Annotated in this window: 100 protein-coding genes, 3 tRNA genes and 1 pseudogene (2 of these 104 cut by a window edge); 43 read left to right on the forward strand and 61 right to left on the reverse strand. The window is 71.4% G+C overall.

The window, feature by feature from the left end; genetic code table 11:
* Positions 1–98: the beginning of a TetR/AcrR family transcriptional regulator gene (locus QRX60_RS50435; protein ID WP_285998554.1), read on the reverse strand. The gene continues 493 nt to the left of window position 1, outside the view; the window shows 98 of its 591 coding nt (coding positions 1–98); its start codon is at positions 96–98; its stop codon lies beyond the left edge, outside the window.
* Between the two features lie 138 nt (positions 99–236).
* Here QRX60_RS50435 and QRX60_RS50440 point away from each other — a divergent pair, with 138 nt between their 5' ends.
* Positions 237–2,336 carry a fatty acid desaturase gene (locus QRX60_RS50440; RefSeq protein ID WP_285998555.1) on the forward strand — a complete coding sequence of 700 codons (2,100 nt, stop codon included), beginning with the start codon at positions 237–239 and terminating at the stop codon, positions 2,334–2,336.
* Between the two features lie 123 nt (positions 2,337–2,459).
* On the opposite strand, the gene QRX60_RS50445 is transcribed toward QRX60_RS50440, so the two are convergent.
* Entirely contained in the window at positions 2,460–3,035 is a 576-nt protein-coding gene (locus QRX60_RS50445) for a hypothetical protein (protein ID WP_285998556.1), read from the reverse strand.
* Positions 3,036–3,223: 188 nt separating this feature from the next.
* Here QRX60_RS50445 and QRX60_RS50450 point away from each other — a divergent pair, with 188 nt between their 5' ends.
* From QRX60_RS50450 to QRX60_RS50460, 3 genes are all read left to right on the forward strand, one after another.
* The gene (locus tag QRX60_RS50450) at positions 3,224–4,768 is read left to right on the forward strand and encodes a sensor histidine kinase (protein WP_285998557.1); all 1,545 of its coding nucleotides are present in this window, start codon (positions 3,224–3,226) and stop codon (positions 4,766–4,768) included.
* Positions 4,769–4,868: 100 nt separating this feature from the next.
* Entirely contained in the window at positions 4,869–6,725 is a 1,857-nt protein-coding gene (locus tag QRX60_RS50455; RefSeq protein WP_286003872.1) for an ArnT family glycosyltransferase, read from the forward strand.
* A 94-nt stretch (positions 6,726–6,819) separates the two neighbouring features.
* Complete coding sequence (locus tag QRX60_RS50460) at positions 6,820–7,377, forward strand: GNAT family N-acetyltransferase (RefSeq protein WP_285998558.1); 558 nt, start codon at positions 6,820–6,822, stop codon at positions 7,375–7,377.
* On the opposite strand, the gene QRX60_RS50465 is transcribed toward QRX60_RS50460, so the two are convergent.
* Positions 7,322–8,500: a hypothetical protein gene (locus QRX60_RS50465; protein WP_285998559.1), complete on the reverse strand. Its 1,179-nt coding sequence runs from the start codon at positions 8,498–8,500 to the stop codon at positions 7,322–7,324. The two genes, QRX60_RS50460 and QRX60_RS50465, sit on opposite strands and share 56 nt — an antisense overlap.
* Positions 8,497–9,555 carry a helix-turn-helix domain-containing protein gene (locus tag QRX60_RS50470; RefSeq protein ID WP_285998560.1) on the reverse strand — a complete coding sequence of 353 codons (1,059 nt, stop codon included), beginning with the start codon at positions 9,553–9,555 and terminating at the stop codon, positions 8,497–8,499. The genes QRX60_RS50465 and QRX60_RS50470 overlap by 4 nt, the downstream gene beginning before the upstream one ends.
* Before the next feature lie 350 nt (positions 9,556–9,905).
* Here QRX60_RS50470 and QRX60_RS50475 point away from each other — a divergent pair, with 350 nt between their 5' ends.
* The 4 genes from QRX60_RS50475 to QRX60_RS50490 all read left to right on the forward strand — a co-directional run bounded on the left by QRX60_RS50475 (position 9,906) and on the right by QRX60_RS50490 (position 12,060).
* Positions 9,906–10,409: a hypothetical protein gene (locus QRX60_RS50475; RefSeq protein WP_285998561.1), complete on the forward strand. Its 504-nt coding sequence runs from the start codon at positions 9,906–9,908 to the stop codon at positions 10,407–10,409.
* A 21-nt stretch (positions 10,410–10,430) separates the two neighbouring features.
* A complete protein-coding gene (locus tag QRX60_RS50480; RefSeq protein ID WP_285998562.1) occupies positions 10,431–11,093 on the forward strand; it encodes a Crp/Fnr family transcriptional regulator in 663 nt (220 codons plus the stop codon).
* A gap of 80 nt (positions 11,094–11,173) precedes the next feature.
* Entirely contained in the window at positions 11,174–11,446 is a 273-nt protein-coding gene (locus QRX60_RS50485) for a hypothetical protein (protein ID WP_285998563.1), read from the forward strand.
* On the forward strand, positions 11,443–12,060 hold the full coding sequence (locus QRX60_RS50490) for a hypothetical protein (protein ID WP_285998564.1): 618 nt from the start codon (positions 11,443–11,445) through the stop codon (positions 12,058–12,060). The genes QRX60_RS50485 and QRX60_RS50490 overlap by 4 nt, the downstream gene beginning before the upstream one ends.
* Here QRX60_RS50490 and QRX60_RS50495 read toward each other — a convergent pair.
* From QRX60_RS50495 to QRX60_RS50510, 4 genes are read right to left on the reverse strand one after another with little or no spacing between them, the layout of a single operon-like run.
* Complete coding sequence (locus tag QRX60_RS50495) at positions 12,057–13,091, reverse strand: thiamine-phosphate kinase (protein WP_285998565.1); 1,035 nt, start codon at positions 13,089–13,091, stop codon at positions 12,057–12,059. The genes QRX60_RS50490 and QRX60_RS50495 overlap by 4 nt on opposite strands.
* Positions 13,075–13,668, reverse strand: a complete 594-nt coding sequence (gene dcd, locus QRX60_RS50500) for a dCTP deaminase (RefSeq protein ID WP_285998566.1) — start codon at positions 13,666–13,668, stop codon at positions 13,075–13,077. Before dcd ends, QRX60_RS50495 begins: the two co-directional genes overlap by 17 nt.
* Positions 13,665–14,414, reverse strand: coding sequence for a hypothetical protein (locus QRX60_RS50505; RefSeq protein ID WP_285998567.1), 750 nt, complete (start codon positions 14,412–14,414; stop codon positions 13,665–13,667). Before QRX60_RS50505 ends, dcd begins: the two co-directional genes overlap by 4 nt.
* Positions 14,415–14,426: 12 nt before the next feature.
* Positions 14,427–15,629 carry a helix-turn-helix transcriptional regulator gene (locus tag QRX60_RS50510; protein WP_285998568.1) on the reverse strand — a complete coding sequence of 401 codons (1,203 nt, stop codon included), beginning with the start codon at positions 15,627–15,629 and terminating at the stop codon, positions 14,427–14,429.
* Positions 15,630–15,982: 353 nt separating this feature from the next.
* Here QRX60_RS50510 and QRX60_RS50515 point away from each other — a divergent pair, with 353 nt between their 5' ends.
* From QRX60_RS50515 to QRX60_RS50530, 4 genes are all read left to right on the forward strand, one after another.
* A complete protein-coding gene (locus tag QRX60_RS50515) occupies positions 15,983–16,306 on the forward strand; it encodes a hypothetical protein (RefSeq protein WP_285998569.1) in 324 nt (107 codons plus the stop codon).
* The gene (locus tag QRX60_RS50520) at positions 16,303–16,869 is read left to right on the forward strand and encodes a hypothetical protein (protein WP_285998570.1); all 567 of its coding nucleotides are present in this window, start codon (positions 16,303–16,305) and stop codon (positions 16,867–16,869) included. Before QRX60_RS50515 ends, QRX60_RS50520 begins: the two co-directional genes overlap by 4 nt.
* 129 nt (positions 16,870–16,998) lie before the next feature.
* Positions 16,999–18,255, forward strand: a complete 1,257-nt coding sequence (locus QRX60_RS50525) for a bifunctional glycosyltransferase family 2/GtrA family protein (protein ID WP_285998571.1) — start codon at positions 16,999–17,001, stop codon at positions 18,253–18,255.
* The gene (locus QRX60_RS50530; RefSeq protein WP_285998572.1) at positions 18,255–20,111 is read left to right on the forward strand and encodes a glycosyltransferase family 39 protein; all 1,857 of its coding nucleotides are present in this window, start codon (positions 18,255–18,257) and stop codon (positions 20,109–20,111) included. Before QRX60_RS50525 ends, QRX60_RS50530 begins: the two co-directional genes overlap by 1 nt.
* A gap of 37 nt (positions 20,112–20,148) precedes the next feature.
* On the opposite strand, the gene QRX60_RS50535 is transcribed toward QRX60_RS50530, so the two are convergent.
* A complete protein-coding gene (locus QRX60_RS50535) occupies positions 20,149–20,715 on the reverse strand; it encodes a hypothetical protein (RefSeq protein WP_285998573.1) in 567 nt (188 codons plus the stop codon).
* 50 nt (positions 20,716–20,765) lie between these two features.
* Entirely contained in the window at positions 20,766–21,044 is a 279-nt protein-coding gene (locus QRX60_RS50540; RefSeq protein ID WP_285998574.1) for a nuclear transport factor 2 family protein, read from the reverse strand.
* A 564-nt stretch (positions 21,045–21,608) separates the two neighbouring features.
* Between QRX60_RS50540 and QRX60_RS50545 the strand changes: the two genes are divergently transcribed.
* A complete protein-coding gene (locus QRX60_RS50545) occupies positions 21,609–21,884 on the forward strand; it encodes a hypothetical protein (RefSeq protein ID WP_285998575.1) in 276 nt (91 codons plus the stop codon).
* On the opposite strand, the gene QRX60_RS50550 is transcribed toward QRX60_RS50545, so the two are convergent.
* Positions 21,863–22,591 carry an AfsR/SARP family transcriptional regulator gene (locus QRX60_RS50550; RefSeq protein WP_285998576.1) on the reverse strand — a complete coding sequence of 243 codons (729 nt, stop codon included), beginning with the start codon at positions 22,589–22,591 and terminating at the stop codon, positions 21,863–21,865. The genes QRX60_RS50545 and QRX60_RS50550 overlap by 22 nt on opposite strands.
* 110 nt (positions 22,592–22,701) lie before the next feature.
* On the opposite strand from QRX60_RS50550, the gene QRX60_RS50555 reads away from it, so the two are divergent.
* Positions 22,702–23,412, forward strand: coding sequence for a PP2C family protein-serine/threonine phosphatase (locus QRX60_RS50555; RefSeq protein ID WP_285998577.1), 711 nt, complete (start codon positions 22,702–22,704; stop codon positions 23,410–23,412).
* A gap of 6 nt (positions 23,413–23,418) precedes the next feature.
* Here the strand turns inward: QRX60_RS50555 and QRX60_RS50560 are convergent, their stop codons facing one another.
* Genes QRX60_RS50560 through QRX60_RS50570 form a run of 3 tightly spaced genes read right to left on the reverse strand, consistent with a single transcriptional unit; the run spans position 23,419 to position 26,911 of the window.
* Positions 23,419–23,895: a DUF2127 domain-containing protein gene (locus tag QRX60_RS50560; RefSeq protein ID WP_285998578.1), complete on the reverse strand. Its 477-nt coding sequence runs from the start codon at positions 23,893–23,895 to the stop codon at positions 23,419–23,421.
* Positions 23,896–23,953: 58 nt separating this feature from the next.
* The gene (locus QRX60_RS50565; protein ID WP_285998579.1) at positions 23,954–24,532 is read right to left on the reverse strand and encodes a TetR/AcrR family transcriptional regulator; all 579 of its coding nucleotides are present in this window, start codon (positions 24,530–24,532) and stop codon (positions 23,954–23,956) included.
* A 48-nt stretch (positions 24,533–24,580) separates the two neighbouring features.
* On the reverse strand, positions 24,581–26,911 hold the full coding sequence (locus QRX60_RS50570) for a GH92 family glycosyl hydrolase (RefSeq protein WP_285998580.1): 2,331 nt from the start codon (positions 26,909–26,911) through the stop codon (positions 24,581–24,583).
* 278 nt (positions 26,912–27,189) lie between these two features.
* Between QRX60_RS50570 and QRX60_RS50575 the strand changes: the two genes are divergently transcribed.
* On the forward strand, positions 27,190–28,143 hold the full coding sequence (locus QRX60_RS50575; RefSeq protein ID WP_408630194.1) for a hypothetical protein: 954 nt from the start codon (positions 27,190–27,192) through the stop codon (positions 28,141–28,143).
* Between the two features lie 133 nt (positions 28,144–28,276).
* On the opposite strand, the gene QRX60_RS50580 is transcribed toward QRX60_RS50575, so the two are convergent.
* The 4 genes from QRX60_RS50580 to QRX60_RS50595 form a co-directional block, all read right to left on the reverse strand.
* Positions 28,277–29,734 (reverse strand): amidohydrolase, encoded by a 1,458-nt coding sequence (locus QRX60_RS50580; protein WP_285998581.1) that lies wholly within the window; start codon positions 29,732–29,734, stop codon positions 28,277–28,279.
* 237 nt (positions 29,735–29,971) lie between these two features.
* Positions 29,972–31,534 (reverse strand): ABC transporter permease, encoded by a 1,563-nt coding sequence (locus QRX60_RS50585; RefSeq protein WP_285998582.1) that lies wholly within the window; start codon positions 31,532–31,534, stop codon positions 29,972–29,974.
* Positions 31,531–32,439, reverse strand: a complete 909-nt coding sequence (locus QRX60_RS50590; protein WP_285998583.1) for an ABC transporter ATP-binding protein — start codon at positions 32,437–32,439, stop codon at positions 31,531–31,533. The genes QRX60_RS50585 and QRX60_RS50590 overlap by 4 nt, the downstream gene beginning before the upstream one ends.
* A 2-nt stretch (positions 32,440–32,441) precedes the next feature.
* Positions 32,442–33,056 carry a TetR/AcrR family transcriptional regulator gene (locus QRX60_RS50595; RefSeq protein ID WP_285998584.1) on the reverse strand — a complete coding sequence of 205 codons (615 nt, stop codon included), beginning with the start codon at positions 33,054–33,056 and terminating at the stop codon, positions 32,442–32,444.
* Between the two features lie 237 nt (positions 33,057–33,293).
* Between QRX60_RS50595 and QRX60_RS50600 the strand changes: the two genes are divergently transcribed.
* Together QRX60_RS50600 and QRX60_RS50605 are read left to right on the forward strand one after the other, a co-directional pair.
* Complete coding sequence (locus tag QRX60_RS50600; RefSeq protein WP_285998585.1) at positions 33,294–36,527, forward strand: S8 family serine peptidase; 3,234 nt, start codon at positions 33,294–33,296, stop codon at positions 36,525–36,527.
* Between the two features lie 178 nt (positions 36,528–36,705).
* On the forward strand, positions 36,706–38,100 hold the full coding sequence (locus QRX60_RS50605) for a discoidin domain-containing protein (RefSeq protein WP_285998586.1): 1,395 nt from the start codon (positions 36,706–36,708) through the stop codon (positions 38,098–38,100).
* On the opposite strand, the gene QRX60_RS50610 is transcribed toward QRX60_RS50605, so the two are convergent.
* Positions 38,088–39,251, reverse strand: coding sequence for an ROK family transcriptional regulator (locus tag QRX60_RS50610; RefSeq protein ID WP_285998587.1), 1,164 nt, complete (start codon positions 39,249–39,251; stop codon positions 38,088–38,090). The two genes, QRX60_RS50605 and QRX60_RS50610, sit on opposite strands and share 13 nt — an antisense overlap.
* A 98-nt stretch (positions 39,252–39,349) precedes the next feature.
* Here QRX60_RS50610 and xylA point away from each other — a divergent pair, with 98 nt between their 5' ends.
* Positions 39,350–40,498: a xylose isomerase gene (gene xylA / locus QRX60_RS50615; protein WP_285998588.1), complete on the forward strand. Its 1,149-nt coding sequence runs from the start codon at positions 39,350–39,352 to the stop codon at positions 40,496–40,498.
* A gap of 59 nt (positions 40,499–40,557) precedes the next feature.
* On the opposite strand, the gene QRX60_RS50630 is transcribed toward xylA, so the two are convergent.
* The 11 genes from QRX60_RS50630 to QRX60_RS50675 all read right to left on the reverse strand — a co-directional run bounded on the left by QRX60_RS50630 (position 40,558) and on the right by QRX60_RS50675 (position 54,508).
* Positions 40,558–44,436 carry a carbohydrate-binding protein gene (locus tag QRX60_RS50630; RefSeq protein ID WP_332845813.1) on the reverse strand — a complete coding sequence of 1,293 codons (3,879 nt, stop codon included), beginning with the start codon at positions 44,434–44,436 and terminating at the stop codon, positions 40,558–40,560.
* Positions 44,437–44,640: 204 nt separating this feature from the next.
* Positions 44,641–45,645, reverse strand: a complete 1,005-nt coding sequence (locus QRX60_RS50635) for a sugar phosphate isomerase/epimerase family protein (RefSeq protein ID WP_285998589.1) — start codon at positions 45,643–45,645, stop codon at positions 44,641–44,643.
* A 21-nt stretch (positions 45,646–45,666) separates the two neighbouring features.
* Positions 45,667–47,034 carry a nucleotide pyrophosphatase/phosphodiesterase family protein gene (locus tag QRX60_RS50640; RefSeq protein ID WP_285998590.1) on the reverse strand — a complete coding sequence of 456 codons (1,368 nt, stop codon included), beginning with the start codon at positions 47,032–47,034 and terminating at the stop codon, positions 45,667–45,669.
* Complete coding sequence (gene eboE / locus QRX60_RS50645; protein ID WP_285998591.1) at positions 47,031–48,158, reverse strand: metabolite traffic protein EboE; 1,128 nt, start codon at positions 48,156–48,158, stop codon at positions 47,031–47,033. Before eboE ends, QRX60_RS50640 begins: the two co-directional genes overlap by 4 nt.
* Positions 48,155–49,006 (reverse strand): TatD family hydrolase, encoded by an 852-nt coding sequence (locus QRX60_RS50650; protein WP_285998592.1) that lies wholly within the window; start codon positions 49,004–49,006, stop codon positions 48,155–48,157. The genes eboE and QRX60_RS50650 overlap by 4 nt, the downstream gene beginning before the upstream one ends.
* Entirely contained in the window at positions 49,006–49,551 is a 546-nt protein-coding gene (locus QRX60_RS51545; RefSeq protein ID WP_332845814.1) for an EboA domain-containing protein, read from the reverse strand. Before QRX60_RS51545 ends, QRX60_RS50650 begins: the two co-directional genes overlap by 1 nt.
* Positions 49,548–50,369 carry a sugar phosphate isomerase/epimerase family protein gene (locus tag QRX60_RS51550; protein ID WP_332845815.1) on the reverse strand — a complete coding sequence of 274 codons (822 nt, stop codon included), beginning with the start codon at positions 50,367–50,369 and terminating at the stop codon, positions 49,548–49,550. Before QRX60_RS51550 ends, QRX60_RS51545 begins: the two co-directional genes overlap by 4 nt.
* Positions 50,366–51,193, reverse strand: a complete 828-nt coding sequence (locus QRX60_RS50660; protein WP_286003875.1) for an SCO3242 family prenyltransferase — start codon at positions 51,191–51,193, stop codon at positions 50,366–50,368. Before QRX60_RS50660 ends, QRX60_RS51550 begins: the two co-directional genes overlap by 4 nt.
* Positions 51,190–52,299 (reverse strand): inositol-3-phosphate synthase, encoded by a 1,110-nt coding sequence (locus tag QRX60_RS50665; protein ID WP_285998593.1) that lies wholly within the window; start codon positions 52,297–52,299, stop codon positions 51,190–51,192. The genes QRX60_RS50660 and QRX60_RS50665 overlap by 4 nt, the downstream gene beginning before the upstream one ends.
* 107 nt (positions 52,300–52,406) lie before the next feature.
* Positions 52,407–53,678: an ROK family transcriptional regulator gene (locus QRX60_RS50670; RefSeq protein WP_285998594.1), complete on the reverse strand. Its 1,272-nt coding sequence runs from the start codon at positions 53,676–53,678 to the stop codon at positions 52,407–52,409.
* 380 nt (positions 53,679–54,058) lie between these two features.
* On the reverse strand, positions 54,059–54,508 hold the full coding sequence (locus QRX60_RS50675) for a MarR family winged helix-turn-helix transcriptional regulator (protein ID WP_285998595.1): 450 nt from the start codon (positions 54,506–54,508) through the stop codon (positions 54,059–54,061).
* Between the two features lie 136 nt (positions 54,509–54,644).
* Between QRX60_RS50675 and QRX60_RS50680 the strand changes: the two genes are divergently transcribed.
* Positions 54,645–55,829, forward strand: coding sequence for an MFS transporter (locus QRX60_RS50680; protein WP_285998596.1), 1,185 nt, complete (start codon positions 54,645–54,647; stop codon positions 55,827–55,829).
* Positions 55,830–55,852: 23 nt separating this feature from the next.
* On the forward strand, positions 55,853–56,686 hold the full coding sequence (locus QRX60_RS50685; RefSeq protein WP_285998597.1) for an aldo/keto reductase: 834 nt from the start codon (positions 55,853–55,855) through the stop codon (positions 56,684–56,686).
* Positions 56,687–56,758: 72 nt separating this feature from the next.
* Here the strand turns inward: QRX60_RS50685 and QRX60_RS50690 are convergent, their stop codons facing one another.
* The 5 genes from QRX60_RS50690 to QRX60_RS50710 form a co-directional block, all read right to left on the reverse strand.
* A complete protein-coding gene (locus QRX60_RS50690) occupies positions 56,759–57,598 on the reverse strand; it encodes an SAM-dependent methyltransferase (protein WP_285998598.1) in 840 nt (279 codons plus the stop codon).
* Positions 57,599–57,735: 137 nt separating this feature from the next.
* A complete protein-coding gene (locus QRX60_RS50695; RefSeq protein ID WP_285998599.1) occupies positions 57,736–58,830 on the reverse strand; it encodes a beta propeller repeat protein in 1,095 nt (364 codons plus the stop codon).
* A gap of 57 nt (positions 58,831–58,887) precedes the next feature.
* Positions 58,888–59,250, reverse strand: a complete 363-nt coding sequence (locus QRX60_RS50700; protein ID WP_285998600.1) for a DUF4180 domain-containing protein — start codon at positions 59,248–59,250, stop codon at positions 58,888–58,890.
* Positions 59,247–60,101 (reverse strand): alpha/beta fold hydrolase, encoded by an 855-nt coding sequence (locus QRX60_RS50705; protein WP_285998601.1) that lies wholly within the window; start codon positions 60,099–60,101, stop codon positions 59,247–59,249. Before QRX60_RS50705 ends, QRX60_RS50700 begins: the two co-directional genes overlap by 4 nt.
* On the reverse strand, positions 60,098–60,526 hold the full coding sequence (locus QRX60_RS50710) for a helix-turn-helix domain-containing protein (RefSeq protein WP_285998602.1): 429 nt from the start codon (positions 60,524–60,526) through the stop codon (positions 60,098–60,100). Before QRX60_RS50710 ends, QRX60_RS50705 begins: the two co-directional genes overlap by 4 nt.
* A gap of 157 nt (positions 60,527–60,683) precedes the next feature.
* On the opposite strand from QRX60_RS50710, the gene QRX60_RS50715 reads away from it, so the two are divergent.
* Entirely contained in the window at positions 60,684–61,100 is a 417-nt protein-coding gene (locus QRX60_RS50715; protein ID WP_285998603.1) for a hypothetical protein, read from the forward strand.
* Positions 61,101–61,152: 52 nt separating this feature from the next.
* Here QRX60_RS50715 and QRX60_RS50720 read toward each other — a convergent pair whose 3' ends face one another.
* From QRX60_RS50720 to QRX60_RS50730, 3 genes are all read right to left on the reverse strand, one after another.
* Positions 61,153–61,314 carry a hypothetical protein gene (locus QRX60_RS50720; protein ID WP_285998604.1) on the reverse strand — a complete coding sequence of 54 codons (162 nt, stop codon included), beginning with the start codon at positions 61,312–61,314 and terminating at the stop codon, positions 61,153–61,155.
* Between the two features lie 124 nt (positions 61,315–61,438).
* Positions 61,439–61,981: a type 1 glutamine amidotransferase domain-containing protein gene (locus QRX60_RS50725; RefSeq protein WP_285998605.1), complete on the reverse strand. Its 543-nt coding sequence runs from the start codon at positions 61,979–61,981 to the stop codon at positions 61,439–61,441.
* An 82-nt stretch (positions 61,982–62,063) separates the two neighbouring features.
* Entirely contained in the window at positions 62,064–63,680 is a 1,617-nt protein-coding gene (locus tag QRX60_RS50730; RefSeq protein ID WP_332845816.1) for a SpoIIE family protein phosphatase, read from the reverse strand.
* Positions 63,681–63,819: 139 nt separating this feature from the next.
* Here QRX60_RS50730 and QRX60_RS50735 point away from each other — a divergent pair, with 139 nt between their 5' ends.
* Positions 63,820–68,481, forward strand: coding sequence for a HAMP domain-containing protein (locus QRX60_RS50735; RefSeq protein ID WP_286003876.1), 4,662 nt, complete (start codon positions 63,820–63,822; stop codon positions 68,479–68,481).
* Here QRX60_RS50735 and QRX60_RS50740 read toward each other — a convergent pair.
* Positions 68,433–68,506: transfer RNA gene (locus QRX60_RS50740), tRNA-Gly, on the reverse strand. The genes QRX60_RS50735 and QRX60_RS50740 overlap by 49 nt on opposite strands.
* A gap of 79 nt (positions 68,507–68,585) precedes the next feature.
* Here QRX60_RS50740 and QRX60_RS50745 point away from each other — a divergent pair.
* From QRX60_RS50745 to QRX60_RS50760, 4 genes are all read left to right on the forward strand, one after another.
* Positions 68,586–68,659, forward strand: a tRNA-Pro gene (locus QRX60_RS50745).
* A gap of 569 nt (positions 68,660–69,228) precedes the next feature.
* On the forward strand, positions 69,229–69,597 hold the full coding sequence (locus tag QRX60_RS50750) for a hypothetical protein (protein ID WP_285998607.1): 369 nt from the start codon (positions 69,229–69,231) through the stop codon (positions 69,595–69,597).
* Positions 69,594–70,103 (forward strand): roadblock/LC7 domain-containing protein, encoded by a 510-nt coding sequence (locus tag QRX60_RS50755; protein ID WP_285998608.1) that lies wholly within the window; start codon positions 69,594–69,596, stop codon positions 70,101–70,103. Before QRX60_RS50750 ends, QRX60_RS50755 begins: the two co-directional genes overlap by 4 nt.
* A gap of 258 nt (positions 70,104–70,361) precedes the next feature.
* Positions 70,362–70,823 carry a hypothetical protein gene (locus QRX60_RS50760; RefSeq protein WP_285998609.1) on the forward strand — a complete coding sequence of 154 codons (462 nt, stop codon included), beginning with the start codon at positions 70,362–70,364 and terminating at the stop codon, positions 70,821–70,823.
* Between the two features lie 18 nt (positions 70,824–70,841).
* Here the strand turns inward: QRX60_RS50760 and QRX60_RS50765 are convergent, their stop codons facing one another.
* Complete coding sequence (locus tag QRX60_RS50765; RefSeq protein WP_285998610.1) at positions 70,842–71,618, reverse strand: alpha/beta fold hydrolase; 777 nt, start codon at positions 71,616–71,618, stop codon at positions 70,842–70,844.
* Complete coding sequence (locus tag QRX60_RS50770; protein ID WP_285998611.1) at positions 71,615–72,394, reverse strand: NAD(P)H-binding protein; 780 nt, start codon at positions 72,392–72,394, stop codon at positions 71,615–71,617. Before QRX60_RS50770 ends, QRX60_RS50765 begins: the two co-directional genes overlap by 4 nt.
* 67 nt (positions 72,395–72,461) lie before the next feature.
* Here QRX60_RS50770 and QRX60_RS50775 point away from each other — a divergent pair, with 67 nt between their 5' ends.
* The gene (locus QRX60_RS50775) at positions 72,462–72,827 is read left to right on the forward strand and encodes a winged helix-turn-helix transcriptional regulator (protein ID WP_285998612.1); all 366 of its coding nucleotides are present in this window, start codon (positions 72,462–72,464) and stop codon (positions 72,825–72,827) included.
* Positions 72,828–72,841: 14 nt separating this feature from the next.
* Here the strand turns inward: QRX60_RS50775 and QRX60_RS50780 are convergent.
* The 3 genes and pseudogenes from QRX60_RS50780 to QRX60_RS50790 form a co-directional block, all read right to left on the reverse strand.
* Positions 72,842–74,409: pseudogene (locus QRX60_RS50780) on the reverse strand (carbohydrate-binding protein).
* A 116-nt stretch (positions 74,410–74,525) separates the two neighbouring features.
* Entirely contained in the window at positions 74,526–74,972 is a 447-nt protein-coding gene (locus QRX60_RS50785) for a nuclear transport factor 2 family protein (protein WP_285998613.1), read from the reverse strand.
* Between the two features lie 5 nt (positions 74,973–74,977).
* On the reverse strand, positions 74,978–75,853 hold the full coding sequence (locus QRX60_RS50790) for an LLM class F420-dependent oxidoreductase (protein WP_285998614.1): 876 nt from the start codon (positions 75,851–75,853) through the stop codon (positions 74,978–74,980).
* Positions 75,854–76,000: 147 nt separating this feature from the next.
* On the opposite strand from QRX60_RS50790, the gene QRX60_RS50795 reads away from it, so the two are divergent.
* On the forward strand, positions 76,001–76,810 hold the full coding sequence (locus QRX60_RS50795; RefSeq protein ID WP_285998615.1) for a hypothetical protein: 810 nt from the start codon (positions 76,001–76,003) through the stop codon (positions 76,808–76,810).
* Positions 76,811–76,889: 79 nt separating this feature from the next.
* Here the strand turns inward: QRX60_RS50795 and QRX60_RS50800 are convergent, their stop codons facing one another.
* Together QRX60_RS50800 and QRX60_RS50805 are read right to left on the reverse strand one after the other, a co-directional pair.
* Positions 76,890–77,699, reverse strand: a complete 810-nt coding sequence (locus QRX60_RS50800) for an Fpg/Nei family DNA glycosylase (protein WP_285998616.1) — start codon at positions 77,697–77,699, stop codon at positions 76,890–76,892.
* Positions 77,699–78,172, reverse strand: coding sequence for a ribose-5-phosphate isomerase (locus QRX60_RS50805; protein WP_285998617.1), 474 nt, complete (start codon positions 78,170–78,172; stop codon positions 77,699–77,701). Before QRX60_RS50805 ends, QRX60_RS50800 begins: the two co-directional genes overlap by 1 nt.
* Before the next feature lie 45 nt (positions 78,173–78,217).
* Here QRX60_RS50805 and QRX60_RS50810 point away from each other — a divergent pair, with 45 nt between their 5' ends.
* Together QRX60_RS50810 and QRX60_RS50815 are read left to right on the forward strand one after the other, a co-directional pair.
* Positions 78,218–78,940, forward strand: coding sequence for a 2-phosphosulfolactate phosphatase (locus QRX60_RS50810; protein WP_285998618.1), 723 nt, complete (start codon positions 78,218–78,220; stop codon positions 78,938–78,940).
* Entirely contained in the window at positions 78,937–79,746 is an 810-nt protein-coding gene (locus QRX60_RS50815; RefSeq protein ID WP_285998619.1) for an MBL fold metallo-hydrolase, read from the forward strand. Before QRX60_RS50810 ends, QRX60_RS50815 begins: the two co-directional genes overlap by 4 nt.
* Here QRX60_RS50815 and QRX60_RS50820 read toward each other — a convergent pair.
* Positions 79,743–80,363 (reverse strand): mycothiol-dependent nitroreductase Rv2466c family protein, encoded by a 621-nt coding sequence (locus QRX60_RS50820; RefSeq protein ID WP_285998620.1) that lies wholly within the window; start codon positions 80,361–80,363, stop codon positions 79,743–79,745. The two genes, QRX60_RS50815 and QRX60_RS50820, sit on opposite strands and share 4 nt — an antisense overlap.
* 161 nt (positions 80,364–80,524) lie before the next feature.
* Between QRX60_RS50820 and pepN the strand changes: the two genes are divergently transcribed.
* The gene (pepN, locus tag QRX60_RS50825; RefSeq protein ID WP_286003877.1) at positions 80,525–83,092 is read left to right on the forward strand and encodes an aminopeptidase N; all 2,568 of its coding nucleotides are present in this window, start codon (positions 80,525–80,527) and stop codon (positions 83,090–83,092) included.
* 160 nt (positions 83,093–83,252) lie between these two features.
* On the opposite strand, the gene QRX60_RS50830 is transcribed toward pepN, so the two are convergent.
* The gene (locus tag QRX60_RS50830; RefSeq protein ID WP_285998621.1) at positions 83,253–83,741 is read right to left on the reverse strand and encodes a DUF5130 family protein; all 489 of its coding nucleotides are present in this window, start codon (positions 83,739–83,741) and stop codon (positions 83,253–83,255) included.
* The gene (gene ctaJ / locus QRX60_RS50835; RefSeq protein WP_285998622.1) at positions 83,728–83,982 is read right to left on the reverse strand and encodes an aa3-type cytochrome oxidase subunit CtaJ; all 255 of its coding nucleotides are present in this window, start codon (positions 83,980–83,982) and stop codon (positions 83,728–83,730) included. Before ctaJ ends, QRX60_RS50830 begins: the two co-directional genes overlap by 14 nt.
* A gap of 278 nt (positions 83,983–84,260) precedes the next feature.
* Between ctaJ and QRX60_RS50840 the strand changes: the two genes are divergently transcribed.
* Positions 84,261–84,632 carry a hypothetical protein gene (locus QRX60_RS50840; protein WP_285998623.1) on the forward strand — a complete coding sequence of 124 codons (372 nt, stop codon included), beginning with the start codon at positions 84,261–84,263 and terminating at the stop codon, positions 84,630–84,632.
* A 119-nt stretch (positions 84,633–84,751) separates the two neighbouring features.
* On the opposite strand, the gene QRX60_RS50845 is transcribed toward QRX60_RS50840, so the two are convergent.
* Entirely contained in the window at positions 84,752–85,210 is a 459-nt protein-coding gene (locus QRX60_RS50845) for an HNH endonuclease (RefSeq protein ID WP_425266197.1), read from the reverse strand.
* Between the two features lie 406 nt (positions 85,211–85,616).
* Here QRX60_RS50845 and QRX60_RS50850 point away from each other — a divergent pair, with 406 nt between their 5' ends.
* From QRX60_RS50850 to QRX60_RS50860, 3 genes are all read left to right on the forward strand, one after another.
* Entirely contained in the window at positions 85,617–86,600 is a 984-nt protein-coding gene (locus QRX60_RS50850) for a mechanosensitive ion channel family protein (RefSeq protein WP_408630302.1), read from the forward strand.
* 141 nt (positions 86,601–86,741) lie between these two features.
* Complete coding sequence (locus tag QRX60_RS50855) at positions 86,742–87,125, forward strand: globin (RefSeq protein WP_456298900.1); 384 nt, start codon at positions 86,742–86,744, stop codon at positions 87,123–87,125.
* On the forward strand, positions 87,125–88,687 hold the full coding sequence (locus QRX60_RS50860) for a glycoside hydrolase family 13 protein (RefSeq protein ID WP_285998626.1): 1,563 nt from the start codon (positions 87,125–87,127) through the stop codon (positions 88,685–88,687). Before QRX60_RS50855 ends, QRX60_RS50860 begins: the two co-directional genes overlap by 1 nt.
* On the opposite strand, the gene QRX60_RS50865 is transcribed toward QRX60_RS50860, so the two are convergent.
* The 8 genes from QRX60_RS50865 to QRX60_RS50900 all read right to left on the reverse strand — a co-directional run bounded on the left by QRX60_RS50865 (position 88,684) and on the right by QRX60_RS50900 (position 102,281).
* Positions 88,684–89,121 (reverse strand): hypothetical protein, encoded by a 438-nt coding sequence (locus tag QRX60_RS50865; RefSeq protein WP_285998627.1) that lies wholly within the window; start codon positions 89,119–89,121, stop codon positions 88,684–88,686. The genes QRX60_RS50860 and QRX60_RS50865 overlap by 4 nt on opposite strands.
* Positions 89,122–89,175: 54 nt before the next feature.
* A complete protein-coding gene (locus QRX60_RS50870) occupies positions 89,176–89,424 on the reverse strand; it encodes a hypothetical protein (RefSeq protein WP_285998628.1) in 249 nt (82 codons plus the stop codon).
* Between the two features lie 55 nt (positions 89,425–89,479).
* The gene (locus QRX60_RS50875) at positions 89,480–90,115 is read right to left on the reverse strand and encodes a hypothetical protein (protein ID WP_285998629.1); all 636 of its coding nucleotides are present in this window, start codon (positions 90,113–90,115) and stop codon (positions 89,480–89,482) included.
* Positions 90,108–90,527 carry an acyl-CoA thioesterase gene (locus tag QRX60_RS50880; protein ID WP_285998630.1) on the reverse strand — a complete coding sequence of 140 codons (420 nt, stop codon included), beginning with the start codon at positions 90,525–90,527 and terminating at the stop codon, positions 90,108–90,110. Before QRX60_RS50880 ends, QRX60_RS50875 begins: the two co-directional genes overlap by 8 nt.
* Complete coding sequence (locus QRX60_RS50885) at positions 90,524–95,512, reverse strand: NAD-glutamate dehydrogenase (protein ID WP_285998631.1); 4,989 nt, start codon at positions 95,510–95,512, stop codon at positions 90,524–90,526. Before QRX60_RS50885 ends, QRX60_RS50880 begins: the two co-directional genes overlap by 4 nt.
* A 485-nt stretch (positions 95,513–95,997) precedes the next feature.
* The gene (locus QRX60_RS50890; RefSeq protein WP_285998632.1) at positions 95,998–98,445 is read right to left on the reverse strand and encodes a hypothetical protein; all 2,448 of its coding nucleotides are present in this window, start codon (positions 98,443–98,445) and stop codon (positions 95,998–96,000) included.
* A 16-nt stretch (positions 98,446–98,461) separates the two neighbouring features.
* Positions 98,462–100,138, reverse strand: coding sequence for an energy-dependent translational throttle protein EttA (ettA, locus tag QRX60_RS50895; protein WP_285998633.1), 1,677 nt, complete (start codon positions 100,136–100,138; stop codon positions 98,462–98,464).
* A gap of 136 nt (positions 100,139–100,274) precedes the next feature.
* On the reverse strand, positions 100,275–102,281 hold the full coding sequence (locus QRX60_RS50900) for a cytochrome c oxidase assembly protein (RefSeq protein ID WP_285998634.1): 2,007 nt from the start codon (positions 102,279–102,281) through the stop codon (positions 100,275–100,277).
* 56 nt (positions 102,282–102,337) lie between these two features.
* Between QRX60_RS50900 and QRX60_RS50905 the strand changes: the two genes are divergently transcribed.
* On the forward strand, positions 102,338–102,976 hold the full coding sequence (locus QRX60_RS50905) for a histidine phosphatase family protein (protein ID WP_285998635.1): 639 nt from the start codon (positions 102,338–102,340) through the stop codon (positions 102,974–102,976).
* Here the strand turns inward: QRX60_RS50905 and QRX60_RS50910 are convergent.
* Together QRX60_RS50910 and QRX60_RS50915 are read right to left on the reverse strand one after the other, a co-directional pair.
* Entirely contained in the window at positions 102,950–104,110 is a 1,161-nt protein-coding gene (locus QRX60_RS50910; protein ID WP_286003878.1) for a sensor histidine kinase, read from the reverse strand. The genes QRX60_RS50905 and QRX60_RS50910 overlap by 27 nt on opposite strands.
* Before the next feature lie 196 nt (positions 104,111–104,306).
* Positions 104,307–105,479 (reverse strand): MFS transporter, encoded by a 1,173-nt coding sequence (locus QRX60_RS50915; protein WP_285998636.1) that lies wholly within the window; start codon positions 105,477–105,479, stop codon positions 104,307–104,309.
* Positions 105,480–105,547: 68 nt separating this feature from the next.
* Between QRX60_RS50915 and QRX60_RS50920 the strand changes: the two genes are divergently transcribed.
* From QRX60_RS50920 to QRX60_RS50930, 3 genes are all read left to right on the forward strand, one after another.
* Positions 105,548–106,609, forward strand: a complete 1,062-nt coding sequence (locus QRX60_RS50920) for a LacI family DNA-binding transcriptional regulator (RefSeq protein ID WP_285998637.1) — start codon at positions 105,548–105,550, stop codon at positions 106,607–106,609.
* 176 nt (positions 106,610–106,785) lie between these two features.
* On the forward strand, positions 106,786–107,169 hold the full coding sequence (locus tag QRX60_RS50925) for a peptidase inhibitor family I36 protein (protein WP_285998638.1): 384 nt from the start codon (positions 106,786–106,788) through the stop codon (positions 107,167–107,169).
* Between the two features lie 903 nt (positions 107,170–108,072).
* Positions 108,073–108,149, forward strand: a tRNA-Arg gene (locus tag QRX60_RS50930).
* 850 nt (positions 108,150–108,999) lie between these two features.
* Here QRX60_RS50930 and QRX60_RS50935 read toward each other — a convergent pair.
* On the reverse strand, positions 109,000–109,302 hold the full coding sequence (locus QRX60_RS50935; RefSeq protein ID WP_285998639.1) for a hypothetical protein: 303 nt from the start codon (positions 109,300–109,302) through the stop codon (positions 109,000–109,002).
* Positions 109,303–109,566: 264 nt separating this feature from the next.
* Between QRX60_RS50935 and QRX60_RS50940 the strand changes: the two genes are divergently transcribed.
* The 4 genes from QRX60_RS50940 to QRX60_RS50955 form a co-directional block, all read left to right on the forward strand.
* Complete coding sequence (locus tag QRX60_RS50940) at positions 109,567–110,817, forward strand: acyl-CoA dehydrogenase family protein (protein WP_285998640.1); 1,251 nt, start codon at positions 109,567–109,569, stop codon at positions 110,815–110,817.
* Positions 110,814–112,358: a 4-hydroxyphenylacetate 3-hydroxylase family protein gene (locus tag QRX60_RS50945; protein ID WP_285998641.1), complete on the forward strand. Its 1,545-nt coding sequence runs from the start codon at positions 110,814–110,816 to the stop codon at positions 112,356–112,358. Before QRX60_RS50940 ends, QRX60_RS50945 begins: the two co-directional genes overlap by 4 nt.
* A 255-nt stretch (positions 112,359–112,613) precedes the next feature.
* The gene (locus QRX60_RS50950; RefSeq protein WP_285998642.1) at positions 112,614–113,390 is read left to right on the forward strand and encodes a beta/alpha barrel domain-containing protein; all 777 of its coding nucleotides are present in this window, start codon (positions 112,614–112,616) and stop codon (positions 113,388–113,390) included.
* Positions 113,391–113,394: 4 nt separating this feature from the next.
* Positions 113,395–114,342, forward strand: partial view of an MFS transporter gene (locus tag QRX60_RS50955; protein ID WP_285998643.1) — the 5' portion only. 267 nt of this gene lie beyond the right edge of the window; the window shows 948 of its 1,215 coding nt (coding positions 1–948); the start codon lies at positions 113,395–113,397; its stop codon lies beyond the right edge, outside the window.

Raw genomic sequence — 114,342 nt, forward strand, 5'->3', positions numbered from 1 at the left:
GTCACGGCGGCCCAGCCGTCGGCGCGGATGACGTCGGCCGCCGCGGCCAGTAGCTTCTCCCGGGTGCGCGCCGGAACCGGGTGGGTGACCGCCTTCACACGGCGAGCTTACCCGCGGGTTCTGTTCCGCTGGCCGACACCTTTTTTCGAAGCCTGCTACAACGTTTACAAACCCGGATGAGTTGTCTACGGTGACTCCCGCCTGGCCAGGAGCTTCTCGACCGAGGAGACCGCTCGATGTCCGTCGCCGTCACCGAGCAGCACGGTTCCGTCACAGTGGCGGCGCCCGCGACCGGGGTGGCCACCGCCCGCGCGGTGCCCTCGCCCCGGATCGCGCTGCCCGCCGTCTCGGTGCCGGCCTTGCTGCTGTTCGCCGGCAGCGCCGCGCTGTGGGGCACCGCCACCTGGCTGCTGCTCGCCGGGCTCGTGCCGCCGGTCGTGACCGTTCTGCTGAACACCGTCGCCACCTTCGCGATGTACACGGTGGTACACGAATCGGCGCACCACTCGGCCGGGAAGCTGACCTGGGTCAACGAGGCGCTCGGCCGGCTGGCCGTCCCGTTCGTCGCGGCGTACGCGTCGTTCCCCTCGCTGCGGTACGTCCACGGTGAACACCACCGCCACACCAACGCGTCGTTCCGCGCCGATCCGGACGCCTGGACCTCCCGCGGCCCGCGCTGGCAGCTCCCGCTGCGCTGGCTCACCCTCGACTTCTCCTACGCGCGCTGCTACTTCGCCCGGCTGCGGTCGCGGCCCCCGCACGAGCTCGCCGAGACGCTGGTGGTGCTGGCGGCCGCCCTGTCGGCCGCGGTGGCGCTGGTCTCGGCCGGCCACGGCGTCGAGCTGCTGTTCGTGTACCTGCTGCCGCAGCGGCTGGGGCTGGGCCTGCTGGCCTGGGTGTTCGGCTGGCTGCCGCACCACGACCTGCCCGCCGAGGGGCCGCGCGGCCGGTTCGGCACCACCCGCGTGCGCGTCGGCCTCGAGCGGCTGCTGACCCCGGTGCTGCTGGCGCAGAACCTGCACCTGGTGCACCACCTGCACCCGGCCGTGCCGTTCCACCGGTACCGGCGGGTCTGGCTGGAGAACCGCGAGGCCTACCTGGCCCACGACGTCCCGATCGGCACCGCCTGGGGCCGGGACCTGACCGCGGAGGAGTACCGGGTGATCGCGGGACTGGACAGCGAACCCGACGTCGTCGTGCCCGCGCCGGCCCCGCCCCCGCTCGGGCCGAGCCGGTTCCACCGGTTGCGGGTGCGCGAGATCAGCCCGCTGACCGCGGACGCCGTCGCGATCACCTTCTACGTCCCGCCCCAGCTCGCGGACGAGTTCCGGTTCCTCCCCGGCCAGCACGTGGCGGTCCGCACCGTGCTCGACGGGCAGCCGGTGCGCCGGACGTACTCGATCTGCGCGCCCGCGACGTCGGGCGAGCTGCGGATCGCGGTGAAGCGGCGGCCGGGCGGCGCGTTCTCCGGGTTCGCGACCACGACGCTGGCCGTGGGCGACTTCCTGGACGTGCTGCCGCCTACCGGAGGGTTCACGCTCACACCCGATCCTTCGCGGACCGCGCACTACGTCGCGCTCGCCGCGGGCAGCGGCATCACGCCGGTGCTGTCCATCGTGGCCAGCGCGCTGTCCGCCGAGCCGCACAGCCGCGCGACCTTGTTGTACGTCAACACTTCGGGCGCGACGACGCTCTTCGCGCGCGAGCTGAGCTCCCTCGCCGACGGCTTCGGCGGACGGCTGCACGTCGTCCACTACCGGACCGACGAGCGCGATCCGGACCTGCACGCGCACCGGCCCCGGCAGTTCGACACGCTCGGCGAGGCACTGGCGATTTCGCACGAGCGGTACCAGCGCGGCCGGCTCGACGGGACGCGGCTGCGTGCCCTGCTGCAGAACCGGCTGCACCCGGCGAAGGTCGACGAGTGGTTCCTGTGCGGGCCGCGCGGCCTGATGGACCTGGCCCGCCGGACGCTGGCCGACGCGGACGTCCCGGACGAGAACGTCCACTTCGAGCTCTTCCGCGGTGCGGCACCCCTGCGCGACCCGGCGGGCACGCCGGCCCGGGTGGCGGTGACGCTGGGCGGGACGACGACGTGCGTCCCGGCGGAAGCCGGCGAGACGGTGCTGGACGCGGCGTTGCGGGCCGGGTTCGAGGTGCCGTACTCGTGCACGGGCGGCGCGTGCGGCACGTGCCTGGCGACGCTGCGGCAGGGCCAGGTCGACATGGACGTCCGCCACGCGCTGACGGTCGACGACGTGGCGGCGGGCCGGATCCTGACGTGCCGCTCCCGCGCGACGACCCCGGAGGTCGCGGTCGACTACGACCGCCGCTGATCCCGACCTCTCCGCCCGACCCAAAGCGCCCCAATGTGGCGTTGGTTGCGCCCCACGCACCCAATGTGGCGTTCGGTGCGCCCCACGCACCGAACGCCACATTGGGGCGCTGGGGAACCCGGGTCAGCCGGTCCGGGTGGGCGCGCCGGAAGGCGGGGTTCCCTGGCCACCGCCCGGCAGCTGGCCCTGGCCGCCGGTTTGGCCTTCCGTCACCGACGTCGCCGTCGCCGTGTCACCCGACTCCGTCGCCACGACCGTGATCGTGTCGCCGGTCGCCAGGCCCGTCGCCTGCTCCGACGTGATCGTGTACGTCTTCGAGAACCCGTCGTCGCTCTTCGCCGTGAGCGACGTCGCGCTCAGCGCCGTCACTTCGCCGGTCTGCATGATTTTCGTGACGTAGCCACCGTTTCCGTCCGAGGACACGTACTCGCCGTGCAGCGCCGAACCCAAAGCGCCCGCGCCGCCCTGCATGCCGCCCGGACCGCCCTGCATGCCGCCCGGACCGGCGGCGCTGTCGGTCGACGCCGAAGACGACGAGGCGGCCCAGATCGCCGCTCCCCCGCCGGCCACGATCGCCACCGCGACGGCGCCCGCCGCGATCTTCTTTCCCGGCGTCCAACCCGGCCGCGGCGGCGCGCCCGGTGCCGGTGCCGCGCCCCACGTCTGGTCCGGAGTGGACGGTGCCTGCGGTGTGGTCATGGTGGTGCTCCTTAACGAGATCCTTCGGTGCGATCCACGGTGGAGCCGCTCGCTGTGTGCGGACTGTGCCTGCCGTCAGCCGTTCCTGTGACCGGAGAAACCGGATATCCGCGACCGGCCGGTCACCGCACAGCCGCCTCACAGGCAGCACACAACCCGCACACACGGCGCCGACGGACGCTTTGCCCATGGCCGCGCGAACCGTCCCGCCGCACCCCCGCCGGGGGCGCCTTTCGCTGCGCGCGAAGCTGACCGGCTCGATGGTCGTGCTGCTCACCGTCGTGTGCCTGATCGTCGGGGTGGTCAGCGAGTTCGCGCTCGACCTGTTCCTCACCCGCCAGATCGACCAGCAGCTCTCCGCCGCGGCGACGCGCTCGCTCGTCTTCGCGAGCAACGCCGCGCAGCAGCGCGGCGGGCCGCAGCCGCAGCCGGACGACCAGGCCGGCGAGCACCCGCTCGGGCAGAACGTCGGCACGGTGAGCGGCACCTTCGACGGGCAGCGGCTCGTCCACGACGACAGCATCTCCGAGCACGGTTCGCGGCTGCACCTCACCGCGGCCCAGCAGGCCCTGATGCTCTCGGTGCCCACCGACGGCAAGCCGCACACCATGTCCTTCGCCGACCTCGGCGAGTACCGCCTGATGGCGCTCCCGGTCGCCGGGACGTCCGACGTCGTGGTCACCGGCCTGCCGCTGAAGCCGGTCACCGACACGCTGCTCACCGTCGGGCTGATCCTCTTCGGCGTCGCCGCCGCGGGGGTGCTCGGCGCGGCGTTCCTCGGCGCGTTCGCGGTCCGCCGGACGCTGCGGCCGCTCGAGCGCGTCGCGGCCACCGCCGGGCGCGTCACCGAGCTGCCGCTCGACCGCGGCCAGGTGGCGCTGTCGATCCGCGTCCCGGAGTCCGACACCGACCCGCGGACCGAGGTCGGCCAGGTCGGCTCGGCACTGAACCTGATGCTCGGCCACGTCGCGCAGGCCCTGGAAGCCCGGCACGACAGCGAACTGCGCGTCCGCCAGTTCGTCGCGGACGCCAGCCACGAGCTGCGGACGCCGCTGGCCGCCATCCGCGGGTACGCCGAGCTGGCCGCCCGCGGCAGCGCGCTGGTGCCACCCGACGTCGCGCACTCGATGCACCGGATCCAGTCCGAGGCCGTCCGGATGAGCGCGCTCGTCGAGGACCTCCTGCTGCTGGCCCGGCTCGACGCGGGCCGCCCGCTGGACGTGCGCGACCTCGACCTCACCCGGCTGGTCGCCGACGCCGTCGGCGACGCCCGTGTCGCCGGGCGCGAGCACCGCTGGCTCCTGGAACTGCCCCCGGACCCGGTGCTCGTGTTCGGCGACGTCCAGCGGCTGCACCAGGTGCTGGCGAACCTGCTGGCCAACGCCCGCACGCACACGCCGCCGGGCACCACGGTGGCGACCTCGCTCGCCCGTTCGGCCGACGGCAGCGCCGTGCTCACGGTGACCGACAACGGCCCCGGCATCGCGCCGGACCTGCTGCCGGACGTCTTCGAGCGGTTCGCCCGCGGCGACTCGTCGCGCTCCCGCACCGCCGGCAGCACCGGGCTCGGGCTGGCGATCGCGTGCGCCGTCGTCGTCGCCCACCACGGCACGATCGAGGTGCACAGCCGCCCCGGCCGGACGGAGTTCGCGGTGCGCCTGCCCGTGGCCGTGCCCGCACAGCGAGTGCACAGCATCGGCACAACCCGGCCCCAGCTGGAGACCGGAAGCTGATCTCATGACCTCTGTGACATCCGGGGCTTCGCCCCGGGCCGGGGGCTCCGCCACCCGGAACCCCCGAAAAGCCGCACTCGCGTCGCGCGAAACCACCGCCGTGACCCCCTCGCCGCCCGCTCGCCGGACCTGGCACCAGCCCGCACTGGCCGTCCTGCTGCTCGGGACCGCCGTGCTCTACCTCTGGGGCCTCGGCGCCTCCGGCTGGGCCAACGCCTTCTACTCCGCGGCCGCGCAGGCCGGTTCGGAGAGCTGGAAGGCGCTGTTCTTCGGCTCCAGCGACGCCGCGAACGCGATCACCGTCGACAAGACCCCGGCCGCGCTGTGGGTGATGGGCCTCTCGGCGCGGGTGTTCGGCGTCAACGCGTGGAGCGTCCTGGTGCCGCAGGCGCTGATGGGTGTCGGCTCGGTCTGGCTGCTGCACGCGACGGTCAAGCGGACCTCCGGCCCGGCCGCCGGGCTCGTCGCCGGCCTGGTGCTGGCGCTGACCCCCGCGGCGGCGCTGATGTTCCGGTTCAACAACCCGGACGCGCTGCTCGTGCTGCTGCTGGTCGCCGGCGCCTACTGCGTGGTCCGCGCGTGCGAGAAGGCGAGCCCCCGCTGGCTCGCGCTGGCCGGGGTCGCGGTCGGGTTCGCCTTCCTGGCGAAGATGCTGCAGGCGTTCCTGGTGCTGCCGGCGTTCGCGGTGGCGTACCTGGTCGCGGCGCCGGTGCCGCTCGGCAAGCGGCTGCTGCACCTGCTGGCCGCTCTCGTCTCGACGGTCGTGGCGGCGGGCTGGTACCTCGTGGTCGTCGCGCTCTGGCCGGCCGCCGATCGGCCCTTCATCGGCGGGTCGCAGACGAACTCGCTGTGGGAGCTGGCTTTCGGTTACAACGGCTTCGGCCGGATCACCGGCGACGAGGTCGGCAGCGTCGGCGGCGGCGCCGGACGCGGCTGGGGCTCGACCGGCCTGAGCCGGCTGTTCGGCAGTGAGATGGCGGGCGGGATCGCGTGGCTGCTCCCGGCGGCGCTGCTCGCGCTGGGCGCCGGCCTCTGGTTCACCCGACGCGCGCCGCGCACCGACCGCTCCCGCGCGGCCCTGCTGCTGTGGGGCGGCTGGCTGCTGGTGACGGCGCTGACGTTCAGCTACATGGGCGGGATCATCCACCCGTACTACACGGTCGCGCTGGCACCGGCGATCGCGGCGCTGGTGGGCACGGCGGCGGTCCAGCTGTGGCGCCTGCGGTCGCGGCCCTCGGCGTCCGGCCTGCTCAGCGGTGGCGTGGCTCTGACGGCGCTGACCACGTACCTGCTGCTGTCGGGATCGACGTGGCAGCCGTGGCTGGCCCCGGCGGTGCTGATCGGCGGGCTGCTGGCGGCAGTTGCGCTGTTCTTCTCGGTCCACCTGACCCGCTGGGCGGCGTCCGCGGTGGCCGCGTTCGCTTTGGTCGTCGTGCTGGCCGGATCCGGCGCGTACACCGTGGCGACCGCGGCCACGACCCACAGCGGCGCGATCCCGTCGGCCGGCCCGTCAACGGGCTTCGGTGGCGGCCCCGGCGGCTTCGGCGGCGGCCCGCAACAGGGTCGCGGAGGCGGTTTCGGCGGCGGCCCGGGTTCGCTGCTCAGCACGACTCTTCCCGGGGCCCAGCTGACGGCGCTGCTCCAGCAGGACGCGGCGAAGTACACCTGGACGGCCGCGACGGTGCTCTCGAACGCGGCCGCGGGCTACCAGCTGGCGAGCGGGGCACCGGTCATGCCGGTGGGCGGGTTCAACGGAACGGACCCGTATCCGACGCTGGCGCAGTTCCAGCAGTACGTGGCGAGCGGCCGGATCCACTACTTCCTCGGCGACGGCATGACGATGCAGGGCAGCAGCGGCTCGGACGCGGCCCGGCAGATCGCGGAGTGGGTGGCGTCGAAGTACCCGTCGACGACGGTGGACGGGGTGACCGTCTACGACCTCACCGCAGCCGCCTGAGCACCGACGAAAGCAGGGTCAGGGCCGGATGACCTGGTCAACTCCGTGCCGCCTCCGGCACTATGGAAGTACCCGGAGAACGGAGCTTCTGCAGATGACCGAGCCCCACGTATGGCGGGCCCGATCCGCAGATCTGATCCCGTTCGCCGCAGCCCTCGGCGACGGCGGATTCCTCATCGATCGCTGGATGCGCCAGCGGAATGATCAGGGCATCCTCCTGTTCGCGTGGCTCGGCCCCCGCCCGGCCGGCTCGGTGTACCTGTGGCTGGAGGAAGCCGAAGAACCGCCGATCCGCCGGCACCTCCCGGGGGTCGCCCTGCTCACCCACCTGCAGGTTCACCCGGATCTGCGCAACCGCGGCGTCGGCGCGGCCCTGGTCGGCGCGGTGGAGCACCACCTCGTCGAACTCGGCCACGAGCGGGTCGCGCTGGCGGTCCGCACGGACAACCCGGCCGCGGCCCGGTTGTACGACCGGCTCGGCTACCGGGACTGGGGGCATGGCACGGTGACCTGCTACGCGCAGGTGACCTTGCGCAACGGCGGGGTGCTCGAAGTGCCGGAACGCTGCTACGTCCTGGTGAAAGACCTTGGCGTGATCACGCCGGCACCGCGGAGCGAGCCGCGGGCGATCGGCGCCGCGAACCCTTGTTGATCCGCCCGTCGATGCCCGGCTGCGCGAGGTGGGCGATGCCCAAGGTCACGAGCGCGTCCTCGATCCCCAGGCGGCCGCGGTGGTCGCGGCGGAGCTCCCGGATGTGCTTGCGCCAGCGCACGCAGTCCGCCTGCCAGGCTCGCAGGTACTGGACGCACAGGTCCGGCGTGATGAGATGACTGCGCCCGATCGACGCCTTGAGCGCGGCGACCATCCGGGCCTTCTGCGCGGGTTCGATGCCCGAGGCCTGCACCCGGTCGATCGTCGTGCGGATGATGTCCCGCCGCGCGTTGAGGAACTCGCTCCAATAGGGCTCGGTGGCGTCCGCCAGCCCTCCGCCGTTGTCCAGCAGGCCGAACACGCCTTCCGCGAGGGTGTCCCCGAGCTCCTCGCCGCGCGCACGGCGGGGATCGTTGTACGGGTCGTAGCCGTATTGGAACGCGGTCCCGGTGACCGCCGACGGGCGCAGCCGCAGCCCGTCGAGCAGGAAGAACCAGTCCTCGTTGTAGATGTTGGGAAAGAACGACGAGAACGCCGATTCGCCGACCGCCAGCGCACCGCCGCCGATGAACACGTCCTGAGCTGCGCCGACGTCACGGAGCGCGTGGCAGACGACCGAGTTGTCCGGCATCCCCGCGTTCGCGAGCCCGACGACCGGATACCCGGAAAGCAACCCCGCCGCGGCGGCGAGGTCGCTCGGGTTCGGCAGCGTGATGTCGTCGTCCAGGAAGAGGATCCGTTTCCAGCCCGCGAGACTCGCGAGGAGCAGGCCGAGGTTGCGCTTGAGGCTGGTGTCGACGGGCCGGCGAAACCGGCCGAGCCGCAGCAGGTTGTCGGTGGCGAACTCGGGTACCACCTGTTTCGGCAGCTCGTCCAGGTCGATGGCCGTGACCCGGACGCCCTCCCGCTTCGCCGCCAGGGCCGCGCTCGAAGCGTTGGCACGCATGCTGCACAGCAGCAACAGGTGCGCATCCAGCTGCTTCGCCGCGGTGATGGCCTGCTCGAGGTAGGCCGCCGGGCGTCCGTTGGGCACCACGATGGCGTCCAGGGGCGCGCGCGGAGCGTCCTCCGCGGCGACGTGGGTCAGCAGGTTCTGATGGGACTCGTGCTGCCGCGCGTTCATGCGGCAGCCTCGGGCCACTCGTGCAACCGGTTCTCCTCGAGAGTCCAGTCCGGGGTCAGGCCCTGCCCACCGACGACAGGCACCCGGCTGATGATGCTGAAGGATTCCATGTCGCCGAACCGCTCGCGAAGGTAGGCGGTGTTCCGGTCCAGGAACCGGGTGTCCGTCAGCGCTCTGACCGCGCCCAGCGTTCCTCGACCGTACATGCCATTGCACACGGATACCGTGCGCTTCCGGTTGAACGGAGATACGCCCCGATAGAAAAGCGCGACGTCTTCCAGCAGGTGTCCCTGCTCATCGAGCTGCGGCTCGATGAGCTTCGACTGGCCGTTCTCCTTGACACGGAACCCGCCGTGCGCGCCGGCAGCTTCGCGGCCGACCTGCTCCACCGGGAGTTCCACCCGCTTGATCACGTCTTTCGTCACGCTGTTGAAATCGACCCCGCCGAGCAGGACCAGGTGGCTGGTGTAGTCGTCGGGGTCGAGCTTGCCGCTGGTGCGGAAGGTGACAGGGTTCTCGGGGTTGCGCGCGCGGATGTGGCCGAACAGCTCGATCAATGCGTCCGGGTCCGCGTAGGTGTAGAGCGACACGAAGTCGGCGCTCTCGGGGTCCGCGTAGCTGAGGTGCCGGCGGTACTTCTCCGGGAGCTGGGCACAGACGATCGTGATCCGCTGGTCGTTTTCCTCGAAGGTCCAGAAGTCGGTCACCGCGGCCTTCGCCGAGACGGGTTCGTTGCCTTCCCGCAGCCACAGCAGCTCGTCCAGCAGATCCTTGCGCCGGTCCCGCTCCTCGTCCGTCAGTTCTTCCAGTGGGAGGATTCGCAGGGACTCGCCGTCCCACGAACGCCGCGTCGCGAACAGCGTCGCGTACGCCTCGAGCCGCCGGGCCGGCGCGCGGGTCGGCTTCTGGACGTTCTCCCAGGACGAGATCAGCGAGATGCTGAGCCCGCCGAGCGCCTGGGCCAGCTGAGCTTGCGTGAGCCCGGCGTCGGGCCACTGCTCCTCGCGCAGCCCCTTGAGGCGGCGGGCGAGCGCCCGCGACGCGACTGGGGACACAGCCTCCGCCACCCTTCAGTAAATTTCAGTAGTGCGGAAAGTGGCCTGATAGTACTCCCGGGACCTAAAGTCACGGTCGGCGACCTGCCGAAGCCGGGACTGAAACGTTACGTCGACCCGAACTCCTCCGCACCAAACGGGTAACGCCGATTCAACCTTGTTGTTCCAGGGTACTCCACCCCCTACAGTGAACTTGACTGAACTTCAGCTTCACACCTGAAGGCAGGGAGCGGGCCATGGACACTTCAGCTGACATACCCCGGCACCGGGCCATCGTTGCGGTCGACATCGAGAACTCGACCAAGCGGACGAACTCGGTGCGGACCCAGCTCCGTAATGTCCTCTTCCAGTTGCTCGACGAGGCCCTCGCGGCCGGCGGGATCGGCAAGAAGCACCGCGACCCCTTCGTCGATCGCGGCGACGGGGCGCTGTGCCTGATCCGGCCCTTCGACCAGCTGCCGAAGACGCTCCTGCTCACCACCGTCGTCCCCGCGCTGGGGGATCTGCTCGAGAAGCACGCCGAAAGCCGGCCCGAGCTCGCCTTCCGGCTGCGCGTCGCCGTGCACGCCGGTGAGGTGCACCGCGACTCGCGCGCCTCCTACGGCGAGGACGTCGACATCGCCTGCCGGCTGGTCGACGCCCCCGAGCTGAAGCGGCTGCTGGGCAAAACGACCGCGCCACTCGCGCTCGCCGTCTCGCAGGAGATCCACCGCGCCGTCGTGCGGCACGGCTACTCCGGCATCGACCGGTCCGCCTTCACCCAGCCCGTCCACATCAAGCTCGGCGAAGAACGACTCCGCGGCTGGCTCTACACGCCCGAAGTCGGCGAGCCGGAGGAGGGACTGACCGCGTAGGGACCGGAAGCGAGGTGGGACGTGGAACCGACGGGATTCTGGGCCGACCTGGCCCCGGCCGATCGCCGGATGCTGGCGGAGTCCGCCACGCGGCGCACCTACCCGCGCGGCGGGACCCTCTGCCGGGAAGGCGACCGCTCCAGCGTCGTGCTGGTGCTGCTCGCCGGGCACGTGCGGATCGTCCACGGGACGCCGGACGGGCGCGAGGTCGTCGTCGGGGTGCGCGGCACGGGGGACGTCATCGGCGAGCTGGCCGCGATCGACGCGCAGCCGCGGTCGGCGACCGTCGAAGCGCTCGACGACGTCGAGGTCCTGGAGGTCCCCGGCGACCGCTTCGCCGCGCTGTGCCGGACGCGGTCCCGGATCTCCTGGGCGCTGCTGCTCGTGCTGTCGACGCGGCTGCGCTCGGTCGGCCGTCAGTGGCTGGAGGTCGGGGGCGGCGCCGCGGCGCGCCGGGTCGCCGCGCAGCTGATGCAACTGGCCGTCCAGCACGGGGTTCCCCACGGGCGGGACATCCGGATCTCGGTACCCGCCACGCAGGCCGAGCTCGCGATGACCGCGGCGATCTCCCGCGAGTCCTGGGCGCGCGCGACGCGCGACCTGCGGCGCCAGGGCGTGATCAGCACCGGCAGAAGACAGGTGACGATCCACCGACTGGCCGAACTTCGACGACTGGCGAGCTGAATCCCGCCTTCTGTGTCAGCTGACACACAGGGTGCGGCGCGCCGGAGGTTTCCTGGATCCACGGGCAGAGGAGGGCATTCATGGACCCCTACATCACCGCACCGCGCCAGAGCCGCTGGCGCCGGGGCGTCTACGCGGCCGGGCTCGTCATCCCGTTCACCGCGACCCAGATCTGGGCACTGCTGGTCCTGCTTCGGCTGGCACCTCTCGACGGCCTGGTCGGCCAGGCCTTCGTGCTGGTCCTGCTGGGGTCGGTCGTCGCGATCTGGGCGGGGTGGCGCTGGACCTGGCGGCTCGGCCGGGACCGCGACCGCCGGCCCGAGCCCGCCCCGAAGACCCGGATCCCGACATGACGCCGGGGCTGGCGATCGTCGCGGCCCTCGTGGCCGGCATCGCCGCCGGACGTCTCTCGCGCCACCTCGGCGGCCTTCTGCGCCGCCGGCTCACCGGAAGGAACACGGAAATGACCAGCAGGCAAGCGTCGTTCCCCGCCCGGCTCTACCACTGGCGGTGGGAGATCCTGGCGGTGACGCTGCTCCCCTACGGCCTGGTGACGTTCGCCCTGTGGGCCGGCCCGCTGTGGGCGTCGGGGGTCTTCGCCGCCGCACTCGGGTGGGCGCTGCTGCGGCGCCGCCAGGTGCGGGCCCGGATCCAGGCGGTCCGGTTGCAGCACCGGCTGCGGGCGGCGTTCCCGCTGCTGCGCCTGCCCGGCGGCCGCCGCCCGGCGATCCTGTGGTCGCGCCCGCGCGGTGGCGACATCGTGGTGTCGCTGTTCGGCCGCGAGGCGTTCGAGCACCTGCACCGGAACCGCACGGTCCTCGCGGCGGCGTGCGCGGTCCCGGAGGTGTACGTCGACCGTCACCCGAAGTACGCGAGCCTCGTGACGCTGACGATCAGCCCGACCGAGGCCCCGCGTGAGCGGGCGGTGCTGCCGAGCAACGTGGTGCCGTTGCGGGCGCACAGCTAGACACCCAGCACCTCGGTGAGCAAAGTGGACAGTTCACCGCCGTGCCACGAACTGGCCGAGAACCGCTCCTGGGCGATCCCCCGCCACGGAGCGGTTCCCTCGGTCAGCCGCTTGTCCTCGGTGAGCGTCCCGATTTCCTGCACCGCAACGCTTTCCGCGCGCAAGGTCTTCTCGACGACCTTGACGTCCTCGGTCCGGACCACCGCGACCAGACCCCAGTCGCCCCACGTCTGCGCGAGGTCGAACGGGCGCAAACCGCACTGGGCGGCCACTTCGGCCAGCGGTTCGTCGAGTTCGAACTCGCCGGTGACCGCCGCGCCGAGCCCGTTCGCCTCGCCCAGCGTGCGGACCGTGGCGAACAGGCCGTCGGAGACGTCCATCGCCGCCCGTGCGTACCCGGCCAGCAGCTGTCCCGCCTTCAGCTGGGCCGTCGGACGGCAGGCGCGCTGCCAGATCTCGTCTCGGGCCGCCGCCGGCAGCGTCGCCCGTCCGGTCTCCAGCAGAGCCGCGGCCCAGAGGTAGCCCGGCGAACCGACCAGCAGCAGGCGGTCCCCGGCCTTCGCCCCGGACCGCCGCAGCCTGCTGCCCGGAGCACACCGCCCGATGGCCGTCGCGGTCAGCTGCCCGGCTCCGTCCCGGATGTCCCCGCCCGCGACCTTCGTGCCGTGCTCGTGGCAGCAGGCGTCGACACCGTCGAGCAGGCGCTCGAACTCCCGCACCGTGGTCGTCTTGGGCAGGGTGTAGTTGACGACGAGCCCGAGCGGTTCGGCTCCGGCGGCGGCCAGGTCGGACAGGTTGATCGTGGCCAGCAACCAGCCGGCGTGGAACAGGTCGGGCTCGCGCAGGATGTTGACCACCGGGGTCGGGCAGCTGTCGGTGGTCGCGACGAGCTCGCTCGGCGTGTCCACTTTCGCCAGGAACGCGCTGTCGTCGCCGAAACCTTCGGTGCCGCCGTATCTCGGCTGGAGTACTTCTCGCTGGATCCGCTGCTCACCCAGGTCGCCGAGGCGTTGCTCAAAGCTGCCGGACATGATCCGCCAATCGGGACGCGACGACCGCGTGGTCGCTCGAGTAGTTGTGCGGCATGGCGCCGTAGGGCCGCTCGCTCCCGGTCGAAGCGAACAGCATCAGGTTGCAGATCCGGGCGCCGGGGTACATCAGCACCGGGTGCCGCAGGTGGTTGACGATCTCCAGGGTGAGCACGGCGCCGGTGTCCCGGCCGAAGCCCGGGCTGACCTGCCCGCACAGCACCACGCCGATCCCCAGCCGCGCGTAGTCGCTCGTGCCGTCGACGAGACCCGCCAGGTTCTCGGAAAGGCCGATCTTCTCCAGCGTCGGCGCGAGCACGACTTCGCCGGGCTCGACGACCAGGCGCCCGCTCGCGTCCAGCGCCTTGGGGGCCAGCTCGGGGTGGGTCGACCGGTCCGCGACGTCGACCGGCCCGTGCGTCTGCAGGGAGAAGGCCTCGTGCCCGAGCCGCAGGCTGAGCGCGGCCGGCCGGATCAGCGCCGCGTCGAACGGGTCGACCCACAGCTGCCCGGTCTCGTACGCCCGCCGGATGGCCCGGTCGGTGAGGATGCCGTGCTGGTCGGGCTGCACGGACCTCATGGTGCGACCCCGCAGTCCAGCTTCGCCAGGACGGTGGTCACGAGCTCCTCGAAGTCCGCTCGCGTGAGGTCGAAGTTCGGCTGGTCGTCGCTTTCCCCGGGCTCGCAGTAGACGACGGTGGTGGACGTCCGGCGGGGACCCTGGACCACGACGGTCGCGGTGAGCCCGGCGTCGACCGGCCGTACCGTGTGGACGATCGAGGTGTCGCAGGTGTAGACGTCGCCGCTTTGGACGTGCGGCGAGGCGCGGCGCCTGAGCCGGACCTCGCCGTCGGCGACCAGGGCGGCCGGGTTCGCGGGGTCGGCGCCGTAGCGGTACCGGCGGAACGGCTTGCCGCCGTCGGCGGTTTCGGCGAACTCGACCATGTGCATCCCGGTGCCGGTCAGCACGTGGGAGGCGAACTCCCAGCGGTGGCTGTGCGGGTTGGACTCCCCGCGCGACACCGTTTCGCTGCGCGGCCAGACGTGGAGGCGGACGCGGAACTCGGGCTCGACACCGGTGTGGAGGACGATCTTCGCGAAGCCGTTGGGATGCCAGTACGAGCGTTTCGCGATCTCGGCGACGGCGGTGGGGGCGTCGGCCAGGTCGCGCAGCCACTCCGCGAACTCGCCGCGGTGGGCGCGGATGTACTCCGCGGTCGCCCGGAGCTGGTCCAGGCCGGGGCGGGAGCCGTTGCCGCGCAAGGCTTCCGCGAGCTGTCGCGGGAACGGGTGGTCGCCGTTGACCACCGGAGGTGTCGTGCTCATCGTGCGGGGATCTCAATCTGCGGCTGATGGGGGGCGGAACTGCGGCGCCGGGAAGGCCAGCGCGACCGCGCGCAGAGCCGTCACGGCGTCCAGGGTCATCCAAATGGGCAAATCGCCACTGCCCCAGGCCCACAGGCCGCGCGAGGGTTCGTAGCGTTCCCAGAGGGAATTGAGCGCGCGGCTCAGCCTGGCCACCGGCACTTGTGGCGCCTCGGCCAGCGCCTGGAGGACCCAGGCGGAGGTGAAGTGCTTGATCGTGACCCGCACGTCCGGCCGGCCGTCCGGCTGGGGCAGTGCCAGGTCTTCCGACACGCCGTCGTCGGGGTGGACCCGCTCGATGAGCCAGCGGGTGCCGATCTCGGCGGCTTCCCGGACCTCGTCGCTGCCCTGCCCGGAGCGCAGCAGCTCCCGCAGGGCCACCACCGCACGCGCGGTGTGGGCGGTGGACGGCTCCGGCGCGACCAGTCCCTCTTCCTTCTTCTCGCCCCAGAGCGGGACGCCGTCGAAGTCGAGCCGGGCCGCGAGGAGGTCGTCCGTCAGGCGCCGGGTCAGCGGGGCGTCCGGCCCGAGCCGCACCGACGTGCGCAGCGCGGCGGACAGCAGGAACGGCCGCGTCCGGGTGCGGTCGTCGAGCGAGTGCTCGAGGTGGACCAGCCCCTCCTCCGCCGAGAGGATGGTGCTGGCCTGGAAGAGCGCGCCCACGACCGCGGCCGTGACCTCGGGTCGGCGGCCCTCGGACCGGCCCTGCCAGCCGAAGTCGGAACGCTTGCCGTAGAGGTCCGTGACGACGGCATGTAGGTCGATGTAGGGCTCGCCTACCACGACCATGGCCGAGATCCCGTAGGCGGTGGCGAGCGTCGTGTGCTTGCCCCGCTTCTGGAGGTTGTGCCGCCAGCCGACCGCGCGACCGTTCTCGTCGCGGATCAGCTCTTCGGCGAGGCTGGCGCCGGCGCGGCGGAAGACCTCGAGCAGCGAGCCGCCGGTGGTCAGGACCCCGGCGGTCGCCGGCCCGGGCGAGCGGGCCGCGTCGGTCATCTCGACCAGGGCATTCGCCGCGCGGAAGTGATCGTCGAGCAACCGGGCGTTCTCCGCCGACGGCAGGTACCGCCCGGTCTCCCACTGGGTCAGGTTCGCGCGGCTGACCCCGACGATCCGGGCCACGTCCGCCTGCGTCTGCCCGGCAGCCTTGCGCAGCCGGCGCAGTTCGGCGCCCACGTCCTCGGCCGTTACCACATCAGTATCTATCGGCCGCGGTGCGGTCGATCTAGAATGTAGGTAAGCATTCGACACCAGCCTTACCTACTCACGTAGGCGAACGTAGGGAGGTGACAATATGTGGACACAGAGCGCACTTTATCCCATCGGCGACTCTTTGTTGGTGCGGACTGGGGTCGACTCGCCCGAACGGGTTGAAACCCCTGCTCGCGGACCCCCTGTTCGCCGCAACGGACGCAACCACGCGCACCTGGGGCACTACATAACGTGCCCGGCGGCCTCCCCGAGCCGCCCGTGGGCGCCCTTGCCGGGCCGCCCGTCCGAGTCCGAGCGGTACTTCCGGGGGTGTCACGATGCAAGACCACAACCTACCTACGTCCCGCGCACGCGGTTGGTTCGACCGGCTTCTGCACCGCCTCGGCGAGTGGTTGTTCGCCGCCGAGGAAGACGCCCGCGCGACCGCGCGCGGCTGGGAGGTCCGCCGCGGGCCCCGAGGCTCCCGGACCTACCGCGATCCCCGCTGGGACACCGTGCACGCCTGCGCCTCCTGCGGCGGCCACGGGATCCAGCCCTCCGACGGCACGGCTTGCCCGGGCTGCGCCGGAACCGGAGTCGTCCGCCGGGCACCCGCGACCGCCGTCCCGGTCGCCGACGGCTGCGAAGGAGCACGGTCATGACCCACGAGATCCCTGAATTGGCCCGGCAGCTGGCCCCCGTCAAGCGGCCCAACCCGGTGCTGTGGCTCTACCACTGGCGCTACGAGCTGCTCGCCGTCACGCTCCTGCCGTACGCCCTGGTCAACCTCGTTCTCTGGCTCGGGCCGGTGTGGTCCGTCGTCGCGTTCGTGGTGGCGTTCAACTGGGTGTTCTACTGGCGCGCGGCCCGCCGCCACGTCCGAGGCCGGCTGCGCGCGATCGTGGTCCAGCACCGCTTGCGCACGGCGTTCGCGAGCGCCCGCATCTGCACGGTCGACGGCCGCCGCCCGGCGATCCTGTGGACCCGCCCGGTGGACGGCGACATCGTGGTGTCGCTGTTCTGCCCGGCGGGCATCGGGTTCGACCAGATCCATTCCCGGCGTGAGGTGCTCGCGGACGCGTGCTTCGCGACGGAGATCTACGTGGACCGGCACCCGAAGTACGGGGCGCTGGTGACGTTGACGATCTGCGCGAAGACGGCCCGGCGCGAGCCCGGTCGCGCGGTGTCGCCGGGCGACGTCGTCCCGCTGCGAGCACACAGCTAGCGACCACCCCGGGGCGTGAGTGGTAATTCGGGTCAGAACCCGAATTACCACTCACGACCGGCGCGGCGCACAGCAACCGCACAGGGCGATCACACGATCACCAAAGCGGGACCGGCGACCGTAGGAGGCATGACAGCCACCGCCTCCGCAGCACGGCCCGGGACCGTCCCGGTCGATCTGGCCGGCCCGCAGCCCGTCCTCGACGTCGTCATCCCGGTCTACAACGAAGAGACCGACCTCGAACCGTGCATCCGCCGGCTGCACGCGCACCTGGCCGAACACGTCTCCTACCCCTACCGGATCACGATCGCCGACAACGCGAGCACCGACGCGACGCTGCGGGTGGCCGAAAGACTCGCCCGGGAGTTCCCGGAGGTGGCCGTCCACCACCTCGACGAGAAGGGCCGCGGCCGCGCGCTCAACGCCGTCTGGCGGGCCTCCGACGCCGCCGTCCTCGCCTACATGGACGTCGACCTCTCGACCGATCTCGCCGCGCTCGCACCGCTCGTCGCCCCACTCCTGTCGGGGCACTCCGATCTCGCCATCGGCAGCAGGCTCGCCCGGGGCGCGCGGGTCGTGCGGGGGCCGAAGCGCGAGTTCATCTCCCGCGCCTACAACCTCATCTTGAAGTCGACGCTCGCCGCGAAGTTCAGCGATGCGCAGTGCGGCTTCAAGGCCATCCGCGCCGACGTCGCGCGCGAGCTGCTGCCGCACGTCGAGGACACCGGGTGGTTCTTCGACACCGAGTTGCTCGTCCTGGCGCAGCGGGCCGGGCTGCGGATCCACGAGGTGCCCGTCGACTGGGTCGACGACCCGAACTCGTCGGTCAACATCGTCAAGACCGCCACCGCGGACCTCAAGGGCATCGCCCGCGTCACGAAGGCCACCTTCACCGGCGAGATCCCGATCAGCCGGCTGCGTGAGCAGCTCGGGCGGCAGCCGATCGGCGTCGAGGCACCGGGCGTGCCGCCGCGGCTGGTGACGCAGCTGGTGCGGTTCGCCGCCATCGGCGTCAGCAGCACCCTCGCCTACCTCGTGCTGTTCCTGCTGCTGCGGACCGCCGTCGGCGCGCAGCCGGCGAACTTCACCGCGCTCCTGGTCACCGCGATCGGGAACACCGCGCTGAACCGGCGGCTCACCTTCGGCATCCGCGGGCGCGCCGGTGCCGGGCGCCACCAGTTCGAAGGGCTGATCGTGTTCGGCCTCGGGCTCGCGCTGACGAGCGGATCGCTGGCCCTGCTCAACGGATCCACCACCCCCGGCCTGGTCCTGGAGATCACCGTGCTCGTGCTGGCGAACCTCGCCGCGACGGTGCTCCGGTTCCTGCTCCTGCGCGGCTGGGTGTTCAACCCGCGCCGCCAGGCCGCTACCCAGAAGGAGTACTGATGACCGCCGTCCTGTCCGACCCGGTGACGCAGGAACCGCGTCACCGCAAGGAATCCGCCGCGCACGCGCCACCGCGCTGGGTCCGCCCGGCCGTGTTCGGGCTGCTGGCCGCGACCGCCGTGCTGTACTTCTGGAACCTCACCGCCTCCGGCTACGGCAATTCGTTCTACGCCGCCGCCGTGCAGTCCGGGACGCAGGACTGGAAAGCCTGGCTGTTCGGGTCGCTCGACTCGGGCAACGTGCTGACGGTCGACAAGCCGCCCGCGGCGCTGTGGGTCGCGACGGCCTTCGCCCGCGTCTTCGGGTTCTCCAGCTTCACCGTGCTCGCCCCGCAGGCGCTGATGGGGGTCGCCTCCGTCGGGATCCTGTACCTGACGGTGAAACGGACTTCGGGTCCGGTCGCCGGGCTGACGGCCGGTGCGATGCTGGCGGTCACCCCGGTCGCGGCGCTGATGTTCCGGTTCAACAACCCGGACGCGCTGCTCGTGCTGCTCATGGTCGCCGGCGCCTACTTCGTCGTGCGCGCCACGGAAAAGGCGAGCCCCCAGTGGCTCGCGCTGGCCGGCGTCGCGATCGGCTTCGGCTTCCTGACGAAGATGATGCAGGCGTTCCTGGTGCTGCCGGCCTTCGGGCTGGTCTACCTGATCGCGGCGCCGACGTCGCTGGGCAAGCGGCTGCTGCACCTCGGCGGCGCGGTCGCGGCGCTGGTCGTCTCGGCGGGCTGGTACATCGCGCTGGTCGACCTCTGGCCGACGGCGTCGCGGCCCTACATCGGCGGGTCCGAAGGGGACAGTCTGCTCGAACTCGCCCTGGGCTACAACGGTTTGTCGCGCATCTTCGGCGGCGGCGACGGCAGCGGGCCCGGCGGTGGCGGTGGCATGGGCGGCGGGAACACCGGCTTCGGCGGTGCTTCGGGCCTGTTCCGGATGTTCGGGCCGAGCTTCGGCACGGAGATCTCGTGGCTGCTGCCCGCCGCGCTGATCGGGCTGGTCGCCGGGCTGTGGTTCACGCGGCGCGCACCGCGCACCGACCGGACGCGGCTGGCACTCGTGCTGTGGGGCGGCTGGCTGGTCGTCACGGCGCTGGTGTTCAGCTACATGAGCGGCATCGTGCACCCGTACTACTCGGTCGCGCTGGCCCCGGCGATCGCCGCGCTGGTCGCGATCTCGGGCCGCGCGCTGTGGCAGGGCCGGGCCAACCTGGGCCCGCGGGCGACGCTGGCCGGGATGGTCGTGGCGACGGCGGTGTGGTCGTTCATCCTGCTCGACCGGACGCCGGACTGGTTCCCCGCGCTGCGCTGGATCGTGGCGGTGCTCGGGGTCCTGACCGGGACGGTGCTGGTGATGGGCGTGCCGACCGTCCGCAAGGCGGCCACGGTCGTCGCGGCGGCGGTGGTCCTGACCCTGGGCGTCTCCACCGCGGCGTACGGCGTCGAGACGGCGTCGGTCGCGCACAGCGGCTCGATCCCGACGTCGGGACCGACGTCGAGCGCGATGGGCGGCGGCATGGGCGGAGGTCCGGGCGGCGAGGACTCGTCCTCGAGCGCGATCGGTGCGCTGCTGGCGAAGACGACGACGAAGTGGGCCGCGGCGACGACGGGCTCGCAGAACGCGGCTTCGCTGGAACTGGCCAGCGGCAAGGCGGTGATCGGCATCGGCGGCTGGAGCGGCTCCGACCCGGCGCCGACGCTCGACGAGTTCAAGGCGTACGTCGCGGCCGGCGAGATCAAGTACTACATCGACGGCGGCCGCGGAGGTGGCCCGGGCGGCGGCTCGTCGGAGATCACCGCGTGGGTGACGGCGAACTTCACCGCCACGACGGTCGACGGCCAGACGGTCTACGACCTGCAGAAGTGACGCTCGGGGCCCGGGCTTCTTCGGAAGCCCGGGCCTTTCACGCGATCCCGCGGGCTTCGCGAACCAGCGTGTCGTGGTGGGCCCGGCGGAAGACCGTCGTCTCGACGAGCGCCTCGAAGTGCCGGTACCCGCCCAGGGCTTCCGCCTCGTCGAACGCCTCGGCCGCGGCGGCGGTGCCGTAACCACCGCAGCCCGCGACGATCACGACCTCCGCGGTCTCCGGGGCGAAGGGGTTCGCCGCGCGGATCACCAGGCCGTAGTCGACGCGCGGGTCACCGGCGTCGTCGTAGCGCGGCGAGGCCGCGAAGCCGGACTTGCGGTCGTAGACCGACGAGCCGTGCTCGGCGAACCCGAGCGAGAGCACGCCGTCCAAGCGCTCGAGAACGCTGCCGGTCAGAGAATTGCCGTCCGGGCCGCCGATCAGGATGAGGTCCTCGCGGATCTGGTCCTCCGTGAGCGCCTCGGCTTCGACGAGCCGCACGGCCGACCCGAGCTGGGCCTGCAGCTCCACCGCGGCGAGCAGGTCTCCCTTGCCGACCACTTCCGCGTGGTCCCGCACACCGAACACCATCAGCGGCCGTGAGTCGTGCGACGCTGCGCCCATCGTCGGCTCCTTCGGTCGTGTTACCGAAGTCGTCGCAGGTCAGCGGCTCGTTACGGCCGGGGCCGCAGGTGGTGACCGACGTCCCCGACGAGGTCCACCGTCGCCCGGCGCTCGGTGAATCGCCACCCGTCGGCGGAGCGGGTGAACCGGTCCGCGTACCGGCCGGCGGCGTAGGCCCGCCCCGACGCGGTGTCGCCGGAGACCTCCAGCGCGACGTTCGTCGTCACGTGCTTGGTGCGCGGAGTGCCGTCCTCGTACCCGATCACCGTGTCGCGCAGCATCCGCGCGACCTCGGCGCCGCGGAAGACGAGCGCGCGGAGGTCGCCCACGGGAAACGGTCGTACAGAGAAAGTATGGAAACCTTCCGTACCGTGGCGGCGACGGCGGCAGGGGGCCGCCGACGGGGGTGAATCCATGACGCTCGATCGCCGGAACCTGCTCAAACTCGGTGCGGGGGCGGCCGTCGCGGTCGCGGGCAGCGGACTGCTCACCGGCACCGCCGAAGCCGCGGCGTTGCCGCCCGTGCCGGGCATGCTGGGCGACCGCAAGGCCAACGAACTCTGGTACCAGCTCGACGAAATCGCGTTGTACCACCCGGCCCAGGAGGTGCGGGACGCCTACGCCGTGCTGTTCCCGTTCATCCAGCAGAACGCCCCGGGCGGCCTGCCCGCGAAGTGGCGGGCCCTCAGCCTGGAACCGGGCTACCCGCAGAACTACGCCGAGTTCGTCCAGCCGATCGAGCAGCCGCTGAGAACGCTGTCGGCCTTGCAGCTCGGCAACTTCGACCGCTTCTACCGCGGCGACGAAGAGGCCTCACGAGAGCCTTCGCGGCGTTCGGACAAGGGATCCTGTTCGATCCTCGGCGCGCCGAGGTCGAGTCCGAAGTGCACACCATGGACGGCGATCCGCCTTCGGGCTACCACTTCTGGCACTGCATCCAGCGCGCGCAGATGCTGCTGGGCATCGACCGCCACCGGTGGGCGCGGATCGACCCGCTGCTCGGCTTCGCCTGGGCGCTGCAGTCGATCGCGAAGCCCGACCACCGGCACGTCAACCCCGGCCTGCCGCGCGAGCAGGTCCGCGCGCTGGCCCGGTACTGGCTGCCACGGTCGCCCGCCGGACTCGACCGCGACTTCCGCTCGTCGCCCTACCCGGACAGCACCCGCTGATACGCCGCCTGCAGCACCGGGCCCGGCGCGATCCCGAGCCGTTCGTCGAGGATCCGCCGGCCCCGGTGGTAGACCGCCACCGCGTCCGCCGGCCGCCCGCTCGCGCAGAGCGCGGCCATGAGCAGCGCCCGCGCGCGTTCCCGCAGCGGGTGCGCGAGCACCAGGCCGGTGGCGTCCGGCACCGCCCGCAGGTGGTCGCCGGCCGCCACCTCCGCTTCGATCCGGCTCTCCAGGACGGCCAGCCGGAGCTCCTCGAACCGCGCCGACTCTCCCGCGCGAAGCGGTTCGGCGATGCCGGCGAGCACCGGGCCGCGCCACAGGTCGAGCGCCGCGCCGAACAACCCCGCCGCGCGACTTGCCGCGCCCGCGCGCAGTGCGTCGTGGCCGGAAGCGGCCAGCCGCTCGAACTCCTCCGCGTCGACCGTGCCGCCGTCCGGCGCCAGCAGGTACCCGCCACCCGTCCGGACCAGCCGCGCGGGCCGTCCGAGTCCCTTGCGCAGGCGGGAAGCGTACGTGCACAGCTGCGCGTCGACCGTCGACGGCCGGTCGCCTTCCCACAGCAGCGAGACCAGCCGCTCGTCGGGCACCACCCGGCCGCGGGCCAGCAGCAGCGCCGCCAGCAGCGTCCGCGGCTTCCGCCCGCCGAGCACGGCCGGGCGGCCGTCCGCGCGGATCACCGTCAGCGGCCCGAGAATCCGGAACTCCATGCCCCACCCCGTTCCCAAGGTACCCGGACCGACACCGCGGGCACAGGAAAGTCTCAGACGGACCACAGGTTCGGCGCGGATCATCGGGACAGAGGGATGAGGAGGCCGCGATGATCACGACACGTCCGGGTTACCCGCGCTGGCACACCGCGAGCGCCCAGGGGCCGCGCTCGCTCAACGCCGACGCCGTCGGGGCGTACGCCGCCGCCGGCGGGCCCGGCATCGTGTTCGCCCTCGCCGACGGCGTCGGGGACGATCCCGCCGCCGCGCGGGCCGCCCGCATCGCGTCCGCAGCCGCCGCCCGCACTCCGGTCCACAAAGGACCCGTCGAAGCCGTGCTCGCCGCGCAGCGCGCGGTCCGCGAGCAGACGGCCGGGGACGCCGTGCTCGTCGTGGCCATGCCGGCCGCGCACGGCGGGTACCGCATCGCCTGGGTCGGCGACGCCCGCGCGTACGCCTGGGACGGCACCACGCTCGGCCGCCTGACCACCGACCACACGCTCGCCGAGTACTTCCGCGCCCGCCACCAGCCGGTCACCCCGCGGATGGAGCACGTGGTCACCACGAGCGTCCGCACGGCCAAGCCGGAGGAGATCGGCACGGCGGAGACCACGAGCGCGGGCCTGCTCCTGACCAGCGACGGCGTCCACAAGCCCCTCACCGGCAGCGGCATCCGCGCGGTGCTGGCCCAGCCGGGCACGGGCGCGGCCGAGCTGGTCGAGGCGGCCCTCGCCCGCGGGGGCTCGGACAACGCGACCGCCGTCTACGTCGAACCCCTGGAGGCCGACAGCACGACGGTGCGATTTCCCGTCGCCGCGTGACCCGGGTTAACCCCGCTTCAGCTGCCGGTACTCGCGCAGCACCAGGACGATGATCACGACGTCCAGCGCGGCGAAGAACGGCAGCGCGATCGAGTGCGTGTGGATCGCCCGGAAGATCTCGTAGACGACGAACGCCGACAGGACCAGCGCCGCGACGGGGTACGCGCGCACGATCTTGCGCGCCAGTGCCCACACCAGGCCGAGCTTGATCAGGCCGTGGGCGAGCAGGTACGCGACGGCGAACGTCTTCGTGTCGCCGTGGAGGAAGTTCTCCGTTGCCGACTCCAGGTGCCGCGCGAGGGTGCCGGCGGGGTCGCCCAGCAGGTCGCGCGTGATGACCGCGTGGGTGAACCCACTGACGGTCGAGGCGGGGATGAACGCGAGGACCAGCGCCCCGGCGACCTGCAGCGCGCCGTCGAGCCCCTTGATCGCGATCGCGACCCGGAAGAACTTCTCGGTCGCGGTCGTCTTCGTCTCGGACATGCCTCCAGCTCAGCACGAACGGCCGGCCGGCGCACGGGGAGCCCACCGTCGATCCTGGTCAGCGGCTCTCCGCAGCCGCCGAAGTCTCCGCGCACACGACATCCTCCGCGAAGGTGACCGCCGCCTCGGCCGCGTCGCCGCCGAAGACCGGGCCGCTCGCGTACAGGCCGTCGATGATCACCATCACCCGGTCGGCGAGCCGGCCGGGGTCGGCGGCCGAGGTCTCCCCCGCCAGCTCCCGCAGCCGGGTTCGCGCCCGCACCAGCTGGTCCACCGCCACGCGGTGGGCCGGGTGCCGCGGCTCCGGGAACTCCGCGAGCGTGGCGCGCAGCGGGCACCCGCGCGAACCGGGCCGGGTCGCGCGCACCCCGACCTCGCGCACGAGCTCCACCAGCTGCCGCTCCGGGGCGGCAGCGGCCGCCTTCGCACCGGCCAGGAGGACGTCCCAGGCGGCGCCGCAGCACCTCAGGTACGCCACCACCAGCTCGTCCTTGCTCGCGAAGCAGGTGTAGAGCAGGTTCTTGCCGCACCCGCACTCGTCGATGATCCGCTGCAGCCCGACGGCGTGCACCCCGTGCCGGTCGAACAGCCGGGTGGCGGTTCCGAGGATGCGCTCACGGGCGTCCGGCGTCGGCATGCGGGGATGGTAATGGCCTCCCCGGCATCCGGGGAGGCCATCACGCGGTCACATCGCCGGCGGCGCCGACTTCGTCCCCCAGCTCGTCGGGGTGTCACTCAAGCGGAACTGGATCTTGCCCGCGCGGAGCAGGTCGGCGTGGGAGATCCAGCTGCGGTCGTAGCCGCGGTGTCCGATCTGGACATCCTTTGTGTACTGCAGCTTCGCCGCGCTCGCGCCGGGCGCCTCGATCTCGATCTTGCGGCCGCCGGCCGGCCGGATCTCGACCTTCTCGAACATCGGCGTGCTGAGCAGGTACGTCCCGGAGCCGGGCTGGGCCTCGAAGACGCCCGTCATGCCGAAGACGAGCCACGACGAGATCGTGCCGAGGTCGTCGTTGCCCGGCATGCCGTACGGCGTGTCGGTGAAGAGCGTCCGCGCCGCGCGCAGGACGGCCGACGTCTTCCACGGCGCGCCCGTCCAGCTGTACATCCAGGGTGCGTGCAGGTCGGGCTCGTTGTTCGGGTTGAAGGCGAAGTTGTTGTGGTAGTCGTACGCGCCGTGGACCCAGGAGTCCTTGGCGGCCTTCGCCGGGTCGGTGAGCAGCAGCGGCATGTCGAAGAAGGTGTCGAGCCGCTTTTCGGCCTGTCCCGCACCACCCATCAGGCCGAACAGCTTCGCGGTGTCCTGCTGGGCGAGCCACTGGTACTGCCACGGTGTGCCCTCGTGGAAACCGGTGGACTGGGCCGGGTCGGGGTCGCCGACGCCGGTGCCGTCCGCGGCCTTCGTGCGCGGGAAGCCGGTGAAGCCGCGGGATTCGACGCCGGTGTCCCACAGCTTGGCGAAGTTGCCGCAGCGGCCCTCGAGCGTCTTGGCCTTGTCGGGGTATCCGAGCCCTCGGGCCATGGTGGACAGCGCGCAGTCGGCGAGGGCGTACTCGAGGGTCGCCGAGCCGGCCTGGCGGGTGTCGCCGTAGGTGTAGCCCGGCAGGTCCTGGTAGCCGATCCAGCCGTTCTTCACGTAGGTCGGGTTGCCGTCGCGGCCACGGAAGATCGACTGGTCTTCCGGGACTTCGTTGGCGTTGCGCCACAACGCGTCGAAGAGCTGGCGCGCGGTCCGGTCGTCGAGGAGGCCGCGGCGGTAGTTGTCGACCACCCACGGCGTGACGGGGTCGCCACTCATCACGTTCGTCTCGCCGCCGGCCAGCGCCCAGCGCGGCACCCAGCCGCCGTCCTGGTAGATCTTGAGGATCGACTTGGTCATGTCCGCGGCCTTGTCCGGGTGCAGGAGCGCGACCAGCTGGTTCTGCGAGCGGTAGGTGTCCCACAGCGAGAACATCTGGTAGTACGTGTCCCGGCTGCGGTGGACCCGGTCGTCGAAGCCGCGGTAGGAACCGTCCACATCGGACCCGACGGACGGGTGCAGCAGCGACCGGTACAGCGCGCTGTAGTAGGTCCGCTGGTCGGCGGTCGTCCCCCCGGCGACGCGCATGCGGTTCAGCTCGTCCTGCCAGGTGTCGTGCGCCTGCTTCCCGGCCTTGTCGAACGACTTGGGCTGCTCGGCCATGCGGTTGAGGCGAGCGCCGTCGACGGAGGTGTAGGAGAGGCCGACGGAGGCGCCGACCTGGCTCTTGTCGGTGCCGAAGCTCAGCCACGCGCCGGTGCGCTGGCTGCCGAGCTTCGCGTCGCGCTGGTCCGGCGTGAGCTTGTTGTCGGTCCAGGTGCCGAAGCTGGTGAACTTGCGGTCGAACTTGGCGCTGAAGAAGACCTTGTACCGCTCCTTCTGCGTCTCCCAGCAGAAGTTGCCGCCCTGCAGCCAGCCTTCGACGGTGTCGTCCCCGACGACGTGGACGTCGCCGGCGTAGGTGTAGCCGTTGCTCTCGCCGACCTCGATGAGGACGTTCTCGCTGGTGGCGCCACTGGGGAAGGTGTAGCGGTGCTGGCCGGTGCGCTGGGTGGCGGTGAGCTCGGCGTCGATGCCGTTGTCGAGCTTCACGCCGTAGTAGCCGGGTCGGCGGGTCTCGTTCGCGTGGCTGAACTTGGCGCCGTACTGCGCGGGATCGCTGCTGGTGACGGCGCCGGTGGTGGGCATGAACCGGAAGTTGCCCATGGTCTGGCAGCCGACACCGGAGAGGTGGGTGTGGCTGAAGCCGAGCGTGGTGTCCTGGGCGTAGTCGTAGGACGCGTACTTCTTGAGCTGGGTGTCCGGGCTGAGCTGCACCATCCCGAAGGGGGTGGTCGCGCCCGGGAAGGTGGTGCCGTCCCCGTTGTTCCCGATCGAGGTGTCGACGAGGGTGGTGGGGTCATCGGCGAACCTGCTGCTCGCTTCGGCGGGGGTCGCGAGGGCGATCGCGGTGGCTCCGGCGAGCATGGTGGCAAGGACGCGCGTCCGCGTTCTCATCCGTCTCCTCCTGACAACGTTGTCACATATCCGGTGTGATCCTTTCCGTTGTCCGGTGGACAAATCAACCCCCAGGGTCGCCGGCGCCCCAATGTGGCGTTCGGTGCGTGGGGCGCACCCAATGTGGCGTTCGGTGCGTCTGACGCAACCAACGCCACATTGGGGCGCACGGGCTGAGGGGTTCACGAATGGTGGATTCCGGCTGAGAGCGTCGCGAACGGACCGTTCGCGACGCTGTGAGCTGGCGTTTTGCCGAGAGTTGTGGCGAAGCTGGGTGGATGACGAGGGGAACCTGGGCACGGCATCCACTGGTTGCCGGCCACAAAGACAATCCGGACGTCGTACGGACGGCCGAACTCGAGGAAATCGGCATGCCCCGGAGCAGCATCTACCGACGCTGCCTTCCCGGCGGCCCGTGGCAGCGGCTGTTGCCAGGAGTCATCCTGCTGCATCCCACCGAACCCACCAGCGAGCAGAGACTGCAGGCGGCGCTCATTCGAGGCGGCGGATCCGCTCTGCTCACCGGACTCTGGGCGCTTCGAAGACACGGGCTCCGGCACTGCCCGGAGCCCGACGACGTGCACATCCTCGTGCCCGACGAAAGGGAGATCACCAGCACCGGTTTCGTCCTGGTCGAACGAACGACCAGGTTGCCCGGCCCGATCCTGCGAAGTGGGATCCCGGTCGTCCCGGCGTATCGGGCAGCGCTCGACGCGACCCGTCGGATCCGCGACTTCGACACCGTGCAAGCAATCCTGGCGGAAGCGGTCCAGCGCAAGCGTTGCACGGCGGAACAACTCGACCGGGAACTCCAGCGCGGCAGCCAACGAGGCTCGGCGATTCCACGCCGTGCTCTGCAGGCGATCCTCTGCGGAGCCGAATCAGTCGCCGAGGCCGATGCGTGGGAGATCTGGAAACTTGCCGGGCTGCCACCCGCGGAGTGGAACGTCCAGGTCTACGACGAGCAGGGCAAGTTCGTCGCCAAGCCGGACGCCTGGTGCGACGACGTCGCTTTCGCCTGGGAGATCGACTCGCGCAAATGGCACAGCGAGTGGGACGACTATTCGAGCACCCTCGATCGGAACGCCCGCTACACGGCAGCCGGCATCGCGTTCCTGCAAACGTTGCCGATCCGGCTCCGGACCCACCCCGACGACGTGATCGCCGAGCTTCGTGCCGCGTACGCGGCGGCCGAGCAACGCCCACGTCCACCGGTCAGCCGACGCCCGTAGCCCCCGGGCAAGCGCCCCAATGTGGCGTTCGGTGCGTGGCACGCACCGAACGCCACATTGGGTGCGTCAGACGCAACCAACGCCACATTGGGGCATTCGGGGGCAAGCCGAGCCGGACGGGACGGGGGCGGGCTCAGATCTGGTGGGTTACGTGGCCGCCCAGGATCGTTGCCGTTACCGGGAGCGCTCGCAAATCCGTCGGGGACAACGTCGACGGGTCCGCCGCCGTCACCATCAGGTCCGCCGCATCCCCCACCGAAACCCCTCGGCGGCCGGAAGAAGCCGCGGCCAGCGCGTCCGCCAACGGGATCGCCTGCTCCGGGTGCCAGGGCGGCCGGTCGTCGTCCGTGCGCGAGACCGCCGACGCGATTCCGTCCCACGGGTCCAGCGGGGCCACCGGGGCGTCCGAACCGAACTCCAGCCGGGCGCCCGAGTCCAGCAGTGACCGGTACGGGAACGCCCGCGACGTCCGTCCGTGCCAGTGGCGGTCCGCGACGTCGCGGTCGTCCGGCTGGTGCGCCGGCTGGACCGCCGCGATCACGCCCAAGGCCGCGAACCGCCGGATGTCGGAGGGGGAAAGCAGCTGCGCGTGCTCGATCCGGCCCGCGCAGCCGACCTCCTCGAACGCGTCCAGCGCGATCATGTTGGCCTGGTCGCCGATCGCGTGGACCGCCGGGGTCAAGCCGTGCGTGGAAGCCCGCGCCAGCAACGGAACCAGCGAAGACGGCGGAAGTTCCAGCAGCCCCGGCGAATCGCCGCCCGGGTAAGGGTCGTGGCAGTAGGCCGTGCGGGTGTTCAGCGAGCCGTCCACGAAGAGCTTGAACGGGCCCACCGTCAGCAGCCCGCCGGAATCCGGGAGCACGTCGCCCGTGCGGTGGCCGCGCTCGATCGCCTGGTCCAGCAAGTACCGCGCGATCACGCACGAGATCCGGGCGGCGGGCGTGCCGCGCGAGAGACGGCGGGTCCAGTCCGCCACCGTGTCCGCGTACTCGTAGTCGACGATCTGCGTCACGCCCCGCGCCGCCGCCGCGGACACCGCTTCCGCCACCCACGCGTCCTGGACGTCGACCGCCGCCGTCGGCAGCTGGGCCGTCGCGCTCATGCAGTCGTTCTCCAGCAGCACGCCCGTCGGGTGCTCGCGGCCGATCAGCTTCAGCGCCGCCGGGCTCAGCCACAGCGTGTGCAGGTCCGCGCCGAACAGCGCCACCGCCCGACCGGGCAGCGCCCGCTGCAGCAGGTCCTTGTGCGGCTTGTCCGGCCAGAGCGCGTCGCGGAAACCCGCACCCACCACCAGCTCCGACTGCTGCGCCGGCGTCGCCAGCAGGTGCGCCAGCAGCAGCTCGATCGCCTCCGCCGCCGACCGCGCCGCTTCCAGCGGGATCCGGCGGCGGAACGTCGCCCACTGCACGAGGTGGGCGTGCGCGTCGACCAGGCCCGGCAGCAGCGTGCCGCCGTGCCCGTCGACGACCCGTGCCGCGAACCCGGCCGAGCCCGGCTCGGTGATCGCCGTGACGCGGCCGTCGTTCACACGGACGTCCGCGAGCTCCCCGCCGAGCCCCGGCCGCACGCGGCGCAGCAATAGATCGTCCATGCGGACAACCTTGCCAGCCCGACCCCATCCGGGTGAAGCACGGCGTGAGATGGGAAATAGCTGGGTACCAGCTAGCGTTGTAAGCATTGGCAGCCGTCGCCCGCCGAAGGGTCAGGGCCGGTCCATGGGCGCCGCCTTCACAAGCCGCGCAGGGTTCGACTCCCTCGGTTGCCGCCGGAGATCCGTGAATGTCGCATCGAGGGACTCTGAGTCCCTCAATGCGACATTCACGGCCGTTCAGCCCACCGGCATGTCACGACGCCGCAACGCCGCCAGGCCACCGATCCCGGCCACCGAGGCGATCACCACCAGCCACACGACCGGCGCCACCGTGAACGTCCCGCCCGGCAGCCGCGGCAGGTGCGCGAAGGGCGAGATCCCCAGCACCGCCTCGTTCCACTGCAGCGCCGATCCCACCAGCGACAACAGCAGGAACGCGCCCAGCAGCCCCCACGCCGCCGCCGCGAAGCGCGGCAGGAAGCCGATCAGCGCCGCCGCCAGGCCCGCCAGCACCCAGACCGCCGGCAGCTGGGCCAGCGCCGCCGGGACCAGCGAAGCGCCGCTCCCGTACGCCAGGCCGGTCGCCCAGCCCGTGACCGCCAGCACGACCGCCGAGCCCAGCACCGCGAACGCCAGGTGCGCGAGCGCCCAGCCGATCCGGCCGACCGCCGTCGCCAGCACCGGTTCCGCCCGGCCCGCCGTCTCTTCCGCACGCAGCTTCAGCGTGGCCTGCACCGCGTACCCCGCCGCCGCCAGGCCGAACAACGTCATCGTCCCGGCCAGGTAGGCGTCCATCACCCCGCCTCCGCCGCCCATCCGCGCGAGGACGTCCGCGACGGCCTTGTTGTCCCGCATCATCTCCGCGACGTTCTGCGCGACCCCGCCCATCAGCAGCCCGATCAGCGCCAGGCAGACGGTCCAGACCAGCAGCGTCCCCCGCTGCAGCCGCCAGGCCAGCGCCAGCGGAGACCGCAGCGACGCCTTCGCCGTCGCTCGCCCGAGCCTCGCCGGGAGCAGCGCCGCGCCGAGGTCCCGGCGCGCGGACAGCGCGACCGCCAGCGCCACGAGCAGGCCGGTGCACGCGAGAGCGAGCGCCAAGACCCACCACTGCTCCCCCGCGAACGGCCGCATCCGGTGCGCCCAGCCGATCGGCGACAGCCACGACAGCCAGCCGGCCGAGCCGCTGCTGTCCCCGGCCGCCCGCAGCAGGAACGCCAGGACCAGCCCGCCGATCCCGATCCCGCGCGCGCCGCTCGCGCCCCACGTGAGCTGCGCGGCGACCGCGCCGACGCCGGTGAACACCCAGCCCACCAAGGAGAAGCCGAGACCCAGCGCGAACGCGCCCGCGGCCGGAACGCCCTGCGCGGCGACGCCGAGCCCGACCACCAGGCCGTACCCCAGGCACGCGCCGCACGCGGCGATCACGGCGGCCGCCAGCCCGGCGTGCCGCCCCACGACGGTGGCGCCGGTCAGCTCCCGGCGGCCGGCCTCCTCCTCGGTCCGGGTGTGCCGGACGACGGTGAGCAGCGCGATCAGCCCGACGACGACCGGGATGAACCCGCACTGCCACGCGAGGAGGTTCCCCACCGACGAGCCGTACAGCGGGCCGTTGCGGACGACGAACGTCGCGCTCGTCACGTTGAGGTCGTAGAAGCGCTGCCGCGACGCCGCGTCGGGGTAGGCCGCCTCGATCGACGACAGGTACCCGATCGGCGCGACCGCCAGGCAGACGATCCACAGCGGCATCAGCAGCCGGTCGCGGCGCAGCACCAGCCGCAGCAGCGACCAGGTCGCGGTCATCGCGCCGCTCCGACCGGTTCGTCCTGCTGGTAGTGGCGCAGGAACAGCTCTTCGAGCGTCGGCGGCCGGCTGACCAGGTTCCGCAGCCCGGCCCCGGCCAGGTGCCGCATCACGTCGTCCAGCGCGGCCTGGTCGACGGCCAGGTGGACGTGCGAGCCGTACGAGCTCAGGTCGTGCACGCCCGGCAGCGAAGCCAGGTCCGCGGGGACGTGGGCGAGCGAGGCGTCGATCGTGATCCGGCCCAGGTGCCGCAGCTCGTCCAGGCTGCCCGACTCGACCGTGCGCCCGGCCCGGATGATCGTGACGCGGTCGCAGAGCGCCTCGACCTCGGACAGGATGTGCGAGGACAGCAGCACGGTCCGCTCGCCGCGCTGCCGTTCCTCCGCGACGACCTGCCGGAACACCTCCTCCATCAGCGGGTCGAGCCCGGACGTCGGCTCGTCGAGCACCAGCAGCTCCACATCGGACGCCAGCGCCGCGACCAGCGCGACCTTCTGCCGGTTGCCCTTCGAGTACGTCCGGCCCTTCTTGCGCGGGTCGAGGTCGAAGCGCTCGACGAGCTCCTCGCGCCGCTTCGGGTCGAGACCGCCGCGCAGCCGGCCGAGCAGGTCGATGACCTCGCCACCGGTGAGGTTCGGCCAGAGCGTGACGTCGCCCGGCACGTACGCGAGCCGTCTGTGCAGCTCGGTCGCGTCGGTCCAGGGGTTCCCGCCGAGCAGGGTGGCGCGGCCGCCGTCGGCCCGCATCAGCCCCAGCAGGATGCGGATCGTGGTGGTCTTGCCGGCGCCGTTCGGCCCGAGGAAGCCGTGCACCTCGCCGGTGTGGACGGTCAGGTCGAGCCCGTCGAGGGCTTTCGTCCGGCCGAACGCCTTGGTGAGGCCGTCGGCGGTGATCGCTTCGGCCATCGTCATTCCTTCCGGTGGTAGGAGGCCAGCGCTTCGCGGGCCTTTTCGAGGACTTCGGGGGTGGCGAGCGGGTTCATGAACAGGTGCCCGGCGGCCATCGACATCCGCAGCATCGCCTCGTGCGTGCCCGGCTCCTCGCCGAGCGCGCGGGCGACGTGGTCCTGCAGGATCATCAGCCCGCCGGTCATCGCGGCGAGCGCGGCGGCGACGCCCCGCGGGTCGGGCATGTCCATGCCCTGCTCGCGGAAGTAGCGCTCGGTGCCGTCGACGATCTCGGTGAACTGCGCCGCGGCGGCTTCGGAGCCGTCGATCATGGCCCGCCCCAGGTAGCGCCGGAAGAGCAGCTGGCGGGCGTCGAACGTCGGGAGGAACCCCGGGTTCGCGACACCCTTCGCCAGCACCTCCTCCTTGAACTTCAGGAGCTCGTCGAAGACGTGGGTGTCGCACGCTTCGCGCAGGCCGTCCTTGGAGCCGAAGTGGTGCCGGATGAGCCCGCCCGACACCCCGGCCTCCTTGGCGATGTCCAGGATCGACGTCTTCTCCATGCCTCGTTCGGTGAACAGCTTGATCGCGGCATCCCGGATCCGGGCCCGTGCGGTGAAGTCTTCGGTGCTCATGAACTTCCTATACGTGCGTGTAGTCGACTACACGTCAATATAGCTCGCTACACGCACGTGTAGCAAGAGTGGACCGATCACCCGTCCGCGGCACATCCGGTGGCCTCCTAACCGGGCAGCGGATTAGGCCATTCGGCCCGCGACCAATTGCGGTCGATGGGCTAACTGTCTGATTGCTGAGGAAGATCTCGCGTTGTGTACTTCTCGGACGCATCTCTTCATGAAGGGTCGTTCTCAGTGACACAGCACAGATCGCGCTGGAGACGGCGGGCCGGGATCACCGTCCTCGCCACCGCACTCGGCGCCTCCGTCCTCGGCGTCGCCGTTCCCGTGGCGGTCGCCCAGCCGGCCCCGCCGACCTCGGGCGCGGCCGACGGCAAGACCCTCGACGAGCACGACCGCGCGCTCGTCGCCGAAGCCGAGAAGGCCGGCAAACCCGACGTCACGCTGCTGATCGCGGCCGAGAAGGGCCAGACCGGCGCGGCCGTCGAGCAGCTCAAGGCGCTCGGTGGCGTCGTCCAGTCCACCGACACCAAGCTCGACTACGTCAAGGTCACCATCCCGCCCGAGAAGGCGGAGAAGGCCGCGAAGCTCAAGGCGGTCAACGCCGTCGACGTCGACGGCCTCGTGTACCGCGACGACCCGAAGCCCGACGGCGCGACCACCCCGCTGCCGCAGCCCGCGCCGGGCAAGAACACCCCCCGCGTCAACCCGTACCTGCCCACCGGCGACACCTACGCGGCGCAGTTCGGCCAGGTCCTGCCCAACTGGGACGGCAAGGACACCACCGTCGCGGTGCTCGACTCCGGGGTCGACCTCGACACCCCCGCGCTGGCGACCACCAGCCACGGCGAGCGCAAGATCGTCGACTGGTACAACGCCAACGCCACCAACTCCGGTGACGGCACGTGGGTCAAGCAGTCCACCCAGACCTACACCGGCACCTTCACCTCCAACGGCAAGAGCTGGACGGCCCCGGCGACCGGCGGCCCGTACACCTTCGGCGTGTTCAGCGAGACCGCCGGCGACCTCGGCGCCGCGGACAGCGAGACCGGCGGCGACGTCAACCGCGACGGCGACCGCGCCGACTCCTGGGGCGTGCTGCAGGACAGCGTGACCAAGGAGGTCCGCGTCGACCTCAACGGCAACGGCGACTTCACCGACGAGAAGCCGATGACCGACTACGCCAAGAAGTACGACGTCGGCTTCTTCGGCACCGACAACCCGGCGACCGACATCGCCGAGCGGATGGCCTTCGTCGTCCAGACCGACAAGGCGGGCTACGTCGGCATCGGCATCGCCGGCGCCGAGCACGGCTCGCACGTCGCGGGCATCGCCACCGGCAACGACCTGTTCGGCGGCAAGATGGACGGCGCGGCCCCGGGCGCGAAGGTCCTGGCCGTCAAGGTCTGCCTCACCGGCAGCGCCTGCACGTCGTCCGGCCTGGTCGACGGCGTCGTCTACGCCGCCAGCCACGGCGCCGACGTCATCAACATCTCGATCGGCGGCCTGCCGGCGCTCAACGACGGCAACAACGCCCGCGCGGAGCTCTACAACCGCACGATCGCCGAGTACAACGTCCAGATCTTCATCTCGGCCGGCAACAGCGGCGCCGGGGCGAACACCGTCGGCGACCCGTCGGTCGCGTCGGACGCGATCTCGGTCGGCTCGTACATCACCAAGGAGACCTGGCTGTCGAACTACGGCTCGGTCACCCAGAACGCCGAGTCGCTGCACCCGTTCTCCTCGCGCGGCCCGCGTGAGGACGGCGGCTTCAAGCCGGACATCATCGCGCCCGGCGCGGCCATCGCCACCGTCCCGCGCTGGGAGGCGCCCAGCCCGGTACCCGGCACGTACACCCTGCCGGCCGGCTACGCGATGCTGCAGGGCACGTCGATGGCGGCGCCGCAGGCGACCGGCGCGGCGGCGCTGCTGGTGAGCGCGTACAAGGCGACGCACAACGGCCGGCGGCCGCCGGTGGCGCAGCTGCGTTCGGCGATCAAGTCGACCGCGCGGTTCGTGCCGGGCATCGGCGCGTACGCCCAGGGCGCGGGCCTGTTCAACGTCCCGGCCGCGTTCGTCGCGCTGTCGCTCAACCCGAAGCCGGACGCCGTTTCGACGTCCGTCGAGGTGCACACCGCGCTGTCGGGCCTGCTGGCCACGCCGAACACCGGCGTGGGCATCCACGACCGCGAAGGCGTGACCACGGGCAAGGCCTACACCCGCACGTACACGATCACCCGCACGACGGGCTCGGCCAAGCCGGTGCCGTACTTCGCGCGGTGGACCGGCAACGACGGCACCTTCTCCTCGGCGTCCACAGTGGTCCTGCCGCTGAACACCCCGGTGAAGTTCGACGTCAAGGTGAACCCGAAGAACACGGGCGTCCACTCGGCGCTGCTGTACCTGGACAACCCGCTGACCATCGGCATCGACGTGCAGACCCTCAACACGGTCTTCGCGCCGCAGGAGTTCACCGCCGGCAAGGGCTACCAGGTCGACGTCGCCGGCAAGATCGCCCGCAACCAGGCGACCAGCTACTTCGTGCGGGTGCCGCAGGGCGCCAGCGCGCTGAAGGTGGACCTGGACGCGGGCGCCGGCGCCCCGGGCAAGGGCCAGGTGCGGTTCCTGCGCTACGACCCGACCGGTGTCCCGGCCGAGGCGAGCACGTCCACGACGTTCTGTTACCTGCCCGACGCCGGCGCCGGCTGCCCGGGTGGCACGCCGACCAGCCGGACCGTCGCCAACCCGCTGCCGGGCGTGTGGGAGATCGTCGTCGAGGCGCGCCGGACGTCCGATGTGGACAATGCGGCGTACAAGCTGAGCGCGTCGGTGCTGGGCACGGCGATCACGCCGAACCCGGACACGATCGCGTCGGCGACGCTGGGCCAGCCGGTCGCGCGTTCGTACACCGTGACGAACACGCTCGGCGCGTTCACCGGCAAGCTGAACGGCGCCACGCTGGGCAGCGCGAAGATCTCGCGGCCGGCGATCGCCGAAGGCGCGCAGCAGCAGTACCAGATCGCGGTGACGCCGGGCTCGACGTCGCTGACGGCCACGATCGGCAAGACGTCCGACGTCGGCGCCGACCTGGACCTGGTGCTGTACAACTGCACGAGCGGCTCCTGCGTGCAGGCGGCGGTCAGCGCGGACGGCGACTCCGAGGAGTCGGTGACCGTGGCCAACCCGGCCGCGGGCACCTGGGTCGCGCTGGTCGACGGGTACGCGGTGCCTTCGGGCACCACCGAGTACGACTACCTCGACGTGTTCACCAACCCGGCGTTCGGCTCGGTCGCGGTGACCGACGCGAACGCGGCGCGCGCGTCGGGCAGCTCGTGGACGGTGCCGGCGACGGTGACGGCCACGGCCGCCCCCGCGGCGGGCCGGGTCCTGCGCGGTCAGCTGACCGTGCAGACCGACTCGGGTGTCACGGTCGGCTCCTCGCTGGTGCTGGTCAACTCCGTCAGCTAGTCCCGCTCAACGGAAACCGCCCCGGGTTCGCCCGGGGCGGTTTTCGTTTACCCGGAGGCTTTCCTGGTGGGTTTCCGACGCAAGTTTGCGTATGTCCGGTGAAGTATTGCCCTCGCTCGGTTCTCGTCCGTATCGTCTGGACCACTCCCAGCCCGCAACGGCGCGACGAGGGGTTCCCATGCGACGGTTCACGACGATCTTCGCCGCCCTTTTCCTCCTGGTGGCCACCCTGACCGCACCGGCCGCGCACGCCGCCGCGGCGCTCTCCGGCCGGACCCACCTCTTCTACTACCCTTGGTACGGCGCCGGTTCCGGCGGTTACCGCCACTGGCAGCAGGGCGGGCACACGCCCCCCGACGACCTCGGCGCGAACTTCTACCCGGTGCTGGGCCCGTACGACTCCGGCGACTTCGGCGGGGCCGTCGAGCAGCACATGCGCTGGATCGAGCAGTCCGGTGCCGGGGTGCTCGTCTACAGCTGGTGGGGTCAGGGGTCCTATGAGGACGGCCTGGCGGCCGGCGTGCTGGAAGCCGCGGCGCGGCACGGGATCGAGGTCGCCTGGCACCTGGAGCCCTACAGCGGGCGGACGGCGTCGTCGACGGTGGCGGACATCGAGTACCTCCTCGGGCGCTACGGCTCCAGCCCGGCCTTCTACCGGGAGGGCGGCCGCGGGGCGTTCTACGTCTTCGAAAGCCTGCGCATCGCGGACTGGTCGCCGTTGGACCAGGTCCGTTCGTCGGCGATCGTCCTGGCGCAGACGACCGACACGAGCAAGGTCGCGCACTTCGGCGGGATGTACACCTACGACGCGATCGCCGGGGCGACGGCACCGGGCTGGCGCGAAGCGGGCGCGTACTGCGAGGCGAACGGCCTGGTGTGGGCGCCTTCGGTGGGCCCCGGCTACAACGACGATCGAGCGGTCCCCGGCAACACGACGCCGACGCTGTCCCGTGACAACGGCGCCACCTACGACCGCGAATGGCAGAACGCGCTGTCCTCGAACGCGGACTGGGTTTCGGTGACGTCGTTCAACGAGTGGCACGAAGGCTCGGTCATCGAACCGGCCCGCTCGTCACCGCCTTCGCCGGCGTACGAGACTTTCGCCGGTGCGTATGGGACTTCCGGTGCGGCGTCGGAAACCGCTTATCTGGACCGGACGCGCTACTGGGCTTCGCAGCTCTCCGGGCCTTCGGTGAACCTGGCGCTGAACAAGACGGCATCCGCGAGCGGGTCACAGGGTGGGTATCCGCCGGGCAACGCGGTCGACGGAAATGCTTCGAGCTATTGGGAAAGCACGAACAACACGTTCCCGCAGACCTTCACGGTGGACCTGGGCGCCCCGGCCACGGTGGGGCGGCTGGTGCTGAAGCTGCCACCGTCGTGGGGCACCCGGACGCAGACCATCGCGGTGAACGGCGGCAGCCCGGCGGGGTACGTCTTCGACCCGGCGCACGGGAACACGGCGACCATCACGCTGCCGGCGACGCCGGGACAGTTCGTGCGGCTGACCTTCACCGGCAACACCGGCTGGCCCGCCGGCCAGTTGTCCGAAGTGGAGGCCTACGCCTCCTGAGCCCGCGCCAGGAACGGCGCCGGGTCGGCCAGCACCCGGTGCACCACCCGGCCCGCCGCGCCCAGCGTCGCGGCGTCGCCGCCGAGGCGTGACGCCGACAGCACCGGCGGTGCGCCCCGGAGCCCGCCGAGCCGTGCCGCCAGCACCTCCGACACGGGACCGGACAGCCACGGGTACAGCTGCGTGAAGATTCCGCCCAGCACGATGCGGTCGAGGTCCAGGAGGTTCACCGCCGACGTCAGCGCGACGCCGAGGGCGCGGCCGGCCGCCGCGCACGCCTGCAGGGCGGTTTCGTCGCCGCGCTCCAGGGCCGCCAGCAGCGCGGGCACGGACGGGGCGTTCCCCGCGGCCAGCACCGCCTCCTGCCCGGCGAACGTCTCCAGGCACCCGCTGCCCCCGCACCGGCACGGTGGCCCCTCCGGCGCCACGACGACGTGGCCCAGCTCGCCGGCCAGTCCGCGAGCCCCGGAGAACAGCGAGCCGTTCACGACCAGGCCCGCGCCGATGCCGATTTCGCCCGAAACGTAGAAGAAGTCGCGCTCGCCGTCGCCGAACCAGAGCTCGCCCAGCGCCGCGAGGTTCGCCTCGTTGTCCAGCTCGACGGGGATGGGCAGCCGCAGCAGGTCGGCCGCGCGGACGTCCTGCCAGCCCAGGTTGGGGGCGCTGAACAGCACGCCGTCGCCGACCGGGCCGGACACCGCCAGCACCGCGCCCGCGACCTCCAGCCCGAGCCGGTGCGTCTCGGTCAGCGCCTCCGTCGCCAGTGCCTGCAGCTCGGAGAGGACCTTCTTCGGCCGTGAACCGCGGTTGTCGCGCTCGCGGCGGGCGGCGAACCGCACCCCGCCGGTGAGGTCGAGCACGCGCACCGCGAGGTAGTCGACGTTGATCTCCAGCCCCAGTGACGCCACGCGCGCCCCGCTGAGCACGACCGCCACCCCCGGCCGGCCGCGTTCGCCCGCCCGCGCGGGCCCGGTCTCGGCGAGCAGCCCGGCGTCCACCAGGTCGCCGACGAGCTTGCTCACCGTGGACTTGGTCAGGCCGGTGACCTCGGCGAGCGCGGCACGGGTCAGCGGGCCGCCGCGGCTGACCGCGCCCAGCACGACCTCGAGGTTGCGGGCGCGCATCGAGTCGTGCCGCACGGCCTGGGTCATCGCGTCCCTCCTGCGAAGCACTCTAACCGGCCTCTTGACGCCCGGGACCGCCGCGGCGCATATTTAGTCTACAACGTGAACTAAATGAAGGGACAGTCATGAGCGACTACGCTCCCCAGCCGGCCGACAAGTTCACCTTCGGCCTCTGGACCGTGGGCTGGCCCGCGGCCGACCCGTTCGGGGTCGCGACGCGCCCGCCGTTGGACCCGGTGGAGAGCGTGCACCGGCTGGCGGAGCTGGGCGCCTACGGCGTGACGTTCCACGACGACGACCTCCTGGCCACCGAGCCCGACCGCGACAAGGCGATCGAACGGTTCCGCAAGGCGCTCGCCGAGACCGGGCTCAAGGTCCCGATGGCGACGACGAACCTGTTCACCCACCCGGTGTTCAAGGACGGCGGCCTGACCAGCAACGACCGCGACGTCCGGCGGTACGCGCTGCGGAAGGTGCGCCGCAACCTCGACCTCGCGGCCGAACTGGGCGCGGAGACCTACGTCGTCTGGGGCGGGCGCGAAGGCGCCGAGTCCGACGTCGCGAAGGACGTCCGGGCGGCGCTGGCCCGCTACAAGGAGGGCCTCGACCTGCTCGCCGACTACGTCGTCGAGAAGGGCTACTCGCTGCGGTTCGCCCTCGAACCCAAGCCGAACGAGCCGCGCGGCGACATCCTGCTGCCGACCATCGGGCACGCGCTGGGCTTCATCTCGCAGCTGGAGCGCTCGGAGCTGTTCGGGCTCAACCCCGAGGTCGGGCACGAGCAGATGGCCGGGCTCAACTTCGTGCACGGCATTTCGCAGGCGCTGTGGCAGGGCAAGCTGTTCCACATCGACCTCAACGGCCAGCACGGCCCGAAGTACGACCAGGACCTGATCTTCGGCCACGGTGACACGAAGAGCGCGTTCTTCCTGGTCGACCTGCTGGAGAACGGCGGGTACGAGGGTCCGCGGCACTTCGACTACAAGCCGCTGCGCACGGAAGACCCCGCGGATGTCTGGGTGTCCGCGGCCGCGAACATGCGGACGTACCTGATCCTGAAGGAGAAGTCGGCGGCGTTCCGCGCGGACCCGGAGGTGACGGAGGCGCTGGCGGCGTCCCGGGTCCCGGAGCTGTCGACGCCGACGCTGGCCCCGGGCGAGTCGTTCGACGACCTCCTGAACGACGAGTTCGACCTCGACGCGGCGGCGACGCGTGGTTACCACTTCACGCGCCTGAACCAGCTGGCCCTGGAGCACCTCCTCGGCGTCCGCTGAAAAGCCGTGAATGGCACATTGAGGGACTTAGAGTCCCTCAATGTGCCATTCACGGACTTCTAGGACACTGTCAGGGTGTCGACGTCGAACAGGGAACCCGCGCCGCCCCGGAAGACCAGGTGGAGCGGGCCCGAGCCCGGCGTCACCGTCGCCGAGACCGTCTGGAACGTCTCCCAGCCGCCCGTGACGGGCACCGTGACCGTGCCCAGCAGGGTGCCGGTCGCCGAGCCGTCGCGGATCTCGATCGTGCCGCCCGCGCCGGCGGAGGACACGACCGCGCTGAACCGCGTGATGCCCGCCGTGCTCACCGAGGCGTACCCGGCCCAGTCGCCGTTCTCGATGTAGCCCAGGGTGTTCCCGCCGCTCGCCGGAGCGTGCGGCGCGATCTGCACGCCCGAGCCCGACGTGAACGACTCACCCTCCACGGTGGTGGCCGGGGAGGACCCGCAGTCCGCCGGGACGACCCCGGCGGCGTACCGGATCCCGCCGAGCAGTTCGGTCCGGAACGCGGTGTCTGCGTACGACTCGATCGTGTGGCCGAGCCCGGTGTAGAACGCGCGGCCCGCGCCCTGCGGGTGACACCACGTGATCGGGTGGTCAGCACCCATCTCGCCGCCGGTGTAGCTGGACTCGTCCAGCGTCTGCAGCACGTGCACGTTGCCACGCGGGTTCGTCCGGTAGTTGTACAGCTCGTCCGTCCGGGTCCAGACCGCCGGCAGGTGCGCCGTCGCCGGGTGGGTGCCGTCCTCCGTCACGAACCGGGCCGCCTGGATCGCCGGGTGGCTCTTGAACCAGGCGCCGACGAGCGTGCCGTACCACGGCCAGTCGTACTCGGTGTCCGCCGCGGCGTGAATGCCGAGGTAGCCGCCGCCACCCTCCACATAGGACTCGAACGCCGCCTGCTGCGTGGCGTCCAGGACGTCACCGGTGGTCGACAAGAAGATCACCGCCCGGTACTTCGCCAGTTCGGTGGCCGTGAAGACCGAAGCGTCTTCGGTCGCCGTCACCCCGAACCCCTGAGCCGCGCCCAGCTCCCGGATCGCCTGGATCCCGGCCGGGATCGAGTCGTGCCGGAAGCCGGCCGTCTTGGAGAACACCAGCACGTCGTACGCGGGATCGACCTGGGTCGGCATGGTGCTCAGGCTAAAGGTGTCGATGTCGAACAGGGAACCGGAACCGCCGCGGAACACCAGGAACAGCGGCCCGGACCCGCTCGACACCGACGCCGTGACGGTCTGGAACACCTCCCAATCCCCGGTCGAAGGCACCGAAACCGTGCCCAGCAGCGTCCCGGTGGCCGACCCGGACCGGATCTCGATCGTGCCGCCGGCGCCGGCCGACGACACCCGTGCGGTGAACGTCCGCGCGCCCGCCGTGCTCACCGACGCGTATCCGGCCCAGTCGCCGTTCTCGATGTAGCCCAGGGTGTTCCCGCCGCTCGCCGAGGCGTGCGGGGCGATCTGGACCCCCGAACCGGACGTGAACGACTCCCCTTCGACCGCGCCCGCCTGGGTGGCGGTGGTGAAGGTGAACGCGTCGACGTCGAACAGGTTGCCCTGCCCGGTGACACCCTTGAACACGAGGTACAGCGTGGTCGTCCCGGACGGCCGGTTCGCCAGGTTCGCCGTCACGGTTTGGAACGTGTCCCAGTCCCCGGTGTTGGCGACGGCCGCCGACCCGAGCAGGGTGCCGGTCGGCGAACCCGCCCGGACCTCCAGCGTCCCGCCGGGGCCGCCGGACGACACACGCGCGCTGATCGACGTCGCGTTGCCCAGCGCGTACGGCGTGAACGAGATCCAGTCTCCGTCGTCGGTGTACCCGACGGTCCGGCCGCCCTCCGCGGAACCGTGGTCGGCGAGCTGGATCCCGGACTGGGCCGAGAAGTGCTCACCCTGGCGGTGCCGCGGCTGGAGCTTGTGGACGCTGTGCGACGTCAGCCCGCCATTGTCGGTGTACTGCGCGTCGAAGACGCCGAAGATGTTCGCCGCGGCGTCGTGCTCGCCGTCGACCGGGACGGCGATCGAGCCGCTGCACCCGGTCTGCTGGGTGATCTGGTGCTGGTGGCTGTCGTGGCCGAGGAGGTAGGTGACCTTGACCTTCGAGCAGTCGAGCGGCCCGTCCTCCGGGTCGCTGCCGGTCACCTGGAACGGCACGGTGTCCCCGAAGGAGAACAGCTGCCCGTCCGCCGGCACCCCCAGGGAGATCGACGGCGCGGTGTTCCCGACCGTGACGACCAGGCTCGCGGTGCCGGTCAGGCCCTCCGGATCGGACACCGTGAGCGTCGGCGAGTAGGTGCCGTTGGTGGTGTAGGTGTGCGCGGGGTTCGCCGACGTCGACGTCTGACCGTCGCCGAAGTCCCAGCGGTAGCTCAGCGCCCCGCCTTCGGGATCGCTGCTGCCCGCGGACGAGAAGGTCACGGTCAGCGGGTTCGGGCCGGACGTCTTGTCGGCCGCGGCTTTCGCGACCGGGTTGCGGTTCGTGCCGGCGAGGTACTCGATGCGGTGGAGCGCCTGGTTGTCGTCGCCGGTGCCGTAGTCGAGGACGTACAGGGCGCCGTCGGGACCGAACGCCATGTCCATGACCTGCGTGCCGGTCCACGGGAAGTCCTCGATGGTGCCGCGGCTGCCGTCGGCGTTGACGGTCACCGCCTTGATCCACTTGCGTCCGTACTCCCCGGCGAAGTACTTGCCGTCCAGGGACTGCGGGAACTTGACCGTGGACGTCGAAGCGGCGTCGTAGCGGTAGACCGGACCGCCCATCGGCGACTCCGAGCCGCTGCCGAACTCCGGCGGCGAGCCCTCGTCGCCGGCGTACTTGATCCACGCGGGCTTCGGCACGGGCAGCTTGGCGAGCCCGGTGTTGCGGAACGAGGAGTTCGTCGGGCCGCCGGCGCAGTCGTACTTCGCGCCCGACGGGCCGCTCGGGAACGTGAAGTGGTTGTACGTCTCGGTCGTCGTGTTCGAGCCGGTGCAGTACGGCCAGCCGAAGTTGCCCGGCTCGGTGATCCGGTCGAACTCGACCTGACCCTGCGGCCCACGGTTCGGATCGGTGACGCCGGCGTCCGGGCCGTAGTCGCCGAGGTAGACGACGCCGGTCGGTTTGTCGACACTCATCCGGAACGGGTTGCGGAAGCCCATCGCGTAGATCTCCGGCCGGGTGTTCGCGGTCCCCGGCGCGAAGAGGTTGCCCGACGGGACCGTGTACGTCCCGTCGGCTTGCGGGTGGATCCGCAGCAGCTTGCCGCGCAGGTCGTTCGTGTTGCCGGACGAGCGTTGCGCGTCGAACTGCGGGTTGCGGGTGGTCCGTTCGTCGATCGGCGAGTAGCTGTCGGAGGAGAACGGGTTGGTGTCGTCGCCGGTGGTGAGGTAGAGGTTGCCGGCGGCGTCGAAGTCGATGTCACCCCCGACGTGGCAGCACTGGCCGCGGTCGTTGGCCACCTTGAGGACGACCTTCTCGCTGGCCAGGTCGAGGGTGTTGTCGGTCTTCAGGACGAACCGCGACAGGTGCAGCTCGCCCTTGAACGGCGCGAAGTCGGCTTCGGTGCCGTCGGTCGGCGCGTCACCGTCCGGTGTGGACAGCCGCGGTGAGTAGTACAGCCAGACGTAGCGGTTGGTGGCGAAGCCGGGGTCGGCGGCGACACCCTGGAGGCCTTCTTCGTCGTGGGTGTAGACGTTCAGCTTGGCCGCGACGGACGTCGCGCCGGCCGCGGTGGTGACGCGGACGGTGCCGTCGCGGGAGGTGTGCACGACCGAACGGTCCGGCAGGACGGCGAGCGACATCGCCTCGCCGAGCTCGGCCGCGCCGGTGGCGAGGGCGACCTGCTGGTAGTCCGCGGGCGGGATGTCCGCTCTGGCCGGAGCGTCGACGGTGAGCAGGAGGCCGGCGCCCAGGAGCGCGGTGCCGAACAGCCTCGCCCACTTCGGTGGGGACGGAGACATGCCTGTTCCTTCCTGATTTTGAGCGTGCTTCGCCCCGGTGTGGCGCGAAGCCGGTTTCGATCGCCTTCCGACGGGGCTGGCGGTCACCCGCTGAACAGAAGCGTTGATGCGTGCGTGAGCGGTCTGCCGCGGCTTGTCGTGAGTGGTTAGGGCGGTTAGAACCGCCCTAACCACTCACGACGCTGGCGGCAGGGTGCGGCACCCTTACGGTTTCGAGGAGAAGGCGGCGTCGAACGCCGCCGTGGGTGGGGTGAAGTTGAGCTTGCGGACGAACTCGAGCGCTTCGGGAGCGCCGATGAGCCGGTCCATGCCCGCGTCCTCCCACTCGATGGAGATCGGGCCGTCGTAACCGATGGCGTTGAGCATCCGGAAGACGTCCTCCCAGGGGACGTCTCCGTGGCCGGTGGACACGAAGTCCCAGCCGCGGCGCGGGTCGGCCCAGGGCAGGTGGGAGCCGAGCCGGCCGTTGCGGCCGTTGAGCTGCTTGCGGGCCTCCTTGCAGTCGACGTGGTAGATGCGGTCCTTGAAGTCCCACAGGAACCCGGCCGGGTCGAGGTCCTGCCAGACGAAGTGCGACGGGTCGAAGTTCAGCCCGAACGCCTCGCGGTGGCCGATCGCCTCGAGCGTCCGGACCGTGCTCCAGTAGTCGTAGGCGATCTCGCTCGGGTGCACCTCGTGGGCGAAGCGCACGCCGACCTCGTCGAACACGTCCAGGATCGGGTTCCAGCGGGCGGCGAAGTCGGCGTACCCGCGTTCGATCATCGACGGCGGCACCGGCGGGAACATCGCCACCGTGTGCCAGATCGACGACCCGGTGAAGCCGACCACAGTGGACACTCCGAGCTTCGCCGCGGCGCGGGCGGTGGTCTTCATCTCCTCCGCCGCCCGCTGCCGGACGCCCTCGGGCTCGCCGTCGCCCCAGATCCGGGCCGGCAGGATGGCCTCGTGCCGCTCGTCGATCGGGTGGTCGCAGACGGCCTGGCCGAGCAGGTGGTTCGAGATCGCCCACACCTTGAGGTCGTACTTGGCCAGTGTCGCCAGCTTCGCCTGGACATAGCCGTCTTCCGCCACCGCTCGATCCACTTCGAAGTGGTCACCCCAGCAGGCGATTTCGAGGCCTTCGTAGCCCCAGCCGCTCGCCAGCTCGCACACCTCCTCGAACGGCAGATCGGCCCACTGCCCGGTGAACAGGGTCAACGGTCGTGCCATGTCTGACCTCCTGGATGAGTCCTACTCGGTACGGACCGCCGCTAGCAGCAGATCCTTGACTTCGGTGGCGTGGATCTTTTCGCGCGCGAGCGCCGGATCGGAGCACAGCAGCACAGGCCCGTCTTCGGGAGAGTCGGGCAGGCGCCCGTGGCTGCCGCGCACCGGCGTGGGGTCGAGCGGGACGACCTGCATCGAGTAGCGCAGACCGAGTTTCTTGCGGACGAGCGCGGACGCCGCCTTCAGCTTCACCGCCGGATCGTCCGGGTCGAAGAACAGCTCGGCCGGGTCGTAGCCGGGCTTGCGGTGGATCTCGACGGTCTTCGCGAAGTCCGGCGCGCGGTCGTCGTCGAGCCAGTAGTAGTACGTGAACCACGCGTCCGGCTCCGCGATCGCGACCAGTTCGCCCGCGCGTTGGTGGTCGATCCCGATGCTCGCCTGCCCCGGACGATCCAGGACGACGTCCACACCGGACAGTCCGGCGACGATGTCCCGCACCCGCGGGATGTCGGCGGGGTCGGCTACGTAGACGTGCGCGACCTGGTGGTCCGCCACCGCGAACGCCCTTGACGTCCACGGGTCCAGGTACTCCATGCCGGCCTGGACGTACACGCTGAGCAGGCCCTCGCGACGCAGCGCCCGGTTGATGTCCACCGGCCGGCTCGCGTTGGTGATGCCGTACTCCGAGAGCGCGACGACGGTGTGCCCGCCGGCGGCCGCGAAGTCCAGCAAGGGCTTCAACGCGGTGTCGATCTCGCGCGCGGCAGCTTCGGCCTGGGGCGCGTCCGGGCCGAAACGCTGCAGGTCGTAGTCCAGGTGCGGGAGGTAGACGAGCGTGGTGTCCGGCTGGTCTTCCGCCATGATCTTCTGCGCCGCGGCGATGATCCACTTCGACGACGTGATCGCCGCCGTCGGCCCCCAGTAGGTGAACAGCGGGAACTCGCCGAGCGCGCCGACGAGCCGGTCGTGCAGCTGCGGCGGGTGGGTGTAGGCGTCCGGGGACTTCTTGCCGTCGGCGTGGTAGATCGGCCGCGGGGTCACCGTGAGGTCGACGTCCATGCCCATCGCGTACCACCAGCAGACGTTGGCGACCTTGTGGCCGGCCTGCGCGCGGCGGGCGGCGTCCCAGAACTTGTCGCCCTGGACCAGCTTGTTGTGCTGGCGCCAGAGGAGGATCTCGCCGAGGTCGCGGAAGTACCAGCCGTTGCCGACGATGCCGTGCTCGGCCGGCTGCAGCCCGGTGAGGAAGGTCGACTGCACCGAGCAGGTCACCGCCGGGAACACCGTGTCGAGCTGCGCGGTGAAGCCGGGCTCGGCCATCCTGCGCAGGTTGGGCATGTGCGGGAGCAGCCGAGGCGTCAGGCCGACGACGTCGAGGACCAGCAAACTCATTCCGTAACCTCTTCCAAGCCCAGTTCGATCAAGGAACGCCGCGCCCAGTCGAGCTCGGCGGCGATGCCCGCGACGAGCCCGGCGTCGTCGGCGGGTGCGTCCGGGAGCACCTGCCAGGTGTAGGTCTCGACCTCGACGTGGTCGGTGCGCGCGGTCGCGCCGCCGAACAGCTCGGCCAAGGTCGCGGCCAGCACCGGCCGGGTCGAGGTCAGCGGCGGCGCCGGGTCGGCGTGCAGCGGCACGTGGAAGTGCACCCGCCACGGCGCCTCGCCGGGCAGTCCCCCGGCCAACGCGAGGTCCAGGTCGTCGGCGCCCGGTGGAGCGCTTTCGTTGCTCTGGTGCAGGAACCGCGGTTCCACGAACGATTCCAGGGCCTTCCGGGTCGCGGGATCAGCGGGGCTCGCGGCTTCCAGTGCCGCCGACGCCTGGAGCTTGACGACGTCGAGCCCGGCGGCCGCCAACCGCCCGAGCGCGGCGCCGGGGTCCTCGAACCCGACCGCGAGGTGACAGGTGTCGAGGCAGACGCCGAGCCAATTCTTGTCCACTTCGGACAGCAACGCGGCCGCCTGCGTCGTCGTCTCGATGACGCAGCCGGGCTCGGGCTCGAACGCCACGCGGACCGGACGGTCCTGCCTGGCCAGCCCCTTGGCCAGCAGTTCGAGCTGGCCACCGTCGTCCCGCCACTCCGTGCGCCACCCCAGCGGCAACGTCGAGACGCTGCCGCGGACGGCGTCCTCCGGCATCAGCTCGGCGAGCAGCCGAGCCAGGTCGAGGGTGTACTGCGTCCGCTCGGGCGTCGACCAGTCCGGCCGGTACACCTTGTGCTTGACGACCGGGTCGTGGAAGCCCTGGTAGGGGAACCCGTTGAGGGTGACGACCTCCAGGCCGCGCGCGGCCAGTTCGCCGCGGAGCCGCGAGACCGCCGCCGGGTCGGCGACCAGCTCGCTCGCCACCGGGCGGGCCAGCCACAGGCCGAGCCCCAGCCGGTCCACCCCCAGCCGTTCCCGGACCGGCTCGCCGAAGCGGGCCAGCTGGGTGAGCACACCGGCGAGGTCCTCGGCCTGGTGCACGTTGGTGCAGTAGGCGAGGTGGACGGGCGTGCCGTCGGGGTGCCGGAACCTCACTTGCGCGCACCTCGCAGGATCGAGTTGCCCGCGAACTCGGCAGGCGCGGTGTCCGGCTCGAGGTCGAGCCGCCCGCTCTGGCCGTAGAACTCGACGGGGTTGCGCCACAGCACCCGGTCGACGTCGTCCTCGGTGAACCCGGCGGCCAGCATCGCGTCGCCGGTCCTGCGGGTCTTGAGCGGGTCGCTCTTGCCCCAGTCGGCGGCCGAGTTCACCAGCACCTTTTCGGTCCCGTATTCGCGCAGGATGGCCACCATCCGCTCTTCGTCCATCTTCGTGTCCGGGTAGATCGAGAACCCCATCCAGGAGCCCGACTCCTTGACCATCGCGACGGTCATCTCGTTGAGGTGGTCGAGCACCACGCGCTCGGGTGCGATCCCCGACTCGCGGACGACGGCGATGCTGCGCTCGGTCCCGGCGGCCTTGTCGCGGTGCGGGGTGTGCACGAGGGCGGGCAGGTCGTGGTCGATCGCCAGCGCGAGCTGCGCGGCGAACGCCTCGTCCTCCTCCGCGGTCATCGAGTCGTAGCCGATCTCGCCGACCGCGACCACGCCGTCCTTCTCCAGATAGCGCGGCAGGAGGTCCAGCACCGGCGCGCACCGCGGGTCGTTGGCCTCCTTGGGGTTCAGCGCGATCGTGCAGTGGTGGGCGATGCCGAACTGGCTCGCGCGGAACGGTTCCCAGCCGACGAGCGCGTCGAAGTAGTCGGTGAAACTGCCGACGTTCGTGCGGGGCTGGCCCAGCCAGAACGCCGGCTCGACGAGCGCGCGGACGCCGGCGGCGTGCATGGCCGCGTAGTCGTCGGTGGTGCGGGAGCTCATGTGGATGTGCGGGTCGAAGATGCGCATCAGGCGTCCTGTTCGGTCAGCAGCGGGAGGAGGTCGGCGGGCACGTCGCGGCCCGCGGCGGTGCGCTCGGCGGCGAACGACCGCATCATCCGCAGCAGCTCGTCGTCGGTCCGGCGGTCCAGCCCGGCCACCTCGGCCAGGGGGATGCCCATGAAGACGCACTTGAGGACGCCGTGGCGGTAGGCCGCGTCGTCCAGGTGGGCGGCGGCGTACTCCCCCATCGCGGCGGTGACGAGCCGGGGGTCGTTGGTCCGCAGCGCGTCGGCGACCAGGTCGAGCCCGGCAGCTCCTGTGTCCACAACGGACAGTCCACGGAGGACGGCCCGTTTTTCGGCGGCGTCGCCGTAGCGGTAGAGGTCGGGCATCTCGGCGGCCGCACCGGGTGCGGCCTGGAGCAGCCGGACGCGAGCGACGTCGTCGACCGTCCACCCCGGCGTGTCCGACGGACCGCGGCCGACGCGGCGGCCGACGCCGGGGAACAGCGTGCGCAACGCCGTCGCGTCGGTGGCGACCTTGCTCAGGGCTTCGTCGAGCCAGGCGTTCACGCCGTCACCGCCTTCCGCAGGAACTCCAGGGACTCCCGCGCGATCCGCGGGGCTGCGTGGCTGTCCCGCGGCAGTTCCACCGCGACCAGCCCGCGGTACGGCGACAGCGCTTCCAGCACGGGCGGGAAGTCGATCTCGCCCCGCCCGAACTCCAGGTGCTCGTGGGTGCCGCGGCGCATGTCGTCGATCTGGACGTTCACCAGCCGCGGCAGCGCCCGCCGGACGCAGTCGGGCACCGACGCGGACTCGTTGCAGCGGCAGTGCCCGATGTCCAGTGTCAGGCCGAACCGCTCCGGGTCACCCAGGCGCCGGGCCAGCTCGAAATAGCCGTCGAGGTCCTCGACGAGCATCCCCGGCTCCGGCTCGAAGCCGAGCTTGACGTCGTGCTCGTCGGCCGCCTTGAGCACGTCGGCACACCCGTCGGCCAGCTGTGTCCAGGCGTCCTCGGCGGGAAGCTCGGCGGGCTTGGTCCCGCTCCAGAAGGAAACCGCTTCCGCCCCGAGGTCCGCGGCGATCTCGACCGCCCGGGTCAGGAACTCGATGCGCACGGCCCGGTCGGGGTCGAGGAACGTCGGCGAGTGCTTGCGCCACGGGTCCAGCAGGAACCGGGCCCCCGTCTCGACGACGACGGCCAGCCCGAGCCGATCGAGGTCCGCGGCGACTTCGGCGGCGCGGCGGGCGAGATCCGGCCCGAACGGGTCGAGGTGCTGGTGGTCGAGGGTCAGCGCGACGCCGTCGTAGCCCAGGTCCGCGAGGACGCGCAGGGCGTCGCCGAGGCGGTGGTTGGCGAAGCCGTTGGTGCCGTACCCGAACCTCATGTCGGCGACACCTTCCGGCTCAGCGCCCGCGCGATCGGGAACGCGGCGGCGACGGCCAGCGCCGAGCGCCACGCCCCGGTGCGGGCGATCAGCCCGGCCTGCAGCGGGATCATGCCGTGGATGCCCGCGCCGACCGCCCGCCGGATCTTCGGCGCGGCCGGGTCGCGGACGGCGTCGTACTGCGCCCGCCCGGTGGTCACCGCGTACGCCCCGAGCAGCGCCGAGGCCAGCGGGCCGACGCGGCCGGCGGCGACGCGCACCCCGGCCGTGGCGGCGAGGGTGGCCGCCGGCAGGGCGGGCTTGGCACCGTCCACTTCGGACCTTGACAACGTCGTCACCGCGTAGGTGTGGGCCCCGACGGTCAGCGCCGCGGGCACGGCCGCGCGAGCGCCGCCCGCGCCGAGCAGGACGTCGAGCGCGCGGGCCGCGGCCATCGCGGCCGGTCCGAACACGGTCTCCTTGAGCACGAAGTCGTACGCCCAGACCGTCGCGGCCAGCGGCAGGGCGACGCGCAGCGCCCGTTTCCCGCCGGCGGCCGCGGCGATGCCCAGCCCGCCCGCGGTCAGCCCGGTGGCGACGCCGAGCGCGGTGCCCGGCTTGACCCGGCCGGACGGGATCGGCCGCTCGGGCCGTTCCATCGCGTCGAGGTAGCGGTCGGTGTAGTCGTTGAGCGCCATGCCCGCCCAGTAGAGGCAGACGGACGCGCCGGTCAGAGCCAGCGTCCGGCGGCCGAACGGCCAGCCCGAGGCGGCGGCCCCGGCGACGGCGTCCCCGGGCACGGTCAGCGCCGCGGGCGCGCGGACGAGTTCGACGAGCGCCTTCACCGGTTCGCCCACTCACGCAGGGCCGCGTACTGCGACGCGAGGTCGTGCGGGCCGTCGCCGACGGGATCCTTGAAGAAGAACCCGAACTCGGCCACCGGGCCGGCGACGCCGTCGCGGCACGCCTTGCCGGTCAGCCGGGCCAGGTCGAGCACCAGCGGCGCGGCGAGCGCGGAGTCGCAGCCCTGCCAGGTGAGCTGCAGCGTCATGCGCGTGCCGAGGAAACCTTCGAACAGCACGTGGTCCCAGGCGGTCTTCCAGTCGCCGAGCGCCGGGACGTAGTCGATGTGCACTTCCCCGTCGACCTCCCGGCCGAGGTTCTGCGCAAGCACCTGCTGCTTCGACGCGTTCTTGCTCGACGCCGCGCCGGGGTCGGTGAGCGTGGCACCGTCCCCGCCACCGAGCAGGTTCGTGCCCGACCAGGACAGGACGTTCAGCGCGCGCTGGGCGAACATCGGCGCGAGCACCGACCGCAGCAGCGTCTCGCCGGTCTTGCCGTCGCGGCCCGCGTAGGGCTGCCCGGCAGCGCGGGCCAGTTCGTCGAGCGCGGGCAGCCGCGCGCCGGTGGACGGGGTGAAGTCGACAAAGCCACAGCCCGCGCGGAACGCGGCGTAGGCGTACAAGGCGCTGGGCGGCAGGACTTCCAGCGCATCCTCCAACGCGGCCAGCGACGCGTGCGCCGGGTGCGGCGCGCAGGGCGGTTCGGTGGAGGAGACGTTGAGCACGACGACGTGGTCCAGACCCTCGCGGAACTCGGTCAGGTCCGCGACGATCCGATCGACCGCCGGGCGCCCGCCGCCGGACGGCGCCGGGCGGAGCCGGGATTCGGCCGCTTCCAGCTCGGCCGTGACCGGGCCGGGCAGCGTGGCCGGCAGCACCCCCGCCGCCGCCAGCTGGTCCGCCCGCTTGACCAGCGGCGTGCCGACGACGTCGTGGCCTCCGAAGACCAGGTCCCCCAAGCCGGGCAGCGCCGCCCCGGCGAAGTCCGGCAGCTCGGTCACGCACCCCGTGCGCGCGGCGAGTCCCGCCCGCATCGCGGCGGCCCCGGCGACGGCCGTGGTGGCCACCGATCCGCGGGCTCCGATCAGCCAGACACCGATCTTCCCCATGTTTCCTCCCTGGTCAGTGGTTCAGCCCGCGCCCGCCGCTCGTTCGCCGGGCGCGCCGAGGCCCACCCCGTGTCCATCGGCCGGCGGGGGCAGGCGTTTCCCTTCGGTCATCCGCTGTCCCTTTCCGCCTGCACCGGCACCAGCGCCGGGTCGTCGAACACCGCCTGCAGCGCGACGTGCGCCCCGCCGCGCGCGGCCGCGGAGAACCCGAGCCAGGACAGCTCGACGCGGCAGCCCCCGATGCGAGGGGCGATCACCCGGGCCTCCAGCTCGGTCATCATCGGGCCCAGCAGGTACGGGCCCAGCTGGGCGAAGTAGCCGCCGAGCAGCACCACGCGCGGGTTGAAGACGTTGACCAGCACGGCCGCGCCGACGCCGAGGCCGGTGCCGACCTGCGCGAGCGCGTCGAGGGTCCGCTTGTCCTTCAGCTGGGCGCGGCGGCGGATCATGTCGAGCCGCTGTTCGAGGTCGAGCGACGGGTCGTGCACCGGGTCGGCCGGCGACGCGGCGAGCCGCAGCATCCCGGCCAGCCCGACGAGCGTCTCCCAGCAGCCGCGGCGCCCGCACCCGCAGACGCGGCCCCCGGGATCGACCTGGATGTGCCCGACCTCTCCGGAAAACCCTTCCGCACCACCGAGCAGCCGTCCTCCGGAGATCACGCCGCCGCCGACGCCGATCTCGCCGGTCAGGTACACCAGATCGGCGGTCCCGGCGACGCTGCCCATCGCGTACTCGCCGAGCGCGCCGAGGTTCGCGTCGTTGGCCGTGCGGATCGGGAACGACGGCGGCCCGAGCCGCCGGGTCAGCCGCTCGGTGATGCCGCGGACCACCGGGACGTCGGTCCAGTGCAGGTTCGGCGCGAAGGCGACGGTGCCGCTCGTGACGTCGACCAGCGCCGGGATGCCGACGGTCACGCCGGCCGGCACGACCCCGAGCCGCCGGCACTCCCGCAGCGCACGCGCGGTCAGCTCCGCGCCCGCGTCGAGCACCTTCGCCACCGGAAGGGCTTGGACGTCGAGCGCCACGCGCTGTTCGAAGAGCACGGTGCCGGTGAGGTCGAGGGCGAGCGCGGTCAGGTAGTCGACGTTGATCTCGACGCCGATGCCGCCGACGCCGCGGCCGTCCAGCTCGACGATCGTGCCCGGGCGCCCGACCGCGCCGGCGCGTTCGCGCTCGCCTTCCCGCGCCAGCCCGCGCTCGACGAGTTCCGAAACGAGGCTCGAGACGGTCCCCTTGTTCAGCCCGGTGTCCGCGGCGATCGCCGCCCGCGAGCGGGGTCCCGCATCCCGCAGGTGCCGCAGCACCAGCGCCAGGTTGCTCCGGCGGACGGCGGCCTGGTCGGCCGGGCGCACCGGTTTGAGCGAAAAGGAGGAGTCCACGCCGACACCACCCCGGTTCGTCTGGTGGTTCAACAAATTAGGTGCGGCGAAACGATCGGGTCAACGGCGCCTTTCGTGGACAAAAGCCACAGAAATCGTTCTGACCAGCGAAACTATCGAACGCGGCCAGCAAAAGGGTCCCACGGATGGAGCAGGGGTTAGGGCGTGCACCCGCCCGAATCCCACCGCCGAACGGGACCGACTTCCGTCGTGTACCGCTGACCGGGACGCAGGAACTCTTGCCGCGCAACGACGCGAAAGTGCCGCGACAGCACCGAAACTTTCCGCAAGCGCCCCAAGGTGGCCTTGGTTGCGCTCAACGCACCGAAGGCCGCCTTGGGTGCGTTGGACGCACCGAAGGCCACCTTGGGGCGCTCGGGTCAGGGGGTGAAGGTGAGGGTGCCGAGCGCGGCGACCAACGGTGCCAGTTCCGGCAAGGACTCGGCTTCGGCGAGGGCTTCCGCCAGTGCCGTGTCGTGGGTCGGACGCGCCGCCGTCAGCAGCGTCTGGCCCGCCGGCGTCACCTCCGTGTAGATGCCCCGGCGGTCGTCCGCGCAGAGGTAGCGGGCCAGCAGCCCGCGGCCCTCCAGCCGCGTGACCAGCCGGGTGGTCGCCGACTGGCTCAGCACCACCGCGTTGGCGAGCTGGTTCATCCGGAGGTGGAAGCCGTCCTGGCGGGCCAGCGCGTCGAGCACGCTGTACTCGCTCACCGACAGTTCGTGGTCGCGCTCGAGCGCGCGCTGCAGCCTGTCCTCGATCCGCGCGTGCAGCGCGGCCAGCGTGCGCCAGCCCTGCGCGCGGGCTTCGACGGCGTCGTCGTCCAGTGACACGGTTCACCTCTCCCGGGCTTGCGCGTACTCCCTTGCACGCTGCACTATCAAGCCTGTGCAATATACGGCGTGTGCAACTATATCGGACGCTCGTAGTTGCTCACGCCCACAAGCCTACCCTGGAAGAAGGAAGTCCATGCCCGCCGCTCTGCTCGCCCTCGCGATCAGCGCTTTCGGGATCGGCACCACCGAGTTCGTGATCATGGGCCTGCTGCCCGAGGTCGCGGCCGACTTCGGCGTCTCGATCCCGTCCGCAGGCCTGCTCATCTCCGGCTACGCGCTCGGCGTCGTCGTCGGTGCCCCCGTGCTCACCGCGCTCGCCTCGCGGGTCCCGCGCAAGACCGTGCTGGTCGCGCTCATGGGCCTGTTCATCGCGGGCAACGTGCTCTCGGCGCTGGCCCCGAGCTACGGCCTGCTGATGACCGGCCGGGTGGTCGCGGCCCTCTCGCACGGCGCGTTCTTCGGCGTCGGCTCGGTCGTCGCCGCCTCGCTGGTCGCCCCGGCCAAGCAGGCCAGCGCCATCGCCCTGATGTTCACCGGGCTGACCGTGGCCAACGTGCTCGGCGTGCCCGCCGGGACCGCGCTCGGCCAGGCCTTCGGCTGGCGCTCGACGTTCTGGGTGGTCAGCGCGCTCGGGGTGATCGGCGCGATCGGCATCCTCGCCCTCGTCCCGCACCAGGAACCGCACCCGGACGCGGGCCTGCGCGGCGAGCTCGCCGTGTTCCGCCGCCCGCAGGTGTGGCTCGCGCTGGCCATGACCGCGCTCGGCTTCGCCGGGGTGTTCGCGTCCTTCACCTACATCGCGCCGATGATGACCGAAGTCGCCGGTTTCTCCGGCGGCGCCGTCACCTGGCTGCTCGTGCTGTTCGGCGCCGGGCTGTTCGCCGGCAACCTGCTCGGCGGCAAGGCCGCGGACCGCAAGCTGATGCCCAGCCTGTACGTCATCCTCGCCGCGCTGGCGCTGGTGCTCGTCGCCTTCGTCTTCACCGCGCACGCGAAAGTGCCGGCGGCGATCACGATCGCGTTGTTCGGCGCGGCCGGGTTCGCGACGGTCCCGCCGCTGCAGGCCCGCGTGATGGCCAAGGCCGAAGGCGCCCCGGCGCTGGCCTCGGCGGCGAACATCGCCGCGTTCAACCTCGGCAACGCCGGCGGCGCGTGGCTCGGCGGCCAGGCCATCGGCGCCGGCCTCGGCTACACCGCCCCCAACTGGATAGGCGCGGTGCTCGCCGCGGCCGGCCTCGCCGTCGCGCTCGTCTCCGGCCTGCTCGACCGCAAGGCCCCGGCTAGTTTCGAAGCCGGGGAACGGGTACCCGCCCGATGAACCTCCCACCGAAAGGAACCCTCGTGACCAGCGTGCCCGTGATCGAACTCAACAACGGCGTGCGGATGCCCCAACTGGGCTACGGCGTGTTCCAGGTCCCGGACGACGAGACCACCGCCGCCGTGAAGGCCGCCCTCGAAGCGGGCTACCGCAGCATCGACACCGCCGCCATCTACGGCAACGAGAAGGGCGTCGGCCAGGCGATCGCCGAGTCCGGCATCGCCCGCGACGAGCTGTTCGTCACCACCAAGCTGTGGAACTCCGCCCAGGGCTACGACACGACGCTCAAGGCCTTCGACGAGAGCATGAAGAAGCTGGGCCTGGAGCAGCTGGACCTGTACCTGATCCACTGGCCGACGCCGGAGCGCGACAAGTACCTCGACACGTGGAAGGCGTTCGAGAAGCTGCACGCCGACGGACGCGTCCGCGCGATCGGCGTGTCCAACTTCCAGCCCGCGCACCTCGAGCGACTGCTCGACGCGGCCGACGTCGCCCCGGCCGTCAACCAGATCGAGCTCCACCCCTACCTGCAGCAGCAGGAGGTCCGCGAGTTCGACGCGAAGCACGGCATCGCGACCGAGGCGTGGAGCCCGCTGGCCAAGGGCGGCTCGCTGCTGGGCGACCCGATCGTCGCGGACCTGGCGGTCAAGCACGGCCGCACGCCGGCGCAGATCGTGCTGCGCTGGCACCTGCAGCTGGGCAACGTCGTGATCCCGAAGTCCGTGACGCCGTCACGGATCGCGGAGAACTTCGACCTGTTCGGGTTCACCCTCTCGGAGGAGGAGCTGGACTCGCTGACCCCGCTGGACCGCGGCGAGCGCACCGGCCCGGACCCGGACACCTTCAACGCCGCCTGACCCGCACCCCCGTCGTGAGTGGTTAGGGCGGTTAGAACCGCCCTAACCACTCACGACGAGCCGCGGCAAAGCTCATTGCTTGCGGGCGACTCCGCCCAGGGTCAGGAAGTTCAGCTCGCTCAACGGGTGGATGCGGGGCCCGTCGGGCCACCATTCGTGCAGGTAGACCAGCCCCGGCCGGAGCAGCTCGGTGCCTTCGAAGAACGCCGTGATCTGCTCCCGGGTGCGGTGGACGCTGCCCAGCCCGGTGCCCTGGAAGCTCGTCTCCAGCAGGCGCGCCAGTTCCTGGCGGGGCGAGTCCTCTTCCGGGTCGAAGTGGTGCGTGAGCAGCAGGTACGAGCCGGGCGCGAGCGCCGCCACGTACTCCGCGACGATCGACTTCGCGCGCCCGTAGTCGTCGATGTGGTGGACGATCGACGTCAGGATCAGCGCCACCGGCCGGGTGAAGTCGAGGTACTCCTTGACGACCTCGTCGGCCAGCGTCTCCGCCGGGCGGGTCAGGTCCGCGCCCGTCACGTGGGTCAGGTAGTTCTCCTCGAGCAGCGCCCGGCCGTGCACCTGCACGACCGGGTCGTTGTCGACGTACACCACCTGCGCGTCCGGGTTGTACCGCTGGGCCACCTGGTGGGTGTTCTCCGCGGTCGGCATGCCGGAGCCCAGGTCGAGGAACTGGTCGATGCCGCGTTTCCCGGCGAGGAACCGGACCGCGCGCACCAGCCAGTCGCGGTGCTCCTTCGCCATCGTGTGCGCGCCGGGCGCGATCGCCAGCAGGCGCCGCATCGCTTCGCGGTCGACCTCGTAGTGGTCGTGGCCGCCCAGCAGCGCGTCCGACAGCCGGGCCAGGCTCGCCTTGGAGAAATCGAGGGACGCCGAGCCTCCCTCGGTTCCGGACCGCAGGTCGCCAGGCGTCATCGACTGTTCTCCCTCGTCTGTGGCGCCGGCCCCTGCCCCGGGCCCGGCCACCTTTGTCCGGCAACGGACAGTGCTCAGACTACGACATGCCGTTCACCAAGTGAACCGGGCCGAAGGGCCTTACCTGCCAGGGACTATTACCCGATTCGCACTTCGCGCCAGTTGTGTCCGCCGTCGGTGGTCCGGTACAGGGCGGAACCGCCGTCGGCGTCCGGCTGACCGTCGACGACGACCCCGACGCCGCCGCCGGGGAAGTCGAGATCGGTCAGGCAGAGCCCACGGTCGGACAGAACTGTCGTCGTCCAGGTGCGGCCGCCGTCGGCCGTGCTGTGCAGGAACCCGGTGCCGCCACCTTCGGCCGCGACCGTGGCCGACATCGGCGACGCCGCGGCGAAGCCCTGCGTGATCCCCGCGAAGGGCGCCGCGTCACCACCGCTGAACGTCCCGCCGAGCTTCGCCGCGTGGCGCAGCTGCCGCTCGGTCGACCCGGGCTGCGGCGAACCGGGGCTGCTGCTGCACAGGGCCACGACCTGCCGGTCGCGGACCCCGGCGAGCGAGGCGACCGACCCGGCCGGGCACGGCGGTCCGGCCGGGGTGAAGCGGACGCCGTCGCGCGAGGTCCAGTACTTCTCCGTGCCGTAGTCCGCGCCGAGCGCGACCTGCAGGCCACCGCCGACGGCCAGGTCGCCGTAGGTGATCCCGCCATCGACCGCGAAGCCGGGCACCGGGACCAGCACCGGCGAGCCGGCGGCGCCGGAGTACAGCCGCGTCGAGCCGTGGCCCTCGCCGTAGGTGGTGAGGACGGCGAAGACCCGGCCGGCGGTTTCGGTGATCTTCGAAACGTAGTAGGGCTCCCGCGCCCCGGCCAGGCCGACCGGGTGCCAGCTCGCGCCGCCGTCGCGCGTGGACAGCACGTGGACGCCGTCGCTGACGTACCCGACGCGGTCGCCGGCGAACGTCAGCGCGACGTGGTTGTGGTTGTCCGGCAACGCCATCGGCGGCGCGCCGAGGCGCCGCCAGTGCGTTCCGCCGTCGGCCGTGCCCAGCAGCGCCGGGCACCACGACTTCCCGCAGGGCGAGTAGCCGAGGACGTACCCGGTGGCGGGGCTCGTCCAGCTCGTCGATGCGGGCCGGAACCCCCTCGGGACAACGGTTTCCGCCGTCGCGGGCGAGACCACCACGGCCAGGAGGGAGAGGACGGACGCGAGCAGCGCCGGGATTCTCATGATCACCTGGACGTGCCGCGCGGGAGGGGGTTGCCCCTCCAGCGCGAGGTTCCACCGCGCGGCTCAGCGCGCGGCGGCCAGCCGGGCGTCGAGCTCGGCGAGGTCGGCCACGAACCAGACGTTCCGGCCGCGGTTCGACTCCCGCACGACGTCCCGGAAGGCCGTGCTCGCCTCGACGTGCCCGCCGACGTCGCCGAGCAGCACCAGCCGGAAGCCGTACTGGACGATCTTCGAGAAGAAGTGCCCGATGAGCTTGGTGTGCATGTCGAAGAACCGGGCGGGGAACCGCTCGACCGGCACGACGAGGACGTCGACGGCCTGCCCGTAGGTGGCGCCGACGAGGTCGACGGCGTCTTGCTCGGTGGCCAGGTCCGGCCCTTCGGCCGGCACGAACCACACCCCGGTGCCGTGGCGCTGGTCGATCACGATCCTGCTCCCCTCAAGAACTTCACGGTGGACTCCGCCCAGCCGGGCAGGAAGTGCCCGGCGTCCTCGGCCAGCCGGACGTCGGCGTCCGGCCGGGCTTCCCGCAGCTTCGCCGCGGCGTCGCGCTGGTCGAGGAGGACGTCGTGCGCGCCGAAATGGGCCTGCACCGGCATGGCGAGTTCGCGCAGCCGCTCCACCGGGAAGACCGGGATCGGCTCCAGCCGCGGCTTGAAGTGCTCGAACGTCGCCAGGGTGAACTCGCCGATCGCGCGCCGCGCCGGGTCGGCGGGGCTGCCCTTCGCGACCATGGCCAGCGAACGCCGCCGTCCCCAGGCGCCGAACAGGCTGTAGGCGGCGAACCCGAGCAGCGGCGCGACCCGGCGCCGGCCGATCCCGGACGGGTTGACCAGCACCAGCGCCGCGACGCGCTCCGGACGGCGGAGCGCGTAGTCGAGTGCCCACCAGCCGCCCAGCGAGGTGCCGAGGAAGGCCGCGCGGGGCAGTCCGAGCGCGTCGAGGACGTCGTCGAGCCACTCGGCGTAGGCCGGCGACCCGAGCGGCGGCCGCGCTTCGACGGTCCGGCCCGGCTCCCCGGGCGCGTCGACGGCGTGCACGCGCAGGTGTCCGGCGAGCGTCGCGATGTCGGGCAGCCAGTGCGCGGCGGTGCCCCCGGAGCCCTGCAGCGCAACGACCGGCGGCGCGCCCACCGGACCGGAGACCACGGCGAAGGTGTCGCCGAGGCGGGTCTCGAAAGTGCGCGTTTCGGACGGCACCGGCCAGTCTTCGAGGAGGGCGTCGTAGCGCCGACGGACCGCTTCCGCGCCTTCGGCCGAGCGGTAGACGGTGGTCACGACAGGCCTTCGGTGAACGAGGCCACGAAGCGCAGCAGCTCGGCGCCGGCGGCGAGGTCGCCGAGCACGATGATCTTCATGGTGGCGCGCTCCTTGTCGTAGATGGTCTCGACGCGCAGGGGCCGCTCACCCCCGTCCCGCGGCCCGTTCACCGAGGCGACGACCACGGTGGCGATCCGGTCGGCCGTCGCCCGGTCGACGCCGCTGACCTCGGCGACGCTCGAAAGTTCGGCGACGGGCCGGTCCGGCCGCGGTTCCGCCACCGGCAGCCCGGTGAAGGCCTCGAGATCGTCGGCGGCGATCCGGTATTGCTTGCCGATCCGGACCGCCTTGAGCCGCCCGTCCCGCACGTAGTTCCGGACCGTCCGGACGTGCAGCCCGAGCTTCGCGGCGACCTGTTCGACGGAGAAGACCTCCTGCGCCATGACCCTCCTTATGTTCCGCAAACTACCCTACCATGTCAAGAGTCAGGGAAGTTTGGGGAACATGTGGTTCGCTCGCCCGGGTGACGGGTATCCCCCGGTGTTGCTCCCGCTCGCCCAGGTACGTCCACATCGGACAGTCGAAAGGACGGCGACGTCGATGCCGTATCCCCCGCCCCAAGAACCGTACGAACCGCCGTACGAACCGGCTCCGGCCGAAGAAGTCGTGGAGCGCACCCACCCGCGCATCCGGATCGTGCGCACGGTCAACGCCCTCATCCACCTCGTGCGCGGCGTGTTCGCGCTGGTGCTCGCCGTGCACATCCTGCTGGTGTTCGGCGAGGCGAACGCGGCTAACGGCTTCGCGCACCTCATCTCCGAATGGTCGGCCGGCGTCTCCCTCGGCCTGCGCAACCTCTTCACCCCGGACAACGAGAAGTTCCGGGTGTTCTGCAACGACGGCCTGGCCGCGGTCATCTGGCTGGTCATCGGGGCCGTGCTGACCGACGTCATCACGCGCATCGGCGCACCCGGCCCGAGGCGGGTCTGGTACCGCCGCCGCAGCTACCACGGATGACGCGAAAGAAGCCGCCCCGGTCACGACCGGGGCGGCTTCTTCGTGCGCTGCGTCAGCCCTGCGGCTGTTCGACGACCGGCCGGACGGGCTCCGGCTCCGGCTCCGCCGGGACCTCGGTGGCATCGGCGGGCCGGGGAGCGGGAACGCCCTGGGCGGCGACCACGTCGAAGTGCTCCCGGCACCAGCGGCCGTAGCGGCGTGCCTGCACTGTCATTGCGTCCACCTCCTCTCCACGGGCGATCCTGGTCACATTCCCAGCGTCCTCCGCCGGGGCGCCGAAAGCCAACAGATTTAAGCCGGACTTAAGGACACGACCGGATGAATGTCCACAAAGGACGTCAGCCCGCGAACTCCCGCACGACCGTCCGGCAGAACGCCGGCAGGTCGTCCGGATTGCGGCTCGAAACCAGGCCGTTGTCGACTACGACTTCTTCGTCGACGACCGTGGCGCCGGCGTTACGCAGGTCGGTCCGGATGCTCGGGAACGACGTCAGCGTCCGGCCGCGTACGACATCCGCTTCGACGAGCGTCCACGGACCGTGGCAGATGACGCCCACCGGCTTGCCCGCGCGGACGAAATCACCGACGAACTTGACCGCTTCGCCGTTCGTCCGGAGGTTGTCGGGGTTCATCGTGCCGCCCGGGAGCAGCAGCGCGTCGAAGTCGCCGATGCCGACGTCGGCCACCTTGCGGTCGACCGTGAACCGGTCGCCCTTGTCGATGTCGCCGTTCATCGCCTGGATCTCACCGGTGTCCAGCGACACCAGCTCCACCGTCGCGCCCTCGTCGAGGACGGCCTGGCGCGGCTGCTCCAGTTCGACCTGTTCGACTCCGTCCGCGGCCAGGATCGCGACGCGGCGTCCTTGCAGTGCGTTCGCCATGAAACTTCCTCCGTCGGGATCGATGCACGAAGGAATTACCCCCTCCGGGGGCGGTCAAACCCAGTCCACACAGGACATCCGGTCAGTCGGAGCACTCCACGGCCAGCACCGCGATGTCGTCGTGGGCGGAGCTGCCGAGCCAGTCGCGCACGGCCTGGCGCAGCCGCCGCACGACCTCCCGGGCGGGCTGGCCCGCCGCGGTCGCCAGCACCGCGCGCAGCCGGTCGTCGCCGAACAGCTCCGTCTGGTCGTGCCGGTTGCGGGCTTCGGTGATGCCGTCGGTGTAGAGCAGGCAGACGTCGCCGCGTTCCAGCCGCACCTCCGCCTCGGCGAACCGGGCCTGCGGCGAGATCCCGACCAGCGTCCCCGGGACGGTGACCTCCTCGACCACGCCGCCCCGGCGGACGATCAGCGGCGCCGGGTGCCCGCCGGAGGCCAGCGTCAGGCCGACGCCGCCGTCCGACGGCCGGGCCGTGCCGAGCACCAGCGTGGCGAACCGGCTGCTGCCGCCGGCGATGAGCAGCTCGTTGAGCAGCCGCAGCAGGGTCCGGCCGTCGCGCTCGACCATGGCGAGCGCGGTCAGCGCGTGCCGGACCCGCCCGGTCAGCGCCGCGGCCTCGGCGCCCTTGCCGCAGATGTCGCCGAGCACCAGGAACGCGCTGCCGTCGTCGTGCGCGAGGACGTCGTAGAAGTCGCCGCCGACCGCGAGCACGCCGGCAGCCGGCTCGTACCAGGTCTCGAACCGGGCGCCGTCCAGCTCGGGCGGGTCGACCGGGCGCAGCGTGGTCTCCAGGCCGCGCGTGGCTTCCTCCTGGCGGGCGTAGCGCTGCGCGTTGGCCAGCGCCGTCCCGGCCGCCTTGGCGAACTCGACGACCGCCCGGCCCTGCTCGGCGCCGAACTCCGGGTCGGCCTTGCGGCCCAGCAGCAGTGCACCGGTGACGCCGGAGCCGCTGTTCGGGCCCAGCGACACCACCGCGACCTCGGCGTGGCCGGCGAACCGATCGGCTACGACCGACGGCAGGGTGGCGACCTCGGGTGCCGGAACGGGGGCCACCTGCGGCTTCCCGGTGGCCACGAACGTCGCCGCCAGCACCGGCGCGACCTGCGCGGGGACCCGGCGGATCCGGCCGTGGCCGTGCGCCGACGGGCGCTCGCAGCTCCACCACTCCCAGCGGCCGCGGGTGGTCGGCAGCAGCACGAAGACCGTCTCGGCCAGCGCGGACGCGGCCAGCTCGGCGATCACCCGCGCGGTGCCGTGACGCCCGCGCGCGGCGGCCAGCCGGGGACCGGCCTCGGCCAGGAAGTCGCCGACGTGCCGCTGTAAAACGTCTTCCGCGGGCACGGTCCAGGCGTGCCAGCCGCCGGGCAGGGCGCGGATCCGGGCCGGGCGGCGGTTGCCCGCCACTTCGACGTGGCCGACCACCTGGCTTACGGGGGTCCGGGTGGCGGAGCCCCCGGCCAGGGGCGAAGCCCCTGATGTCGGAGTTTCGGCGATCGGGTGCAGCCGCGGCTCGGCGCCGCCGGTCAGCGTGTGTGCCGCCGGGTTCGCCCAGCGCAGCGCGCCGTCGGCGTCCTGGAGGAACACCGCGTCGCGCACGTCTTCGAGGACGGCCCGCCCGAAGGCGTCGAAGCCCGGCGGCGCGTCCTCACCGGTCATCGGCGGCAGGGCCGCCGAGGCCGGGGCCGGACGTGACACCATGCACGGACCTCCTGCCTCCGGACTGCTATCGCACGGTTACCGCGTGAGCGGGCGGACTGGCTCGAAGTGTAGGGCGAATCATGACACGCTGGGTCGAGGACCATGGCTGGCGCATGCGTGGTGGAGAGGGTCGGCACACATGACAACGGAATCCCAGAGCGAGGCGGCGGCGCTGGAGCGGCTGCTCGTGGCGGTGCGGGATCTCGGGGACGGCAACTTCCGCCGGCGGCTCGTCCCGCACGGCGACGGCATCTCGGCGCAGCTCGCGGTCGCGTTCAACGACATCGCCGAACGCAACCAGCGGCTGGTCAGCGAGCTGCTGCGGGTGCGCGCGGCCGTCGGCCAGGACGGCAGGCTGAGCGAGCGGCTGGAGGCCGAGGTCGGCCCCGGCGGCTGGAGCACCGCCGTCGACAGCGTCAACGGCCTGGTCGAGGACCTCACGCGGCCCACCATCGAGCTGGACCGGGTGCTCGGCGCGGTCGCCGAGGGCGACCTCTCCCAGCCGATGACCCTGACCCTGGACGGCCGCCCGCTGCAGGGCGCGTACGCCACGCTGGCGAAGACGGTCAACGGCCTCATCGCGCAGCTGTCGAGGTTCGCCGCCGAGGTGACGAGGCTCTCCCGCGAGATCGCGGGTGAGGGACGTCTCGGCGGCCAGGCGGTCGTCCCGGGTGTGTCCGGGACCTGGCGCGACCTGACCGACTCCGTCAACTTCATGGCCGACAACCTCACCGAGCAGGTCCGCAACATCGCCCAGGTCACCACCGCCGTCGCCCGCGGCGACCTGACCCAGAAGATCAACGTCGACGCCCGCGGCGAGATCCTCGAGCTCAAGAACACCATCAACACCATGGTGGACCAGCTGTCGTCGTTCGCCGACGAGGTCACCCGCGTCTCCCGCGAGGTCGGCTCGGACGGCAAGCTCGGCGGCCAGGCCCAGGTCCCGGGCGTCGCCGGCACGTGGCGCGACCTCACCGACTCGGTCAACCTGATGGCCGACAACCTCACCGACCAGGTCCGCGGGATCTCGCAGGTGGCGACCGCGGTGGCCAACGGCGACCTGACGAAGAAGATCGACGTCGACGCCCGCGGCGAGATCCTGCAGCTGAAGAACACGCTCAACACGATGGTCGACCAGCTCTCGGCGTTCGCCGGCGAGGTCACGCGCGTGGCGCGCGAGGTCGGCAGCGAGGGCAAGCTGGGCGGCCAGGCCGAGGTGGCCGGCGCGGCCGGGACGTGGCGCAGCCTCACCGACTCGGTCAACCAGATGGCCGACAACCTCACCGACCAGGTCCGCAACATCTCGCACGTGACCACGGCCGTGGCGAAGGGCGACCTGACCCAGAAGATCACCGTCGACGCCCGCGGCGAGATCCTCGAGCTCAAGACGACCATGAACACGATGGTCGACCAGCTGTCCGCGTTCGCCGACGAAGTCACCCGCGTCGCCCGCGAGGTCGGTACCGAGGGCCAGCTGGGCGGGCAGGCGCAGGTCCCGGGCGTCGCCGGCACCTGGCGCGACCTCACCGGGTCGGTGAACTTCATGGCGAACAACCTGACCACCCAGGTGCGCAACATCGCCCAGGTCGCCACCGCCGTCGCGCGCGGCGACCTGACGCAGAAGATCGCGGTGGACGCCCGGGGCGAGATCCTCGAGCTCAAGGACACGCTGAACACGATGGTGGACCAGCTGTCCGCCTTCGCCGACGAAGTCACCCGCGTCGCCCGCGAGGTCGGCACCGAAGGCAAGCTCGGCGGCCAGGCCACCGTGCCCGGCGTCGCCGGGACCTGGAAGGACCTCACCGACAACGTCAACTTCATGGCGAACAACCTGACCGACCAGGTCCGGAACATCGCCCAGGTGACGTCGGCGGTCGCGAAGGGCGACCTGACCCAGAAGATCTCGGTCGACGCCCGCGGCGAGATCCTCGAACTCAAGACGACGCTGAACACGATGGTGGACCAGCTCTCCGCCTTCGCCGACGAAGTCACCCGCGTCGCCCGCGAAGTCGGCACCGAAGGCAAGCTCGGCGGCCAGGCCACCGTCCGCGGCGTCGCGGGCACGTGGAAGGACCTCACCGACAACGTCAACGTCATGGCCACCAACCTGACCGACCAGGTGCGCAGCATCGCCACCGTGGCGGCCGGCGTGGCCAACGGCGACCTGTCGAAGAAGATCTCGATCGACGCCCAGGGCGAGGTCGCGGCGCTCGCCGAGACGCTGAACGGCATGGTCGAGACGCTGCGCGCGTTCGCCGACGAGGTCACCCGCGTCTCGCGCGAGGTCGGTACCGAAGGCATCCTCGGCGGCCAAGCGCGCGTCCCCGGCGTGGCCGGGACCTGGAAGGACCTGACCGAGAACGTCAACTTCATGGCGCACAACCTGACCAGCCAGGTGCGCAACATCTCCCAGGTGACCACCGCGGTCGCGCGGGGCGACCTGACGAAGAAGATCGACGTCGACGCCCGCGGCGAGATCCTGGAACTCAAGACCACGATGAACACGATGGTCGACCAGCTCTCGGCGTTCGCCTCCGAGGTCACGCGCGTGGCGCGCGAGGTCGGCACCGAGGGCAAGCTCGGCGGCCAGGCCGAGGTCGACGGCGTGTCCGGCACCTGGCAGCGGCTCACCGAGAGCGTGAACCAGCTGGCCGGGAACCTGACCACGCAGGTCCGCGCGATCGCGCAGGTGGCGACGGCGGTGACGGCGGGCGACCTGACCCGGCACATCACGGTCGACGCGTCCGGCGAGGTCGCGGACCTCAAGGACAACATCAACCAGATGATCGCGAACCTCAAGGAGACGACGAGGACCAACCGCGAGCAGGACTGGCTGAAGACGAACCTCGCGCAGCTGTCGGGCCGGATGCAGGGGCACCGCGACCTGGCGTCGGTCGCCGCGCTGATCCTGTCCGAGCTGGCCCCGCTGGTCCGGGCGCAGCAGGGCGCGTTCTTCCTGGCCCGCGACGACGACCGCGACGGCACGGTGCTCGAGTGCATCGCCGCCTACGGCCTCGCCCAGTCGCGCGCCGGGCTGCGGTTCGCGATCGGCGAGTCGCTGATCGGGCAGGCCGCCGTCGACCACCGCACGATCCTGGTCCAGGACGCGCCGCCGGAGTACGCGCTGGTGTCGTCCGGGCTCGGCTCGGCGTCGCCGGTGAACCTCATCGTGCTGCCGGTGCTGTTCCAGGGCGAGGTGCTCGGGGTGCTGGAGCTGGCCTCGGTCAACGAGTTCAGCACGGTGCACCAGGACCTGCTGGAGCAGCTGCGGCACACGATCGGCGTCAACGTCAACACGATCCTGTCCAACTCGCGGACCGAAGCGCTGCTGACCGAGTCGCAGCGGCTGGCCCAGGAGCTGCGGGCGCGGTCGGAGCAGCTGCAGGCCCAGCAGGGCGAGCTGCGGCGGTCCAACACCGAGCTGGCCGAGAAGGCCGCGCTGCTGGCCCAGCAGAACCGCGACATCGAGGTCAAGAACAGCGAGATCGAGCAGGCGCGCCAGGAGCTGGAGGAGCGTGCCGGGCAGCTGACGGTGGCGTCGCAGTACAAGACCGAGTTCATGGCGAACATGTCGCACGAGCTGCGGACGCCGCTGAACAGCGCGTTGATCCTGGCGAAGCTGCTGTCGGAGAACCCCGAGGGCAACCTGACGGAGAAGCAGATCCAGTTCGCGAAGACGATCTACGCGGCCGGGTCGGACCTGCAGCAGCTGATCAACGACATACTGGATCTGGCCAAGGTCGAGGCGGGCCGGCTCGACCTGCAGATGACCGACATCACGCTGCCGGAGCTGGTGGACTACGTCGAGTCCCTGTGCCGGCCGTTGACGGCGGACAAGGGCCTGGAGTTCGCGGTCCACATCGACCCGCCGGTGCCGGGCAGCGTCCACACCGACGAGCACCGGCTCCAGCAGATCCTCAGGAATTTGCTGTCGAACGCGGCGAAGTTCACCGACGAGGGCGGCGTCCGCCTCCACATCCGGGCGGCGGACCCGGCGGAAGTCGAGCAGGAAGCGCTCCGGAGCGCGCCCGGCATCATCGCGTTCGCGGTCGAGGACACGGGCATCGGGATCCCGGAGGAGAAGCTGGCGGTGATCTTCGAGGCGTTCCGCCAGGCGGACGGCACGACGAGCCGCAAGTACGGCGGAACGGGCCTGGGGCTGAACATCAGCCAGCAGCTGACCGAGCTCCTGGGCGGCGAGCTGCGGGTGGTGAGCGAGCCGGGCGTCGGTTCGACGTTCACGCTGTACCTCCCGGTGGCGGCGGCCAACCTGGTGGACCCGGCCGTGACGGCGCTGTCGTCCCCGCGGCTGCCTCCGGTCCCGAGCACGGTCCTGGTGGCGGCCCCGGACGTGACGCCGAAGCGCTTCCACGGCGAGAAGGTCCTCATCGTCGACGACGATTTGCGGAACGTCTTCGCGTTGGCGGCGGTCCTGGAGCAGGCGGGCCTGGAGGTGGTCTACGCGGAGACGGGCGTGGACGGAATCCGGGCACTGGAGCGCAACGAGGACACGGCGCTGGTGCTGATGGACGTGATGATGCCGGAGCTGGACGGCAACGCGACGATCGCGGCGATCCGGGCCGAGGCGGCCAACGCGGACCTGCCGGTGATCGCGGTCACGGCGAAGGCAACACCCGAGGACCGCGCCCGCACCCTGGCCAGCGGCGCGGACGACTACATCACGAAGCCGGTGGACACGGACAAGCTGCTGGACGTCATAGCGGCGTCCCTGGAGGCGGACGCCGCGTCGTTTGGAGCGGGTGACGGGAATCGAACCCGCGTAGCTAGTTTGGAAGACTAGGGCTCTACCATTGAGCTACACCCGCGTGCCCCCGGAGGTACCCGGGTGCGAGGTCAGCTTAGCGTGACCCGCTAGGCTGACCACACACCCCCCTGGGGGTGCCTCGGGATGTGGCGCAGCTTGGTAGCGCATCCGCTTTGGGAGCGGAGGGTCGCAGGTTCAAATCCTGTCATCCCGACCGGAAGGGCTGGACCTGCGGGTTCAGCCTTTTTCGTGTCGGCCGATCCGGCTCGGGAGCCGGCACCGCGCTCAGTGACGCTCCTATTCGAAGGTGTGCCCGTGCGCAATCGGGTCCTCGGGCCAGTTTTCCCAGCTGAGCAACCATCGATCACCGAGCGACTCTGACGCCGCCGTCCAGACCCGCGACGGCAGGACCCTGACCCACTACCTCCGTGCACGCCCCCGCCGACTCCACCTGTTCGGCGAGTTCCGCTGTCGGGGCAACGGCTGCCGCTCGCCCGTCCCACCGAACTCGCGCACGCCAATTGCGAACTGCAAATTGCAGAACCTGATTCAGTGCTCATTTGAGCACCGGTCACAGAAAATGAATTCCGAAACATATTGCAGTACAGGAAAGAAATTAACGAGCTGAAATGAAAGTTGCTCCGAACGGCCGTACTTGAAACTGCCGCCGACACATAACGTCACATGCCTGCACAATTGACCCGCCGGATGGACGAACCCGGGTCCCCGAGCGGTCGATTGTGGACATAGCTCATGATCGCCCTACTGGAGGACAGCTTTCCCATGACGATCGATCTGGCGTTGAAAGAAGCGATGAGCATTCCCGGCGCCGTCGGCGCGACCCTCGTCGACTACGACAGCGGGATGTCCCTCGGTTCCCTGGGCGGTGGCGACTGGCTCGACCTGGACATCGCGGCGGCGGGCAACACCGAAGTCGTGCGGGCGAAACTGCGCGTGATGTCTTCGCTCGGTCTCGACGACAGCATCGAGGACATCCTCATCACCCTTCGCCGCCAGTACCACGTGATCCGGCCGCTGTCGGCCCGCGGCAACTCCACCCTGTTCCTCTACCTCGTGCTGGACCGCGAGCGAGCGAACCTCGCGCTCGCCCGGCACAGCCTCAAGCGCATCGAGACCAGCCTGTCCGTATGACGAGTGCCGACACCCACAGCCAGCCCTCCCGCACACCCCTGCCGGTACGCAAGCCGGCACCGGAAACCGGCGGCCCACCACCGGACCGGGCGGTCAAGCGCCCCCCGCTCGACTCCGACCAGACGCTCGAGGTACTGCACCGGATCCGCGAGCAGCTCGACCAGGTGGCCGGGCTGCTCGTGGCCACCCACGACGGCCTGGTCCTGGCCGACGACACCAGGGCCGTCGAGGCCGACAGCGTAGCCGCGATGTCGGCGGCGGCCGTCGGGCTCGCCGCGCAGTTCACCGCCCAGGCCAGGATCGGCGAGTCCCGCAGTGCGATGTTCGAAGGCAGCTCCGGCTACGTCTGCGTCTTTCCCGTCGAAGGGTCCCTCCTCCTCGTCGTGTTCGGCCAGCCGGACATCACCATGGGACTGTTCACCCTTGCCGCCAAACAGGCGTTGACGCTGTTCCGGCACCACCTGCCGGCGCCGGGCGGGGCACCTCGGACGCGGCTGCCGGAGTAGCCGGCCTGTCGCGGAACCGGGTCCGCAGCTCGCCGAGACGGTCGACCCGGCTGGTGAGCACGGCGGCGGGGTGGCGCGGGTGAAGATCAGGTGGCCCGGCCCACCGCCGAGAGCCGGGCCACCAGTCCCGCCCCGGTCAGCGCTGTGCCCCGGGTTCCCGGGCCGTTGACGGGACGTTACGCATCCGATCCCTCGGGCGACTATGTCATCGACCGGAGGGGCCGGGGCCCCTCGTACCGCCCGGCGAGGAGCGCACAGATGCCCAACGTGATCGAGAAGATGGTCAACAAGGTGCTCGGCAAGGGGACGACCGACAATGCGGCGGACCCGATACCGACCGGCGCGGCCAACCTCACCCTCGGTACCGCGTTCATCGGCGCCGTGACGCTGATCGTCGACAACTTCACCGGCTGGAGTTCGAAGCTCCTCGGGCCCGACCCCGGCTCCGGTTCGCAAGCGGCGCTGGCCATCGCGATCATCGGGGCCATGGCGATCGTGTTCGCCGCGGACCTGCTCGCCCGCGGCTATGCGTCGGCCCATGCCGCACCCGCGGCGTCGAAGCCCGCCGAGAGCTCGGGCGTCACCGTGTCGATTCCCGAGCTCGCCGCCGCGGACGAGGGCAACTGGCAGGTCGTCCAGGTCGACGGCGACCGGCTGCTCCTGGTGAAGAAGGGCGAGCCGCCGCAGTGGTACCCGATCAGCAAGGTGCGAGGCGAGTAGTACCGCACCCGGACCTCGCTACGACGAACGCACCCGAGCCAGCCACGCGGTCAACGTCGAGGCGATCAACCCCGGCTGTTCCTCCGGCGTGTGGTGGCCCGCCACCACGGGGTGGTGGACCACCTCCAGCGACGCGAACGTCTCGGACATCCACTCCAGCATCGGCCGCGTCAGCATCGTGTCGGGCCCCGGGTCGAACGTGATCAGCAGCTTCGGCACCTCCCGCGACGACGCCAGCCAGCCGTCGAACTTCTCGATCCGGGCCACCACCTCGGCCGGTGAGCCGCCCAGGGGCAGGGACCGGGCCCAGCGCAGCAACGGGATCCGGGACGCCGGTGTCGGATACACGTCCGCGTACTCCGGGGGCAGCATGACCTCCGGAAGATCGGTGACGCCCGGCGCCTTGAGCGCGCGGAACACCTCCGCTCCGGCCGCCGGGAACTCCTCCCACGTCATCGGCTTCAGGACCGCCTCGGTGAACGCCAACCCGCGAACCCGCGAAGGGTGCCGCGACGCCCAGTCCGCGGCCAGCGCTCCGCCCCAGTCGTGGCCCACCAGGACCACGTCGTCCAAGGACAGAGCGTCGAACCACCTCTCCAGGTAGCGCGCGTGGTCGTCGAACGAATACTCGATCGGCGGCCGGTCCGAGGCGCCCATGCCGATCAGGTCCGGCGCCAGCCGGCGCCCGGGGACCGACGGCAGCACGTTGCGCCACAAGTACGAGGACGTCGGGTTGCCGTGCAGGAACACCACCGGCGCACCGGTTCCGGAGTCCACATAGGACAGTTCGCTCACTTGAACACCGCCGCGTTGCGGGCCGCCCACTCCGAGAACGGACGCGGCGGGCGGCCCAGCACCCGGGAGACGTCCGGGCTCACCCGCTGCTCCGCCGGCGACGGCGCCCCCAGGATGTCCAGCGTGGCCTCCGCCACCTGCGCGGGCATGAAGCCCGACATGGCCGAGAACGCCTCCTCCCGCGTCTGCGGGACGAACCGCACCGGCTCCCCCAGCGCCTCTCCGATCGCCGCCGCCTGCTCGCGCGGCGTCACCGGCGCGGGCCCCGTCAGTTCGTACGTGCGACCCCCGTGCGAGGAGTCGAGGAGTGCGGCAGCGGCCACCGAAGCGATGTCCGACGGGTCGATCACCGGCAGCCCGACGTCGCCGAACGGTGCCGACAGCGTCCGGGACGAACGCACGCTTTCCGCCCACTGCACCGCGTTCGACGCGAACCCGCCCGGGCGCAGCACCGTCCACTCCAGACCCGAGCCACGCACGGCGTCCTCGAAGAACGCCGGGTGCCGTCCCGTTCCGACGCCCTGCGACGACAACAACACCACCCGCGCCCCGCCGACCTGCTCCAGCACCGGCTCCAACGGACCCCGGAAGTCCGGCGGCAGCAACAGGAACACCGCCGACGCCCCCTCGAAAGCCGGACGCAGGGACGCCGCGTCCGACAAGTCACCCGGAAACGGCCCGCGGCGGGACACGGCCCGCACTTGTTCACCCGCCGACTCGAGAGCCTGCACCAGCGGTTGTCCGACGTTTCCCGTCGCTCCAGTCACTACGATCATGCGAGCGACGCTACCTTCCCCGGTATAGTAGGTACCTAGAGGAAAGTATTGGACGGAGGCGCCGGAAGTGACCGAGACCACACCCGAGCTGGCCTGCCCGATCGCCCCCATCGTCGACATCGTCTTCAGCCGCTGGACGACACCGATCCTGTGGGCGCTCAACGAATACGGGCGCCAGCGGTTCGTCGAACTGGAGCGCCGCATCGCCACGATCACCCCGAAGGTGCTCACCCAGCGGCTGCGGCAACTGGAGCGCGACGGCCTGGTCACGCGCACCTACCACGCCGAAGTGCCGCCGCGCGTGGAGTACGAGATCAGCGACCTGGGCCGCAGCCTCGGCCCGATGTTCGCAACCCTCGCCGAATGGTCACCCAACCTCGACCGGGTCGAAGCGGCCCGCCGGGCCTACGACTCCCGCGGCTCCGCCCGGTAGTCCGGGACACCGGCCTAGGGCGAAACGTCCAGGTAGTCCAGGTTCGCCGGGCCGTCGGCCGTCGTCGCCGTGACGCGGACCGTGTGCGCCCCCGCGGCCAAGGCCACCGGACGCATCACCGTGCTCCACGTCGTCCACGCGCCGGTCGCCGGGAACGGCACGCCCGTGGCCACCACCGTGCCGTCGACCGCGACGTCCGCCGGGCGCGCCGCCGCCGTGCCGTTCGCGTAGCCGAACGTCAGCGCCGACGCCGGCCCGGTCACCTGCCACTCGACGTAGCTGCCGGCCGCGTTGGCGCCGTTGGCGAAGCCGGTCCCCGAGAAGCCCGCGTGGTTCGCGTCCACCGTGCCGCCCGCCGACAGGGTCGCCGACTCGGCTTCGTAGCGAGAGGAGCCACCGGCACGAGACACGCGGTACAGCACCGTCGCGTGCGAAGGCACCGACGCGCTGATCGTCCCCGAGGTGCTCCGGACCGCCTTGCTCCACAGGTCCTTCAGCGTGTACGACGCCGCGCCGCCGATGCCCGTCGCGGATGCCGTCGTGCTGATCGTCGCCGTGGACGCGGTTTCGTTGGACAGCGCCACCGCGCGATCGCCGTTGGCGAGCACCTTGCCGTAGACGACCAGGCCACCGTTCGAGCTGAGCACCGTCGCCTGCTTGCCCAGCGGGTCCTGGTCGAGCGCGATCACGTCGGCGTTCTTCAGGATCGAGAAGCTGTCGTCGGACACCTTGCGCAGGTCACTGCCGATCAGCAGCGGCGCCGCCATCATCGCCCAGAGGCTGAAGTGCGTGCGGTATTCGGTCGCGGTCATGCCGCCGTTGCCGACCTCCAGCATGTCCGGGTCGTTCCAGTGCCCGGGGCCGGCGTACTGCGCGAGGCCGCGGTTGACCTGCGCCTTGCCGATCATGCTCGACCACTTGTCGGAGATGTCGCCGGTCGTGCGCCACAGGTTCCCGACGGGGGCGGCCCAGGTCCACGGCTTGGTCTGGCCCCACTCGCAGATCGAGTACGCGATCGGGCGCCCGGACTTCGCGAGCGCGTCCCGCATCGCCTTGTAGCGCTGCTGCGCGTCGACACCCTGGTTGTTGCAGTTGTCGTACTTCAGGTAGTCGACGCCCCAGGAGGCGAAGAGGTTCGCGTCCTGCTGCTCGTGGCCGAGCCCGCCGGGGAAGCCGGCCTGTTGCACGTGTGCGTGCCCGCGCTGGTGTAGATGCCGAACTTCAGGCCTTTCGCGTGCACGTAGTCGGCCAGCGCCTTGATGCCGTGCGGGAAGCGTGCCGGGTCGGGGACGAGGTCGCCCTTCGAGTCCCGGTCCGGCAGCGCCCAGCAGTCGTCGATGTTCACGTAGGTGTAGCCGACGTCTTTGAGGCCCTTCGCCACGAAGACGTCCGCTACACCTCTGATCATCGTCTCGGTGAAGTCGGCCTTGCACTGCGTGGAGTTCCAGTTGTTGAACCCCATCGGCGGCGTGCGCAGGAGCCCGTTTTCCAGGGCGGCAGCCGGGGTCTGGCTCAGGACGGTGCCGCTGGCCGCGAGCGCGAACGCGGCGGCCGCGACCGCCGTGCGCCGGAGGAAGGACATGCTTGCTCCCTGGTGGAGACATCGGAGGTCTACACCAGTTAGTAAAGAGTCCTGCCTAACCGAGCGTCAAGAGATCATGTATCAGATATGAAATTGGGTTTCCGCTGGCCGGGACGCTATTCCGTCACCTGCCGGGCCGTCGCCATCGCGCGTTCGGTCTCCCAGAACGCCCGCATCGACGTGATCAGCCCGTCCTCGCCGACGCGGTAGACGAACACCCCGTCGGTGTCGACGCGGTAGCCGCCCGGCAGGTACGTCGTGATCGTCCCGACGTTGGCCACCTCGTCCCCCGCCGCGTGCGAATCGCGGATGGTGAACTCGAAGCGCTCCACGTTGGTGATCGTCTTGTCCCAGAACGCGCTGATCCCCTCGCGGCCGTGGTGCCCCTTGCCCTCTTCGTCGAAGAACGACGGGCCGACCGGGTCCTCCACCACCGCGTCCGGGGCGAACAGGTCGAGCCACGCCTCCTTGTCCCCCGCCGTCACCGCGGTCATCGAGGCGAACGCCGCGCGCCGCGCCGGTGGCTGCTCCTGCCCGGTGTCCCAGCTGACCTGCACGCCCATGGGAGTCACTCCTCGAACTTCGCGATGATCTCGGCCCCGAACTTGTGGATCGCTTCGAGCTTCGGCCCGACCGGCGCGTCGAACCCGACGCCGTCGAACACCCACGGCATGGTGATGATGTCGGTGACGCCGGCCTCGGCCTGCTCGCGATAGCCGTCGAGACCGAACTTGTCGATGCAGACGGCCTGGTACTCGAACGGGTCGTCGGCGCGGCCGCGCTCGGCCAGCAGTTCCTTCAGCCGCGCGATGGTGTCGCGCAGTTCGTCGAGCTTCATCATCGCCGACGACCAGCCGTCGGCGATCCGGGCCGCGCGCCGCAGCGCGACGTCGGTGTGGCCGCCGATGTAGAACGGCACCCGCTTCGGCGGCGCCGGGCTCATCTGGATCTTGTCGAAGTCGTAGAACTCGCCGTGGTACTCGACCATGCCGCCGTCGAGGATCAGCCGGAGCACCTCGATGGCCTCGTCGACGCGCTTGCCGCGCCGCTCGAACGGGACGCCGCAGTACTCGAACTCCTGCGGCAGCCAGCCGACGCCGAGCCCGAGGCCGAACCGGCCGCCGGTGAGCACCGATGCCGAGCCGACCTGGCGCGCCAGCAGCACCGGGTTGCGCGAGCCGAGCTTCAGCACGGACGTGTAGAACTCGATGCGGCTGGTGACCGCGCCCATGGCCGCGGTCGCGACCAGCGGGTCCACCCAGGGGGTCTCGGCGGTCCAGAACCGGCTGCCGTCGGGCGTGTAGGGATAGTCTGTGGACACCGTCTCGGCGTAGAAGAGCGAGTCCGGCAGGGCGATGGACGCGAAGCCCGCCTCTTCGGCGGCCTGGGCGAGTTCGCCCAGCTGATCAAGCGGGTTCATCGCGATCGACAGGGTGAACTTCATAGCACGGAACTATAACGTGTTCTAGTTTCTTCGGCCAGCCCGCGCGGTGTGCCTGATCACTTGCCGGGAACCCTCCGCGTAACGTCCGCGTTGTCCGAATCAAAGGTGACTTCCGGTCACCGGGCACCGAGTTTCTGGGAGTGGTCCATGGGCACCGCGATCTTCCTGATCGTGCTCGTCGTCGTGATCGTCGGTGGCGGCCTCTATTTCTCGCGGCAGCGCGCCGCGGCCCGGCAGCGGGAACTCGACGACGCCAAGGCCGACGCGCGGCGCCTCGTCGAGCGGCTCGGCGGCCAGGTCCTCAACCTGAACGGCAACGACACCGCGTCCCAGCAGGCGATGGCCGACGCCGCCGAGCGCTACAACGCGGCCGGCTCGCAGATGGAGCAGGCCCGCACGATCGAGCAGGCCCGGCTGGTCAAGGAGACCGCCATCGAAGGCCTCTACTACGTCCGCGCCGCGCGCACCGCGATGGGGATGGACCCCGGCCCGCAGCTGCCGGAAGAGGCCGAGCGCGAGCGCGCCGGCAAGGTCACCGAGCGCCGCGAGGTCGACGTCGAGGGCCAGCACTACGCGGCCTCGCCCGACGCCGGTCAGGACACGCCGTACTACTACCCCGGCGGGCGCGTGGCCGGGCGGCCGGTGCCGCAGGGCTGGTACAGCGAGCCGTGGTGGAAGCCCGCGCTCGTCGCCGGTGCCTGGGGCCTCGGGTCGATGTTCCTGTTCAGCGCGATGTTCTCCGGCATGAGCGGCATCGCCAGCGCCTCGGCCTGGGAGTCGGGCTACGACGCGGGCCAGCAGGACGCGCTCGAGTCCGGTGACATGGGCGGCGACGGCGGAGGCGACTTCGGCGGCGACGGCGGCGGCGACATGGGCGGCGGCGACTGGGGCGGCGGAGGCTTCGACGGCGGCGGGTTCGACGGCGGGGGCTTCGACGGCGGCGGCTTCGACTTCTGACCCTTTGAAAGCCGTGAAGGCCTCCTTACCGGCCATAAGAGCCGGGAAGGAGGCCTTCACGGCTTTTGGGCGGCGGCGGTCAGGCAGGCTGGCAGGTGGGGCACCAGTAGAGGTTGCGGCCCACCAGCTCCGAGTTCGCCACCGGCGTCCCGCACACCAGGCACGGCTGTCCGGCGCGGCGGTAGACGTACACCTCGCCGCCGTGGCGGTCCACCCGGGCCGCGCGGCCCATCGCCTCCGGCAGGTGCTCCGGGCGGACCGTGTCGATCCGGCCGACGCGGACGCCGTCGCGCATCAACGTCACCAGGTCGGCCCACATGTCGTCCCACAACGCCCGGTCCAACGAACGTCCCGGCGTCAAAGGTGCGACGCCGTGGCGGAACAGCACCTCGGCGCGGTAGACGTTGCCGACGCCCGCCAGCACCGCCTGGTCCATCAGCAGCGCCGCGATCGACGTCTTCGAGCGCGAGATGCGGGCCCAGGCCTGCTCGGGCTTCGCGTCGCGGCGCAGCGGGTCCGGGCCCAACCGGGACTTGATCGCGTCCGCCTGGTCGGGGGACAGCAGCTCGCAGCGGGTGGGCCCGCGCAGGTCCGTCCAGTGCGTCCGCCCGGCCAGCCGCAGCCGGACCTGCCCCACCGGCTCCGGCGCGGGCAGCGGGAACTCGCCGAACGTGCCGTAGAGGCCCAGGTGGATGTGCACGATCCCGTGTGGACCGTAGTCGTGGAAGAGGTGCTTGCCGTACGCCTGGGCGCCGACGAACACCTGACCGTCCAAACGGGACGCCTCGGTGGCGAACCGGCCCTGCGGGCTGCTCACCTCGACCGGGGCGCCGGCGTACCGGCGCTTGTGCAGCCGCGCGAGCCGGTGGAGCGTGTGCCCCTCGGGCATCAGGCCTCCGGCAGCGCCGGCGGGGTCCCCGTGCGCTCGTAGTCGAGCAGCTGCTGCACGCGGCGGGCGTGCCGCTCCTCGGGCGAGACCTCCGTGGCGAGGAAGGCTTCGACGATCTCGATGGCCTGCTCGACGGTGTGCATCCGGGCGCCGACGCCGATCAGCTGGGCGTGGTTGTGCTCGCGGCACAGCTTGGCGGTCTCGACGCTCCAGGCGAGGCCGGCCCGGGCACCGGGGACCTTGTTCGCGGCGATCTGCTCGCCGTTGCCGGAGCCGCCGACGACGATGCCGCGGCTGCCCTCGTCGGCCACCACGCGCAGCGCCGTCTCGACGCAGAACGCCGGGTAGTCGTCGGCCGCGTCGTAGACGTGCGGGCCGATGTCGGTGACCTCGTGGCCCTGCTTCCCCAGGTGGGCGACGAGGTGGTTCTTCAGCTCGAAACCGGCATGGTCGGATCCCAAGTAGACACGCACGGCTGGGAGTCTGCCACCACGGCCGGTTTCGGGCATGCTCCGGGGGTGGGCATCTGGGAGCAATCGGGGTACGACGTGCGGCTCGACTGGGGTGGCGAAGGCGTCGCCGCCCTCGGCCGGGAATGCGCCGTGCTGGTCGTCGTCGACGTGCTTTCCTTCAGCACCACCACGGATCTCGTGGTCGGCCACGGCGGCCGCGTGCTGCCGGTCCGCTGGCGCGACGAACGCGGCCTGGCGCAGGCGCGCGCGGCCGGCGCCGTGATCGCGGGTGAGGGCGCGTTCACCCTCAGGCCGTCTTCTGTGACGGAAATCCCGCCCGGGACGCTCCTCGCGCTCCCCTCGCCCAACGGCGCCACGCTGTGTGCGGCCGCCGCCGCGACCGGCGCGCGGGTCCTGGCGGGCTGCCTGCGCAACGCCTCCGCCGTCGCCGCGAAGGCGCTCGAGCCGGGCGGCCCGGTCGGGCTCGTCGCCGCCGGGGAACGCTGGGGCGTGGACATCTTCGGCCACGGTGACACGTTCGGCCCGCTGCGGCCGTGCGTCGAGGACCAGATGGGCGCCGGCGCGATCGCCGCCGCGCTGGCCGGGCACGGCTTGTCGTTGTCGGCCGAAGCCGCGCTCGCCGCCCGGTCGGTCGACGTCGCGGCGCTGGCGGGCTGCGTGTCCGGCCGCGAGCTGACCGAAGCAGGCCACGGCGGGGACGTCGAGCTGGCCGCGCGGCTCGACGTGAGCGATGCTGCACCGGTCCTGAGCGAAGGAGTACTGGCATGAGCGGGCGCTGGATCGAGGTCGCCGACGGCGTGCACGCGCGCCGCTACGAGGAGCTGGACCTGACCGTCGGGCTGGTGGTGGGCGCCGAGCGCTGCCTGGTCGTCGACACCCGCGGCGACCTGGAGCAGGGCGCCGAGCTGGCGGCGGCCGTCCGCGAGCTGACGCCGCTGCCGTGGTCGGTCGTCTTCACGCACGCGCACTTCGACCACACCTGGGGCACCGAGCGGTTCACGCCGTGCGCGGTCTGGGCGCACGAGGGCTGCCGCGCCGAGCTGACCGAGTACGCCGAAGACGCGCGCGCCAAGTGGATCGCCTACTACCGCGAACAGGGCAAGGCGGAGACCGCCGACGCCATCGCGCGCACCACGTTCGTCGTGCCCGACCACCTGTTCACCGACCGGACGGAGCTCGACCTGGGCGGCCGGACGGCGGTGCTGCTGCACCCCGGCCGCGCCCACACCGACCACGACGTCGTCGTGCACGTGCCGGACGCGGGCGTCCTCTTCGCCGGTGACATCGTCGAGAACGCCGAACACGGCTTCAGCGCGTTCTCCTTCAGCTCCGAGTCGGACCTGACGGCCTGGCCGGACACCCTCGACGCGCTGCTCGCGCTGGAGCCGCGCGTGATCGTGCCCGGCCACGGCGAGCCCGTCGACGCCGACTTCGTCCGCTACCACCGCCACGGCCTGCACGAGCTGATCGCGCTCAAGGCCGGGGTCGGGCGCGGCGAGACGACCGAGGTGGCCGCCGTGGCCGCCTCCCGCTACCCCAGCGACGTCACGTTGGCCGCGCTGGCCACTCCCTAGTCGAAGTTCAGCTCGCCCGTGCGGGTGCGCTTGAGCTCGAAGAAGTCGGGGTAGCTCGACAGCGCGACGGCGCCGTCGAACACCTTCAGCGCGTCTTCGCCGCGCGGGATCGAGGTGAGCACCGGGCCGAAGAACGCGACGCCGTCGATGTGGATCGTCGGGGTGCCGACGTCCATGCCGACCGGGTCCATGCCCTCGTGGTGGCTCTTCTTCAGCGCCTCGTCGTACTCGGTGGAGTCCGCGGCGTCGTACAGTTCGGCCGGCGCGCCGATCGCGGCCAGGGCTTCCTTGATGACCGCGTCACGGTCCTTGTTGCCCTGGTTGTGGTAACGGGTGCCGAACTCGGTGTAGTAGTCGCGCAGCACCTCTTCGCCCTTGAGCTGCGCCAGCGCCACGGCGACGCGCACCGGGCCCCAGCCCTTCGCCAGCAGCTCCTTGTACTGCTCGGGCAGCTCGTCACGGCCTTCGTTCAGCACCGACAGGCTCATGATCCGGAAGTGCAGGTCCAGGTTGCGGTGCTTCTCCACCTCCAGGATCCAGCGCGAGGTGATCCAGGCGAACGGGCAGATCGGGTCGAAGTAGAAGTCGACCTTCGTGGGCTGCTCGGCAGCGGTCATCAGGTACTCCTGTGCGAAGTCAGGTCAGGTCCGGGGGCGGGCACACCCCCACACAGCGGGCCAACACCCCCGGCCCCGGGCTTGTTCCCCATCGCCCGCCACCCCGTCCCCATGATTGGATGCGGGGAGTTGAAAACCGATACCAACGACCAGAGGTGCCTGTGCCCGCCCCCAACCTGACCCGCGACCAAGCCAAGCTGCGCGCGGACCTGCTCGACGTCACCGGTTACGACATCGAGCTGGATCTCACCGACGGCCACGGCGGCCCCGGTGAGAAGACCTTCGCGTCGAAGACGACCGTCCGGTTCTCCAGCGCCCGGGCCGGCGAGCGGACGTGGGTCGACATCGTCGCCGACCGCGTGCATTCGGCCACCTTGAACGGCGCGGACGTCGACATCAGCGCCTACGTCGAGGACAAGGGCATCGCGCTGGCCGGGCTGGCCGAAGCGAACGAGCTCACCGTGACCGCCGACTGCCGGTACATGAACACCGGCGAGGGCCTGCACCGGTTCGTCGACCCGGTCGACGACAGCGTCTACCTGTACACCCAGTTCGAGACGGCCGACGCCAAGCGGATGTTCGCCTGCTTCGACCAGCCCGACCTCAAGTCGGTCTACCGGCTCACCGTGATCGCGCCGAAGGACTGGAAGGTCATCTCGAACACGGCGGCGGAGTCCGCCGAGGAGACGCCCGAAGGCGCCGTCCGCACGGTGTTCAAGGAGTCCGAGCGGCTCTCGACCTACCTGGTCGCGCTGATCTCCGGGCCGTACGCCGAGTGGCGCGACGAGTACACCGACGAGCACAAGACGATCCCGCTGGGCGTCTACTGCCGCGCGTCGCTGGCCGAGCACATGGACGCCGAAAAGCTGTTCACCGAGACCAAGCAGGGCTTCGGCTTCTACCACCGGAAGTTCGGCACCCCGTACCCGTTCTCCAAGTACGACCAGCTGTTCGTGCCCGAGTTCAACGCGGGCGCGATGGAGAACGCCGGCGCGGTGACCTTCCTCGAGGACTACGTCTTCCGCAGCCGCGTCACCCGCTACGCCTACGAGCGGCGCGCCGAGACGCTGCTGCACGAGATGGCGCACATGTGGTTCGGCGACCTGGTGACCATGCGGTGGTGGGACGACCTGTGGCTGAACGAGTCGTTCGCGACCTTCGCGAGCGTCCTGGCCCAGGCCGAGGCCACCGAGTACAAGAACGCGTGGACCAGCTTCGCGAACATCGAGAAGTCGTGGGCCTACCGGCAGGACCAGCTGCCTTCGACGCACCCGATCGCGGCCGACATCGTCGACCTGCACGCGGTCGAGGTGAACTTCGACGGCATCACCTACGCCAAGGGCGCGAGCGTGCTCAAGCAGCTCGTCGCCTACGTCGGGCTGGAGCACTTCCTCGACGGCCTGAAGGTGTACTTCGGCAAGCACGCCTGGGGCAACGCGACCCTGGCCGACCTGCTGGGCGCGCTGGAGGAGGCGTCCGGGCGCGACCTGTCGTGGTGGAGCGCGCAGTGGCTGGAGACCACCGGGCTGAACTCGCTGAGCCCGCGCTACGAGGTCGGCGCGGACGGGACGTTCACCTCGTTCGCCGTCGTGCAGTCCGGCGCGAAGCCGGGCGCCGGTGAGCTGCGCACCCACCGCGTCGCCGTCGGGATCTACGACGAGGACGGCTCCGGCAAGATCGTCCGGACCCAGCGCGTGGAGCTGGACGTCGACGGCGAGCGCACCGAGGTGCCCGCCCTCGTCGGCCGGCCCGCGGGCAAGCTCGTGCTGGTCAACGACGACGACCTGACGTACTGCACGATGCGGCTCGACCCGGCGTCGCTGACGACGCTGATCGACCGGGTCGCCGACATCACCGAGCCGCTGCCGCGGACGCTGTGCTGGTCGGCGGCGTGGGAGATGACCCGCGAGGCCGAGCTGAAGGCCCGCGACTTCGTCACGCTGGTGCAGCGCGGCATCCACACCGAGACCGAGGTCGGCGTCGTCCAGCGGCTGCTGCTGCAGGCCCAGACCGCGCTGAACTCCTACGCCGAGCAGGAGTGGGCGGCTTCGCGCGGCTGGCCGGCGTTCACGACCAGGCTGCTGGAGCTGGTCCGCGGCGCCGAGGCGGGCTCGGACCACCAGCTGGCGTTCGTCAACTCGCTGGCGGGGTCGGTGCTGGACGACGCTTCCCTGGCGGTGCTGGCGGGCTGGCTCGACGGCTCGGCGCCGCTCGAGGGCCTGACGGTGGACACCGACCTGCGCTGGCGGCTGCTGCACGCGCTGGTCGCCCACGGCAAGGCGGACACGGCGGAGATCGACGCCGAGCTGGCCCGCGACAACACGGCGACGGGCCGCCGCCAGGCGGAGCGCGCCCGCGCCCTGCGCCCGACGGCGGAGGCCAAGGCCGACGCGTGGCAGCGCGCGGTGTACGACGACGAGCTGCCGAACGCGGTCAGCGACTCGCTCATCTCCGGCTTCTCCCACCCGGGCCAGAAGGCACTGCTCGGCTCGTACGTCGCGCAGTACTTCGAGGTGATCGACGAGGTGTGGCAGCGGCGGTCGAGCGAGCGCGCGCAGCCGATCGCGATCGGGCTGTACCCGTCGTGGGCGGTGGCCCCGGAGACGGTGACGGCGTCGGACGAGTGGCTGGCCGGCGGGCACTCGCAGGCGCTGCGGCGGCTGGTTTCGGAGGGCCGGGCGGGGATCGTCCGGGCGTTGGCGGCGCGGGACTTCGACGCGCAGTCCTGACTCGAGCGCCCCAATGTGGCGTTCGGTGCGTCTGACGCACCGAACGCCACATTGGGTGCGTCTCACGCAACCAACGCCACATTGGGGCGCTCGAGACCTGCGCCGCACGTGAAAGGGCCCCGCACCTCAATCGAGGTGCGGGGCCCTTCGCGTTTCTGCGTCAGCGGGGCGCGGGGCCCGCCTGGTCGGACAGCATGCGCAGCGCGTTCACCAGACCGTTGACCAGCCCGCGCACCAGGTCGCCCTCCTTGAAGGACGCCACCATGCTGGCGATCGCCAGCTTGGCGCCGCGGTCGGGCAGGCGGACGTACGCTGCCTTGCCCGTGACGATCTCGATCACGCGCTCGCCCGGGGAGACCGCGATCAGGACGGAGTTCGCCGGGTCGTTCGTCGTCGCGTGCAGCTTCTCCGCCGCCGAGCGGCTGTCCTCGCCCAGCTCGCCGAGGTACAGGCTGAAGTCGAGGCCGGTCTCGCGGCTCGCGAACGTCAGCGCCTCGTCCAGGCGGGCCAGCTGGCGGGTGTTGAACGGGCTCGTCGGCGCGGCCGGCTCGTACATCTTCGCGGCCGACACGCGGCCGCTGGACGTGAGCCCCTCGCCGTAGCCCAGTTCGGACTCGTCGACGCGCTTCGTCAGCTCACCAGTTGCCACGAGCGCCTCCTGCCGCGGTCGGGGCGCCCTCGGGCGCGCTGTTCTCGGTACCGGCGTGCCGGTGCCCCGCGCCGACCCCCTCGGGGTTGGCGCTCCACCACATGGCCGGGTAGTCCCAGGCCTGGCCGGACCGGTGCCGCGGGGCACCGCCGGACCTGCGCCGGAGCGTCAGCAGCCCGGCGAGGCCGTAGATGGCCAGCGGGATCACGGCGAAGACCACGATCGTCTCGACAACGTTCACGGCGCTGAGCGTATCGGATGACCTCTACGGCCACCGCGCGCGCCGCACTCGACCGTTCGTCGTAAGCCGCGTGCCGTCCGCCGCTTGGCTCGCGGCCACTGGAACGTTGGGGCGAAGACCGTCGGGCCGAAAGGTTGCAACTCAACGTACAGGCGGCCGCACCCGCCGCTGTCGTCTTGTCGCAGCCTTGAAATCCTCGTAGCTTTTTCACCTGTACGGGCCTTGCGCCCCGCTCCCCAGCCCCAGCAGGTAACGCACCGGTCCCAGGAGGCCTTGCCATGAACAGCGTCCAGACCCCCGCACAGGCGATCACCGAGGCCTTCTCGTCACTGAGCGAAATCGAGTTCGTGCCCGGAACGCGTGTGACGGCGGGCACAAGGGTTACCCGCGGTACACGCGTCACTCGCGGTACACGCGTGACGGCGGGAACGCGCGTCACCATGGGCACCCGGGTGACGGCGGGGACGCGGGTCACGCGTGGCACGCGGGTCACCCGGGGCACCCGCGTCACGATGGGCACGCGCGTGACGGCCGGCACGCGCGTCACCTGCGGCACCCGCGTCACGCGAGGCACGCGGGTCACCCGCGGCACGCGCGTCACCATGGGGACCCGCGTCACCTGCCAGAGCGACTACGCGCTCGCCGCCTGACCCGTACTCCAGGGCCGCACGCACTACCTGAACACGCGCATGCACCCGGCTCGCCCCGGCCGCCGCAAGGCAGCCGGGGCGCCGTTACGTCCGGGGCTCCGCAACCCCCCGATGAGCAGCTAGGCGGCGGAGCCCAGATACGGCCGCCAGAGCGGATCGGCCTCCTTGGAGTGCGCGAGCAGCCGCCAGTGCGGGCCGTGCGGGGCGCGCGGGACGACGCGCAGCCGCCAGCCGATCTCCGAGAGCAGCCGGTCCGCCTTGCGGTGGTTGCACTTGGCGCAGCAGGCGACGCAGTTGGTCCAGGCGTGAGGTCCGCCACGGCTGCGCGGGATGACGTGGTCGATCGTCTCGGCCCGCCCCCCGCAGTAGGCGCAGCGGTACCGGTCGCGGTGCATCAGCCCGGCACGGGTGAGCGGCACCTGCGCCCGGTAGGGCACGCGCACGTACGTGCTGAGCCGGATCACCGAGGGCACCGGCAGCGACACCTTCGCCGAGTGCAGCTCGATGCCGCCGGGATCGCCGTGCACGACTTCGGCCTTGCCGCACATCACCAGCACCACGGCCCGTCGCAACGGCAACGCGGTCAGCGGCTCGAAGGTGGCGTTGAGCAGGAGAACCCGGCGCCGGCCCCAGGCCGGGGCAGCCGGATCCCGGCCTCTACTACGCTGGCCGGGCGGGCGGGTAACTCCCCCTGGGCGGTTCCCCGGCCCGGCCGGGACGGCTCCGCCGGATGCGGAACCCCCCGGATAGGCGCGCAGGACCACCTCTGGCGTCTCGGCGGCCATGGCTTGGCCGGAGACGCCGCGGGGGCTGGGTTGTCGGTCTGGCACTCGACCACCTCCAGGGGCGTAGGCATAGTCGACCACAGAACAGGCCCCCAGCGCACGTGTGTTACAAGACGTGTCACATCCGCGCGACCCAACATCCACTTACAGTTGGGCTCCCCGACCTGATCGGAAGGATGATCGAACCCCCGTGTCCCTTTTGCTGTCCTCCGCCAAGACGCCGTGCGTCGACGACCTGAGCACCCTGTGCTCCCAGGTCTACAAGGCCACCGGGAACGAGTGGCTGGCCGGCTCGGCGAACTGGCTGCTGACCAAGCCGCTGAAGATCCTGATGATCGTCGTGATCGCGTTCGTCGTGCGGCTGATCCTGCGGCGGCTGATCAACCGCGTCACGACGCTCCCGAAGTCGAACGGGAGACTGCCGGCGCTGCTGCGGCCCCTGCGCGAGCGCGCCCCGGAGGTGCTGGGCTCCGCCATCATCGAACGCCGCCGCCAGCGCGCCCAGACCATCGGCTCGGTGCTGAAGTCGATGGCGACGTTCCTGATCTACGGCCTGGCCTTCATCCTCGTGCTGGGCGAGCTCGGCCTGAACCTCGGCCCGATCATCGCCTCCGCCGGCATCATCGGCGTCGCGATCGGGTTCGGTGCGCAGAACCTGGTCAAGGACTTCCTCTCCGGCATCTTCATGATGGTCGAGGACCAGTACGGCGTCGGCGACGTCGTCGACATCGGCGAGGCGACCGGCACCGTCGAGGCGGTCGGCCTGCGGATCACCACGCTGCGCGACCTCAAGGGCACGGTCTGGTACGTCCGCAACGGCGAGGTGCTGCGCGTCGGCAACTCGAGCCAGGGCTTCGCGGTCGCGGTCGTCGACGTCCCGCTCGGCTACACCGCGGACGTCGAGCGCGCGACCACCGTCCTCGGCGAAGCGGCCTCGACCGCGACCGAAAGCGACGCGCTGAAGGACAACGTCCTGGAGCCCCCGGAGATGCTCGGGGTCGAGAGCGTCACCCCGGAGGGTCTCCAGCTGCGCCTGACCGTGAAGGTGCGGCCGGGCAAGCAGTGGGCGGTCCAGCGGGCCCTGCGGGCCCAGCTGCTGGCGGCCCTGGAAGAGGCCGGGTTCGACCCGCCGCTCGGCCGGCTGTTCCCGAACTCCGTCTCCTCGGTGGCCGAGAAGAAGTAGCGCCCGCGGGCCGGGTCGTGAGGTACCTCACGACCCGGCCGGCGTGGTTACGCTGGGAAACGGGTTCGCGACCTTCCGGCGAGGGCAGGACCGGGCGTCGGGAACCCGCACCCGGAGGGCAAAATGGAAGGCGTGTCTGCAGTGAGCGAACCGGCGAACCTCTACGAAGCAGTGGGCGGCGAACCCACGTTCCGCCGGATCATCGCGCGGTTCTACGAAGAAGTCGCGCGGGACGAGATCCTGCGCCCGCTCTACCCCGAGGAGGACCTCGGCCCGGCCGAGGAGCGCTTCCGGCTGTTCCTCATGCAGTACTGGGGCGGTCCGCACACCTACTCCGACCGGCGCGGGCACCCGCGGCTGCGGATGCGGCACGCGCCGTTCAAGATCGGGCCGATCGAGCGCGACGCCTGGCTGCGCTGCATCCGGATCGCGGTCGACGAGGAGCACCTCGAGGAGCCCTACCGCGGGCAGCTCTGGGCCTACCTGGAGACGGCCGCCCACAGCATGATGAACAGCTTCGTCTGATGAGACCGGAGCCGGGAGGTTCTGCCTGGTGGCAGGACGCGGTCTTCTACCAGGTCTACGTGCGCTCGTTCGCCGATTCGGACGGCGACGGCGTCGGGGACCTGGAAGGCATCCACTCCCGGCTCGGTTACCTGGAGCTGCTGGGCGTCGACGCGCTGTGGCTGACGCCGTTCTACCCCTCTCCGATGGCCGACCACGGCTACGACATCGCCGACCCGCGCGACGTCGACCCGATGTTCGGCACCCTCGGCGACTTCGACGTGCTGCTGACCGAGGCGCACAAGCGCAACATCAAGGTCACCGTCGACGTCGTGCCCAACCACACCAGCAACCAGCACGCCTGGTTCAAGTCCGCGATGGCGGCCGCGCCGGGCAGCCCGGAGCGCGACCGCTACATCTTCCGCGACGGCGTCGGCCCGACGGGCGAGGACCCGCCGAACAACTGGGTCAGCGCGTTCGGCGGCCCGGCGTGGACCCGGGTGCCGGACGGCCAGTGGTACCTGCACCTGTTCGCGCCGCAGCAGCCGGACCTCAACTGGGCCAACCCGGAGGTCGCCGCCGACCTGGAGCGCACCCTGCGCTTCTGGCTCGAACGCGGGGTCGACGGCTTCCGCATCGACGTCGCGCACGGCATGGCCAAGCCGCCCGGTCTGCCGGACATGGACCCGCGCGCCGACGCGCTCGGGCCGAGCCACTACTACGACCCGCGGTGGGACTACGACGGCGTCCACGAGATCCACCAGATGATCCGCAAGGTGCTCGACGAGTTCCCGGACGCGATGGCCGTCGGCGAGATCTGGGTGACCGACGAGGAGCGCCTCTCCCGGTACCTGCGGCCCGACGAGCTGCACCTGGCGTTCAACTTCCGCCTGGTGCTGACCCACTTCGACGCGGACGCGATGCGCACGGCCATCCAGCGCTCCCTAACGGTGCCGGCGAAGGTCGGCGCGCCCGCGACCTGGACGCTGGGCAACCACGACGTCTGGCGGCAGGTCAGCCGCTACGGCGGGGGCTCCGCCGGGGTGCGGCGCGCGCGGGCGATGGCGCTGGTCGAGCTGGCGCTGCCCGGCACGGTCTACCTGTACAACGGCGAGGAGCTGGGCCTGGCCAACGTGGACATCCCGCCTTCGGAGATGGCCGATCCGCGCGCGAAGACGAGCGGGGCGGAGTTCGGGCGGGACGTCTCCCGGGTGCCGCTGCCGTGGGAGGGCGGCCTGCCGCCGTTCGGGTTCTCGCGCAACCCGCGGACGTGGCTGCCGATGCCGGCGGACTGGGCCGCGCTGACGGTCGAAAAGCAGATCGAAGACGCCGATTCGACGCTCTCGCTGTACCGCCAGGCGATCGAGCTGCGGAAGACGCACTCGGCGTTCAACGGCGAGGAGCTGGAGTGGTACGGCGCGCCCGCGGGGTGCTTCGCGTTCCGCCGCAAGGGCGGCGGGCTCGTGTGCGCGTTGAACACGTCCGCGAGCCCGATCGCGCTGCCGCCCGGCGAGGTGCTGCTCTCGAGCAGTCCGCTGGTCGATGGGAAGCTCCCGGCCGACGCGGCCGCCTGGCTGGTTTAGAGGGGCACCCACCGGCCGGGCTTGACCACTTCGGCCGCCTCGGGCGCGGGGCCGCGCGCGATCTGGTTGACGCGCTGGTGCGACAGGCCGACCAGGTCGGCGATCGCCCGTTGCGGGATCTGCCCGTTCAGCGTGGCGACCAGGCGGGCACGGACCCCTTCCCGCCACTGCGCGACCTCTTCGGCGACCCTTTCCGCCTCCTGGTACTGCAGGACGAGATCGGTCGCGTCCGCGTCGTCGAACTCGTAGCACCACCGGAGGTGGAACCGCTCGGGCGGGAGGCCGGTCAGGTTCGCGACGATCTTCCGCATGCCGGGGTCGACGTCGCCGAACTGCTTGAACTCACCCGCCGCGCCGTCGAGGCCGTCGGTCACCTTCGCGGTCCACAGTCCGGCTTCGCGGGTCACAGCCACGGTGAACGCCGGGAACCTCATCAACTGGCTCACCTCCGGGAAGGCGCGGACTGTAACCAATCGGTCACGAGCCTGTCAACTGCCCTGGTCGCCGGAGCCGTCGTCGAAGGCGCCGCTCGCCAGCCACGCCACGAGGGCCGCGGCCTGGAGGTAGGGCGCCGCTCGGGCGGCCGCCCGGCCCGCCGCTCGCGTGCGGCCCCACCTCTCAGGACGCTCGGCGCGCTCCGGCGCCTGCTCCCCCGGCGGACGGTCACGCCGCCATGGAGACTCCTCGGTGCGGACTTCGTCGAGGAACTCCGCGGTGGGGTCGTCGTCCGGGGGCATGGCTCCAGCGTGCCACCGAAATCCGGCGCACGCCCGCCACGCAAGAACTCCGTAATCAGAACAGCAACGGCAGCAGCGCGTGCCGGCGTCGGACGATGGCGCCGTACCGGGCGTCCAGGCGCAGCCACGAGTCCGTCGCCGTCACGCGGACGACGTCGCCCGCCACGTCCGAGTCCACGAAGCCCATGCCGGACATCGCGAACAGGCAGCGCATCTGGACCTTGACCTCCAGCGTGCCGCCGCTGACCGTCAGCACCGCCTGGTCCATCAGCGACGCCGGCGGCGTGCCGTGCGGACCGGCGTTGTCCCGGGCCAGCGTCACGCCGCGGTCGGCGAGGTCCGCGACGACGCGCGCCGGGAGCTCGTCGACCAGCTGCCAGCGGCCGGGCGGCGGCAGTTCGCCGTGCCACAGGAGGTCGCGGGCCGGGCCCGGGTCCATCTTCGGGCCGCCCGCCACCGTCAGCGCCGCCAGCAGCTCGTTGCCGGACACCGTGACGTCGCCGGGGGTGACGTCCCCGGCCACCGCGCGGGTGGCCAGGCACTCGAACGGCGTGGCCGTCCAGGCCTCGACCACGCCGTCCCCGCGCTGCCGCAGCCGGACGGCCGTCTGGCCGTCCAGCCGGACCGCGCGGGCGACGAACGCACCGAGGGTCTCCCGGTCCGCCGCGTCCGGTACGAGCAACTCAGGCATCCGCGAACCCCTGCTTCAGAAACTCCGACTCGGGCGGGGTGAGCCTACGCGGCCGCAAAGCGACCGTGTCGTACGGCGCCAGCACCGTCTCCGCCGTCACCGCGACCGGGTCGGACCCGGCCGGGCCGGTGTGGACGCGGTAGGCCAGCGTGAAGCTCGCCGCGCGCAGCTCCGTCAGGTCGATGCCGACGCGCAGCTGCTGCCCGGACACCACGATCGGCGCCTTGTAGGCCACCTCCAGCTTGACCACGACGATGCCCTTGGGCAGCTGGTCGAGCCCGGCTTCGACGGCGCCTTCGAACAACAGCGGGATGCGCGCCTCTTCGAGCAGCGTCACCATCTTCGCGTGGTTGATGTGGCCGTAGACGTCCATGTCCGTCCAGCGCGGGCGGACGTGCGCAACGTAGGTCACCGCACCGTGCTCCGGATCTGCCGGGCCGCCACCGAAAGCGTCGCGAGGTCGAGCCGGCCGGACTTGGTGATCTCGTCCAGCGCGACGCGCGCCCGCTGCAGCCGCGAGGCGTTCGTCTTCTCCCACTGGGCGATCTTGGCGTCCGCGGACGAGCCGGGATCGCTGTGCCGCAACGCGTCCAGCGTGATCGCCCGCAACGAGCCGTAGACGTCGTCGCGCAGCGAAAGCCGGGCGAGCGCGTGCCAGCGGTTGCCGCGTTCGAGCGCGCTGATCTCGGTCAGCATCTTGTCGACGTCCAGGTGCGCCGAAAGCGCGTAGTACAGCTCCGCCGTCTCCGCCGGGCTGTGCGGCGCGTCCACGCCGACCTGCTGCTCGGCGAGCTCGGCCACCTCGGTGACGTCGAGCAGGCCGTAGGTGTGCAGCAGCAGCGAGACCCGGCGGGCCAGCTCCTCGGGCACGTTCGCGGCGATCAGCTCGTCCACGTGCTTCTGCACCGACTCCGCCTCGCGGCCGCGGAGCAGGTCGCCGATCTTCGGGACCAGCTCGCCCAGCACCCGGCCGAAGCGCTTGATCTCCGACAGCGGCGCCAGCGGCTGCGGCCGGTTGGTGAGGAACCAGCGCGCGGCCCGGTCGAGCAGCCGCCGCGTCTCCAGCACCATCGCGTCGGCGACGTCGGTGTGCACGACGTTGTCGAGCGCGTCGATCTGCTTCCACAGCACCGGCAGGTCGAACACCTGTGTCACGACCGCGTAGGCGCGCACCGCGTCGGTCGCGGTCGCGTTCATCTCCTCCATCAACCGGTAGACGAACGAGATGCCGCCGCCGTCGACGACCTCGTTGGCGATCATCGTGGTGATGATCTGCCGGCGCAGCGGGTGTTCCCCGATCGCGTCCGGGAACCGCTCGCGCAGCGGTTCCGGGAAGTACTCGGGCAGCCGGGCCGCGAAGACCTTCGAGTCGGGCAGGTCGCTGGCCAGCAGCTCGCCCTTCAGCTCGAGCTTGACGTGCGCGAGCAGGGTCGCGAGCTCCGGCGACGTGAGGCCCTTGCCCGCCTTCTCCAGCTCGCGGAACTCGGAGTTGCTCGGCAGTGCTTCGAGCTTCCGGTCGAAGGCACCCGCTGCCACCAGCGCCTGGACCTGGCGCGCGTGCACCGACAGCATCGGCGCGGCGTGCGCCCGGCTGACCCCGAGGACGGCGTTCTGCCGGTAGTTGTCGGCCAGCACCAGCGCGCCGACCTCGTCGGTCATCTCCGCCAGCAGCTCGTTGCGCTGGGCCTCCTCGAGCTTCCCGGTCTGCACCAGGTGGTCGAGCAGGATCTTGATGTTGACCTCGTGGTCGGAGCAGTCGACACCGGCCGAGTTGTCCAGCGCGTCGGTGTTGATCTTGCCGCCGTTGCGGGCGAACTCGATGCGGCCCAGCTGCGTGAGGCCGAGGTTCCCGCCTTCGCCGAACACCTTGACGCGCAGCTGCTTCCCGTCGACGCGGATGGCGTCGTTGGCCTTGTCACCGGCGGCGGCGTGGGTTTCGGTCTCCGCCTTGACGTACGTGCCGATGCCGCCGTTCCACAGCAGCTCGACCGGGGCCAGCAGGATCGCCTGGATCAGGTCCATCGGCGCCAGCGCGGTGATGCCCTCTTCGAGCCCGAGGGCCGCGCGGACCTGCGGGCTGACCGGGATCGACTTCGCCGTGCGCGGGTAGATCCCGCCGCCTTCGCTGATCAGCGAGCGGTCGTAGTCGTCCCACGAGCTGCGCGGCAGGTCGAACAGCCGGCGGCGCTCGGCGAACGTCGACGCGGCGTCCGGGTTCGGGTCGAGGAACACATGCATGTGGTTGAACGCGGCGACGAGCCGGATGTGCTCCGACAGCAGCATGCCGTTGCCGAAGACGTCGCCCATCATGTCGCCGATGCCGACGACGGTGAAGTCCTCGCTCTGGGTGTCCTTGCCCAGCTCGCGGAAGTGCCGCTTGACGCTCTCCCAGGCACCCTTCGCCGTGATGCCCATGGCCTTGTGGTCGTAGCCGACCGAGCCGCCGGAGGCGAACGCGTCGCCCAGCCAGAAGCCGTACCGCGCGGACATCTCGTTGGCGATGTCGGAGAACTTCGCGGTGCCCTTGTCCGCCGCGACGACCAGGTAGGAGTCGTCGGCGTCGTGCCGCACGACGCCCGGCGCGGGCACGGTCTTGCCCTCGACGCGGTTGTCGGTCAGGTCGAGCAGGCCGGAGATGAACATGCGGTAGCAGGCGATGCCCTCGGTCAGCTGGGCGTCGCGGTCGATGCTCGAGTCGCCGGTCGAGGCTGGCGGGCGCTTCACGACGAAGCCGCCCTTCGCGCCGACCGGCACGATCACGGCGTTCTTGACCGCCTGCGCCTTGACCAGGCCGAGGATCTCGGTGCGGAAGTCCTCGCGCCGGTCCGACCAGCGCAGGCCACCGCGAGCGACCTCGCCGAAGCGCAGGTGCACGCCCTCGACGCGCGGCGAGTAGACGAAGATCTCGAACCGCGGCCGCGGCTCGGGCAGGTCGGGCACGCCGGCCGGGTCGAGCTTGATCGCCAGGTACGTCCGCGGGGTCCCCTCGGCGTCCGTGACGTGGTAGTTCGTCCGCAGCGTGGCCCGGATGACGGCCATCAGCCGGCGCAGGATCCGGTCCTCGTCGAGGCTGGTGACCTCGTCGATCATCGAGCTCAGCTCGCCGGCCAGCGCTTCGGTGGCGGCCTCGCGGTCGGCGTCGCCCAGCTGCGGGTCGAACCGGGCCTCGAACAGCCGCAGCAGCTTCGTCGCGACCTGGGTGTGGTTCAGCAGCGTGTTCTGGATGTAGTCCTGGGAGAACGCGCTGCCGGCCTGGCGGAGGTACCGCGAGTACGCGCGCAGCACGGCCACCTGCCGCCAGGTGAGCCCGGCGCGCAGGACCAGGCCGTTGAGCCCGTCCACCTCGGCGTCCCCGCGCCAGGCGGCCTCGAAGGCGTCCTGGAACCGGCCACGCAGCTGGTCGACCGCGTGGTCGTCGCCCTCGTCGAGCATCTTCTGGGCGACGCGCAGGCCGAAGTCGTAGATCCAGCAGGCACCGCCGTCTTCGCGGTGCAGCTCGTACGGCCGTTCGTCGACCACCTCGACGCCCATGGCCTGCAGCACCGGGAGCACCTTCGAGAGGGTGACGCCTTCCCCGCGCAGGTAGAGCTTGAAGCGCCGTTCGCCCGGCCCGGCGTCGGACGGCCGGTAGAACGACAGCGCGAGGTCGCCTTCGTCGGTCAGCGAGTCGAGGGCGCGCAGGTCGGCCAGCGCCTCCCTGGCGGAGAAGTCCTCCTTGTAGCCCTCCGGGAAGACGCTCGCGAAGCGCTGCCCCTGCTCGGTCGCCGACTCCTCGCCGAGGACACCGACGGCCACGCCGCCGTCCGACTGCTCGCGGCGCTCGTCGAGGACCGCCTCGACCATCCGGTCGTCCCAGCTGCGGACGGCGTCGTTCAGCCGTTCCTGGATCCGCTGTGTGTCCGGCTCCTGCCGGCGCGCGGGGTCGGTGTGGACCATGAAGTGCACCTGCGCGAGGACGGTCTCGCCGATCCGCGCGCTGTACTCGAGCTGGGTGCCTTCGAGCTCTTCGAGCAGGACTTCCTGCATCGCCAGCCGCGACCGCGTCGTGTAGCGGTCCTGCGGGAGGTAGACGAGGCAGGAGTAGAAGCGGCCGTACGGGTCGCGGCGCAGGAACAGCCGCAGCCGGCGGCGGTCCGACAGCGTGATCGCACCGGTGGTCGTCGCGTACAGGGAATCGGTGTCGGCGGAGAACAGGTCGGCGCGCGGCCAGTTCTGCAGCACCTCGAGCATCCGCTGGCCGGAGAACGACTCCATCGGGAACCCGGCGCGGTGGATGACCTCGCGGACCCGCTTGCACACCACCGGGATGTCGAGCACGTTCTCGTGCAGGGCGGTGGTGGTGAACATGCCGAGGAAGCGGTGCTCGCCGGTGACGTTGCCGTCGTCGTCGAAGGTCTTCACGCCGACGTAGTAGGGGTAGACCGGCCGGTGCACGGTCGAGGGCGCGCTCGCCTGGGTCAGCACCAGCAGGGTCGGCGAGAGCGCGGACGCGGCGGTGTCCGGGCCCGCGGTGAGGCCGCGGGCGGCGAGGCTGTCCTGGCGGAGCACGCCGAGCCCGGAGGCCAGCACCGCGCGCAGCGCCGGGTCGTCGGCGTCCGGGTGCGGGTTCTCGATCAGCTCGTAGCGGCGGTAGCCGAGGAACGTGAAGTGCCCGTCGGCCAGCCAGCGCAGCAGGCGGGCGCCCTCGGCGACCTCGGCCCGCGGCAGGTCCGGCGGGTCCGTCTCGAGCTCGCTCGCGAGCTGGCAGGCCGTCTGGGCCATCTTCTCGGCGTCCTCGACGACCTCGCGGACGTCCCCGAGCACGCTGGAGAGGCGGTTGTCGAGCTCGCGGGCGCGGTTCGGGTCGGTGACGAAGTCGATCTCGATGTACATCCACGACTCGGCGGCCGAGTTCGCGGGCGGCTCGCCCGGGTCCGCGCCGGGGTGCACTTCCAGCAGCTCGCCGGTCAGGTCGCGGCTGACGACGACGATCGGGTGGACGATCCGCTGCACCTGCACGCCGTCGCGGGCGAACTCCGCGGCGATCGAGTCGACCAGGTACGGCATGTCGTCGGTGACGACCTGCACGACGGTGGCTTCGCGGGCCCAGCCGTCTTCGGCGACGGTGGGGTTGAGCAGCCGCACGGCCGGGCGGCCGGGCATCCGGTGCTTGGCGAGCTGCAGGTGCGAGCGCACCGCCCCGACCAGATTGACGGGCTCGTCGCCGACGATCTCCTCGGCCGGGATGTGCCGGTAGTAGAGCCGGATGAGCTCCCCGATCTCCGGCGCCAGGCCGGCGGCGGAGTCGATCAGGTCGTCCCTGATCTGCTCCGGGCTGACCGAGGAGCGCGGGGTGCCGAATTCGGGTTCGGCGTCGGCTCCGGTTCCGGGTAGGGACGAGACTCCGGTCGAGCTCATTTGAGGCAACTCTCCAGTATTCGTGGGTGGCACCGCGCCGGTTCGGCGTTGAACTCCGGCGACCCCACACTAATGCGCCGCGGTCGGGGAACACATGAAGACCCGGGGGTTCCCCAGTGCCGGAAAACCCCTCCGGGCCAGCGGATTCGCGTGATCGGTCAAGCTACTGACGGGTTGCGTTCCGGGGCTTCGCGCGGCGCTGACCAGCCTGGCCCGGCGGGCGTTGCCCGACGTGGAGCCAACATGATCGGTTCAGCTGAGACGCGGCGGCGCCGTTCGGCGAACGTTGTCGGCCGGTCGGCGACGCCGGGGTGCGACGCATCCCACTGTGCCGGGGTCCCCGGCAGGTCGGCGACGAATAGGGGTGTCTCGCCGACACGGGGTCGGCCGGGTCCGGAGTGGGTGAGCGCTCCGGCACTTCGGCGACGGGTCCGGGCGGTTCGGCGCGGGGGTGAAACGGGGCCGCGCCGGGAGCCGGGCCTCCGTCAGTCGCCCGAGCCGTGGCGGCGGGAGTCCGAGACCTCGGCGCCGTGACCGTTGCGGCCGTGGCCGTTGCGGCGGCCGGTGTCCTTCGAACCCAGCTGCTTGACCAGCGCGGCCGCGCTCGCGGTGCCCGCCTGGTGCTCGGCGAGCGCGCGGGCCAGCAGGTCGGCGAGACCCGCGTCCGGCGGGGGCTCGTCCTCCGCGATGGCGCGCGCGTAGCTCTCCGGGAACGGCGCCGTGGCCGGCGTCCAGTGGCCGAAGTCCTCCATCGGCTCCAGCGACGGCGGCATCCGCAGCCGCGGCAGCCAGGGCTCGGCCTCGTCGCGGTAGTCCGGCACCGACGGCGGCTCGTCCTCCGGCCGCGGCGGCGGCGCGAGCTCCGGCTCGGGACGGACCTCGGCACGCTCCCGGCGCGGGCTTTCGGTACCGGTCTCCGAGGACTGCCCGGCGCCGGTTTCGCGCGGGCCTTCCGCGTCCTCCGCGCGGCGGCGGCCCCCGCCCGCGCCGCCCGACGACGAAATCCCCAGGCGGTCCAGCACCGACCGGGCGGCCACCGAGCCGTGCTCGGCGTCGTGCCGGGTCGAGGGCTGCGGTTCGCGCCGCGCCTCCGGCTCCCACGGTTCCCGCTCGGCGGCGGGCTCGGGCGCGAGCGGCAACGCCGGTGTGACACGCGTGGGCGCCGACTCCCGTTCGGCGGCGGTCTCCCGCAGCCGCGATTCGGCGAGCGCCGCCCAGGAGAACTTGGTCTTCCCGCTGTCGGCCGCGGGCTGCGGTTCCGGCTCGCTCCGGCGCTCGGCCGGCGGCTCAGGACGCCGCTCCGGCGGGGTACTCCGGACCTCGCTCGGCGCCGGCCGGACCGTCTCGGCCCGGGACTCCGGCTCGCGAGGACGGTCGGCTTCGGCTGCCCGCGCGGACCGCACCTCGATGGGGTCCGGCTGCCGGCGGCGCCCCGGCGCCGGGGCCTCGGACCGCACCTCGATCGGCTCCGCCCGGACCGGCGCCGGCCACCGCTCCACGACCACCGGCTCCGGCCGCACGCGAGGCTCCGCGGGCTCGTCGCGCACCGCCGGCATCACCGACGTCTCGGCCGCGTCCGCGGTCACGCGCGGCCGTTCGAACGACCACGCGGGCGCCGGCTGCCGCGGCTCGGGCTTCGGCGTCTCCTCGCGGCCGAACGACCAGGCCGGCGTCCGCGGCACGGGTTCGGGCTCCGGCTGCGGGGCGGCCGGCTCGGCCACGACCTCCGCGACCGCGGGCATCGCCGGCACCGCCGCGACGGCCGGCACCGGCCGCGACGGCACTGCCTTCAGCACCTCGTCGAGGTCCACCGACGCCGGCTCCCCCGTGCCGAACTCGCCCGCCAGCACGCTGCACGCCTGCCGCCGGGCCCGCGCGTGGAGCTGCTCGGCCGCCCGCGAGCGGTACAGGCACGCGATGGCCTCCTCGGCCTGTCCGAACCGCTCCTCCAGCTGCGCCAGTTCCAGCCACAACCGCGCGGTGACCGCGGACAGCCCGTGGCGATCCGTGCTCGCCACGGCTTCGCGGACCAGCTCGATCGCCGCTTCGCCCGCGCCCGCGGGCAGGTGGACCCGCGTCGCGACGGCCAGCCGCAGCCAGCCCATCGGCGCGACACCGGCCGCCCGCACCGGCTCCGCCAGGATCGGCTCGGCGATCTCGTACGCCATTTCGGCGTCGCCTCGGTCGAGCAGCGTGCTCACCAGCAGCAGCACCAGCCGGATCCGGACGAGGCCGCCGTCGTCGGCCGGGTTGTCGAGCTTCTCGAGGAAGCCCAGGCCGGTTCGGGCGGCGTCGGCCGCCGCGGTCAGGTCACCGTGGCGGCGCCGGTGCGCGGCCGTGCCGACGCGCAGCAGCGCCCGCACCAGCAGCTGGGAGTCGGCACCCAGGGACTCGTCGCCGAGGACGAGCTTGTCCGCCTCGACGAGCACGCGGTCCAGCTCCGACTTCCGCCCGATCTGCGCGAGGCAGCCGACGAGGTGGCAGAGCGCGGCGGCGCGGTGCACCGGCGACACGACGGGGTCGGTGAGCACCGGGCGCAGCGCGGCGAGCCCGGTCAGCGGCACGCCCAGGCTGCGGGCGCACACGGCGAGGTCGATGCGCAGCCGGGCGGCGATGTCGCCGTAGCCGGCGTGCTCGGCCGCGCGCAACGCCGCGACCGCGCGACCGACCGTGCCCGGCCGGTCGCCGAGCCGGACGCGCGCGGACACGACCAGGCTCTCGGCCCGGATCCACTGCTCGTCGGCACCGGCGGCCTCGGACAGCGCGGCGGCGCGCTCGCCGAGGACCAGCGCGAGCTCGGGCGCCCGCAGGTGCAGGGCGTCCGCCCGCTCGATCAGCCGGCCGACTGCGGAGAGGGTTCCCCCGGCATTGGCGGAGCGCCCGCTCTCTCCTCGCGAGAGCGGGCCCGTCCGGTGCTGCTTGCTGGCTTCCACGGGGAAACCCGCCCCCTCAGTCGCGGGTCAGCTTGCGGTGGGTGACACGGTGCGGGCGGGCGGCTTCGGCGCCCATCCGCTCCACCTTGTTCTTCTCGTACCCTTCGAAGTTGCCCTCGAACCAGAACCACTGCGAAGGGTTCTCGTCGGTGCCTTCCCAGGCCAGGATGTGCGTCGCGACCCGGTCGAGGAACCACCGGTCGTGGGAGATCACGACGGCGCAGCCGGGGAACTGCTCCAGCGCGTTCTCCAGCGAGCCCAGGGTCTCGACGTCCAGGTCGTTCGTCGGCTCGTCGAGCAGGATCAGGTTCCCGCCCTGCTTGAGCGTCAGCGCCAGGTTGAGCCGGTTGCGCTCACCACCGGAGAGCACGCCCGCCGGCTTCTGCTGGTCCGGGCCCTTGAAGCCGAACGCGCTGACGTACGCGCGCGACGGCATTTCGGTCTGCCCGACGTGGATGTAGTCCAGCTCGTCGGAGACGACCTGCCACACGGTCTTCTTCGGGTCGATCCCGCCGCGGTTCTGGTCCACATAGGACAGCTTGACCGTCTCGCCGATCTTGACCACGCCGTCGTCCGGCTCCTCGAGCCCGACGATGGTCTTGAACAGCGTCGTCTTGCCGACGCCGTTCGGGCCGATCACGCCGACGATGCCGTTGCGCGGCAGGTCGAACGACAGGCCGTCGATGAGGACGCGGTCGTCGAAGCCCTTCTTGAGCTTCTCGACCTCGACCACGACGTTGCCCAGCCGCGGGCCCGGCGGGATCTGGATCTCCTCGAAGTCGAGCTTGCGGTGCTTGTCCGCCTCCGCCGCCATCTCCTCGTAGCGGTCTAGCCGCGACCGGGACTTGGTCTGGCGCGCCTTGGCGTTGGAGCGCACCCACTCGAGCTCGGTCTTCAGGCGCTTGGCGAGCTTCGCGTCCTTCTTGCCCTGGACCTCGAGGCGCTCGCGCTTCTTCTCCAGGTACGTCGAGTAGTTGCCCTCGTAGCCGACGACGCGGCCGCGGTCCAGCTCCATGATCCACTGGGCCACGTTGTCGAGGAAGTACCGGTCGTGGGTGACGGCGAGGACGGCGCCGGCGTAGCGGGCCAGGAACTGCTCCAGCCACAGGACACTTTCGGCGTCCAGGTGGTTGGTGGGCTCGTCGAGCAGCAGCAGGTCGGGCGCGGACAGCAGCAGCTTGCACAGCGCGACGCGGCGGCGCTCACCACCGGAGAGGTGCGAGACCCCCTCCTCGGGCGGCGGGCAGCGCAGCGCGTCCATCGCCTGCTCGACGGTCGAGTCGAGCTCCCAGGCGTCGGCGTGGTCCAGCTCCTCCTGGAGCTGGCCCATCTCCTCCATCAGGGCGTCGCTGTAGTCGGTCGCCATCAGTTCGGCGATCTCGTTGTAGCGGTCGAGCTTGGTCTTGATCTCGCCGAGGCCCTCCTCGACGTTCCCCCGGACCGTCTTCTCCTCGTTGAGCTCCGGCTCCTGCATCAGGATGCCCACGCTCGCGCCGGGCTGGAGGAACGCTTCGCCGTTGCTGGCCTGCTCGATCCCCGCCATGATCTTGAGAACGGTGGACTTACCGGCACCGTTCGGCCCGACCACGCCGATCTTGGCGCCGGGGTAGAACGCGGTGCTGACGTCGTCGAGGATGACCTTGTCCCCGACGGTCTTGCGCACCTTCTTCATGGTGTAGATGAACTCGGCCATACGCACGATCGTAGAGCGCACCTGATCGCGACCTGACGCCGGTCACCGTCGCACTACCGAAAGTCAGCCCGGGATCACCGAAACCGTCGGTTTGCCCGGCTCCCGGCGGGTCTCACCCTCAACCGGAAGTCGAGACTCAGTCGGCCCGCTTGCCGTCGGCGAGGTTCTTCAGCATCGCGTTGTAGGCGTTCAGCTCTTCGTCGCCGGTCGCCGCTTCGCGCCGGTCCCGCCGCTTCGCCTCGCGCTCGTCCTGGCGCGACCACTGCACCAGCAGCGCGATCAGCACGAGCAGCACCGGGAGCTCGCCCGACGCCCAGGCGATGCCGCCGCCGAGCCGCTGGTCGGTGAGCAGGTCACCGACCCACGGCAGGTGCAGCTGGCTGTAGAACGCCTGCCCGATGACGGTCTGCTTGCTCATCAGGATCACGCCGAAGAACGCGTGGAACGGCATCGCGGCGAACATCATCGCGAGCCGGCCGAGGTACGGGATCCGCCGCGGCGCCGGGTCGACGCCGATCACCGGCCAGTAGAAGACGTAGCCCGCGAGCAGGAAGTGCGCGTTCATCGCCAGGTGCGCCCAGTGGTAGTTCAGCGCGGTGTCGAACAGGCCGGAGAAGTACAGCGCGTAGAACGAACCGACGAACAGCAGCAGCGCGACCACCGGGTGGGTCAGGAACCGCGAGACCGGGGAGTGCACGAAGGCGACGAGCCATTCGCGGGGGCCCGGCGGGGAGTCCTTGCCCGCGGCCGGCAGGGCGCGCAGCGCGAGCGTCACCGGGCCGCCCAGCACGAACAGCACCGGCGCCACCATCGACAGCAGCATGTGGTTGCCCATGTGGACGCTGAACATCGCGGGCGCGTAGCGGCCGATGCCCGACGACGTCGCGATCAGCAGCACCACGCAGCCGACGATCCAGGAGACCGTGCGGCCGACCGGCCACGAGTCGCCGCGGCGCAGCAGCCGCCGCACCCCGGCGAGGTACAGCCCGCCGAGCACGAGCGCGAGGGTGCCGTAGACCAGGTCGAAGCGGGTGTCGAAGAGCAGCCGCCACACCGTCGGCGGGCCGTCCAGGTCGTAGCCGATCAGCAGCTCGGTGGTGGACGGCTGGGTGATCGCGTCCGCCGGTGGCGGCGTCCTGGCCAGCCCGGACGCGATCCCGATCGTGACGAACATGATCAGGATCTCGACCGCGGCCAGCCGCATCAGCTGGCCGCCGCCCTTGCCGTCGACGAGGTCCGCGACGCCCTTCCGGCGCTGCTGGTGGCCGAAGACGCCGAGCAGCAGCAACGCGACCGTCTTGGCGACGACCAGGAGGCCGTAGTCGGTGGTGAACAGGTCGTTCAGGCCGATCCGGACCAGCGCGTTGACCACGCCGGAGATCGCCATCACGATCCAGCACACCAGCGCCAGCCGCGAGAACCGCCGCGCGGCCAGGCTCAGGTGGTTCCCGCGCCGGTACCCCAGCGCCAGCAGCGCGACCAGGCCGCCGACCCAGAAGGACGCGGCGACGAGGTGGAACAGGAGGCTGTTGGTGGCGACGTCGTGTGAGCCGCCGCTGGCGGAGTGCCCGGTGACCGCGACCGGCACCAGCCCGCCGACGGCCAGGAAGAACAGCACCGCCGTCCAGCCCCAAGACAGCGCGAGCCGGCAGCCGAGCGCGACCAGGACCGCGATCAGCGCGGTCCACAGCCAGGCCTTCGGCTGCTCGATGGCGCCGACGAGGTCGAGCAGCGTCTGCGGGTCCAGGACCTCGCCGAACGGTTTCCCGGCGGTGTCGGCGGCGGTGAAGGCGACCGACAGCAGGGCCGCGCCGAACCACACCCAGGCGGCGATCCCGGCCGCGCGCAGGGCGCCGTAGCCCTCCGGGCCGAGCGTGCCGGACTTCTGCGGCGGCACCAGGAACGTGGCCAGCAGCAGCGACCCGACGCAGATCACCGAGGCGGCTTCGGACAGCACCCGCATGACCGTGATGCCGTACTTGGTGACCAGCCCCGGGTCCGGCAGGCCGGCGATGACGTAGCCGGCCCCGCCGGTGAGCGCGATCAGCCCGATCGCCACGACGGCGGCCAGCAGCACGCCGACCGAGAGCAGGGGCAGCACACCGGCCCGGCGCTGCGTGGGGACGTCGGTTCGCTCGGACACGCCCCAGAGGGTATGCCCAGCCCCGGTCGGGCCCGTGTGACGGGCAGGATGGGAGCGTGAAGATGATCCTGCTGCGGCACGCCGAGTCGCTCGGCAACGTCGACGAGCTCGCCTACACGCGGATCCCCGACCACGCCCTGCCGCTGACCGAGAAGGGCGAGCGGGAAGCGCTCGCGGCGGGGCCGGAGATCGCCCGGCTGCTCGACGGCGAGCGGCCCGCCGTCTACGTCAGCCCGTACCTGCGGACGCGGGAGACGTTGCGGCTGCTGGACATCGAGGCGTCGTGCGAGCGGCTGCTGCAGGAGCCGCGGCTGCGCGAGCAGGACTGGGGCAACCTCCAGGACCCCGCCGAGCAGGAGGTCCAGAAGGCGCGGCGCAACGAGTTCGGGCACTTCTTCTACCGGCTGCCCTTCGGCGAGTCGGGCGCGGACGTCGACGACCGCGTCGCGGCGTTCCTCTCGGACCTGCGCCTGCGCGACGAACATCACCCGGAGACGGTCCTGATCGTGTCGCACGGGCTCACGGTGCGGCTGCTCTGCCGCCGGCTCTTCGGCTGGAGCATCGAGCTGTTCGAATCCCTGTCCAACCCGGGGACGTGCGAATACCGCGTCCTCGAAGAGCAGGACGGCAAGTGGACGCTGGACCGCCCGTTCCCGCAGTGGCGGGACTCACCCGACGGGGAAACGCAGCTCTAGCGGCGCGGTCAGCACGACGCGGGTGCCCTGGCCGGGCGCCGACTCGATGCGCGCGGCACCGCCGATCTCGGCCATCCGGGCGTGGATGGAGTTCTCGATGCCGAACCCGGCGCGGTGCGCGCCGACGTCGAAGCCGGTCCCGTGGTCGCGCACGGACACCGTGACGATGCCGTCGTGTTCTTCGAGGCACACGACGGCTTTGGGCGTCTTCGCGTGCTTCAACGTGTTTCGCAGCGCTTCGCGGGCCGCGTCGTGCAAGGAGCCGACGACGTTCTCGGGGACGTCGGCGAGCTTCGCGAGCGGCACGAGGTCGACGCGCAGGCCCTCCGCCGTCATCTCGACCGCCAGCGCGCCGAGGCGGTGCTCGAGACCGCCCGGCTCGGCGGGTTCGTCGCCGTCGAGGCTCAGCCGCAGGCGCAGGGCGTGCGCGCGGGCGATGCTGCGGACCTGGTCGAGGCTGCCCACCGGATCGAGGGCGTCCCGGGGCGCCGGCAGCGCGAGCGACTCCATCACCTGCAGGACGGTGTCGTGCACGTCGCGCCGGTGCCGTTCGCGTTCGGCGGCGCGGCCGCGCTGCTCCCCCAGCCGGTGCGCGAACCGCATCGCCCCGGCGACGAGCAGGACGATCGCCAGCGCGGTCGCGGCGGCCGCGACCAGGGCGAGCACGATCCACGTCGCGGGCGCCGACGTGCCGGACACCACGGCCATGCCGTAGCGCAGGAGCACGGCACCGGTGATCGCGAGCGCCCCCGCCGGAGCGCCGCGCAGCAGCGTCCAGACCATGACCGTGCCCATGATGTTCGGCCAGGTCAGGGCGAGCAGGCCGGGTGCGTGCCCGGCGAACAGCGCCGCGGCGACGCTCGTGACGAGCGTGTACGCGGTGTCGGCGGCGAGCACCGGCCGGATGCCGGTGCTGCGGTGGAAGACCCAGGCCACCTCGGCCAGGTTCGGCACGAGGTACAGCACGATGGCGAGGGCGAGCACCGGAGCACCCAGCGGCCCGCCGGCCCAGATCGCCTGCAGGAACAGCGCGAGCCGGAACGCGACCGGCACGAGCACGAGCCTCGGCACCGCCCCCTGCACGAGCGGGAGCCCGGCTCCGCCGGCGAGCGCCCCCGCGCCGCCGAGCAGCACAACCCTCACGACGTCCTCCCCGGGTCAAGGCCCCTACCCTGACCAGCCCACCTGAACTCGTAACGTCGGCACATTCATTTCAGCTAACGACGCGCTCAGCTTGCCCCGCTCGGTTCCGCACTGTCAACGGGGCTTGGGCCGTAAGGGCCGCACAGGAGGAGACGCGCGTCCCTCCCCCGCGGATCCAGGTTCTTCGTCACGATTCGGCCGTCAGCGCGGCTTCCCGTTTTCGCGCCCGCCGGGCACCGAGGGCGGCGGGGAGGATCAGCGCGGCGACCAGCGCGACGAACCCGAACGCCACGCCGTAGCCCGCCACCTGGGCGATGCCGCCGACGATCGGCGGCCCGCCGAGGAACCCGGTGTAGGCGATGGCCGTGACGAAGCCGATCTCGCGCTCGCCGCCAGTCCCGTCGCCGCGTCTCCCGGCGTCGCCGGCGAGGCTGAGGGCCATCGGGAACGACGCGGCCAGACCCGCGCCGGCGAGCGCGAAGCCGGCGTAACCGACGGCGGCGACCGGGATCGCGGCCGCGGCGAGCAGCCCGGCGGCGGCCGAAGCGGACCCCGCGGCGAGGCAGCGGGTGGGGCCGAACCGGCGTTGTGCCCACGAACCCGCCAGCCGGGTCAGCGCCATGGCCAGCTGGAAGCCCGCGAACGCGAGCGCCGCGGCGCCCTGGCCGACCCCGCGTTCGGCCGTCATCAGCAAGGCGGACCAGTCCGAAGACGCGCCTTCCGCGATGGCCGAGCACAGGGCGACCGCGGCGAGCAGCCACAGCACCGGACGGCGGATCGGCGCCCGGTTCGGCACTGCTTCTTCGGCGTGGCCGGGCCGGCTGCCGGGGACCGCGCGGACGACGAACAGCAGCACCGCGACGGCGACGACCGCCGCCACGGTCAGGTGGCGCGCCGGGGACCACTCGTGGCCGGCGGCGAGGCCCGCGGCCAGGGAACCGGCGAGCGCGCCGAAGCTGAAGCCCGCGTGGAACACCGGCATGACCGGGCGGCGGATCCGGCGTTCGACGGCCACCGCGGCGACGTTCATCGCGACGTCGAGCATCCCGACGCTCGCGCCGATCAGGAGCAGGGCGCCGGCCAGCAGCGGCACGTCCGGCGCGAAACCGACCAGCACCATCGAGCCGGCCGCGCAGCCGGTGCTGCCGGCGACGACCACGCGGGCGCCGGCCCGTTCGATGATCCGGCCGGAGACCGAGGCGGCGGCGAGCATCCCGGCGCTGGCGCCGAGCAGGGCGAGGCCGAAGACGCCGGGCGAGGCGTGCACCTGCGCCGCCAGCGCGGGCGTGCGCGACGCCCAGGAGCCCAGCGCGAGGCCGTTGAGCGCGAAGACGACGAACACCGCGATCCGGTCTCGCATCGGTTCCCCCTTTCGTGGTCCCCAGCCTGACTGAAGCGCTTCAGAAAGTCCATGGCTAGACTGCGCGGATGACCCGGCGCCGCCGTCCGACGCTCGACGACGTCGCCTCGGCGGTGGGCGTCTCGCGGGCCACGGTTTCGAACGCGTACAACCGGCCCGACCAGCTGTCCGGCCGGCTGCGGGACGAGGTCCTGCGAGCGGCGGCGGAGCTCGGCTACGCCGGCCCGGACCCGACCGCGCGCAGCCTCGCGACCAGCCGGACCGGGGCGATCGCGGTGCTGCTGGACACGTCGCTGTCGACGGCGTTCTCCGACCCCGCGCTGTCCCTGACGCTGGACGCGCTGGCCCGGGTGGTCGATCCGCACGGGCACGCGCTGCTGCTCCTGCCGGGCGGTGCGGACGGCGGGCCGCCCGCCGCGCGCGTGCTGGCCGCTCAGGCGGACATCGCGGTCGCGTATTCGCTGGCCGACGGCGCCCCGGCGCTGGACTCGGTGCGGGCGCGGGGACTGCCGCTGGTGGTCGTCGACCAGCCGCTGCTGCCCGGCGTGGCGCGGATCGGCTGCCAGGACCGGCTCGGGGCGGCGCTGGCCGCGCGGCACCTCGTCGCGCTGGGGCACCGGCGGTTCGGGATCTTCGCCGCGTGCAGCCGGGTCGCGCCGGGCGGAGGTGCGCTGACCGCTTCTTCGGCGGCGTCGGCTCCGTTCCGCGACACGCGCGAGCGGCTGGCCGGGTACCTGGACGAGCTGGGCCCGGCGTCGGCTTCGGTCGTCGTCGAGGAGGCGGCCGGGCTCAGCGCGGAGAGCGCGCTGACCGGGGCGTTCGCGCTGCTCGGGCGGTCGCCGCGGCCGACCGCGGTGCTGTGCATGTCCGACCAGCTGGCGCTGGCGGTGCTCGCGGTGGCCGGGCAGCTCGGGATCGGCGTGCCGGACGAGCTTTCGGTGGTCGGCTTCGACGACAGCCCGCCGGCGTCGTGGTCGTCGCCGCCGCTGACGACGATCCGGCAGGACCTCGCGGAGAAGGGACGGATCGCCGGGGAGCTGGTGCTGGGGCTGCTGGCCGGCGGCTCGGTCCCCCCGCCGGACGAGGTGCCGGTTTCGCTCGTGGTTCGGGGCAGCACGGGTCCCGCCTAGCACTCCCTTTTCGCTCCCGCAAGACCGTTCGCGGATCTGTGGACAACCGGTTCCCGCCCGGGGATCCGTCCACAGATTCGAAATCGCGGGCTGACAAACCTTCCGCCGCCCGCCAATCTGGAATCACCAGTTCACCGCGGCCCGCGAAAGCCGCGAATCCAGAGGGGAAATCCACGATGTCTTCACGCCGTCTCCGCGCCCGGCTGCCGCACCTGCTGGTCCTGGCCGCGCTGGGTCTCCTGACCAGCGTCGGAACCGCTCAGGCCGCGCCGGCGCAGGCCGATCCGGGTTGCCAGAAGGGCGAGTTCTGCCTGTGGTCGACGGGTGACTACGGCGGTGCGGCCCAGCGATTCGACCTGCGCACCGCGAATCCCGGGGAATGCATTCCCCTGCCCGAGGGATTCACGGGGGCGTCATTCGCGAATCTGCTGACCCGGGACGTCACGGTGTACCAGAGCGAGGAATGCTCGACCGAGGGAGATTTCGTCACCTATCCGGGTGGTGGCACGTTCGTGCCGGACGCGCCTTTCCTGGTCCGCGGGATCCAGATCTGGGAGTGACCTCCGACCCGGGCCCGCACCGCCGTCCGCTCCACGGGGAGAGCCGGCTCGCGGCGGCGGCCGGACCCGACCGGGGCCGCTCCCCCGACAGCGGCCCCACCCCGTGGGCGCGCCCCGGCGGCGGGGCGCGCCCACGGGCTTCCCACGCCGAGTCTCGACGTGTCAGGCGGCGCCAGCGAGCGCCTCAGGCCGTTCACAGGGCCGGCGCGACCGGGCGATGCAGGGATTCACCGACGACGGGCGGCCGGACAGCTCAGCTCTTCTCCGGGATCAGTTCAGCCTGGGCCCGGCTTGCGGCCGATCCCGGCGGCCCCACCGTCCCGCGCGGTTCACGGCGGGAGTCCCGGCCACATCGCCGCCTGCGGGGGTCTCCGAACCGGCAGCGGCCCACTCACACCGAACCCCACGACCAGCTCTACGACCGCCGGACCGCCGGCCCAAGCCTGGGCCACCCACAACCACCCCGGACAAGCCCTTGGACCAGGTCACCCACGCCGGCCGCCTCGGGCGGTCGCCGCCCTCGGGCGGGTCAAGACGGGATTCGTGCAGGTGAGGCGACCACCGCGCCACCCGCGGCAGGCGGGCAGACAGCGGCGTGCGGACGCTCGCGGCGCTGCCTGCCCGGCCGCTGGTCGTGCGGGCGAGCGGGGTCGGGCTGGACACAGCAAGAGCCTTCTGATCGCCAGATTACAGGTTCGAGGCCCGCCGGGAAGCCCGTTCGGTCACCCTCAGCACCGCACCCGACACTCAAGGAGGTCTGCACCACGTTCTCGACGGCGCTTCCCCCGAACTTCCGAATTCCGTCGAACGAGACCTGAAACGATTCGCCGGTGTCGAACGATCGAGAGGATGGCGACGACTAAGCTGCCAGTGCCGGGTTACCGGCAGCAGCCGTCGGCGCGGGCCCTCGTAGCTCAGCTGGATAGAGCAAGAGCCTTCTAATCTCTAGGTCGCAGGTTCGAGTCCTGCCGGGGGCGCCACCAGGGAAGACGTCGTGCGCGGCTGCGCACGACGCACCCTGGCCACGTGACCGGCCCCGCATCGGGGCCCTCCTCGGGCAGCGCGGCGTATTCCCACTTTGGACGGTCACGGTCCACGGCTCCCCGCGCCGGAGGAGTCCGGAAGTCGCACCGTGCGAGCGGCCATGTGGCCCAACGGTCCCGACCGAACCCATCTCGAGACAACCTTGTTACCCGAACCGGTGAATCCGGCCTCAGGGTCTCCGCGGCCACGCGGTCACGCAGAGCAACAGGCCGTCACCCGACACGCCGCCCCGAGGGCGTACCCCTGCGGAGGACACCACCGCCGACGCCAGAACGAACTGCGCCGCCCGAGCCGTCTTCGACGAAGCCCGGCTCGCCGGACTGGTCCGACTGCACCTGCTGAAGCTGCGCCACCTCGGCACGCGACTGCAGGCAGACCAGACCACGACCGCGGCCACCCTCGCACGATCTGCCGACCGATCCTCACGCAACCCGGCACCGGTCAGCCGGCCCGCCCTGTCCACCCCCCTGATGCGCGACTTCGGTCCACATCGGATTCACCTGACGTCCCGGGTGGCGCCCGTCCTCACACGACCGATCTCCTCGATAACCGAAATGGACGCACACCCCGGACGTACCTTCCGTCCCCGACGGAGGCCGCGTGAGGCTCCGGCAGGACACATTTGTTCGCGTGAGCGATCACCGCTGATAGTGGTCAGGTCGCGGATGGCCGAAGCGGCCGAAGCGCCGGACACGCACGGTGCAGCCTGCGGACAGCGATGCGCCGGCGTGGGGGCACGACACGTTCGTGCGGGCAGCGAGCTGGTCAGGACCGGCCGGGCGCCCATCACGGTCGTCGGTCGAGCGGGTTCAGCGTCCCGCAGATCCGGGTGTCCGGGGTGGCGAAGACCTCTTCCGGCACCTCATCCGGGAACTGACGCGCCATCCAGGTCGGGATCAGTACACCGACGCGACGCATGCGGTGGAGCCGCAGCCCCGACCGAGCCCCCGCACCGACCTCGGCGAGGTACGGGTGTCGGCCTCGTACCCGCCGAAGTGCTTGGGGCGTCACAACTTGAACACCAGCGCCGGCCAGCGCCTCGATCGCCTCGACGTGAAGTTTCTCGCGCGTCGGGATCGTGGTGGCCAAGATATCCACCAAAGAAAACGGGCGAGAACGAACACCAAGTCGCGTGAGGCCAGGCCGGCGTCCACGGATGGTCCGGTTCGAAGCCTGCCCCCGGCCGACGGGCTCGCGCATCCTCTCGTTTGCGGGTCGGAGATCCCGGCGTTCGAAACCCGCCGGCATCGTTTCCGGACCACGACGCAAGCACCGCATTCCCAAGGATGTCAGCTCCGGACACCGATGTGATCCTCGATGACGAACCACGTTGGCCGAAGGGGATGAGACGACATGACTGCCGCCAGGAGTCTGCCCGCAGACGGCTACCCGCCCCCGCCCGAGCCGGGGCTGACGGCGGAAGAGGTCGTGGCGCGCGCGGAGCGCATCGCGGTCGATCTCGTCGATCGCCAACAAGAAACGGAAGAGCGCGGGTACTACGGCCTCGACACACACAACGAGTTCCTCAACGCGGGCTTCTACCGCTTGCTCGTGCCGCGACGGTACGGCGGCTACGAGTTCGGCCTCGACACCTACCTGCAGGTGGTGGCCGCACTCGCCCGCGGTTGCGGCTCCACGGCCTGGATGTACACCTTCGGCGCCTCCCACGCCCATGTCGCCGCGACCCTGTTCGGCCAGGCGGCGCAGGACGAGATGTTCGCGGGCGGCGACTTCATCTGCCCCGGCACGATCGGGCCGGTCGGGTTCGCCGAGCGGGCCGGGGACGGGGGCTGGATCGTCGACGGCACCCACCGCTACTGCTCCGGCTCCCCGTACGCCACCCACTTCATCGGCCACACGCTCGTGGCCGGCGCGGACGGCGAACAGCCCACCCCGATGATGTTCGTCCTGCCCCGCGACCGGTGGACGCGGCTGGAGGACTGGGGCGGGCAGCTGGGCCTCCGGGGCAGCGGTTCGCACAGCATCAAGATCGAGAAGGCACACATCCCGAGCCACTTCGCGCTGCCCGGAACGCACATCGGCCTGGTCTCCGTCGCGGACGGCGCGCCGGGACTGGAGCTGCACGGCAACACCATGTACGGCGGTGGCGTGCTGAGCATGATCCAGTTCCAGAACGGCGCACTGGCGACCGGCATGGTCGCCGGCGCCCTCGACATCTACACCCAGCTCATGCGCGACCGCACGACGATCTATCCACCAATCACCTCGCGCGCCCAGGACCCCGACTTCCAATACCACTTCGGCGAGGCCACCGGCCGCATCGCCACCGCACAGGCGGCCCTGGCGGACGGCGTGCGGCAGTGGCACGAAGCCGCCGCGCGCGGTTCGGCGGCGTTCACCCGTGAAGTGGACGTCAGGCTGTCGTTGATCAGCCGTGAAGCCGTCCGGCTGTCGTGGGCCGCGTTGTCCGAACACCTCTTCCCGACCGCCGGGTCGAGCGCGGTGCGGGTCGGTGAACGGCTCGAACGCATCTGGCGGGACATGTCCGCCCTGCAGAGCCACGCCGGGGTGAGCCTCTTCCTGGCCAAGGTTGCCAACCGGCAGCTGGCCGAACTGGTCTTCGACCTGGCGGGTGAGCGATGACCGAGTCCACGCGTCCGCTGACCGGGGCCGAGTACCTCGAGAGCCTGCGCGACGACCGCGAAATCTACCTCTACGGCGAACGCGTCAAAGACGTCACCGCACACCCCGCCTTCCACAACCCGGCGAGGATGACCGCCCGCCTCTACGACGCCCTGCACGACCCCAAGCACCGCGACATCCTCACCACCGCCACCGACACCGGCGGGCCCGACGGCTACACCCACCGCTTCTACACCACTCCCCACAGCGCCGACGACCTCGTCGCCGACCAGAAAGCCATCGCGGAGTGGGCGCGGCTCAGCTACAGCTGGCTGGGCCGCAGCCCGGAGCACAAGGCGGCCTTTCTGGGGACGCTGAACGTGAACGCCGACTTCTACAACCCCTTCGCCGACAACGCCCGACGCTGGTACCGCGAATCCCAGGAAAAAGTCCTCTACTGGAACCACGCGATCGTGCACCCACCCGTCGACCGCGACCGGCCACCCCACGAAGTCGCCGACGTGTTCATCCACGTCGAACGCGAAACCGATGACGGACTGATCGTCTCCGGCGCCAAAGTCGTCGCCACCGGCTCCGCCCTCACGCACTACAACTTCATCGCCCACACCGGGCTGCCGATCAAGGACCGCAAGTTCGCCCTGGTGGCCACCGTACCGACAGCGGCTCGCGGGTTGAAACTCATCTGCCGCCAGTCCTACGCGGCGGCGTCCACGCTCACCGGCAGCCCGTTCGACTACCCGCTCTCCTCCCGCATGGACGAAAACGACACCATCCTGGTGATGGACAAGGTCCTCGTCCCGTGGGAGAACGTGTTCATCTACGGCGACGTCGTGAAGGTGGGGATGTTCGCCGGGCACTCCGGGTTCAACGCACGCGCCTGGTTTCACGGCTGCACCCGGCTCGCGGTGAAGTTCGAATTCCTCGCCGGCCTCCTCGCCAAAGCCTTGGAAATCACCGGCGTCAGCGACTTCCGCGGCGTCCAAGCCCGCCTCGGCGAAGTCCTCGCCTGGCGCAACCTCTTCTGGGGACTCTCCGACGCCGCCGCCCGCAACCCCGTCCCCTGGCGCAACGGCGCCGTACTCCCCAACCCGAACTACGGCATGGCATTCCGCTGGTTCTCCCAGCTCGGCTACGCCCGCATCCGCGAAATCGTCCTCCAAGACGTCGCCAGCGGCCTCATCTACCTCAACTCCAGCGCACAAGACTTCCACAACGAAAACATGCGCCCCTACCTCGACAAATACCTCCGCGGCTCCCACGGCATCGACGCCGTCCACCGCGTCAAAGTCATGAAACTCCTCTGGGACGCCGTCGGCACCGAATTCGGCGGCCGCCACGAACTCTACGAACGCAACTACACCGGAAACCACGAAAACACCCGCGTAGAGCTACTCCAGAGCCAACTCGCCGACGGACAACTCGACAGCTACAAACAATTCGTCGACAACTGCCTCGCCGAATACGACCTCGACGGATGGACCGTCCCCGACCTCACCACCTTCGACCACCTCGGCAAGGCCGGCCGCGACCTCCTCAGCTGAACACCGGCCGAGCCGGTCCCCCGCCGCCAACGGATTCGACGGGCGCGTGCCCGTCGAATCCGTTGGCGTGCGAAAAAACCGCACCGGCAGGCACGCATGCTCGAAGTTGCCCGTACGTCCGCCGCGCCACCATGCTTCTCCACGCGAAACCCCTGCCGGAAATTCGACTGCAACGGCGTGATTCGCGACCTGGCCCGACACCTGGAGACCAGGGTGGTCGGCGTTCGTCCGGCGCCGTAGACAAGGGAGTCTGTTGTGGGCACAATCCATGATCTGAAAGTCGCACGCAGCGAAGAACCGTGGCTGACCATCGGCGACGCCGAATTTCGTTCACGGTTGATCGTCGGGATCGAGCAGTACGATTCGGTGACGGATGTCAAGAACGTGCTCGAGGCGACCGACGCCGACGTATTCATCACGACCGTCGACCCGGACAGCCGGCGCTCCAGCCTGCTGCTGTCGGACCTCGATGAAGCGCTGCCGCTGGACCAGTTCGTGTGGATCGGCACGACGTCGTTTTCCCGGTCGAAGGAGAGCGCGCTACGGACCGCCCGGATCCTGCACGATTCACTGGGAATCGACATTCTGAAGCTCGACGTGCGCGGCGAGGACAACACGCCGGACAATCGGCAGACGGTCGAGGCCGCAGCCGAACTACGCGCGCGCGGCACGCACCTGCTGCCGTTCATCCTGCCCGACCTCGGCGTCGCCCGGGAACTGGTGGACCTCGGGTGCTCGGCTCTGCGAGTGATGGCCGCCCCCGTAGCCTCCGGTCGCGGTATCGTCGACCCGGCGCCGATTCGCGCCATTATCGAGCAGTGCGACATCCCCGTCATCGTGGAAGGCGGTCTGGGCAGCGCGAAACACGTAGCGCTCGCCATGGAACTGGGTGCCGCCGCCACACTGGTCAACACTGCCCTGGTACGCGCGGGCAACCCGCTCAAGATGGCCAAGGCCATGCGTCACGCCGCCACGGCCGGCCGACTGGCCTACGAGTCCGTTCCCATGGCCGGAGACGCAGTGGCGGCGTGACTCGATGAAAACGCGTCAAGCCCAGGCCCGCTCCTCGCTCCCGGGCGAGACCAGGCAACGGCGCCGGGCGCTCGCCCTGCTGGCGGTGGCGACGGCGATCGGGAGCACCGGCCTCGCCGCCGGCGGCACGGCGGGCGCTCTGCTGGCGGTGGACATCGCGAAAGCGCAGGCGATGGCGGGTGTCCCGCTGGGACTGCTCGTCCTGGGCTCCGCCGCCGGCGCACCGATGCTCGCCCAGCAGGCGGCGATCGGCCGCCGGGTGCGGGGACTGGCGCTGGGCTACGCCGTCGGTGTGGCCGGTGCGGTGGTCGTGGTCCTGGCCGCGCTGTGGCAGAACCTGCCCCTTCTCCTCGCCGGCAGCTTCTTCCTCGGCGTGGCGAACTCAGCCGTGTTCATGTCGCGGTACGCGGCCATGGACACGGCCACCGCCGGCACCCGGGGCCACGCGATCGGCGTGGTCTTCGCCGCCACGGCGCTGGGCGCCATCGTCAGTCCCACCCTGCTCGGCCCGAGCGGGGCCGTGGCGAGGGCGATGGGCTTGCCACCCCTGGCCGGGCTGTATCTGGCGGCCGTGCTCGCGTTCGGCTTCGCAGCGGCGCTGCTCGCCACCCGGTCCGGGACGCTCGGGCCGCGGCCCGAGCCGGGGTACGGCTTCGTGGCCGTCCTCGCCGACACAGTGCGCCGCCGGGCGGCGGTCACCGCCGTCGGCGTCCTGGCCGCGACGAACTTCGTCATGGTCGGGGTCATGACCATCGCGCCGGTCCACCTCACCGAACACGGGCATTCGCTGGGCCAGGTCGGCGCCATCGTCGCGTTGCACGTCACCGGCATGTTCGCGGTGGCGCCCCTGACGGGGTTGCTGGCCGACCGGAAGGGGCCGGCGGGGGTGGCCCGGCTGGGCGGCCTGCTACTGGCCGTCGCCATGGTCATCGGCCTGTTCGTCGAACGCTCC

Origin of the sequence: Amycolatopsis mongoliensis (assembly GCF_030285665.1) — a bacterium.
GTDB classification, from domain to species: Bacteria; Actinomycetota; Actinomycetes; order Mycobacteriales; family Pseudonocardiaceae; genus Amycolatopsis; species Amycolatopsis mongoliensis.

Excerpts from the sequence above, each read along its gene's own strand:
- QRX60_RS50440 (WP_285998555.1), top strand. The coding sequence starts at position 237 with ATGTCCGTCGCCGTCACCGAGCAGCACGGTTCCGTCACAGTGGCGGCG.
- QRX60_RS50445 (WP_285998556.1), bottom strand. The coding sequence starts at position 3,035 with ATGACCACACCGCAGGCACCGTCCACTCCGGACCAGACGTGGGGCGCG.
- QRX60_RS50450 (WP_285998557.1), top strand. The coding sequence starts at position 3,224 with ATGGCCGCGCGAACCGTCCCGCCGCACCCCCGCCGGGGGCGCCTTTCG.
- QRX60_RS50460 (WP_285998558.1), top strand. The coding sequence starts at position 6,820 with ATGACCGAGCCCCACGTATGGCGGGCCCGATCCGCAGATCTGATCCCG.
- QRX60_RS50465 (WP_285998559.1), bottom strand. The coding sequence starts at position 8,500 with ATGAACGCGCGGCAGCACGAGTCCCATCAGAACCTGCTGACCCACGTC.
- QRX60_RS50485 (WP_285998563.1), top strand. The coding sequence starts at position 11,174 with ATGGACCCCTACATCACCGCACCGCGCCAGAGCCGCTGGCGCCGGGGC.
- QRX60_RS50490 (WP_285998564.1), top strand. The coding sequence starts at position 11,443 with ATGACGCCGGGGCTGGCGATCGTCGCGGCCCTCGTGGCCGGCATCGCC.
- QRX60_RS50495 (WP_285998565.1), bottom strand. The coding sequence starts at position 13,091 with ATGTCCGGCAGCTTTGAGCAACGCCTCGGCGACCTGGGTGAGCAGCGG.
- dcd (WP_285998566.1), bottom strand. The coding sequence starts at position 13,668 with ATGAGGTCCGTGCAGCCCGACCAGCACGGCATCCTCACCGACCGGGCC.
- QRX60_RS50505 (WP_285998567.1), bottom strand. The coding sequence starts at position 14,414 with ATGAGCACGACACCTCCGGTGGTCAACGGCGACCACCCGTTCCCGCGA.
- QRX60_RS50515 (WP_285998569.1), top strand. The coding sequence starts at position 15,983 with ATGCAAGACCACAACCTACCTACGTCCCGCGCACGCGGTTGGTTCGAC.
- QRX60_RS50520 (WP_285998570.1), top strand. The coding sequence starts at position 16,303 with ATGACCCACGAGATCCCTGAATTGGCCCGGCAGCTGGCCCCCGTCAAG.
- QRX60_RS50525 (WP_285998571.1), top strand. The coding sequence starts at position 16,999 with ATGACAGCCACCGCCTCCGCAGCACGGCCCGGGACCGTCCCGGTCGAT.
- QRX60_RS50530 (WP_285998572.1), top strand. The coding sequence starts at position 18,255 with ATGACCGCCGTCCTGTCCGACCCGGTGACGCAGGAACCGCGTCACCGC.
- QRX60_RS50535 (WP_285998573.1), bottom strand. The coding sequence starts at position 20,715 with ATGGGCGCAGCGTCGCACGACTCACGGCCGCTGATGGTGTTCGGTGTG.
- QRX60_RS50545 (WP_285998575.1), top strand. The coding sequence starts at position 21,609 with ATGGACGGCGATCCGCCTTCGGGCTACCACTTCTGGCACTGCATCCAG.
- QRX60_RS50550 (WP_285998576.1), bottom strand. The coding sequence starts at position 22,591 with ATGGAGTTCCGGATTCTCGGGCCGCTGACGGTGATCCGCGCGGACGGC.
- QRX60_RS50555 (WP_285998577.1), top strand. The coding sequence starts at position 22,702 with ATGATCACGACACGTCCGGGTTACCCGCGCTGGCACACCGCGAGCGCC.
- QRX60_RS50560 (WP_285998578.1), bottom strand. The coding sequence starts at position 23,895 with ATGTCCGAGACGAAGACGACCGCGACCGAGAAGTTCTTCCGGGTCGCG.
- QRX60_RS50565 (WP_285998579.1), bottom strand. The coding sequence starts at position 24,532 with ATGCCGACGCCGGACGCCCGTGAGCGCATCCTCGGAACCGCCACCCGG.
- QRX60_RS50570 (WP_285998580.1), bottom strand. The coding sequence starts at position 26,911 with ATGAGAACGCGGACGCGCGTCCTTGCCACCATGCTCGCCGGAGCCACC.
- QRX60_RS50575 (WP_408630194.1), top strand. The coding sequence starts at position 27,190 with ATGACGAGGGGAACCTGGGCACGGCATCCACTGGTTGCCGGCCACAAA.
- QRX60_RS50580 (WP_285998581.1), bottom strand. The coding sequence starts at position 29,734 with ATGGACGATCTATTGCTGCGCCGCGTGCGGCCGGGGCTCGGCGGGGAG.
- QRX60_RS50585 (WP_285998582.1), bottom strand. The coding sequence starts at position 31,534 with ATGACCGCGACCTGGTCGCTGCTGCGGCTGGTGCTGCGCCGCGACCGG.
- QRX60_RS50590 (WP_285998583.1), bottom strand. The coding sequence starts at position 32,439 with ATGGCCGAAGCGATCACCGCCGACGGCCTCACCAAGGCGTTCGGCCGG.
- QRX60_RS50595 (WP_285998584.1), bottom strand. The coding sequence starts at position 33,056 with ATGAGCACCGAAGACTTCACCGCACGGGCCCGGATCCGGGATGCCGCG.
- QRX60_RS50605 (WP_285998586.1), top strand. The coding sequence starts at position 36,706 with ATGCGACGGTTCACGACGATCTTCGCCGCCCTTTTCCTCCTGGTGGCC.
- QRX60_RS50610 (WP_285998587.1), bottom strand. The coding sequence starts at position 39,251 with ATGACCCAGGCCGTGCGGCACGACTCGATGCGCGCCCGCAACCTCGAG.
- xylA (WP_285998588.1), top strand. The coding sequence starts at position 39,350 with ATGAGCGACTACGCTCCCCAGCCGGCCGACAAGTTCACCTTCGGCCTC.
- QRX60_RS50630 (WP_332845813.1), bottom strand. The coding sequence starts at position 44,436 with ATGTCTCCGTCCCCACCGAAGTGGGCGAGGCTGTTCGGCACCGCGCTC.
- QRX60_RS50635 (WP_285998589.1), bottom strand. The coding sequence starts at position 45,645 with ATGGCACGACCGTTGACCCTGTTCACCGGGCAGTGGGCCGATCTGCCG.
- QRX60_RS50640 (WP_285998590.1), bottom strand. The coding sequence starts at position 47,034 with ATGAGTTTGCTGGTCCTCGACGTCGTCGGCCTGACGCCTCGGCTGCTC.
- QRX60_RS50650 (WP_285998592.1), bottom strand. The coding sequence starts at position 49,006 with ATGCGCATCTTCGACCCGCACATCCACATGAGCTCCCGCACCACCGAC.
- QRX60_RS51550 (WP_332845815.1), bottom strand. The coding sequence starts at position 50,369 with ATGAGGTTCGGGTACGGCACCAACGGCTTCGCCAACCACCGCCTCGGC.
- QRX60_RS50665 (WP_285998593.1), bottom strand. The coding sequence starts at position 52,299 with ATGGGGAAGATCGGTGTCTGGCTGATCGGAGCCCGCGGATCGGTGGCC.
- QRX60_RS50680 (WP_285998596.1), top strand. The coding sequence starts at position 54,645 with ATGCCCGCCGCTCTGCTCGCCCTCGCGATCAGCGCTTTCGGGATCGGC.
- QRX60_RS50690 (WP_285998598.1), bottom strand. The coding sequence starts at position 57,598 with ATGACGCCTGGCGACCTGCGGTCCGGAACCGAGGGAGGCTCGGCGTCC.
- QRX60_RS50710 (WP_285998602.1), bottom strand. The coding sequence starts at position 60,526 with ATGGCGCAGGAGGTCTTCTCCGTCGAACAGGTCGCCGCGAAGCTCGGG.
- QRX60_RS50715 (WP_285998603.1), top strand. The coding sequence starts at position 60,684 with ATGCCGTATCCCCCGCCCCAAGAACCGTACGAACCGCCGTACGAACCG.
- QRX60_RS50720 (WP_285998604.1), bottom strand. The coding sequence starts at position 61,314 with ATGACAGTGCAGGCACGCCGCTACGGCCGCTGGTGCCGGGAGCACTTC.
- QRX60_RS50725 (WP_285998605.1), bottom strand. The coding sequence starts at position 61,981 with ATGGCGAACGCACTGCAAGGACGCCGCGTCGCGATCCTGGCCGCGGAC.
- QRX60_RS50730 (WP_332845816.1), bottom strand. The coding sequence starts at position 63,680 with ATGGTGTCACGTCCGGCCCCGGCCTCGGCGGCCCTGCCGCCGATGACC.
- QRX60_RS50735 (WP_286003876.1), top strand. The coding sequence starts at position 63,820 with ATGACAACGGAATCCCAGAGCGAGGCGGCGGCGCTGGAGCGGCTGCTC.
- QRX60_RS50750 (WP_285998607.1), top strand. The coding sequence starts at position 69,229 with ATGACGATCGATCTGGCGTTGAAAGAAGCGATGAGCATTCCCGGCGCC.
- QRX60_RS50755 (WP_285998608.1), top strand. The coding sequence starts at position 69,594 with ATGACGAGTGCCGACACCCACAGCCAGCCCTCCCGCACACCCCTGCCG.
- QRX60_RS50760 (WP_285998609.1), top strand. The coding sequence starts at position 70,362 with ATGCCCAACGTGATCGAGAAGATGGTCAACAAGGTGCTCGGCAAGGGG.
- QRX60_RS50770 (WP_285998611.1), bottom strand. The coding sequence starts at position 72,394 with ATGATCGTAGTGACTGGAGCGACGGGAAACGTCGGACAACCGCTGGTG.
- QRX60_RS50785 (WP_285998613.1), bottom strand. The coding sequence starts at position 74,972 with ATGGGCGTGCAGGTCAGCTGGGACACCGGGCAGGAGCAGCCACCGGCG.
- QRX60_RS50790 (WP_285998614.1), bottom strand. The coding sequence starts at position 75,853 with ATGAAGTTCACCCTGTCGATCGCGATGAACCCGCTTGATCAGCTGGGC.
- QRX60_RS50795 (WP_285998615.1), top strand. The coding sequence starts at position 76,001 with ATGGGCACCGCGATCTTCCTGATCGTGCTCGTCGTCGTGATCGTCGGT.
- QRX60_RS50800 (WP_285998616.1), bottom strand. The coding sequence starts at position 77,699 with ATGCCCGAGGGGCACACGCTCCACCGGCTCGCGCGGCTGCACAAGCGC.
- QRX60_RS50815 (WP_285998619.1), top strand. The coding sequence starts at position 78,937 with ATGAGCGGGCGCTGGATCGAGGTCGCCGACGGCGTGCACGCGCGCCGC.
- QRX60_RS50820 (WP_285998620.1), bottom strand. The coding sequence starts at position 80,363 with ATGACCGCTGCCGAGCAGCCCACGAAGGTCGACTTCTACTTCGACCCG.
- QRX60_RS50840 (WP_285998623.1), top strand. The coding sequence starts at position 84,261 with ATGAACAGCGTCCAGACCCCCGCACAGGCGATCACCGAGGCCTTCTCG.
- QRX60_RS50860 (WP_285998626.1), top strand. The coding sequence starts at position 87,125 with ATGAGACCGGAGCCGGGAGGTTCTGCCTGGTGGCAGGACGCGGTCTTC.
- QRX60_RS50865 (WP_285998627.1), bottom strand. The coding sequence starts at position 89,121 with ATGAGGTTCCCGGCGTTCACCGTGGCTGTGACCCGCGAAGCCGGACTG.
- QRX60_RS50870 (WP_285998628.1), bottom strand. The coding sequence starts at position 89,424 with ATGCCCCCGGACGACGACCCCACCGCGGAGTTCCTCGACGAAGTCCGC.
- QRX60_RS50875 (WP_285998629.1), bottom strand. The coding sequence starts at position 90,115 with ATGCCTGAGTTGCTCGTACCGGACGCGGCGGACCGGGAGACCCTCGGT.
- QRX60_RS50885 (WP_285998631.1), bottom strand. The coding sequence starts at position 95,512 with ATGAGCTCGACCGGAGTCTCGTCCCTACCCGGAACCGGAGCCGACGCC.
- ettA (WP_285998633.1), bottom strand. The coding sequence starts at position 100,138 with ATGGCCGAGTTCATCTACACCATGAAGAAGGTGCGCAAGACCGTCGGG.
- QRX60_RS50915 (WP_285998636.1), bottom strand. The coding sequence starts at position 105,479 with ATGCGAGACCGGATCGCGGTGTTCGTCGTCTTCGCGCTCAACGGCCTC.
- QRX60_RS50920 (WP_285998637.1), top strand. The coding sequence starts at position 105,548 with ATGACCCGGCGCCGCCGTCCGACGCTCGACGACGTCGCCTCGGCGGTG.
- QRX60_RS50925 (WP_285998638.1), top strand. The coding sequence starts at position 106,786 with ATGTCTTCACGCCGTCTCCGCGCCCGGCTGCCGCACCTGCTGGTCCTG.
- QRX60_RS50940 (WP_285998640.1), top strand. The coding sequence starts at position 109,567 with ATGACTGCCGCCAGGAGTCTGCCCGCAGACGGCTACCCGCCCCCGCCC.
- QRX60_RS50945 (WP_285998641.1), top strand. The coding sequence starts at position 110,814 with ATGACCGAGTCCACGCGTCCGCTGACCGGGGCCGAGTACCTCGAGAGC.